This window comes from Marinobacter goseongensis, from assembly GCF_023156235.1.
Taxonomy (GTDB): Bacteria; Pseudomonadota; Gammaproteobacteria; order Pseudomonadales; family Oleiphilaceae; genus Marinobacter; species Marinobacter goseongensis.
In genome coordinates this window covers 115343-228736 of the sequence record NZ_JAKZAI010000007.1, presented here as the reverse complement: position 1 = coordinate 228736, position 113394 = coordinate 115343, and the positions used below count along the sequence as shown (strand labels likewise).

The window sequence follows — 113394 nt, the reverse complement described above, 5'->3', positions numbered from 1 at the left end:
TGGAATGCCGAGTTGCCGGCTTTGAAAAAAGTGGCTCAATACGATTAGGGCAAGTGGGTCGATTTAACGGCGCTTACGGCGTTGAAGCCAATAGAGTGAGCGCTGTCACACGCAGAGATGACAATGCGTTAAGGAAAGGGGGAGTATGAGTTGTGTCACAGATGGGGGAGAGCGGCTGCGCCCTCTCAGGAGAGAGGGCGCGAACGGAATCAGTCCTGCTGCCAGCTCTGCACAGCATCTTTTCCGTGCTTCTCACGCCACTCGTTCAGCGTCTTGTGATTGCCACCACGGGTCTTGACCACTTCACCGGTGTGCGGATTCTTATAGGTCTTCAGGGGGCGCTTGGCACGGGTGCCAGCCGGCGCATCCGCTTTGCCGCCGGCAATGGCGGGGTCAATCGCACCCAGAATCTGCAGCACGTCTTTCGGCGACTTGTTGTACTCTTTCATCAACGCGCGAACTTTGTTCTCGAATTCCAACTCACCTTTGAGAGCCTGATCCTGCTCCAGCTGCGCCAATTCTGCAGAAAGCTTTTCCATAAGCTGTTTCTTCTGGTAGTAATCGTTAATCTTTGCCATGAATAAAAACCCTTATGATGTATGACCAAAAATCACCGCAAATAATAGGTTAAATACGCCATCAAGGCAAAGCACTTTATTTACTGATCAGTAATAAAAAAACCAGCCATAGGCTGGTTTAAATAATGATGAACTGAAAACATATTACAATCGTAAGTCGGCTTCGCCTAATGGCAGCACACCTTTCAGGTCAAACAATACACCGTTATCTTTCAAAAATGCGCGCAGTTCGTGTGAGGAAAGTGCGGCGTACTCCCGATGGGGCACGGCCAACATAACGGCATCATATTCACCTTGATGTGGGTTATCCAATAATTCGATGCCGTATTCGTGGCGGGCTTCTTCGTTGTCTGCCCAGCAATCGGTGATGTCGACGGTGCAGCCAAAATCCTGCAATTCGTTAACCACATCAATAACACGGGTATTTCGTAAATCCGGACAGTTTTCCTTGAAGGCAAAGCCCATCACCAACACGCGGGCCCTGGCAATGGTGTGCCCGGCTTTGATCATGGCCTTGACTAACTCAGAAGCTGCGTACGGTCCCATATTATCATTCACTCGGCGACCGGCCAGGATAATCTCTGGATGATACCCAATAGACTGGGCTTTGTGGGTGAGATAATACGGATCCACGCCGATACAGTGGCCGCCGACCAAACCCGGCTTGAACGGCAGGAAGTTCCATTTGGTTCCCGCCGCGGCCAGCACCTCATGGGTATCAATCTTCAAACGAGAAAAGATCATCGACAGCTCGTTGATTAACGCAATATTCAGATCCCGCTGGGTGTTTTCAATAACTTTCGCGGCTTCGGCGACTTTGATAGAGCTCGCTTTATGGGTACCGGCGGTAATGATATCGGCATAAAGCGCATCCACTTCCTCCGCGATTTCCGGCGTGGAGCCTGAGGTCACCTTCATAATAGTAGTGACGCGGTGCTCTTTGTCGCCGGGATTGATGCGCTCGGGGCTATAACCTGCATAAAAGTCCTGATTGAACGTCAGGCCCGAGACTTTCTCCAACACAGGAACACAGACTTCTTCGGTTGCACCGGGATACACCGTCGATTCATAGATCACAATATCGCCGGCTTTAAGCACTTTGCCCACGCTTTCGCTGGCCTTGACCAGCGGAGTAAGATCGGGCGATTTGAATTCATCAATCGGCGTTGGGACGGTCACGATATAAATCTGACAGTCGCGAATGCCATCCACGGAGTCTGTAAACGACAAACCAGAAGAGGCTGCCAACTCCTCTGAGGAAACCTCACGGGTGAAATCTACGCCGTCCCTCAGTTCAGCAATGCGCTTTGAGTTGACATCAAAGCCAACGATCTCCCGCTTTTCACCAAACGCAGCAGCCAACGGCAAGCCGACGTAACCCAGGCCGACAACGGCTATCTTCTTCATAGACAGTCAATCCTTTTTATAAGAGCGTCACCCGAGGCACTCACGGAATCATTATTCCTGTGTGACCCAAGTCATGAAACCTGTATTTCAGTGCACGCTTGGCTCCGGGATCACCATGCACAATTCGAATCTCGGTCGGCGCCTGCGCGATACCCTCAACAAACCGAATCAGATCGGACTGCCCGGCGTGAGCTGAATACCCTCCCACCTTGTGAACCTGCGCCCGAATCTCGTAACGCTCACCGTCAAGTTCCACCCAACCGCCTCGAGGGCCATAAGTAAGGATATCTCGCCCCGGAGTGCCCGCAGCCTGGTAGCCCACAAAAAGCACATCGTTGCGACTGTCCCCGAGCATCCTTTTCAGGTAATTGACTATCCGGCCCCCGGCGCACATCCCAGAGCCCGCGAGCACGACGCAGGGCCTATTGGTTCTGGCAAGATAATCAACCGCCTCGAGATGGTCACGGTGATCGCCTATGACCGTGAGTTGCTCGAAAGACAACGGATGGCGTCCGTCACGAACCAATTCCGTTGCCTCATCATCCCAGAAAGCCCGAAGGCGATCGTAAATGCGGGTAAACTCGGCCGCCAGTGGTGAATCGACAACGATTTCAAGATCGTTCCAGGTGAGCTTCGGGTCACTGACCGGCGTGTCACCAAACTCCGCAATCAGGCTTTCAATTTCATACAACAGTTCCTGGGTGCGTCCGATACTGAACGCGGGCACCAGTACCGTGCCGCCATCTTCCAGTGCGTGCTCCAGAACCGCTTTCAAACGATAGCGCCGGGTTTCCCGGTCTTCGTGGTCCTTGTCACCGTACGTGCTCTCAATAACGAGACGGTCCGCTTTTTCCGGCGACTGTGGCTCCGGCAACAGGGGGGCATGGGGTGCACCCAGATCACCACTGAACACAATGCGCTCGGGGGCAGCGCCCGCGCGAGCATCGCATTCCACATAAGCGGAGCCGAGAATATGCCCTGCCCGCTGCAAACGTACCCGCAACGCCGTGTCGCCATCGTCAAATACAGTATGCCATTCGCCATAAGGCACTTGCACAGTGCGGGCGCGAATCAACTCCAGTACTCTCTCGATCAAGGCGCGATCACGGGTGAAGCCGATTTTCAGCGCGTCTTCAAGAATTTCCGGCAGCATAATCGCCGAAGGTTTGGAACAAATGATGGGCCCATTAAAGCCGGCGGCCAACAGGTAGGGAATTCGACCGACGTGGTCAATGTGTACGTGGGTGACAATCAGCGCCCGGATGTGATCAATCGGGAAATCAATGGCAAGGTTTTCGGCGTCCGAGCCGGCTCCTTTGTCTTCGCCCTGAAACAGGCCGCAGTCGACCAGAACGCCGGCGTTGCCGACCAACAGTTCGTGACAGGAGCCGGTGACGCCGGTAGTGGCGCCATGGTGTTTAATATTAATCATCGAAACGTCCATGTTGATAAATCGAGCGTCAATTTTACGGCGACGGACTGTCTAACGCCGTGATCCAACACTGGCTATATCGGTAAGCGCCGCACGTTGTCTTTTTTGTCGGCTGCTAGAGACGCCTGAGAGCCAGCGCACCAAATAAGATCTACAACATCACTGTTTGGTGCGTAGCCTGTTGGGGCAGCCTGCAACACATCCACAACAGCTTTGCAGTTAAAACTCTGGCTGGCACGCATCAGACTGTCGAGAGTTTTCTCAACCTCAAACCAAGGCATGGATACTTCACGCGCCATCATAATCCTGGGGTGGACCGTACCCTGGGGGTCGTCGCCAATCAGCAGTTCTTCGAATAACTTCTCACCAGGTCGCAGGCCCGTGTACAAAACCGCGATGTCACCGCCCGGATTGTCTTCAGTCCTTTCTTCCATACCCATCAGGTGAATCATTTTACGGGCCAAATCTGCAATCTTGACCGGCTCGCCCATGTCCAGCACGAAAACTTCACCACCTTTGCCCATGCTCCCTGCCTGCAACACGAGCTGGCTTGCCTCCGGGATCGTCATGAAATATCGCACGATATCAGGGTGGGTAACGGTAATCGGCCCACCATCGCGAATCTGATCCCTGAATAAGGGCACCACTGAGCCGGAAGAGCCCAGCACATTGCCAAAGCGCACCATGGAAAAAACAGTGCCGCTCTGCCGCTGAGCTAAAGCCTGCAACACAAGCTCGGCGAGTCGTTTGCTGGCGCCCATGACGTTGGTAGGGCGAACAGCCTTGTCGGTTGATATCAACACAAAACGTTCAACACCGGCCGCCACCGCCGCCTCAGCTGCATGCCAGGTGCCAAAAACATTGTTTTGCACGCCTTCAATGACATTGTGCTCCACCAGTGGCACGTGTTTGTATGCCGCCGCATGATATACAGCTTGAACACCGAACGCTCTCATGACCACTTCGCAACGACGACGATGATTTACACTGCCCAGCACGGGGTGGAGCGTTACCTCCAACCCCTCAACTCTGTTAATGGACTGCAACTCCCTCTCGATGGCATAGAGAGAAAACTCAGACTGCTCAAACAACACCAACGTCCGTGGCTTATAGCGGAGAATCTGTCGACAAAGCTCTGAGCCGATCGAGCCCCCAGCACCAGTTACCATGATGACTTTCTGGTGAAGGCTATCGGAGGTCAGGGCCGTATCTGGCCGCACGGGTTCACGCCCAAGCAGGTCTGCGATGTCAAGATCTCGAATATCATTGATCCGGGCCTGACCAGCTACTAACTCAGACATGGAGGGCACGGTCTGGACAGGCAAGGTCAAAGGCTCAAGCCGCTTCAGCAACTCTTTGCGATCTACCTTTGATTCGGCATCCAGCGCCAACAATATTCTGCGTACACCGTGCTTCTGGGCATGCTTGGCAATATGCTCAACGCTGGTTACCGGTAAGCCGTTAATCATGGCCTTGTGATTGGAGCGTAGAAGCGATATGAACAACACTGGCCGATACTCCGTGCCTTGTTGAAGCGCCGAAGCCAGCTGCATGCCCGTTTCACCAGTGCCAATAATGGCTACTGCCTCTTTTGCACGTTGACGCGGGTGATTGACGATAATGCGAACGCCCAGTCGGGTGCCACTAACAAATAAGAAGGCCAATGCGCCGTAAATAACTGGCACAGAACGAGGAATAAAGGCCTGTAGAAGATAGCCCAACACCATGAGCGAGAGGCTGGACACCACCACACCGTATATGATGGTGAGAAACGCTTTATCGCCAAGAAAGCGAATGACCGCTCTGTACAGGCCCAGCCTGATGAACACAGCGATTGTGAGCACCACGGTTATTGTTGCCGCAACCACCTGATCCTGGTTTGGAATCCAAAAATGCTGCTCCAATCTCAGCGCAAAAGCAGCCCAAATTGAGAGAAAGAGCATGAACACATCGGACGCAACCGATATGATGCGCTTCTGATATCTTGGTAAATTCAAGAATGTCTGAATCAATGTCAGTCCCTTAAGCGATCACCGGTGCCCTTTCCCAACACCGTTAAAGCAATGTATCTGAAGTACTGCCGGATGTTCAGCCGCGCCAGCATCGCCTCATCAGTTTCCGCCAACAAACGTGGCGTAGACATGTCGATATCATTAATTTGCGCCAGACCCGTGATACCGGGGCGGGCATCAAGCACCCCCCTCACTTCGCGCTCCGCGATTAACTCCCGTTGGTTGAACAGACAGGGCCTGGGTCCCACGAGGCTCATTTCTCCTTTGAACACGTTCCAGAGTTGGGGCAGCTCATCCAACTTGGTACGGCGAAGAAATCGGCCAAATCGCGTAACAGAGGCGCTGCTGGCAAGATGGCTCGCGACGGAAGCGGTGTCAACTGCCATGGTCCGGAACTTAATCAACGTAAACGGCTTTTTCCCGCGACCGACCCGTTCCTGGCGAAAAATGGGTGATCCCGTGTCGAAAAGACCGATCCCATAGAGTATAGCGAGCACTGGTGCCCCCAACATGAGCCCAGCCAATGATAACAGAACATCACATATTCTAATCACGTTAACAATTCCGCCTGGCTTCGCAACACCGTCGCAACCCCTCATCCACTGAAACCGGCGGCTCCCAACCCAGCAAATCGCGCACCTTGTCGATGTCTACCTGCAGCGACCCCAGAAGTCTACGCACCAGCGCTTTTTTTCCAAGCAATAACGCGGCCAATTCAAGAATGCTGCCGGGCACCGAAATCAACCTGGCTGGTTTGTTCACGGCTGCCCCAACACGGCGCAGAAGCTCCGACGTTGAGAGATCGTCACCGTCACTGACCAAGAACACCTGATTCGCTGCCGCGGGATGCTCTATGCACACCGTAATCAGATCCACTAGATTATCCAATGCCACGAGCGAACGTTTATTGTTCACCGCGCCCAGCGGCAGAGGCAATCCTCTGGCCACCGACGCTACCATACTTGCGAAATTGCCTTTTACCCCCGGACCATATACCAGCGGAGGCCGAATCACGACGATCTCCATACCGGTGTCCCTCGCAATCTGCCACAGGCCACGTTCTGCCTCCAGCTTTGAAAGCGCATAAGCATCTTTGGGATCAGGCGCATCATCCGCTGTGAACGGGGCACCCTGCAACGTATGCTCACCGTTGACTTTTATGGAACTGATAAACACGAATCGGCGAACGCCTGCTTTGGCGGCCTGTCGAGCCAAGTTTAGTGTGCCCTCGGTGTTTACCTCGCGGAAAGCTAAACGGGGGTCGAGGGCTTTGTCATCCATTATGTGTACCCGCGCCGCAGCATGAATCACCACATTTTGACTCTGTAAGATGTCTGACCAGCCTGTATTTGAGCCTATATCACCAATTGCAAACATGCCCGGAATGGGTGTCCCCTGAATCGATCTCACTGAGCAACTAATCCTAAAATTCGGATGCTCTCTCAAGCTCCTAACGAGAGCCTTTCCAACAAACCCACCTGCTCCCGAAACGAGCACGTTTACTCTTTTAGCCATTGCTCGCTTTTCTCATTGCATTAGTGTTGCAGCTAACCATGGATAGAATGCACCGAACTGTGGTGATTATACCCAAGACGTCGGGGTGCTGCGCCTCTTCCGATATTTGGCCTAAATTTCTTGAAATACCGTCAATGTGTTCTAAAACTCTTTGCCAATTTAAGACCCCACCAGAGTCTCCAACGAATATCTGAAAACTTGATCGGTATTGCTACTGAGAACCAGAGACTTAAAACTAGACAATTAAATTTAGTTTCGATTTTATAAGGGAATGACAATCAAACAAACCGAAATTATTAATTCCCTAATATTCCAGACGCTTCAAATCGTGCTTCCCAGCAGTTGTCGCGCAAAAATGAACCTGAGCCCTCTACATATGTGTGGTTGAGCGCAGCTTCAGCCATAAGTTCGATATCTTGCTTGGTTTCGGTTAGGTATGTCCCAGGCTCTCGTTGGCGAAAGCCCATTTCACCAAACTTCGTAGATAAGATTGGGAGTTGCAGCGCTCGATATTCATAGAACTTTATGGGGTCAACCGAGCTCGTTAGCTGATTGCGTTTGAAAGGGATTAAACCAACGTCAAAGCAGCTCATAGCCTCTAATGCATCTCTGTGGCTACAAGGAGGATGGAAAGTAATATTGTTCGAGAGATTAACTGGGGCACTCTGAAACACGGGACCAATCAGCCGAATTTCATCGTTAGGTCTACACGTTGCTAGAGTATCAATCCACTCCCAGTCAAACCAAGCGCCAATGGTTCCAACGTATCCAAATATAGCTCTGCCACCTCTCCTCTGCCTCGCCCTGACGCCTTCAGGCAATATATTTTTATCCAGGCCGTTGGGCACCAGTGTCACTTTTTTGTCGAGTCTACTCCAACGCTCCTTGAGCGCCGAGCTCGATACGAACAATTCGCCCGTTTGTTCCGCGACAAGGCGTTCGCGTTTTCTCATAGCGATTTGTGAGAGGCCTGCGTAAAAAGCCGGGAAGTCGTCCATTGCGTCATAAAAAGAACGAACTCCGGGAAATTTCGACAAAACCTGCAGAGCTAGAACCGAGGGTTTACCAACAACTATTAGAATGTTTTTCTCTCTCCCAAACTCCTCAACTTGTTCCAATACATCAGACCACAATAAACGATTGACTGCGCCAGAACCTGGAAGAGGCTCAATAGGAAGAGATCGCGGGCGAGCTATGTGAATCCACGTGGGAAGTTTACTACACTGAGAAACGCTATCTGCTCTCAATCTCCCAAAATCCGCTGCGACTGGAAATCGCGTGGGGTAAGGCTCAATCCAAAGGACCTCTCCCCCAGTGCGCTTATGAAACCACTGTACAAACTTTTGAGGACGTTGCGAAAAACTCGACCACGGCACCGGAGATAAGTAGACCAGTTTCATAAACGAGCATCTTTCGGCCGCTTGAAGAGGTTCTTGCACTTCCGATACCTATTCACTTAATTCCTCGAATTTATCAAAACACACACTGATCGCCTTTGCCCTCTGGTCCCAATCATTTTCATCAGCGAGCTGCGCAAGACGCTTTCGAAACGACACGTCGTTCTTTTTTACCGTTGCGTCATCCAATGCCTTGCTAAGCTCTTGTACTGAGCCTCCTCTGAAAACCTCTGGATATTGAACGCATTCCCGCATCTCCGAAGTCACAACGACCGGCTTCTCAAGCGCAAAATACTCAAATAGCTTTAGCGGAGAAGTTGTGCGAGCTATTTCGCCAGGTTTAAACGGAATAAAACAAATATCAAAACGTCTTGCGTAAGACGGTAGTATTTTGTAATCCACCGCACCAAGATACAGTACATTATCGGCTGAAGGGAGTTTCTGGGCTCCGCCATAGTAATCTGGACCTATGAATACAAAGCCAAGATCCGGCCTTTGCCGCGTCAGTTCCGAGATGGCCTCATACCAAAGCCACGGGGCAAGCGCTCCAAAATAACCAACAACAGTTTCATACCGCTCTCTAAAAGACTCAAGCTTCTCGGGAACAGGTGCATCGGCATGCGCCAGATCGCGATAATGCCGAGTATCAACACCATTTTGCGCCAAGATGACGCGTTCCTCACCAATCGCCTCCACAGCTTCTTCATATAGCTGTCGGGCAGAGGCCACAATGAAATCTGCTCCGCCATTAAAAGCAAAATTTTTCAAAGCTAAAAGTCTTTTGATATTCTGCTCGTCGCCACTAATCTCTGGGTCTATGTGGTCGATATATTCATAGAGCAACACACCGCTTTCGTCTCTCTTCTTAACACTTTCAGGAGTGTGAGCGTAGGCGGTAGAGTACAGGGAGCGTACTGCGCCTTTTATCTGATCGACCTCATGTCGGTTAGTAATCCATACATTATCAGCCACCTCGCGAAATCCATTCACATCATCACCAGCCCAGTTGTCTGTGCGATAAATGACCAAGAAGCCCAGACGCCCCATTGCTGCACTAATATGCTGAGGCCGCTGATATAGAGGAACATTCCAATCAATGACTAATTCCTGTATGAATATTCCTTTGTAAGAGTCTCTTTTCGAAAGAATCAGCTCTTTAAATTTAAGCCAAGACAAGTCGTTGTGACCTAATGATGGACCACTTGAGCTGCTTTCGACGGGTAACCCTCTAAAATATCTTACTAGTCTGTGGCGAGGCCCCTGAAGCGCTCTCCGCATAAATGGGGGAAGACTCCAAAAAATATACTTCCCCAAACGATAAATGCTGACTAATGGAGATCTAATAAATTGACCGCCAATTCTCAACGGCTTCGTTAGCCGCCACGAGCTTGATACTTGGATTTCATCAATGAGTGCTTCAAGCTCTTTGGCATAGTTTTGAAGAGATTCAAGTTCCGCAAGCTTTACATCGTTTTCGGATAAAAGCCGATCTTTCTCAAACAGCGCTTTTTGGCTACGCTCGAGTTCGCTCAAGAGCTCCGATAAACGCGCGCCCTGTACTTCCACGGACTCTTGCAATTCATTGAGTTTGGTCTCCATATCGTGCTGCTCTATTGAAATATCGTTAAGAACGAGGTTCAACGAAGACAGCCAATCTTTATGACCGTACACCAAAAGAATCTGCTCGCCAGACCATTGAGTATCCGGCAGACCACGACAATCAACGACTTTAGAGTGACAAAGCTGGAAACACGTGTTGACCTCAGATGGTATATTCTCTGGCAGAAAAGATGCGTGATGCTCGTCAATTCGATCCAGCTCCCTAAATGGGAGGGCCAAAACTATCGCTTTTCGCGATCTCTCGGAGAGCTTTTTCAGAACTTGGTAAGGCGCATGGAAATGTTCAAGAGTGTTCGAGGAAAATACAACATCGAAGCAAGTATTGGACCGATCACTTCCTACTTCGATATCTTCGTCAAGCCAGTTTTTGGTCTGGAAATTGATGGCTTTATATCGCCCTCTAGCAGCACTGATAGCGACTTCTGAAAAATCCAAACCGGTTAATTGAGATCGGTCAATCGATTCAGCAAGTGCGTCCGTCCCATCACCCTCAGCACACCCCCAGTCTACTACTGATAATTTTTCTCGACGAATTTCACGTAATAGCCATGCAGGGATATTCTGCAGCGCGAGCCTGGCAAAGAATCGAGACTGAGCAGGACCATCATTTTCAACCCAATCATTTGAGAAACGGTCATCCCAATAAGACTTAGAATTGATTGGTCGTGGATTTAAGTTGTTCGGCATGGTGCTACCTTCACACTTTTGTCAATGGGGGGCTGAAAGATCCCGAAAAAACGCGCCTCGGAAAGAGTAGAGAAATAATGTGCGCCCTCAAAATACTCGTAGTAATGAATATCTTGGTGTTGACGGTTTTCAACTGCGGCAACCAACAAATATTTTCCGCTAACCAAAGGGTTTGTGAGTCTGAAACACACTTCAAATTCCGCCTCTTCGGGGAGAGACAAGCGATCGAGATCATGAGTGGTGGAAACGATTAAGTCAGTGCCTTGGAGATCCTTAATCGCAAAAGCTATCCCTAGGTGCTGTCTCGGAATGTCGTCCGGTATTTTCACACCGATTACTATATTTAGAAGACAGCCCCATTCGTGGATATCCTTGCGAATGCTCTCTGAATTGCAAACCGAAGCGCTGAGTATTGTACCTTTGTGAGAGCCCCAGTGAGTTACCGGTCGACTATCCAAACCAGCTCCGGCTACAGCAACGTCGTCGCGTATCCCATCGCCAGCATTCAGTTCGGATTTCGCTGCTTGGTTTGCTCCACTTAAATCAGAGCCGTCTTCATCCCTGAACATAAACTCCATATAGCGTCCCGTTACAGGAAATACATCGCCGTCTTCCACGAGATTTCCATTACTCAGCCAGATCGCTCGATCACATAGAGTGCGCACTGAGGACACATCATGACTCACAAATAAAATGGTCGTACCCCTCTGTTGGATCTCTTTGATCCTGCGCATGCACTTAGCTACGAAGCGCGAATCCCCGACCGCCAAAGCCTCATCGATAATCAAGATGTCCGGATCAACGTGAATTGCGATCGAGAAGGCCAACCGAGCGTACATACCGCTTGAATAGGTTTTGACAGGTTGGTCAATGAACTCCGCGAGCTCTGAAAATGCCAACACATCGCCCATGCGTTGCTCCATCTCTTCCTGAGGGAACCCCAGAATTGCGGCGTTGAGCAAAACATTTTCTCTACCAGTAAATTCCACATTGAAGCCGGCGCCAAGCTCTAGTAGGGCCGCTACACGACCATTGGTCGTCACGAGACCCGCGGTTGGAGTGACAGTCCCGCAAACCATTTGCAACAGCGTGGATTTTCCGCTCCCGTTTCGACCGATTATACCAACCGTCTCACCCTTATTTATCGAGAACGAAACATCCCTAACAGCCCAAAACTCTCTAAAATACTGGGGTGGCTCAAGCCCAATCAATTTTTTGAGCTTGGGCATAACCATTTGCTTAAGGCGGTCCTTCGGCTGACTGAAAACCTCATATCGCTTGCTTAAGCCATCCACAGAGATTGCAATATCAGAGGACATCTGCGAATCCTTGTCTCGTCTTCTGAAACCAGCCAAAACCAATACAAAAGACAATCGTAGCGGCCGACATATACACAAACAAACCTTCAAAGTCAGGTGGTGTACGCCAGATCAGAACATCCCGCGCCTGCTGAATAATAAACGTCAAAGGATTCGCCAAAAAAAGCTTCTGATAGACCTCCGGGAGTCTTTCTATCGGAAAAAATACCGGCGAGAGAAAAAGCAAAACGCTAGACAAAATCCCCATCGTTTGAGCGATATCTCGCAGAAACACACCGAGAGAGGCTAGAAGATAAGCCACGCCAAGCGCAAGAGTCACGAGAGGCAACATAACAAGAGGCATGTAGATTATCTGCCATCCAGGGATGCCTATGAGAACCAGGTACGCCACACACCAAACCGCTAAACTGATACAAGCATGAATCAGTGCACTTAGCACCGCGATCCAGGGCATAAGCTCCAGAGGGAAAATAACCTTCTTGACGTAGTTAACGTTACTCAAAATTAGGGTTGGAGAGCGGGTTAAAACCTCAGAAAGAAAACTATGCATTATAAGCCCGACGAAGAGGACAACCGCAAACACTCCTTTCCCCTCTTCCTGCCCCTCAATAGGCACCCCCCACTTGGTTTGAAATACAACCGAAAACACGAACGTAAATACTGCCAACATCAGCAATGGATGCAGAAAAGACCAACCGATGCCGATTAGAGAGCCGCGATAACGACCTACAACGTCCCTTTTTGTCATTTGTCTGACAAGGCGGCTGTGATATTTGGCAGAGCTGAAAAACTGAAAAAGCGAGGCGCGTTGCGAGGCATGCGGATTCATTGAGAGTACCGTAATACGAGTGAGTTAAATGCGGATTAGAGCATCACGGATTCGCGCGCAAGCCTTTCCATCACCATATGGATTATGAGCATAACTCATCGCCTTGTATGCGTCCTCACTACACAACAAGGAATCAATTGCGGCGGTAATAGCCTCGGCTTCAGTACCTACAAGTTTAACGGTGCCGGCCTCAACAGCCTCCGGGCGCTCAGTTGTATCGCGCATGACCAACACAGGCTTGCCCAATGATGGCGCCTCTTCCTGTATACCGCCCGAATCAGTGAGGATGATGTGAGCTCGGTTCATTAAATACACAAATGGGAGGTACTCAAGTGGCTCAATGAGATGTATGTTGGGATTCTGTCCGAGTAATCGCTTGACAGGCTCTTGCACATTTGGATTGAGGTGGACCGGATAAATAATTTGTATGTCAGGATGACGTTTTGACGTTTCGGCGAGTGCCTGACAGATTCGCTCGAACCCTCCACCAAAGCTTTCTCGCCGATGCCCAGTCACAAGAATCAGTTTTTTGTCGTCACTCAAAAATTTGAATTTTTCTTGTTGCTCCCGCGCCAGACCATGGTCCGACTCCAGCTTCTGAACGACGTCCAAAAGAGCATCGATAACCGTATTGCCCGTTACAAAAACATTTTCGGCAGCAACACCTTCCCTCAGTAGGTTTTTACGAGAGGTTTCGGTCGGAGCAAAGTGTTTGTCTGCCAGAACACCCGTGAGTTTACGATTTCCTTCCTCAGGCCAAGGCGAATACAAATTTCCCGTTCTCAGCCCAGCTTCTACGTGCCCTACCGGAATTTGCTGATAATAAGCTGCGAGGCTGGCAGCAAAAGTAGTTGCCGTGTCGCCATGAACGAGAACCATATCGGGCCTGAAACCGGAAAACACAGCCTTCATCCCAGCAAGAATGCTGGCGGTAACATCAGTCAAGTCTTGACCGGGTTTCATTATATTCAGGTCATAATCGGGAGTAAGCCCGAATAACTCAATCACTTGATCGAGCATCTGTCTGTGCTGGGCCGTAACACACAGCCGGGCATCGAATCTTGAGTCTTCGTTAAGCTGTATAGCCAGAGGAGCCATTTTTATGGCTTCAGGGCGTGTTCCAAATACTGTCAGAATCTTCATTACTTCATCTATTCCCGATGTCGATTTAGCTCACTACTCGGTCCTTTCGCGAGCGACGTGGATCCTATCTCGTTATAGTCAATTCTTCAATCATCAAGATAGAGCATTAACCGTCCACTTTCGTTAGGTGTCTATCCTGCAGGGGAATATGCCAGATACGCCAGCCGTGACTTCGAAAGAAACTCCATGCTGATCTCATGAACATCTTGCGGTGTAAACTGTTTTTCCGTCCCGCGTCCCCCCCTGCATGCCGAATACGAACAGAAGGATCGTACACATGGAGCCAGCCTAATTTACGAGCACGCAGCGCCAGATCGAAATCCTCAAAATACATAAAATACTGCTCATCGAACCCTCTAACATCTCGCCACAATGCATCTCGGGCAATAAGAAAACACCCGCTACACAGCTCTACTCCGGGCAGTAGGCTGTCAGTGGAGCAGTCCCTGTATTCATACCGATCATTCAAGTTCACTAGCGCTGGAATTCGATTCAGCGTCCGTAAGAGCCTGAATAACAAGACAGCCAGTGAGGGGTATCTCTTGTGACCAGAGCTCTCTTGGCGCCCTGCCCAGTCAAAAATTCGAGGGCACACAAAACCCCAATATGCATTGCCGCGCAACCTCAACAATGCGTGAGAGATAGCATCCACCTCTGGAGCAACGTCAGGGTTCATTACCAAAATGCGCCGCTCAGCGCAGTCACTCGAAGATTCCGCAAGCATGTGACGGTTGATAATTAGATTGTTTGTGCCGCCATAGCCTAAGTTCGGCTGCTTCAGCAGCAAGTGAAAAGGCCACCGAAAGCACTCGAGTATCTCACTTTCAACTTGACTCGAGTCGAGGCTGGCCCGTCCGTTATATGACAACCAGAGTGTTGCCGCAGCGAGCTGTCCGTCAACATGCGCTTTATCTATGCTCCGTGACAATGCCCTCAGACATTCGAACAGCACTTCCGGCGACCAGTCATGAACTACAATGGAAATCTCAAGCTTTGTCATCGTGTTGCCTCAATACCAGATAACATCGGATCTTATTGATTCAGCCCAGGAGCTCTGTGAAGGCTACACCATTTCAAACGGGAGCGTGGCTTTAGCGATCGGTGAAAGCGCTATCTGGGAGGATTAACGTGCTTGTTGAACCAGAAGGGTTAATCGTCAGTCTCTTTAAAATTCCGCAACCGACATATGAGCTGGGGCTTACCTGACAACAGCCGGGACGGCGCACCCGTAAAAACGCTATTCTATTTTCTGAGCACGTTGAGCATTTGACTTTACACAGCAAGGCCAGCAGAGTATCGATGCATCGTCGGAGGCTTAACACTCGCTTAAGTTCTGACTCGACTCCGAAACAGCACCAGCAACCTCCAAGCATGACTCAAAGCCCAGTCATATGCCGCGAAAACGCCCACAAACAGCGTGAACATCACCCACTCAGGCACCAGGAAGTATTCCCCTGCCAGGCCGATCAGAGCCAACAGCGACGCCACGGCTGTAATCGCCACCAGGGCCTGCCGATCCGTAAACCCAGCCCGCATGAAGATATGGTGTAGATGCTCCCTGTCTGGCTTCATCACCGATTGCCCCTTGCGGGCACGGCGTACCATGATCGCCACAATGTCCATCAGCGGCAACGCAATCAGCCAGAGCGCGGTAACTGGGCGAAACGCCTGGGCCTCGGGCTGGGTGCCCTTGACCAGCAGCCAGACGATGGAAAAACCGATAAACATAGAGCCCGCGTCACCCATGAAAATGCGCTTACGAAACGGCGGTATTCTCAGGTTCGCGGCGAGGTAGGGCAGCAGCGCGATAGCGATAGCAAAGGCCAGTACCAACTCCGAGAGGTTACCCGGGCCCAACAGGAACAGCAGTGACAGAGAAAACAGCACGACCAGACTCATAGTGCCGGCCAGGCCATCAATGCCGTCCATCATATTGAACGCATTGGTGGCGCCAATCACCGCGGCAATGGTCACCAGCGGCCCCAGCCAGCTCAGTTCGATCACGCCCAGACCGAACAAATCACCAAAATGCACCAGCGATATGCCCGAGCCATAAGTCAGCAATGCACCCAGCGCCACTTGCGACCACAACCGGAACTGCGGGGGCAAATCGCAAGCATCGTCGACGGTACCCAAAACAACCAACAGCAGCGACGCGAGCAGGTAAATCCCGTAGCCGCCTGCCAGCGGCATGGAAATCATCCACGCGGCGAACAAACCTATAAATGCACTCAGGCCACCAATCAGCGGAACGGCTCCCGTATGCTCCTTGCGATGGTCCGGGAGGTCCAAAAGGCGCAAGCGCATCGCGAAAGGCCGGAGAAGAAGCAAAGATACAAACGCGAAGAAACCCGAGGAAAGGCCGACAGAACCTACAACTTCCATATACTTCCCTGTTTTTTTAGGGCTGGTCCTTTTAGTACGCGGCGATGTTACCTCATAGTTGCAGTTTGTGATGAAAATCACAGTATTATTTTACAGTTTATTACAACGATTGGCGGTAGGGAGATCGGGCAAGAAATTTGGGAGATGCAATCAGGAGCGTTCATTTGCGGGCTTGCGGGTAACGTAAATTCAAAGTGCAGAAAATGGCTGCACGCAAAGTGGCCCTACACCGTTGCTAAGTCAACGGAATGGGATTATTTCGCAGCTTATGGGGTGGTTCCCGCCAGGAAATCACAGGCAGCTCAAATAAGCTTCTACCACCACCTCCTCACTGAATTTTCCTTCCATCCGCTGCCGAGCAGAGTTTCCAGCCCTCTGCACTGCAACTCGCGGCATGGCAATTACCCGCCGCATCTCGTTCGCCAACGAGTCAGCGCTCCGCACATGACACAGCCAGCCAGTCACCCCTGGCTCAATGGCGTGGCGGCAGCCAGGCACGTCGGTCACTATGGCAGGGCGGCCCATGGCGGCGGCTTCCAATACCGTGCGCGGCATGCCCTCGCGGTAGGAGGGCAACACCAGCACATGGGCCTGTTCGATCAAAGGGCGAACGTCGTCTGTAGCACCTAGGTATTCCACAATGCCCTCAGCCTGCCACTGGCGCACTTCCGCTTCCGAAATGGCCGTGCGATTGCTGACCCCCAACGGCCCCACCAGCAGGCAGCGTACGTCCAGCCCCTCGGCATTTAGTTGCCGGCAGGCTTCGGCATATTCACGAACGCCTTTATCCCCCAACAAACGGGCAATCATAATGAAGGTGAAGGGCCCGCTTTCGGAGATAGCCGAAGTCTGAAACCGCAGCAAATCGACACCGGAACCGGGCAACAGGGTATAGGGTGTATCCCCCAACAGTGCCTTGCCTCGAAACACGGCCAGATCTTCCTCGTTCTGGAAAAACAGTTTCCGCGCACGGCGGTTCACCAGGCCATAAACCTGCCGCACCCGCCGAAACAGCCAGGAATCGTGAATAAACGCCGTACCCAGGCCAGAAATGTTATTGGCGAAGGGAATACCCCGAAGCGCACACACCGAGCCGCCGTAGATGTTCATCTTTACCGTAAAGTTAAACACATAATCCGGAGCCAGCCGGCCCAGGGTGCGGTGAAGAAATAACAGACTGCGCAATTCCCGGAGCGGGCCGGTGCTTTTGCCATCCAGCGGCAAAGCCACATGCTCCGCACCCAATTCGCTGACCAAGCGGTGGCTGTAATCATCCTGGGGAGCAATACACACCACCCTGCAGCCCTGTTGAACCAGGGCTGAGATAGTGCTGCGGCGGAAGTTATACAGGTACCAGGAGGTATTGGAAGTAAGAACAACAGTAGAGGGCAAATCAACGTCTCACGATAACGGTGAACCATCACCCGAAGGCTTGGGATTACGCCTGTAACCCACCCGCCAATGGGCCGGCGCAAACGGCTTGAACAACGACCGCACCTGGCAATCGGCGCACACGAACAAGACAAAAATCACAATGAATGGGTAGCGGTAACGGGCGGCGGTACCGTAATTAAACACCACCAGACCGTAGATGGACAAAGCAAAGGCCATAAACAACAGCCAAAAAATCAGTTTTTTGGGCACACGGCGCCAGGCTGCGCGAACAATCAACACCAGCAAACCGAACACCACCAGGTTCTCAGCAGCTTGAATAAGCTGCAAAAAGCCAGCCGTCTCCCATGGGAAGGGCTTTAGCAGGAAATAAATACCACTGGTTAAGCCTTCGGCCACGAACTCACCTGGGCCCTCAATCAGCTTGAGTTGATCCCCGTCTCCACCATCTTCCGCATACATAGCGGCACGAAATACATTAATAAGAGGAAGTGCGATCGGTGACACCACCACCAGAGCGACAACGCCCACAATCATCGTCAAGATACCCCGCGCCAGCGACACTCCGGAATGGCGAATGCCGAACAACAGGTAAATCACAAGAACAGGGGCAATGATAAAAAAGTTCTGAAACTTGATGACGTACAGAGGCACAAAGACCGCCAGCAACGGCAACCAACGTCCTTCCCGGGCATACTGCACCGCCATGCTCATAAACACAAAAATGAACGTGTCGCGCAACGAAAGGCCGGTGTACAACGCCATACTGGGGTATAGCAAGAAAAACCACAGAGAAACCGGCGTAAACACCCGTTTCTGATGTAACCAGAAAAAAAGTGCCGTCCAAAGCAGCGTATTGAAAAATCCGAGACTGATGGGCGACACCGCCAGCGGCAAAGGCATCAAAGAAAAGAGAGCGGCCGCCTGCTCTACATTTCCGCCATTTACCCAAGCCTCCAATAGTGACAGTTCCCCTGCACGAATCGCATTGAACTGCCGCCAGTAACGAAATTGATCCCCCAAGTAACCGGTCGAAAAAAGAAATTCATTTAGGAAAAACGGCACCAGACAATGAAGCAGCAATACAAATTGCACAGCAGGCTTTACTCGAAACGCTTTGCAGCCCAATAGAACAAACAGGACGCAGATAAAGAAATTGGGCAAATCATAAAACCGCATGCCCAGAAAACCGGATGACATCACCCAATTGAGATCGTTCAAGCAACCCCCCATCGCTTCACCCAGGCCAACAGCTGCAAAACCGCCCACAGTTGCTGCGCATAATGGCCGCGGCCGTCAAGATGACTGTGCCAAAGCTGCTTGATATCCGATTTACTCAGTTGAGGGAGTCGATCAAGGTTCTCTGATGAAAGAAGATCCTCTGCCCATTCTTTCAACGGCCCACGCAACCAATCATCCAACGGCACGGCAAAACCCATCTTGGGCCGCTCGATCAGTTCTCGAGGCACATGGCGATACAGAATCTGCCGTAACGCCCACTTACCTTCACCATTACGCACCCGCATATCCAACGGCAACTGCCAAGCGGCGGTGAAAACGTCAGGATCAAGAAATGGCGCTCGTACTTCCAGGCTACTGGCCATGCTGGCCCGATCCACCTTCACCAGCACATCGTCCACCATGAAGTTGAGAGTATCCATCAACATCATCCATTCAACCTGATCGAACCCGGCCAATGCAGGATACAAATCCTCAAGGGAATCGCTGAAATGGTAGGCCGGGGCCAACAACTGCTCTGGGTGCCGATTCATCGACGCCAGACCACCATAAAGCGCACGATCAGAGCCGCACGCCAGTACATCTGCCAGTTTGTAAAGCTTCTCACCAAAGGTGCGAATTTGATACTGGGAGGGCAATACACTGCCACCTATTGCCATCAAGCGGTCATATCCCGATGACGGTACAAGTTTCAACATCTGCGCCAGCGTTTGCCGCAGACCGCGCGGCATCCGGCTCAACTTACCCCATACCCTGGGTACCCACACATAACGGTGATACCCACCAAACAGCTCATCACCGGCATCGCCACTAAGCGCAACCGTAACGTGCTGCCGTGTAAGGCTGGAAATGAGGAGCGTGGGTATCTGAGAGGAATCTGCGAACGGTTCGTCGTACAACTCGGGCAGCTTCGGAATCACATCCAAGGCCATTTGGGAAGTAGCCCGCAACGTGGTGTGTTCCGTTCCGAGGTGAGCCGCCACGGCAGCCGCATGGCCTGACTCGTCATAACGCGGATCGTCAAACCCCACTGAGAACGTCTGAACCTTTCTGGCAGACTGGCTCTGCATCAGCGCCACTATAAGGGAACTGTCCACACCTCCCGAGAGAAACGCTCCCAAAGGCACATCTGCAGCCATTTGGCGCTTAACGGAGGCATTTAAAGCCTCCTCAACATTGCTCAACGCCTGCTCCGGCGACTCAGGAGCACTATGGCGAGCAGAGCGAGCTGCATCAACGGCAGACCACAATGCCGCAGGCTTAGGGCGCTTGCCCGCCTTCATGTCCGCCAGAGAAACACTCAGAAGAGATCCTGGCGGTAACTTACTCACCCCTTTAAAAATACTCTGCTCGCCGCCTACACAGCCAAAACGCAGATAGCGCTTCAGCACTGCGTTATCAAGTTCACCACGAAAACCGGGGTACTGTCTCAGGGCTTTAAGCTCAGACCCAAAGACCAACGCACCATCTACCCAACCATAATAGAGAGGCTTCTCACCAAATCGGTCCCGCGCCAGCGTCAAGCAACGTTCCTGCCTATCCCATAGCGCAATGGCGAACATACCCACCGAGCACTGAAGCGTGGCCACCAGCCCCCAAACCGAAATGCAGGCTAGCAAGGTTTCAGTGTCGGAATGCCCTCGCCAGACAGGCGCACTCCCGTCCGATTCCAGTTCATCACGTAGCTGCAGGTGGTTGTAAATCTCACCATTGAAAGCCAACACGAAACGCTCACCAGCCGATTGCATCGGCTGGTGCCCAGCAGGGGACAAGTCGAGAATAGCAAGCCGCCGATGGCCGAGCGTCATGCCAGCAGTTCGATCAACCCAGGTACCGAAGTCGTCCGGGCCACGCTGAATCAAACAGTCACTCATTCGAACGGTCACTGCTTGCAGCGAGTCATCGCCCGGGCGCCCAAGGTAAATACCGCATATGCCGCACACTACTTTGCGCCTCACTCAGTCGCTCTTTACACGCATGCAGGCGACATTTATGGAAAATAAGATGGCTGATAAGCACCATGGTTCGCCGCTCGCCCGCCTTTTACAGCCCCCACGATGGCTAATGATTCACGAAGGAGGCCACCTAAGGATGGGTAGTTAATCATGCTTAAGTTTTTTAGTCTGTACTCAATCCCCGAACTGCCGTCCAATATCGGCTTCTACCGGACAGTTAGGATCTTCTGAATGCCATATCCGCAGCCTACCCCGTGAGCGTTCATAGTGAGTCACGCAAAGACCGACATAAAGCTTTCTACAATTCGCTTAGAGGCAAATCCGTCGCCGTAGGGATTCGAAATCTGCACGCCCCTCCGCTGAGAGTCATGATCGGCAAAAAACTTGCCAACCTCTTGGATAAGTTTACTGCTGCGCGTACCCACAAGGGTAACCGTTCCTGCGAGCACTGCCTCCGGTCTTTCTGTCGTTTCGCGCGTCACTAAAACAGATTTTCCAAGGGAAGGAGCCTCTTCCTGTATGCCGCCGGAGTCGGTGATGATAAGGTTACAACTGGTCATCAAATAGACAAGCGGCAAGTACTCTTCAGGCTCAATCAAGAAGCCCCGTTCAACCCCAGACAGGATACGCTGTACCGGCTCCCTAACATTCGGATTGAAGTGAACCGGGAATACGATCTGTAGATCCTGATATTCACGAGCAATGTGCCGCAACGATCTGCAAAGGGAGTCGAAACCTTCGCCGAAGCTTTCGCGGCGGTGCCCAGTCACTAGTATCAACCGCTTTTCACTATCTAGTGTCCCGTCCGGGTAATCCGTTTATTTATTGTCAATAACACTCAGCTTTGCTCGCGCCACTGAAGTCATAATCGATTCTGCACTCTTGTGCCAGCGGAACGGCTTTGCCAGTTTCTCATTATGAGTTTGGATAAAGCGACGAATCGCCTTCTTAAGTTCGCCGACACTGGTAAAAATGCCACGGTACAAAGCGCGGCGTTCCAGTTGACCAAACCAGCCCTCCACGGCATTCAGCCAAGAGGCGCTGGTTGGTGTGAAGTGAAGCTTGAACCGGGGATGCTTTTCCAGCCAGGCCTTCACTTCTGGTGTTTTGTGAGTCGAGCTGTTGTCCAGAATCAGATGAAGGTCCTGCTCTTTCGGTGTTTCTCGATCAATTTGTCGCAGAAAATCGAGAAACTCTTTGGCGCGGTGGCGTTGTGTAATGCGCCCAATCACTTCGCCGTTCAGGATATTCAGGGCCGCGTATAAGCTGGTCGTCCCGTGCCTCTTGTAATCGTGGGTACGGCGCTCGATCTGGCCGGGTTTCAGTTGCAGCTTTGGTTGAGTGCGATCCAGTGCCTGGATCTGCGTTTTTTCGTCAACCGACAGCACCAGCGCGTTATCCGGCGGATTCAGGTACAGGCCAACGACATCGAAAACCTTCTCAGCAAAGTCCGGATCATTGCTTATTTTGAAGGTTTTCAGCCGGTGCGGTTTCAGGTCAGCGGCTTTCCAGATCTGATGCACTTGCCAGCGACTGACACCGGCATATTCGGCCATCAACCGGATGCTCCAGTGGGTAGATTCCTTGGGCACCTTTTTGACCGTGTCATCAAGAATTGCTTTAACCTTTTTCTGATCCAGCTTTCTGGGTTGTCCAGGTCTTGGTGCATCCCGAAGACCGCTCAGGCCCTGTTCGGTGTAACGATTACGCCACTTAAATACCGTGGCCGTCGTGGTTCCCAGTTGCTCCGCAACGACTTTGGGTGATTCACCGGCATTCAGGGCCAAAACGATTCGTGCTCGCAGAACAAGATTCTGACTCAGCGTGCTTGTTCGCAGCCAGCTTTCCAGCTCCAGTTGATCGTTTACCGTAAGATTAAAGGGTGCTGGTTTCCGGGCCAAAACAGAGTCTCCGAGCTCGTGAACAATAGCTCGAATTGTAGCACATTTTCGCTTAGGAATTAACCAGACGGAACACTAGGAAAGGAAATCGGGCCGCCATGGCACTCGCGAGCATGGGGTCTCGTTCTAGCCTTGCCACAACCGATAATAATGCATCAATAACTGTATTACCTGTAACGATAATACATGAATCATTTACTCCTTCAGCTAGCAGGTTGCGATTAGCTTGATCCGTCGGAGCAAAGTGAAACTTTGTCAATACTGAAGTCAGGCGCCTGTTCGCCTTCTCGGGCCACGGCGCAAGGACATTCCGAGTCCTCAATTCTGCTTCTACATGACCCTCCGGGATCCCTTCATAAAAGGCCCCAAGGGCAGCAGCGAATGAGGTTGTAGTATCTCCGTGCACAAGAACACATTCAGAACGGAATTCGTCTAAAACGGGCTTGAGCCCGCGAAGAATCCGAGCTGTAAGCTCAGAGAGTGACTGGCCTTTTTGCATCAAGTCCAGATCGAAATGCGGAGTAATTCCGAACAGATCCAGCGCCTAGTCGAGCATTTGCCGATGCTGAGCAGTGACACAAACTCGACTATCAAAGACGCCGGGATGCTCGGCTAGCTCTCGAACAACCGGCGCCATTTTGATGGCCTCGGGGCGCGTCCCGAAAACCGAAAGTATTCTGACTGTCATAACGTAACCTCTGTAGCGCCAAAAGCCAATCTCAAAGTCTTCTGCACCATCATGCGTGACGAATATGCATGGAAATCAACCTCTTGAGTCGCAGTAACCTCAGCGCAGCTGATCGCACGAAACCACTCCGCCTCATCGAATGAAGCAACCGGCACATCTATAAATTCTACAGGGACCTCGAGTCCGCTATAAGCTACGGTTTTTAACCCAGTCAGCTTCGCTTCCAACAGGGCAAAGGAAAAAGACTCCTTGACTGAAGGATGAACGTACAGGGTGTGCCGCCTTAGTTCCCGGATGACATCCCTCCTGCCGAGGCGACCGCAGAAAGATACGGGTAAATCGTGCTGCACAGCATAACGCTCCAAGTCTGGCCGGTCGGGGCCATCTCCTATGATGGTCAAACTGTAGCGCCCGTCTGAATCATGAAGAGTTTTGAACACCGTCAACAAAAAACTGAGATTCTTACGTGCTTCGAGACTTCCGCAAAAGACGAGGGACTTTGCAGGTTTGAGCAATTCATCACCTTTCTCAAATTCCGCAATATCCAGGCCCAAAGGAATCACAGAGATGCGAGGTATACGAGACGAGCCAACATGGCTCTTTTCCAAGAAATCCTTGTAAGAATCTGATACAGTAATTATCGGATGAGTGATGAAGTCTATTAACTTTTCTTCCGCCTTTATCAAAAGGTTCACCCTATCATTACTGATATCAATGGACTGTAAATTATCGCTCCAAACAGCGTGCAGTAAAGTTACGGACGGGATTCTCGAGTCCCACGCCAAATAAATGTCTTCAAAGATTCTAATATTGGCGTCACGATTAAAGAGCAGTCTATAAAAAAGTCGGGTCAATCGACCTTTATAATAGTAACCCATCGGTGGGCTAAAAAAATTGATCAGCCACCCAACGCAATGTGGCAAAAAACGAAGGACTAATGGTAGGGACTCCAGAGTAATCAAATCTACGTGCCAACCAGAACGTTGAAGCTCTGCACGCATAAGCTTGGCATGCATATATGCACCGCCCCCCCTGAATGCAAAACCGCCGTAATAAATGCGAGCCTTGTTTACTCCGATCATGAAAGACACTCAATATTAGTTTTCACCGAAAATTCCCAGAATCTTGAAATGCTCACGCAAGACATTCGATTCTGAAAATGGGCCAACAGCCTCATCCAAATCCTTTGTCGAGCTGGGCGCCGCAATAGCCTTTGAAATGGCAACAGCCATCGCGCTGGCATCGCCGACTGGAACCAAGTAGCCAATCTTCCCATCCCCAAGGACCTCCCTCGGGCCAGTGGGGCAGTCCGTGGAAACCGGTGTGCACCCACACATCATGGCCTCCACAAGCACGTTTGGGAGTCCCTCAACATAAGAAGAAAGAACAAAAACATCTGCATTCTTGAAATACTTAAGCGGATTAGCGACATAGCCGATCAACTTAACGAACTCTTGCAAGCCCAACTCTTCTACCAAGCCTAAAAGCTCTTGCTTAAGAGACCCGTCTCCAAGAAGCAACAATCGAGGTCGTACCGCAAGAGGAATAAGTGATATTGCGTAGATGAGGTCGGTAAAGCCCTTCCATTGCTCCAAGGCACCAGCAGCAACAACAATCGAGCCTGCTCCACCAAAATACCAAGGCTCTAATACGACTTCCATCATGCGATCCCGGGACTCTTCATCATCCACAATGTTGTAAACACAGCAATGGGACGTGCTAGGAAAAACTTGCCTGTATTGTTCGACCATGTCCTTAGAAACGCATGTCAAAGCGTTTGCACGCCTCATAACAACTCGCATAACACACTTGAGTAGCCATCCCTTGCTGAATAGCTTGTTTGAGTAGGTATCAAAAGGTGTAACTCGTGACGAACAACTGATCTTTGCCTTCGTTCCACTTAAAATCCCCGCCAGCAACACTATGGCGTTCAGGTGGTCGCCTGCCGTAAACACGACATCAGGCTTTCTCTCTTTGAAATAACGAATCAGCGGGAAGAGCATAAAAGCAACGCGCGGCTTACCGAGAACAATCGTCTTGAACCCTTGCGAAACTGGAGCCTTATTTCCGGAATTGATCATGCCGATTAAGAAGTCTACGTCGTGCCCTCTTGAAGCAAGCGCTCGCGAAAATCTCATTTGAGCCAATGGAACGCCGGACAGCGCATATCGGCCGGTCAAAACGCATAACCTCATACGCCGCCCCCCTGTGTCGGTGGGTATGGAGCTTCAATAATCTGGCTCAACCGATGACGTGCTGCCTCGTAGGAGTAGTTATTTTCGTAAATATCCCGTAGTGCGGATGAATCTTTCATGCAACTTAGCTGAGACTCATCTCTAATTGCAGCAATAAAATCATCTACAGTGCGACAGACTAAACCGACATCTGCAATGTGCGCCTCATAGCCGACAAACGCCTCCGCCGTACCTATGACTCGCCTACCGAACATCAAAGCCTCGGCGACCTTCGTCTTCATACCCGAGCCGTCGAATATCGGAGCAATTATAACATGTGCGCCGAGGTACCAAGGTACCAAGCTGTCAACGCTACCTACGACTTCAACATTGCCATTTCGCTCAAGTCTAGCTTTTAATGCTTCGAAGCCTTTACCGACGACATAGGTTTTGATTGCTGCCTTTGCTGCCACATTCGCTACAAACCACTCGATGCCCTGGCGATTGGCATAGAAAGTACCACCAACAAACAAGGCATACTTTTCTTTTGGCGGGACGCAGACAACCGAATGACCTGATGGCAACTTATCTTGTAGCGCCATTGGCGAGATGTGCGTCGCTCCCCTACCATAAAGCTTTTTGAGCAGAGAGCTATCGCGTTTATTTAGGCAGACAATCTTGTCGCTGTAATGTACAGCCTTTCTTTCTGCGAGATAGTTCGCAAGCAAAACTGCAAGCGCTTTCGGAGACTTAGTTTGCCTCACAGAACCCAGGAAAAATCTCACCTCCACATTATGAAAAAAGGTCGTGATCTCAACATTAGGAAACCTTTCCTTTACCGCTTTGACGAAGCCCCCAAGGTTAGAGCCATCCACAAATACTTTTTTAATATTATTATCGTGAACGACTTGCAATGCTACACCTATTGTATCTTTGGTCAAGCCATCAATGTAACCACGAAACGAATTAAAGTACGCCACGATCCCAGAGATCGAATTGGACGGTAGCTCATTAAGAAAAAATTGGTCGCCAAAAACAGAACGCAAGGCATCATGATTCAATTTGCATAAAAGCTCTCGGCCGCCTGAAGGAGATTTTTGTAATGAATTTGTTATAAGCAAAAGATTTTTACAGTCTATCATTCTAAGTGATTCGTTATCTATTTTGATTTTTAAACTTTTTTCATTAAATCCATTACTTATTGTCAGAAAACTTTGATCGCTAAAATTTCCAAAAATAGTAACTGATTTCGAGACAAGCTAAACCCCAGACTACCAAAGGATCCGATTGCGTAGGTCGCACAAATCAATCTTGCGCAACCTCAATACCAATGCCACAAACACAATACTGCGCGCGAGCTGCACCCGCGTCAAATCGCACGGCACCGAGGGCGGCAGCACACCAAACCGTGCAAAAAGGGATAGCATGGTATTTGCGTGTTCTAGTTTGTGATTACGGATCGTGCCGTGAGGGTTATCGCGATATGCGATGAGCGGATCAACGACCAGGAAAATGGTGACATCCTGAAAGAAAATAAATGGCAGAAGCTGCAAGCCTTCGTAAAAAGCCCGCTCCGCTGGGAACGGGTTTGCGAGGATAATCTTGCGTGTAAAGATACGAGAAGGAGGAAACCACTTCCCCACCCCGAAGATCTCGCTGCTGATCGCATCCATCTTGTCAAGACCATCTGGGGGCCTGTGGCAGGCAATCAGATGTTGTCCGCTCAGATTATCTTCTAGAACCCGCAGCACATTGAACTGCACGATATCAGGGGCGCTATCTGACAGAATAGCGAGGATGCGCGCAATACAGCCCGGAAGGATAAAATCATCGCTATCGAGAAATGCGATGTAGGTGCCGCGTGCTGCCTGAATCCACGTATTGCGCGCCGCCCCCGGGCCCGCATTTTCTGTGCAGATCAACATGAGCTGGCCACTGTGCAGTGCATCAGAAAAGTTTCGCCGAACCTGGTCGACGCTGTTATCGGTCGAGCCGTCATCGACAAGTACAACCTCGCAGTCTGATGTAATCTGACCAAACACAGAACGTATGCAGGCAGAAAATCTGCGCCATTATAGTTGGGAATCACAAAAGATAGTTTGTAAATCCTGTTTGCAACCATATCACCGGATAACATCACGAATGAAACTCTGAATTCCGTTAAAGTGTAAATATTGACCGGTCAAAAGCATATAGCTAGCATATAACTTGCGTTTAAGCCAGTTAAAACCAACTAAATTCTGGCGCGAGTGGATGGCTCTGCGTTCACGTGCTAACAGCATCTTTGCACGCTGAGTCGCGCAGAGGTCGGATCGGCACTTCAGATCTTTGTCAATCTTGACAACAGCATTTTTAAGACCAGTATTTATTGCCAGGCGATCTGTGTAATCATAGGCAGGTGCTGTATTCGCTTGATCCCGAATAACGTCCAAGCGAGTTAGCTTCTTACCGCTATTGACAACCCAGCTCGAAGTATTCTTGTCGTGCCTCCGAATGTACTGCAACGTCTGCTTTAAGACTATCCGTCTAGCCGGAAGTATTGATGCAACTTTATGGAGCCAAGTATCGTGTGCCGAGATACCTGAAGGAATCGGGAGCACATACTTCAACAGATCTCGCCGTACTGCACTTAGTGCACCTGTGGAGATGTTTTCCGCGGTGCCATATCCTCTTTGAATCTGTGTCATCTTCGTTTGACCTGACGGGCCAAGCTGCCCATCTGTTAGCTCTCCATCATGAATCACGATCCAGCACTTTGGATTTTGATGGAATACTCGTACGATGCTTTCGATCTTGCTGGGGAACCATTTGTCATCTTGGTCAGAAAGAAAAATTATATCTCCGGTGCACAGAGATATTGCCTTTGCAAAATTTTGGACATGACCGAGATTATTTTCATTATTTATTAATATTATCTCAAAAGGAGCCATACCTCTGAAATCTGAGATTATCTCAACAGTTTCATCTGTAGATGCATCGTCACAGATAATTAACTCATCAGGAATGACGCTTTGCGCAGCATAACTTTCAAGTTGTTCTTTTATATTTCTCGCACCGTTATAAGTTGCAAGAGCTATCGATATACGCATTTTATTTTATTAATCCTAAGAGGTATTTTGTTTCTGAGGAAAGTGCTTTTATTTGAGAAAAAAAACCTTTTTCAAAAAAACATATTATAAAATACCAAAAGTTTTCATGGTAAATCTTTCGACATTCCGCTATTTTTATTTCAGAATCAATAACGCGTATAACTTTTTTAAGATTCAGATTCTTAGTTTTGACGACATCAGATCTACGCTGACGCAATGTTGCAATCCGATGACTGTGAGCCGCAACTCGTTTTTCCTTTCTTGAGCCAAATTTTCTATTAGACCCAGAAGATATTCCTATATTTTTTCTGTAGGTCACAAGCGGTTTTTCAATGTAAAAAATTCCATTTAGCAAAGCCGCCCTAAATCCAAAAATTAAATCTTCATATGTGTCCTTTTCATTTATTTTTCCAAAAAAAGCGTTAAGAGACTTTCTTATTGCCCCAGTTGCCCCAATATAAATACCTGTGGATATTGAAGCTTTCTGAAGGTCATCTAATTTTTCGCTAACAGGAGGAAATCTTACTCCTAAAGTGCGTCCAGATTGATCAATTTCCAAAACTGACGAATGGACAAGTTGACAAAATGGCTGCTCTCCAAATTTTTTAGCAATTAATGTTGTTCTTTCTGGGCGAGAAATATCATCGCCAGCAGCTAGCACGACTATGTCGGCTGATGCTTCAGTAATGACGACATTGACGTGATCAATCAAGCCATAGTTTCGCTCATTTCGTCGTACTCTCAACTCATGCGGCCCATCATAATGCGCCGCCATCTCCTTCATAATCTCAAACGTTCGATCCGTCGAACAATCATCAGAAAGAATAATCTCCAACGGCTCATAAGTCTGCGCCAACGCTCCCTCAATTGCCTCCCGAATATACTGTTCCTGGTTATAGGCAAACAGCGCAAACGTCACTAACGGCCGTTCCTGTGACTTTTCCTGCGTCATCCTGCACTCCTGATAGGCCAGCCGAGCCTGGCGTATAATTCATAACCTTTACTTGCCAAACGCCCTTGAGGGCCGGTTTTCTGCAATACAATACGTAAACCGACCACGCCAGTCACAACAGCGATTAATGGCGAAACGATAAATCCGGTAACTGGAACGGTTAGGGATATTGCCAGCAGGCCCGCAGAGAGCAACACGTGCAAGCCAAACAGTTTCAGCGAGAGCGATTGCCAGCGAAAGCCTCGCAGATGCCTTACCAGCAAGTAGACCGTAAGAAAATAAGCCATGTAACCGAGCAGAAACGCCACCCCGGTCATTTCAAGACCAACGATGGGTAACAGGAACCAGATCAGCACCAGAAAGACCGCGTTAAAGCTGAGTTCCATAAAGAAGTAGATCCGGGCATGTGCACCGGCTACAATCGCAAAACTCATGGCCCAACTGGCCACCTTGAACGCGTTACCCACGGTCTGCCACTGAAGCAGCGTCGCCGCCGGCCCGAAGTCACTGGCATACAAAAGGGTGATCAGCCAGGGCGCCCAACCAATCATCAGCAACAGCACGGGGCCACCAATGGCGAGACCCAGCTGGGCCTGATCGTTCATGAGTCCGTTGGCGGCCTGACGATCGTGAATCACTTCGGTCAGTCGCGGATAATAATCAGCGCCCATGGCACCGAGCAGGAAGCCGACGTAAATCATGGTAATGCCCCAGGCGGCGGCAAAGTGGCCGGCGGCATCCAGACCCAGTTCGCGAGTAACGATAGCCCGCACCAGTAACAAGGTGGCAGTTGTCGCGAGACCTCCCGCCATGAAGGCGGCGCCAAGGCGTGCCATCGGCTTCCAGGTTTCCCAGATTTTCTTCAGTCCCATCGGTGGGCGGTCAGCCCGCTGTGGCAGCTTGCGGACATAGAACAAGGCCGCCAGCAGGTTTGCCAAAGGCTGCACCACAAGGAACCAGATAAGCCCTGACCTGCCAAGCCACCAGATCGCCAGCAAACCGAACAGCGTTGACACTAACGCACCGATAACCGTTACCCGGCCCAGGTCACCAATTCTGCGCAGGCCCTGGAGCAGCGTGGTGTAGGCCGTCGCCAGCAGCATTAACAGGACGGCAATGCCCACCAAACCGATCTCAGTGGACAGCGTGGGATCATCCGTCAACCATATAGCCAGGGGCTGACGAAACACCCAGACCGCAATCATGGCGAACGTGCCTTGCACCAGATGGGCGGCCAGAAGAACACGGCTGACCCGGTTCAGCGTCTGCGCATCGCCTTTAGCACCCGCGATCTGGCGAACGCCACTGGAGCCAATCCCCAGGCCAGCCGCATTACCCACCATCTGCTGCAGGTTGTTGTAGATGCCGAGCAGACCAACACCCGCCGGCCCCAAAAACACCGCCACCACCTTCATTCGGATGATGGAAATGAGGATATTGACCACCTGAGCTGAGCCGATTACCAGCATGGAGCGGATCAGGCCGCGGGAGTTTGAAGGAGCAGAACTACTCATTCCGGGCTTTCTGAGGCATTGTTTACCTCATTTAAATTGGCCATCTTTACGTCATGCTCCGCAAAAGCGGCCAATACGCCCTTTTGAATGAGCTCTTTTGACAGTCTCGCCCCTGCCACACTGAGATGATCGTCGTCGATATACAACACTTCTTCGTTATCAATAACTTTCAACAACCAACCACCCTCATCTTTAGAGGAACGGATATAAATTGGACCCGGTTCAACCAAACGACAATTCGATTCGCATCGATCTACAATGCTTTTAACTGTGATTTTAGCTTCTTGATAATGTTCAGAATCCACAAGATCAAGCCACACATCCCCACGCTCATCATTTTGCACACCGAGGTAGGACAAATATTGCGGAGCATTTCGATCACCGATTTCGAGTCTTGGTGGAGCACCAATGAACAGGATCTGAGCACCACTTTTCAAAATTTCAGATATTACGTCCTCACTCTCCTTGATATGAGATTCTCGCCAAGCGGCTGAAATAATTACCAGCTCTGGCTTTCGTTCTCTGATCACACGAAGCCGGGCTTGCTTAAAATCTGTCAACTGTTCAGAGGTAAACAGGAGCCCCCTCTGAGCATCTGGCTGCACGGGAATATTGAAAAAAGCTGGAGTACCGTCAGCGGTCATAAATGATACTGTTTTACCTATCTCGTGCATTATTTCGTCTATTACTGGAGCCCACTGCAATCCATGTGAATCACCCAGAACAAAAACCTCGATTTTATCCGAGCCGCTATACTCAAGAACAATTCCCTTCTCCAAATAGGCTCCAGCATATGTATCTTCGGCCGCCGGTGTTTTTTGCAGTACTTCTATGCCTTTCATACGCTCGTCAACACCTTCAGACGAGGCACCTCTCGGATTTACACGGTACAGATTACCCGCCCACTGCGTTGGCTTAAAGTTGGCCAGATTCTCTTGGTAGTCAAAGTTCTGAGCACCAAGAGCTAGCCCTGCCAGAAATAAAGTGGCAAAGCCAACTTTTGATGCGGCTGACTTGGCTCGTCGCAATGGGGTCTCGACAAACCGATAGGAAATCCAAGCAAAAAGAAAAATCAAAAAAAACAACAAAACTGGCGAAATTTCAGAGCTATACCTCGTCTCGATTGCCTTACCATAAACAACAACGGGATAATGCCATAAATACAACGAATAGGAGATCAATCCTATCCAAAGTAAAGCTTGGTTGGTGAGGCGAAGCTTTGAGAACAAATTCTGGGTACTGGAATAAACAATAAGTGAAGCGCCAGCTACTGCGACAACGTTCCAAAGACTAAGAGAATCCGGCATTGCAAATATGTAGGCGGCTGCAACGAAAACCAGACCTAAGAAAGACAACGCATTGGCCGCTTTTGTTCTTAACGCAGCAGGCGAAACAAGAGCTGCAGTTGCCCCGGCCGCCAACTCCCATGCACGGGTAGGTAGTAGATAGAATGTCGCTGATGGATAGTTCAAAAGACCGTATGCAAATCCGCCAAGGCTAATCAACAAGACTCCCAATATAAGCAAAACAGGAATGTTCCCGAATAACCGAAAAACCATGAGCAGAAACAGCGGATAGAAAAGATAAAACTGCTCTTCCACCCCGAGCGACCATGTGTGCAGTAGAGGAGAGTCATTAGCCTCTGCACCCCAGTATCCACCATAACTGAGCCAGTGTGAAATATTAGAAACCGATAACAATGCAGCCCATGAATTAGTAGCCAAGTCGTTCCGTTCGGGAGCGAAAAGCAGAATTTGCCCAATCAGGAAAGTAACAACAACCATCGTCATTAACGCGGGCAGAATTCGTAAAATCCGCCTACGCCAAAACCCGAGTAAATCTATTCCGCCCTGCTGCAGCTCACCCTGAAGCAATCGTGTGATGAGATAGCCCGAGATAACAAAGAATACATCGACTCCCAGAAAACCGCCTGGAATCAGGTCGCTGTCCAAATGAAAAAGAACAACAGGAAGAACAGCGAAGGCTCTCAATACATCGATATCTGGTCTATAGCCGATCTTGTTACTCACCGCGCAATATCCTCGATGAGACCCACAATGTATTTAAGTGAATCACCGTCAATCAGAGGACCCGTTGGTAAGCTGAGTACTTGTTCGTGAATTTTTTCAGTTAGCGGAAATCGCAAGCTTCTCCACTCGCTGTAAGCCGATTGTTGGTGGGGAGCGATGGGATAATGAATCAACGTCTGCACACCCTGCTCTGCCAGATGCTTCTGTAAGGCATCGCGCTGCTCGCATCGCACAACAAACAGGTGCCAAACATGGCTTTTACGTTTGCCCACAGAGGGCAACTGGATGCTAGGGTTATCGATGCGTGCAAGGTAATACTCAGCCACTTTCCGACGGCTCTGGATTTCTTCATCCAAGTGGCGCAGTTTGATTCTGAGCATAGCGGCCTGCATCTCATCCAACCTGCTGTTGACGCCCTGATAAAGGTTTTCGTATTTCTTGTGGCTGCCGTAATTGCCCAGCGCCCGGATGGTTCTGGCCAGGTCTTCATCATCGGTCGTTACGGCACCCGCATCGCCCAGTGCGCCGAGGTTTTTGCCCGGGTAGAAGCTGAACCCGGCGGCGTGGCCCCAGCTGCCGGCTTTGCGGCCGTCTATGCAGGCCCCATGTGCCTGGGCGGCGTCTTCCAGCACCAACAGACCGTGTTTATCAGCCAGTTTCATCAGCTCTGGCATCGGAGAGATCTGGCCGTAGAGGTGAACGGCCACGATGGCTTTGGTGTTTGGGGTGATGGCTGCTGCGGTTTTTTCAGGGCACAGGTTGAAAGTGGCCTCGTCCGGTTCAACCAGTACCGGTTTCAACCGGTTTTCGGTGATGGCCAGTATGCTGGCGATGTAGGTATTGGCTGGCACGATGACTTCGTCTCCCTCCTTCAGCTTGCCCATTTCTTTCCAGGCTCTGAGAGTGAGAGTGAGCGCATCCAGGCCGTTGGCTACGCCAATGCAGTGTTTGCTGCCACAATAGTCGGCGAACTCTTGCTCAAAGGCTTTTACTTCGATGCCTTGGATGTACCAGCCGGAGTCAATTACTCGGGTGGCGGCGGCTACGAGTTCTTCGCGGTATTTGGCGTTAATTGCCTTTAAGTCTAAGAAGGGAACCATTATTCAACGTACCTGATAATGCGGGCCGGATTACCAACAACAACAGCCTTGGGAGGGACATCTTCGGTGACAACCGCTCCGGCTCCTACCATTGCTTCTTTGCCGATGGTGATACCGGGAAGGATGGTTGCGTTTGCGCCGATGCTAGCGTTTTTACAGATCCGTATCCCAGAGAATTCCTCCAGATATTGTTTTGAACGGGGGTAGGGATCGTTTGTAAACGTCGCATTTGGACCAATGAAAACATCGTCCTCCACGCGGGTCCCGTCCCAAAGCTGAACGCCAGATTTCACGGTGACTCTATCGCCAATAACCACATCACCTTCAATTAGTGTCTGGGCGCAAATGTTGCAGTCCTGGCCGATTTTTGCACCTGTGAGAATGACCACAAATTGCCAGACCTTTGTGCCCTCGCCTATGGTGCATTCGGCAACGTCAGCAAGCGGATGGATGAAGCTCACTCGCTCACCTGCTTCAGGAAATCGTCGTAATCCCGAATATAGTCGGACTCGTCATAATGCTCACTGGCGAGCACGAGCAAAACACAGTCTTCATTGAAATCGTGCATTTCCCTCCAGACCAGATCTTCAATCACCAAACCCTTGGTTGGGCAATCCAGCCACACTTCTTCCCGGTTTGAGCCGTCATCCAGCACCATGCGGCACTTGCCCGCCACACAGATTGCAACCTGCTTCAGATTTTTATGAGCGTGGTATCCACGGCTTACACCTTGCTCGGTGTGATAGATGTAATACACGCGCTTAATGTCGAACGGGACGGCTTTTTCCATGCCGATTTCAACGGCGACCAGACTGCCACGTTCGTCGCCCAGGCTTTGGAAGTCGATCCATTTTATCAGGCTCATAGGCTTTCACCTTCCTGGCCGTACTTTTCTGCTTGGGCGAAGGAAACGGCTTGCTTGTCTTTTTCGGATACGAGTGGTTCGGCGCTGTAATCCAGCGGCCAGTCTATCGCGAGCTCTTCGTCTGCCCAATGAATGGAGCGCTCGTGCTCAGGCGCGTAGGTATCTGTGCATTTGTACTGAAAATCCGCCGTATCACTGGTTACCAGAAAACCATGAGCAAATCCGGGTGGCACCCACAACATTCGGTTGTTGTCTTCCGAGAGATACTCCCCTACCCACTGGCCAAAGGTGGGTGAATTGGTGCGCAGGTCTACAGCCACGTCGAACACTTCACCACGGGTTACCCGCACCAGTTTGCCCTGAGGTTGCTTGATCTGATAATGCAAGCCACGCAGGGTATTTTTGACGGAGCGGCTGTGGTTGTCCTGTACGAAGGTGGCGTCGATTCCGGCTTCACGAAAAGCTTTTTCGTTCCAGGTTTCCATGAAGAAGCCGCGCTCGTCGCCGAATACTTTGGGCTCGATGAGTTTTACGTCCGGGATTCTGGTTTCAGTGATTTTCATGGCGTCTGCTTTTGTTTATCGGGCTTTGGTAACGAGTTTTTTCAGGTAGGCGCCGTAGCTGTTCTTCTTCAGGTTTTCCGCTTCGGCCAGCAGCTGTTCCTCGCCAATGAAGCCCATGCGAAAGGCGATTTCTTCCAGGCAAGCAATTTTCAGGCCCTGGCGTTTTTCCAGGGTTTCGATAAAGCCGCTGGCTTCGTGCAGAGAATCAAAGGTGCCCGTGTCCAGCCAGGCAAAGCCCCGGCCCAGCAGTTCTACGTTCAGGTCGCCCCGTTCCAGGTAGGCCTGGTTAACACTGGTGATTTCCAGCTCGCCTCGCTCTGAGGGTTTTACCTGCTTGGCGATTTCAACGACGTCGTTGTCGTAGAAATAAAGGCCGGTTACCGCGTAGTCGGATTTTGGCGTGGCGGGTTTTTCTTCGATGGAGACGGCGCGATGGTTTTCATCAAACTCTACTACACCGAAGCGTTCCGGGTCGGTTACCTGGTAGCCGAACACGGTGGCGCCTCTGTCGCGTTTGGCGGCGGTTTGGAGCATCTTGCTCAGGCCTTGGCCGTAGTAGATGTTGTCGCCCAGGACCAGGCACACACTATCGCTGCCAATGAATTCTGCACCGATGAGGAAAGCCTGGGCCAGGCCGTCTGGGCTGGGTTGTTGGGCGTAGCTGAGGTTGATGCCCCATTGGCTGCCGTCACCCAGCAGGCGCTGGAAGCCTTGTTGGTCTTCCGGGGTGGTGATTACGAGGATGTCCCGGATGCCCGCCAGCATGAGTACGGAGAGCGGGTAGTAGATCATGGGTTTGTCGTACACCGGGAGGAGCTGTTTGGAGATGCCTCGGGTGATGGGGTATAAGCGGGTGCCGGAGCCGCCGGCCAGGATAATCCCTTTCATTTACTTCTCCAGATACTCGTTCAATGTCAGCGCCAGTTGGCTTTGCCAATCCGGGAGCTGGATGTCCAGGGCGGTTTCGAGTTTGGTGGTGTCCATTCTTGAATTCAGCGGCCGTGTGGCTGGCGTGGGATAGTCACTGGTTGGAATGGAGTTGGCTGTTGTGGTTTTGCCTGCCTGGTGGAAGATTTCTTTGGCAAAGCCTTGCCAGCTGGTTTCGCCTGCCGGGGCCAGATGGTAGAGGCCGCTTGGGATATTGCTGTGGACCGCCAGGATGGTGATTTGGGCGATGAGGCGTGCGGATGTTGGCGCGCCGATCTGGTCTGCCACGATGTTGAGTTCGGTTTTACTCTCGGCCAGGCGCAGCATGGTTTTCATGAAGTTATTGCCCCTGGCACTGAAGACCCAGCTGGTGCGGAAGATCAGGTGTTCGCAGGCGCTTTGCTGGATGGCTTGGTCGCCTTCGAGCTTGGTTTGGCCGTAGACGCTGAGCGGGGCTGTGGAGCTGCTTTCCTGCCAGGGTGTTACGCCGGTGCCGGGGTAGACGTAATCGCTGCTGTAGTGCACCAGCAAGGTGCCCTGCGCTGCGCTGTATTGGGCCAGTTGTGCTGGTAAGCCGGCGTTGAGTCGCTGGGCTTCTGGTTGCTGCTGTTCGGCGGCGTCTACGGCTGTGTAGGCGGCGGCGTTTACGATCATGTCTGGGTGATGGTGTTCCAGGTAAACAGCTACGGCTAGTTCGCTGGTTAAATCCAGCTCTTCCCTGCCCGGGGCGGTTATTTTGCCCAGCGGGGAGAGGGATCTTTGCAGCTCGAAACCTACTTGGCCGGTTTTTCCCAGGAGTAGAATATTCATTCGCCTGCCCCCAGGCGCTCGCGCTTATAGCTGCCGTCTTGCACTCGTTGGCACCAGTCGAGGTTGTCTAGGTACCACTGTACGGTTTTGCGGATGCCGGTTTCGAAGGTTTCCTGTGGCACCCAGCCCAGTTCTCTCTGGATTTTGCTGGCGTCTATCGCGTAGCGCCTGTCGTGCCCGGGGCGGTCTTTTACGGTGGTGATCAGGTCTCGGTAGCGAGCCTCCTGTGGGCGCAGTTCCTGGAGGATGTCGCACAGGATTTGCACTACCTCGATGTTCTGTTTTTCGTTGTGGCCACCGATGTTGTAGGTTTCACCGGGTTTGCCTTGGGTGGCGACCTGGTAAAGGGCTCTTGCATGGTCTTCTACGTAAAGCCAGTCGCGGATCTGGTCGCCTTTGCCGTAGACCGGTAGCGGTTTGCCATCTAACGCGTTGAGGATCATCAGCGGGATGAGCTTTTCCGGGAAGTGGTAGGGGCCGTAATTGTTGCTGCAGTTAGTGATCAGTGTAGGCAAGCCATAGGTGCGGCGCCAGGCGCGTACCAGGTGGTCGGAGCTGGCTTTGCTGGCTGAATAGGGGCTGCTGGGGGCGTAGGCTGTTTGTTCGGTAAACAGGTGTTCTTCAGCGTTTGCCGCTTCATCCGGATGTGGGAGGTCGCCGTAAACTTCGTCTGTGCTGATGTGGTGGAAGCGGAAGTTGGCTTTTTTATCGCCTTCCAGAGCCTGCCAGTATTGGCGGGTGGCTTCCAGCAGGGTGTAGGTGCCGACGATGTTGGTTTCAATGAACTCGGCAGGGCCGTCGATTGAACGGTCTACGTGGCTTTCGGCGGCCAGGTGCATGATGGCGTCTGGTTGGTGTTGGGCCAGTACGCGGTCTACTTCGGCGCGGTTGCAGATGTCTACTTGTTCGAAGGTGTAGCGTTGGCTGTCGCTGACCTTAGCCAGGCTTTCGAGGTTGCCGGCGTAGGTGAGTTTGTCGAGGTTGACCACCTCATCGTGAGTGTTGGTGATGATGTGGCGGATGACGGCGGAGCCTATGAAGCCGGCACCGCCGGTTACTAAGAGTTTCATTGTGGTGCTTTGCTCAGGCTTTGTTGATGGTTGGCGGTTTGGCACTGAAAAAGAAAGAGCGGATCAACACGATCAGCACGCCCAGCAACGCACCCGCCATGGTGGCTACCATGGCAATCAGACGGCGCTTGGGCTCACTCGGCACTTCAGGGGTGACAGCGGGATCGATAGTTTTGAACACGTACTCGGGGCTTGAATGCGCCAACATCACCTTGCGAGTCTCTGATTCGATGAGTTGGAAAAATACCTGTTGCATGCCGGCGATGCTGGTTTCCTGAATCTTGTTCTCCAGGTAGCGAATGCTGCGCTCAGCTTCGTCTACATCCAGCTTTCGCATATGATTGTTGATGTCTTGTACCAGGTTATAAACTATTTCCTGCGCAAACTCCGGCGACTCATGCTGAAACGACACCGTCAACATGCCGGTGTTTTTGTTGGACGCAACCCCCAGCAGCCCCCGAGTACGGTTAACCAAGTTCCAATTGGATGGCGCCACGCTCAGCCATTGCTCGGTCTCAACGCTGTAACGCTCTGGGTCGTATTCCAGCGCCTTGGTTCCAGGATTCCAACGCTCCACCGCCGCCAGTTGCGGGGCGTAATTGTGGCGCTCGATAAAGTCCCCAAGAAAAGCGCGGCTTTTGAGCACCTCCTGGGCAATCACGGACTGGTTGGAGCTTCCACCGCCAAGGTTCACGCCGGCAAGGCTGGCCAAGCCCTGAAGCCCGCCCCCGCCAGTTCTCGTCTCTCCGCCGTCTTTGGGCGCAAGTGTGGCCTGCGCCTGATAAATGTCTGGTTGCAGCTTGGCGTAAACCACGCCGGCCACCGCGCAAACAACGGTCAAGCCAATGATCAGCCACTTGCCTCGCCACAAATCGGCAAATATGGCTCTTAAATCGATCTCGTCGTCTGGGTAGATTGATTCGGTGGTGGTCATCAGTTCTGGAAGCTCCTCACCGCGGAGGCGCCAAGGGCGACCTGGTAGATGATCTGGCTGACGTCTTTCGCCAGTTCCAGGCTACTGAGCTGTGACAGATTGAGCGGCACCACGATGGTGTCACCCGGCTCGAGGGGATTTGAAGACCCGAACCAGCGGCTCTGATTGGGCACGGTCACTGAACCATCGGCTTTGATCACATAGATTCTCTGCTCATCCGCCTGATAGGCCAAACCGCCACTGCGGTTGATGTAATCCTGCGCACTCAGGTTGCCATCGTGCAGGTGGCTGGTGGCGAACTGCACTTCCCCCATCACGCTGACGGACTGGGAGATCTCGGGAATCACCAGAGTGTCGCCATCCTGTAACCGCACGTCGCGGCTGTTGTCTCCCTTTAGCAGAGCCGGCAAGTCAATTACCAGCCGGCCAACGGCCTGGGCGTTCGCTACCTCATCCAGCACACGCACCACGGTTTCATCGTCGCCTTCCACGGTGTCGACTTCTCCGGGAGATTGCGGGCCACTGATGGCAAGATCCCGGCGTAATCTGCGTTGTGCTTCGTCGAGCCGGCGTTGTTCCTGCTCACGCAGACTTTCGCGGGTAAACACGGCGCCCTTTGCGTAGGCGAACTCACTCAAGCCGCCCGCCCGCTCAATCACTTGAGACAGAGTTTCGCCCCGGCGGAGCGTGTAGGTGCCGGGGAAGGTTACTTCACCCTCCAGCACGACGGTTTGCTGAAGGTTCAGGTCCGGAATCTGCTTGATATGAATCCGATCGGCCGCCAGTAATTCCAGGTTTTGATCAGCCGGGTTTTTCAATTCCAGCTTCACCAGCTGGCTTTCCGATCGGGTGGCCGTTAAACGCTGGCGGATCAACTCTGCTTCCGATTGATAAGAGGCGTTAGTCAGGCCGCCCGCATAGGTGAGCAGGTCTTTGACCGACGTCCCCGGCAGCAATGGGTAACTGCCGGGATGTCGCACTGCACCGGTTACGCTGACCACCGGCGCCTGTTGGCCAGGGAGCAAGTTCTGTTGTAACTCCTCCAGCACCGGTTCCAGCAGATTGGTTCTCTCTGTGTTTCGGTTGAACAGCAGAATACTGTCCCGCTCTTTCAGGATGGGGTCTGCTTCCGATCCGGGCTGGGCCAATACGTCTCTGGGGGTGAAACGACGAAGGCTGGCATCAAAGTTCTCGCCGGTGCGGCTGACAATGATTGCAAATTCCAGATCTGCTTCTTCGGCCAAGTGATCGTCACGATTATTGAGGAATGCAGACAACCGCATGCCCTGCTCCCACTGATATTCACCTGCAATCGGAGCGTCACCGAGAATTTCAATCACACCACGTAAGCGGTCGTAAATTTCGCCGACACGCAAGCTGTCACCGTTGGTCAACCTGACGTTTTTGCTGTTGTTAAAGTCAAAATCCAATAAGGTGCGGTTGCTGTCGGGTTTCAACCTCGAAACCTGGATTTTACTGGGGTCGGCTTTCGATCTCAGCCCACCAGCAAATTTAATGGCGTCTTCGAGTGTGTTATTTGGACGCAGTTCATAGACCGCAGGACGGACCACCGCACCACTGACCGCGACTCGCTGCTTGGCGGTGGGGATGAAGATCACATCGCCGGACTTCAGTTGCAGATCCGCGCGACGGTCTCCGGCCAGCATCAAGTCGTAGAGATCGAACTGGCTGATCGTTTCGCCGTTGCGAATGAGCTGAATGTTTCGCAAGCTACCGCTGATTTTGACACCGCCGCTCACGCTGAGTGCATGACTCAGATTGGAAAAAGCACTGACGGAATACACACCCGGATTTCGGGATTCACCGGTCAGAAATACGCTGATACTGCGAAGCTCTCCGAGGGATACGAAGCTCTTTACACCAATAAAGCGTTCCCGAACAAAATCTTGCAAATAATTGCGCAACTCTTCAAGGGATTTGCCATGCACGTTCACAGGGCCGATCTGCGGTATTTCGATGGTGCCTGAGCGGCTCACTATCAGGCTGAGATCCTGATTTTCCTGCCCGGTGAGTAGCACACGAATCTCATCACCAGGACCGACACGGTACCCCACGGGCACGGCCACATCGCCCGATGAAATAAATGACTCTGGCTCACCCGCGAACATTTCATACCCAAAAGGCAATACAGCTTCGCTCGCGAGTTCGCTGGCCGCCCGCCACGTTTCATATTCTTCTTTCAGAATTTTCTGAGCGGTTTTTTCTTTTTCGGTCTGCCCTTCACCCTCGCCGTCCTGCGCTCCGCTGCCCAAGGGTGCGACGCCCGGCTGTCTACCTTCCTTCCGCGAACGCTCCTGTTCTTGCGCCTGAGAGCGATCGGCACTGCCCCCCGACTGGCTGCTTTGAGCCTGCTGATACTGCTGGATCAACTGCTGCCGTTGGCTCTCTGGCAGCGCATCCAGCTGCCGCTGCTGATCTGGCGTGAGTGTCAACGCATTGGCTTGCTGGAAGGTGATAAACACCAGAGCAAGAATCAGGGTTTTCAGGTAGGGGCGAATCACAGTAATGCCTTTTCCGGGATGCTTATATGAGTCATTGACGGTTCAGCGGCCTGTTTTGGCGGCGGCGATCAGTAACGGTATGTCCAGCGTGCACTGGCCGAGATCTGGTCTTTTTTTCCGCTAACGTATTCGATTTCTTTGTCGGTGGCCTGCAGGCTGAGATCGAGCCAGCCGCTGAACGCCTGCGTACCATAGCCCAACTGCATGATGGCCACATTCTGATTACGGGCAGGTACGGTGTAAAAAATGTCATCCGTGGGGACAATCACGCGGCTGCGGCCGTCTTTATTGAGCTCGGCGTAACTTGCTTTGGCGGTGAGATTGCTGCCATCACCGAAAAAGTGATAGGCGCCCAGCGTCAGCGCTTCGGCGTCGCCGTCAAAACTGGTGGCCATATTGCGGCCATTGTAGCGATAGCCGGAACGATACTGAAAGTGCTCATAACTGATGTTGGGCCGGGCATTGCCCAAGAAGTCATCGGCGAGGGTGTTGGTGTATTCCAGAAACCACTGCTGATCTCCGTCGAGCAACTGGCTGGTCCAGTCAGTACCGAACTGCCAGGATTTACGGGCAGGAAAAGCGCCGGCTTCGTCTTCACCCATCATTTCCGCATACACCCCCATGGATTGCTGGCCGACGCTAAAGCCGTAGCGGACATCGACGCTGCCGAGCTGATTGCCGGGGTCGTTATCGGCACCGTCCTGGCTGTTGTCACGACCAATGAGGGCATCCGCAATGGTAGAGGCGCTCTCGGATCGCCCCTCGCCGCCCACCATGATGGCGCGGGACAGGCCGATATCAAGACCGGCCACCGGGCGAAAACTAAAGCGCATGCCGATCAGTTTTGCCCGCGGCACCGCACGATCGTTTTCATATTGACCCACCAGCAGAGTCGCATTCCAGGGTCCGAGCCACTCCAGCCAGGGCGTTTCAGGGGCGGCGGTGTCGTTGCGGGTGATCCAGACCGAGGGCACGGGCCGTGCGTTGTTGGAGAGGATCAGGCTGGATTGCCAGCCCGGGCCCCACCAGCGATCAATGGTGCCAGCGCCAAATACCCAGTTACCGGTGGTAGCCGCCAGATAAGACCCATCCGGACGGACCTCTTCGTTGTCATCCGGGTCTTTCGCGTAAGTGGGCTTGAGGCCGAAGGCCCAGGTGCTGCCTTGCCATTGCAGGTTGACCGATGCGCCCGCTTTCGCCAAGGCGTTGGTTTCGAATCCGGTAAAGGCGGGAATTTCAGATTGGGCATTCAGGCTCAGTTCTGTGCGCAACCCCGGCGCGGCCTGCTGTTCTCGCTCGAACCTTAGATAGGCGCTGGCCATGCCCACCGATGGCAGGTCGCTGCTGGTCAGATTCCCCGTGCCGCTTTCCAGCGCGCTCCAGTTGATGGGCCAGGTGGTCACAGGACGGTTGAGGTGACCCCGGTCGGACAATTTTTGTACCGCAAACCGGGCCCGGACATCGCCCGGCTCAAGCCAGGGAGCAGCGTGTAGCGCGGAGGCATGAATAGCGGCGATCAGGCACGCTACCGCCCCACCGACCAGGGTCCAGCGTTTTGAGGTCATAAACGTTCAGTCTGTAGTTGGCAGGGAAGCAGGCACGGAGGGAGAAGCATTCCCCCGACTGTATCCTTGTCAGGATTATTACGTATGTGTAAGACAACGACCGATTCTACGTTATCGTATAATACAAACAAGTTAAAATTAGACGATACAAGCCCATTAATCGGCCTGTTTTGCAAAACCTTGTCATACGATTGCATCTGCAACTATCTTCCCTTGATAGCGCCAACCGACACGCTGATTGCCTGCTGCTTTTGCATGAACTGAATCAATACAATCGCGCGCTCCTCGCCGTCGTAAGCTTTGAAAATAGCGTCGATGCCCTGAAACGGCCCGTCGCTGAGTTCAACGGGCTGCCCCGGCTTGATGCCTCCCACGTCTGCCACCGCATGCAGACTGTCTTCGATGTGTTGGATTACCTCATCCCCGATGGCGGCCGGCTTGCCCGCAAATCCCACCACTCGCAGCACGCCCCGCGTGGATCGCAGCTTGGCCCACATGGGGTCGGTTTGTTCCAGATGGACGAAAAGGTACCCCGGAAACAGCGCCTCCAATTTTTTGGAGCGCTTGCCCGCTTTGATTTTTTCCACGGTGATTTTGGGGTAGAAGCAGGTGATGCCCTGGTTCTGCAGGTTGTCCAGCGCACGATCGCCTTGGGCGGGTTTGTGTTGCAGTGCGTACCAAGTCATGCAGCTTACCTTCCGTGGGCGATAAAAAAGGGATTGAGCAGGTCTTCCTTGCCGTAGGTTAGCGGCGCTCCGTCAAGCGTTTCCACGCGCCCGCCGGCGGCAACCAACACCGCGTGGGCGGCGGCGGTGTCCCATTCGCAGGTAGGTCCCAGGCGGGGGTACACGTCGGCACGGCCTTCGGCGATGCGGCAGAATTTCAGGGAACTGCCGGCCTGCACCAGCTTATGCTCGCCCAGCGTTTCGATGAACGCCCGGGTACCGTCATTCAAATGGTTTTTACTGGCCACTACCCGCTTGACGGTATGGGGTTGTGCCCCATCCATGCGGTGCACTTTGCCCGCCCGGTCACGCTTGTGAGCGCCCTCACCTTTCACCCCCCAGAACGCCTCTTTCAACGCCGGTGCGGTAACCACGCCCAGCACGGGCTCGCCATTTTCAATCAGCGCAATGTTCACCGTGAACTCGCCAGAGCGCTGGGTAAATTCCCGAGTGCCATCGATGGGGTCAATCAGCCAGAAGGTTTGCCAGTGTTGCCGCTCTTCCCAGGGAATGGTCGCGCCCTCTTCCGAGAGAATCGGAGTATCCGGCGTTAGCGCCCGCAGCCCAAGCACGATCACATCGTGGCTGGCGACATCCGCCGCGGTGATGGGGGATTTGTCGTCCTTGTACTGAACCTTGAAGTCCGATTGATAGATGTGAAGTACCCGCTCGCCGGCCTCGTCGGCAATGTGGATCACGGCGGGCAAAAGGGTGCTGTGGTGCATCGGCAGAGTCCTGCTGGTAAAAGAGTATTTAGTCTAACGGAGAGCAGTGGGCAGTGTCAGGCTCGGGTATGGAATCAGGCGCCGCGATCTCTTCGTTAACCGACCCACATCAATTCCACCTTCCGGGCTTTGAGCTACGCTATGGAGAGTTCGCACTGAAAGGAATCAACCATGAAACTACGCTTCCTCGGCGGCGCCGGCACGGTAACCGGTTCTCGCTACCTGCTATCAGATGACAAGCACCGTTTACTGGTGGACTGCGGCATGTACCAGGGCGTGAAAAACCTGCGTAAACGGAATTGGGCACCATTCCCAGTGGATCCGTCGACGATTGACGCGGTGGTGCTTACCCACGCTCACATTGACCACAGCGGCTACCTGCCTGCCCTGGTGAAGAACGGGTTCAAAGGCAAGATCTACTGCACGAAAGCCACCCATGCGCTGTGCAAGGTACTGCTGCCAGATGCCGGATTCCTGCAGGAGGAAGATGCAAAATACGCCTTCCGCAAAAAATTCTCCAAACACGAGCATCCAGAACCGCTGTTCACCGAGAAAGATGCGTGGGAGGCACTCAAACACTTCGAGTCTCTGCACTACCACGAGGCCTTTGAGCCGGTGAAAGGCATAAAAGTGACGTTCACACCCGCCGGCCACATTCTGGGGTCTTCCTGCGTACACGTGACGGACAAGGCCAGTGACCGAACCGTGGTGTTCAGCGGCGATGTCGGCCGGCAGGATGACGTCATCATGCGGCCACCCGAGCCGATCGCTAAAGCGGACGTGCTGATTTGTGAGTCCACCTACGGAGACCGTGCCCATGCCGTCACCGATCCGGAGGAAGAGCTGGCGCAAATCATCACCAAAACCGCCGGCCGAGGCGGCATCGTGCTGATGCCCGCCTTTGCCGTGGGCCGCGCGCAGATGCTGCTGTACCTGATTCACAAGATTATGGGCCAGCAACGCATACCCAAGTTGCCGGTGTACCTGAACAGCCCGATGGCCATCAAAGCGACCGAAATCTTCTGCAACCATCATAAAGAGCACAAACTCAGCGCCGCCGAATGCGAAATGATCGATGACCAGACTCATTTCGTCCGCACCGTTGAGGAATCCATTGAGCTGGATTCCGCGCGTTATCCCTGTGTGATTATTTCCGCCAGCGGCATGGCCAGCGGCGGGCGGGTACTTCACCACCTCAAGACATTACTACCCAATCCCAGGAACAGCGTGGTGTTTGCGGGCTTTCAGGCGCCGGGTACTCGCGGGGATGCCTTGGTGAATGGAGCGGAATCCGTGAAGATCCACGGGGAGTACTGGCCGGTGAAAGCCGAGATCTACAACCTGGATTCGTTGTCTGCTCATGGGGATTACAATGAGATTCTTGAGTGGCTGGGGCAAGGTTCACTGAAGCCGGACAAGGCTTATGTGACGCATGGGGAGATGGTGGCTAGTGACGTGATGCGTAAGCGGATTGCGGAGCGGTTTGGGTGGGAGGTTGAGGTGGCGGAGTTGTTTGATGAGGTGGAGGTTTAGCACCAGAAAGCATCATTATTCCAGGAGCCTCATGGCAATCTAAACAGCTAGTGAAGCATACTCCGCAACGAGAGGTTGACATTTTCAGCCATTACCATACGCAAAAGCCATCAAATTGGTCGTTTTTGAAAATATGAAAGCCCCGATACCCGAGTATCGGGGCTTGGCACAGCACCTAAAGCTCTTCTGCTCTCGGTCTTATGCGTCAGCATTGTCGCGGCATACAGCCGGCAGCAAGTTATCTTCTTCAGCGTCAGAATTGTTGTCGCATGTTACTTGCAGGCCATTCTGGTCGACATCAAACGAGAAGGTCACGACGTCCCCGTCCAGCCCCGTGTTGCCCGTTCCGGAGAGTGTGATTGCGATTGTGGCAGGGTCGTCGATTGTCGCTCCGGCAGTGTAATCAACTGCATCTGCGTCTGCGACCAAGGCAGAGATCACCAACTTATCAGCTATAATTTCACCTGCAGCATCTGCAGGCCAAGCACCATTGGAAGTCACTCGATCGTAGAGGTCAGCCTTGGAACCAGAGATAAGTGTTGGGAGCTCCGAAAGTCTTGCTCTCGTCGTGTAGTCTTGGTACGCAGGGATAGCGATCGCAGCCAAAATGCCGATGATTGCAACAACAATCATCAGTTCGATAAGAGTGAAACCCTTCTGGGCGTGATTGATTTGGATGTTTTTCATTATTCGACCTCTAGGTTTGTCATTGTGTTCAAACTCGACATGGCTTCGGGGCCGGCTAGGTTATGACCCACAACCGGAAGGAGCCTCGTTCAAAACAAGCATCCTGTGTGCCAACTTGTCCCGCTCAGCTTGAAACACCCTCCCACTGGCGCGAGCGCGACTTTTCGAATAGATGGGCACGAGCACTCGAAACGTGAAAAAATGTCAACTGACGTCAATGTGTGACATATTTTGTCACTATTGAGCCTGAGCGGGAGAGGCGCGACGCAATTTTTGCCACGACACCAGGCTTTACAGTTCGTGACTTTCCAAACTGCGCCCGGCCATCTAAACTCTCAAGCTATTACTCTGGGCAGATTATCAGCAACTTAGGCAGCATTCTTTATACTCTTTATGGCTACTAACAAAAGCAACGTCACCCTTACAGGTCTTGCGCGTCGGTTCGTGGAAGACGGCTTGCTCGATGAGGCAATTGCCAAAGAAGCGTTCATTCAGGCGTCTGAAAACCGCGTACCGTTAATAACATACCTGGTGCAGAACAAGCTTGCAGACAGCCGCGGACTTGCCTTTGCGGCCGCGATGGAATTCGGAATGTCTGTGCTGGACCTGACCGCATTCTTACCGGAAATGCTTCCGGAAAAGATTGTTGACGAGAAGCTGGTACGTAAACACAACGTCCTTCCACTATATAGGCGCGGTAACCGGCTCTTTGTCGCTGTGTCTGACCCGACCAACATCAAGGCTCTGGACGAAATAAAGTTCAATACCGGGCTGAGTACAGACGCAGTGCTGGTAGATGACGCCAAACTACGGGAGACTATTGACAGATATCTGGACTCCCATGACACCTCGATGGGAAACCTAGATGACGCAGACCTTGAGGGCGTTGAAACCGAGGGCGGCGACCATGAGGAAGACAGAGTTGTCGCGCTCACAGAGGTGGACGACGCGCCGATCGTAAAATACGTCAACAAAATGCTGTTGGACGCGATTCGCGGAGGTGCTTCGGATGTTCACTTTGAGCCCTATGAAAAAGTGTTTCGCGTGCGTTACCGCACCGACGGCATGCTAAAGGAGATTTCTCGACCGTCCATTAAGCTGGCTCCGAAAATATCTGCACGATTGAAAATCATGGCACAGCTGGACATTTCAGAGCGGCGCGTTCCACAGGACGGCCGTATCAAAATGAAGCTGTCCAAGACCAAGGCCATCGACTTTCGGGTCAATACCTTGCCAACGCTTTGGGGCGAAAAAATTGTTCTGCGGATCCTCGACCCCAGCCAGGCAAAAATGGGTATTGATGCGCTGGGGTATGAGGAAGACCAGAAACAGCTCTATCTGGACGCACTCAAGCAACCGCAGGGTATGATTCTGGTAACCGGCCCTACGGGTTCCGGTAAAACCGTGTCGCTGTACACCGGCCTGAACATCCTCAATACTGCTGAGATTAATATCTCCACGGCGGAGGATCCGGCCGAAATCAACCTTGAGGGTATCAATCAGGTCAACGTGAACACGAAAGTCGGCCTGGGCTTTGCCGAGGCACTGCGGGCGTTCCTTCGGCAGGATCCGGACGTAATCATGGTAGGCGAGATCCGCGACCTGGAGACGGCCAACATTGCCATTAAGGCCGCACAGACCGGCCACATGGTTCTCTCTACATTGCATACCAATAGCGCTGCGGAAACTCTCACACGAATGATGAACATGGGGGTTCCAGCATTCAACATTGCGACCTCCGTCAGCCTGATCATTGCCCAACGCCTGGGAAGACGCCTTTGTTCCTGTAAAGAGCCTTTGAATGTGCCAAGAGATATCCTTTTGGAGGAGGGGTTCACACCGGAACAAATTGATACAGGCTTCACGTTGTACCGCCCGAAGGGCTGTGATAAATGCAATGGAGGATACAAGGGTCGCGTCGGTATTTACGAAGTGGTCAAGATCAACGACGAACTGGCGAACATGATTATGGAAGAAGCCAGCTCCATTCAAATTGCAAAACAGGCGCAGGCAAACGGCTTCCGGAATCTCAGACAATCCGCCCTCAGAAAAGTCATTGAAGGTGTAACCAGTCTTGAGGAAGCCAATCGCGTGACGAAGGACTAGGCATGGCAGAAAAAGCACAGAAGATTGAAGCGTACGTTTGGGAAGGCAAAGATCGCAGGGGCAACAAGTCAAAGGGTGAATTGGCGGGATCAAACATCGCATTGGTCAAGGCGCAGCTGCGCAAGCAGGGGATTGTTCCTGACAAGGTCAAGAAAAAAGCCAAACCTTTGTTCGGCGGCAGCAAAAAGGTCACCCCATTCGACATTGCCATGCTGACTCGCCAACTCGCGACAATGATGAAGGCAGGCGTGCCTCTTGTTCAGAGCTTCGACATCGTTGCAGATGGCCTCGATAATAAGGGTTTGCAAGAACTCGTCATGAGCGTTCGCAACGATATTTCGTCTGGCACAAGTTTCGCCGGTGCTCTTCGAAAACACCCCAAGCACTTCGACGATCTGTACTGTAATCTCGTTGATTCTGGCGAAAAAGCAGGCGCTTTGGAGACGATGCTTGACCGCATTGCCACCTACCTTGAAAAAACAGAAATTCTCAAGAAAAAAGTTAAGAAAGCAATGACCTATCCAATTGCAGTTGTTGTGGTTGCAATTGTGGTGACAGCAATACTGCTTGTTAAAGTTGTTCCCCAATTCGAGTCTTTATTTCAAGGGTTTGGCGCGGACCTCCCGGTGTTTACGCAGATGGTGGTGCATTTATCTGAGTGGATGCAGCAGTGGTGGTTCGTGGTATTACTGATCATTGTGGGCTCGATATTCGCGTTTAAAAAAGCGAGACAACGCTCGCAGAAATTTTCTGATGCCATGGACCGGGTAAATCTGAAAATCCCGATTGTCGGCGAAATTCTGGATAAGTCCGCCGTGGCAAAATTTGGTAGAGTTCTCTCCACAACGTTCGCTGCGGGTGTTCCCCTTGTTGATGCCCTCGACTCCGTTGCCGGTGCGACAGGTAATGCGGTGTATCGTGATGCCATACAGAGAATCAAGGCCGACGTGTCCAGCGGTACGCAGTTACAAGCATCAATGCGTCAAGCCGACATCTTTCCGGTTATGGCGGTGCAATTGACCGCCATTGGCGAGGAATCAGGAAATCTCGATGGGATGCTCGAAAAAGTGGCTGAACATTACGAAGCAGTGGTTGACGACATGGTAGACAATCTCACCGCACTGATGGAACCCATGATTATGGCGGTTCTCGGTGTGCTTGTGGGTGGTCTGATCATCGCCATGTACCTTCCGATCTTCCAAATGGGTCAGGTCGTGGGCTAATGTTTTACCCGTGGTGTCGGGTTACGCTCCACTAACCCGACCCACCCTCCCTTCATTTTTCGCTTGTCCGGACAATCCATGCAATTCCTTGATGCTCTGCTATCCACACCCTGGCTCCTCTACTTCACTGTCATCTTCCTGTCCCTCTGCATCGGCAGTTTCCTCAACGTGGTGATCCTGCGCTTACCAAAGATGATGCAGCAGGACTGGCGCTGCCAGTGTGAGGAGTTTCTGGAGTTACCGGAGGGCCAGCGCAAGCCGGATACACCCATCACCCTCTCCTCGCCGGCTTCCACTTGCCCGGCGTGCGGCCACCGCATCCGCGCCTGGGAGAACATTCCGGTCATCAGTTATCTGTTGTTGCGGGGTCAGTGCTCCGCCTGCAAAACGCGGATCTCACCGCGCTATCCGATGATTGAGGCGATCACGGCAGCATTCTCCGTGATTACCCTGGCCATTCTGGGGCCGACGGAAGCGGCGTTGTGGGCGTTGCTGCTGGTGTGGTCGCTGGTTGCGCTGACGATGATCGATTTCGATACCCAGCTGCTGCCAGACAGCATCACGCTGCCACTGATGTGGCTGGGCCTGGTGCTGAACTATTTCGGCGTGCTGACGGACTTTCACAGTGCGTTCTGGGGCGCGGTGGCCGGTTATCTGTCGCTGTGGTCGGTGTACTGGCTGTTCAAGCTGGTGACCGGTAAAGAAGGCATGGGCCACGGGGATTTCAAGTTGCTGGCGGCGCTGGGCGCCTGGCTGGGCTGGCAGTTGCTGCCGGCGGTGATTCTGCTGTCATCGGTGGTGGGCGCCGTGGTAGGAATTTGCCTGATTGTGTTCCGTAATCGGGGACGTGAGGTACCGATTCCTTTCGGGCCCTATCTGGCGGCGGCCGGTTTGTTGTCCTTGTGGTTTGGTGCCGACATTCAGGCATGGTGGTTCGGGTTCCTGGGGGTTTGACGGTGGTAGTGATCGGTTTGACCGGCGGCATTGGCTCTGGCAAGTCCACAGTGGCGCGGCTGTTCGGGGATCTTGGGGTGCACTGGGTGGATGCGGACATCGTCGCGCGGGAAGTGGTTGAGCCGGGCACCCCGGCGCTTGCCCACATTGCTGAGCATTTCGGGCCAGACATCCTTCTGCAGGACGGCCATCTGGACCGCGCGCGGCTGCGCACGGTCGTCTTCGAGCACACAGAAGAGAGGGCGTGGCTGGAAGCGCTGCTGCACCCGGTGATCCGTGATGAGCTGATTCGCCAGCTGCATTCCCGGGATGCAGATCCAGCCTACACCCTGCCCTACGTGCTACTGGTGTCGCCCTTGCTGCTGGAAACCGACCAGCATGAACTGGTGGACAAGGTGATTGTGGTCGACGTGCCCGTGGAGGTTCAGATTGAACGCACCATGGCGCGCGACGCCAATCCCCGGGATCAGGTGGAGCGGATCATTGCCGCCCAGATGCCCCGCGAAAAACGCCTGCACAAAGCGGACGAAGTGGTTGATAATACGAAGCTGATAAGCGACGTGGAACGTCAGGTCAGTGAGCTACACACACAGTTTAAGGTGGCCTTTGGGTAAGCCTTTAATAAAGCGAACATGGGCTGTCCTCGGAATGGGCTGTTTGTTGGCCACGGCCAAGGTTAACGCCGCTGAGCCGGTGTTTGTTGTGCAAGACCCCGCCGTTGGCGATGTGCTTTCCCCCGCATCGCTGCCCCCGGATTTCTACAACTTCTCCCCCGACGAGTACTGGCTTGAGCCCAGGGATTCCTACTGGATGAATTTCAGTAACTGGGTACTGCGCCAGGAGCGCACCCAGAGCGAGCGCATCCAGGCCCTCGGCGAATGGGCGGATCGCACCTTTTCCGGGGAAGACGCCGGGCTGCCCAACAACCAGAGCTACCTGAGGCTGGGCTTTGCGACCGAGTCCGAATACGGCGACCCGGCCCAGTTCGAGCCGGAGGCCCGTTTCCGGCTGGACGTACCCACCGTGGAAGAAAAGCTGCGGCTGGTGATCGAGAGTGAGAGCGACGAGCTTATTCCCCTCTCGGAACGGCGCCGTGACCGAGCGCTCACCGAAGATGAGCGCTCGGAAACCGAGGCCACCGGGGCCCTGCGCTACCTGTCGGAGGTGGGCGACGCCATCAACCTCAGTAACGACGTGGGTGTGCGGCTGAGATTCCCCACCGACGCCTTCTGGCGCGCCACGGCAGACAAGCGCTGGCAACTGGATGAAGATTGGGGTCTGAAAGCCCAACAACGGCTTTATTATTTCCACCAGGATGGCTGGGGTGCCCGCAGTTCGATAGCGGTCGGCCGCGATCTCGGCAATGGCTGGGATTTTCTGTCCGCCAGCGAGCTGGAATGGGTCCATGACGACCGCATGTTCGACATGGCGCAAACCTTCAATTTCTACAAGCGCCTGAACAACCGCTCTACGCTGAACCCCCGCTTCGGTATCCTTGGCGAAAGCCAGCCCACCTGGCGACAAACCTCGATCTTTGCCGACCTGACCTATCGTTACCGGTTGCACAGTGACTGGTTGTTCGGCGAGATCATTCCGGCACTGGAATTCCCCCGCGACGAGAGCTTCAAGGATCGGGCTTCTCTGATTCTGCGAATCGAATTGTTTTTCTCTGGCCAAATTGACCGACGATGACCTACACCCCGCAAAACGCCCTGACCCTGACGCCTATCGCCTACACCCGCTCCTGTTTCAGCGACAAATTCGGCGTGCCCCGGCAGCCGGGACTGACCCGGTTTGCCCGCGCAGACCTGGTGATTGAGGCGCCCTTTGATCGCGAAGAGGCTTTCCGCGGACTGGAAACCGCCAGCCATCTGTGGGTGACCTTTCAGTTTCATGAGGCGGTACGCGAGGACTGGCGGCCGGTCGTGCGCCCGCCGCGGCTCGGCGGCAATCGCAAAATGGGAGTTTTTGCCAGCCGCTCGCCGTTCCGCCCCAACAGCCTGGGGTTGTCGGTGGTGCGCAATGAGGGCCTGTGCCGCAGAAACGGCCAGCTGGTACTGCAAATCAGCGATCACGATCTGATCGACGGCACCCCGATTCTTGACATCAAACCCTACCTGCCGTTCTCCGACTCAGTCCCTGAGGCCACTCTGGGCTGGGCGGACACGCCCCCCACCGACCGCATTGCGGTGGTGTTTCTCGATGAGGCCACAACCCAGCTGCAGAACCTGCCGGCGGATCGCTATCCGCAATTACGGGAGCTGATCGAGGATGTGGTCAGCTACGACCCCCGCCCCTCGTTCCGCCGGGGGCGGGACGAAGATCGCGTTTACGGGGCGCACCTGTATGATCTGAACGTGCGTTTCCGCTTTGTTTATGACAACGCCGGAGAACGTGTCGAAGTGCTAACTGTCTGTTAAACTGGCGACTGTTTGGACAAATGTTCATCAGTCACAGGGAATGCGTGTCTTGCCTTTGATCCGGTTATTCAAACGAATAGGTGTACGGCCACTGGCAGCTCGGTTGCTGGTCTACGTGTTGCTGTTCAGTGTCGTACTTTCGTTGGCAGCAACCGGCCTGCAGATGATCGGCGAATACGATCGACGTACCGAAGATCTGCGCTACACCCAGCAGCGGGCCGCAGAACTGATTTCAGGCTCGATGAGCAACAACATCTGGCTGATGAACTTCAGCGAGGTAGCCAACAGCCTGGACGACATGCGCGCCATGCCCGTGATCCAGCACGCCCGGGTGGTCACCTCCAACGGTGAGGCGTTTAGCACCGGCACCTATCCCGAGGGGCGGGTGATTTCCCAGTCGTTCCCGCTGATCCTCAACCGCCCCCAGTACACCGGCCCCCGCAACCTCGGCACGCTGACCGTGACCTCTTCTGTTGAGCAGGTGCACGACGAGCTCATGGACCGGGCTCTGTTTACCCTGCTGTTCCAGTCCCTGATCGTTACGCTGGGCACCCTGGGGCTACTGCTGATCGTGCGACTGACCCTGTCACGACATCTGGAAACCATGGCGGATTACGCCGCCCGCCTGAATCTGGACGCCCTCATCGAGCCGCTGAAACTGCGCCGCAAGGCTCCCCGGTCCGCCGATGAGCTGAGTGAGCTTGAGCAGGCCCTGAATACCATGCGCCTGCAACTGCTGGAGGACACCCGTTCCCTGCGCCAGACCACTCTGCAATCCCAGGGCGAGCGTGATGAGGCGGTGCGCGCCAACCACGCCAAGAACCAGTTTCTGGCCAACGTCAGCCACGAATTGCGCATACCGCTGCAGTCGGTGCTGGGCTACGCCACCCTCTTGAGCGACACACCGCTGGATCAGGAACAGCGGGAGTTCGTACAAACTCTGCTGAGCGCGTCCGAGAGCCTGTCCGCCATCATCAACGACCTGCTGGACATCTCCAGCATGGAGGCCGGCAAACTTGTGCTGGACGACCTGCCCTTCGACCTGCGGGAAACCCTGAACGATCTGGTGCACATGCTGGGTACCCGCGCGCGGGAAAAAGGGCTGGCGCTGGAACTGCGGGTGGATGAAAACCTGCCCTGGGCGCTTCGTGGGGACCCTGTGCGCCTGCGCCAGATCCTGCTGAATCTGACCTCCAACGCCATCAAGTTTACCGATTCTGGCCATGTGCTGATCAGCATTGAAGTGCTGGGCCGCAAGGACAACCGGGTACGCCTGCGCCTGGCGGTGGAAGACACCGGGGTCGGCATCAACCCGGAAGACACTCCGCTGGTGTACGAGCCCTACGTGCAACTGGGCCAGAGCTTCCAGCGCCAGCTCCCCGGTGCCGGCCTGGGTCTGACCATCTGCCGCCAGCTGGTCAAACTGATGGACGGCTCCCTGGACCTGGAAAGCCGGCCCGGCGAAGGCTCCACCTTCTGGGTGGAGGTGTCGCTGCCGGTGGCGCCGGAGAGCACCACCCGCGTCCGTCCTGATACCCGCATGATCCGTGGCAAGCGCATTCTGGTGGTGGACTCCTATGAGCTGTCCCGCAAGATTACCCTGGAAATGCTGTCCCGCTTTGAATTGCAGATCGAGGCCGTGAAGGCCGCCGGTGAGGCCCTGACCTCCGTGCGGCTGGCTTCCGATAACCAGCAACCCTACGACGCGATTGTGCTGGACGGTTTTGTACCGGATATGGACAGCGATCTGCTGTGCCGCCAGATCCGCAGTAACCCGCAGTGGACCGACACCCGCCTGCTGGTGTTGTCATCCAACCCCCAGCGGGGCGATGCCGAGCATTTCCGCCAGGCCGGTGCCGACGCGTTCCTGAGCAAATCACTGCGGGAATCCTGCCTGACCCCCATTCTGCATCAGCTGTTTGCTGACCGCGCTGCCGGTGACCGGCGTTTCCTGACCCGCTTCTCCCTGCAGGCGGTCAGTGACACCTCCCGCCGTCGCGAGCTGCCCTGCGGCCGCATGCGGGTGCTGCTGGTGGAAGACAATCCGGTCAACCGCACCCTGACCCGGCGCCTGCTGGAAAAACTGGGTTGCGATGTGATGACCGCCAACGACGGTGAGGCGGCCGCCAGTTTGTGGCAATGGCACCCATTCGACCTGGTGTTCATGGATTGCGTGATGCCGCGGGTAGACGGGTTTGAAGCCACCCGCCGGTTGCGCCAGTGGGAAAGCGAGAAAAGCCGTAGCCGGGTACCGGTGGTAGCTCTGACCGCCAGCGCCATGGAAGAGGACGAGGAAAAATGCCGCGTGGCCGGTATGGATTCCTTTGTTGCCAAGCCTGTCAATATTGAAATGTTGCGGGCAGTACTGGAACAATACTGCAGTATGTCCACACCATCCTGAAGGTTGTTATGAACGTAGAGTGCCCCAACTGCAAAAAATCCGTGGAATGGAGCGAAAAAAATCCCTTTCGCCCGTTTTGCTGCGAACGCTGTAAACTGATCGACCTGGGTGCCTGGGCCAACGAAGAATACCGGGTGCCGGCCCAGAATGTGTCACCGGACGATCTTGACCAGCTCGACGCCATTGACTCCCAGGACGGAAACACCCGTCACTAAAGCCTTATTAACAAGCCCTTACCCCGTTTTAAGTTGAGCCTCCCGCGTCAGCTCGGTACCATTTTACGAATTCACTGACCCATAAAAGGTAGAAGAATGAAATTGACCCGTATGTCCGTTCTTGCCCTGTCTCTGGCCGCTGCACCGGCCATGGCAGCTGATCTCGACCTGAGCCTCACCAACGATTCCGTGAAGGGCCAGGTGAACTTCTTCGGCGTGAACTCCGACCTGCAGTTGGGTACCGGCTACACCTACCATGAGGGCAGCCGCCACATCGGCAACGTGGATTTCCACGCCCAGGGCCGCACCGCACTGGGCAATCTGCCCACCACCGCCGGCATCGGCCTGCGTGCCATCGGCTGGGACGATGACGATCTGGACGGCGGCGCCGTGGCCCTCGGTGGTTTCGCGACCGTCAACATTCCCGACGTGCCTGGCCTGTCTGTGACCGGTGGCCTGCACTATGCGCCGAGCATCCTGTCGTTCGGTGACTCCGAGGACATGACCAGCCTGGAGCTGCGCGCCAGCTACCGCGTGATTCGCAACGCCGAAGTGTTCGCCGGATACCGGTACCTGAACACCGATCTGGATTCCCCGCTGCGCGGCGACGTGAATCTGGACGAAGGCGTGATGGCAGGCATGAAGATCTTCTTCTGAACCTGACTGTTCCTTCGATTGAGTCAGCGGGCGCCCCATCGGGCGCCCGTTTTCGTTTCGTGCCCTGCCTCACTCTTTGCAACCGGCGCCCTTGCTAGACTGCCCGCTCATGTTTCGGGAATGGACTATCACTGGCATGGTTTCGCACGCTTTCTCTGGTCATCACGAATCCCCTCACCTGCTCGGACGTCCCGGGCTTCGCCTGCTGACGCTGATCCTGACCGCCGCCCTACTCAGCGCATGCGGGGGCAGCAGCGCGACAGACGAAGCGGGATCCCGGGGCAACAGTTTCCCGCCGGCCAAGAATGCATTGGATGATTTCAGCTCCGGCAGCACCGGTGATTCCAACAACACCAACGGACTGGCGCAGAACGAGGTCCGTGTCACCGTGGAGGTGCCCGCAGCGGTGGCACCAAACGGCGAGCCCACCCGTCGGAACCTGCGTATCGTGGCGCCGGACCGGCTCGAGGTGTATCGCACCGACCCCAGTCTGCGCCCTCTGGGCTCTGTGAATATATCCCGGCGCACCGAGGATAATGGCCGCGAGGTCATAGCATTTGAAGACGGCCTGCCTCTGGCGCCGGATGTCATCATCGAGGCGGTTTACGGCAACACCCGCATGCGGGCCCTGGCGGCGGATTCGGATCGGGACGTGAAGGTAAATCCGTTCTCCGAGTACCTGGTGACCAACACCCTGGCTGGCTATTCCAACACCCAGTTCCGCGTGATTCTGGACTGCGTGGACGACGCCAGCGGCGAGCTGTGCCTGAACAAGTATGTGTGGTCCACCCTGACTGATCAGGTACACGATTTCGAAATTGACATTCCGGACGACCGGGATCTCGGTGAAGCGCTGGATCTGCTGGGCAATCGTGGCGATTTCGCCGGCTACGTCGCCAGCATGGCAGAGTATGCGCTGCTGGATGAGCAGTCTTCCGGGCGGATCAGTGCCAGCTCCGCCGATTACAATTCGGTGTTCGTGGGCATGGAGCTGGGCCAGACATTCCGGGAACCCAGTATTGCCGGTTCCGGCCAGTGGGGTGTTCGCACCGCCCAGGAAGAAAGCGTGACCGACAACAACGGCACCGGCTACGTCTACCCGGCCCTGACGCTAACGAGTTTCGACGCTTTCAACATTCGGGTGACGTCTCTGGCCAACGACATTCCCTACGATCGCGAGGCACTCATCCATCAGGTCGGCAATAACTTCTTCGAACGCGGCTCCGACCAGTGGGATCTCAACACCCACGCGTCCTCACCGGGCGCAGCCACGCTCGTGGACGAAACTCGCCTGCTGGCCGGGCGCGCGTTATACCAGAGCATTACCGGCGAAGGCAGTTCCGAAATCATCGGCTGGACCCGAAACCCCTACTATCTGGATGCCTTTGTCAGCGCCACCGGTGGCGACAACGACGCTCCGGACCGGGTGTTGAGCGGCTACTTCAGTGCCGGCAAAGCCATTGAGCTGGAATCCAGCGCCGGTGAACTGAAACGCCGCCGCACCCTGGAAGATCATTACGTTTCGGTGCTTGAGGTCAATCTCCTGCGGGATCAGGGGTTCAGCCTCGAGTCATTGAATGGCAAAGACTACAACGTGGTGTACCTCGCCAGCCGTTTCAGCGAGGGCAGCGAACCCATACAGGTTGAATCCGGCGCAGGGACATGGGGTATCAGTGGCAACACGGTGGCGCAGGTCATGCCCACCCTCACCATTGCGCGGGCCAGTGACGGCACCGTGAGCGGTCCGGTGGCTGGCATTCGCGATGGAAACCGGACCATCAGTACCCGGCCCTCAAGACTCAGCGTCGGAGACCGGGAGATTGGCCGGCTCAACCTGGACATCAGCAATTCCGCCGGTCAATTCGGCACCCCGCAGCTGGGTGCAGGCGCCAGTAACCCGGATGGCTCGCTCCTGGCGTTCAATCTGGACAACGGCGTGACCGGCGACGGCATGCTGGTGGCTGCCGAGCAGGCCGCCAGCGCGCCCGCATCCGGACGCTTTCGGCTTCAGGGATTCAGCATGGGGCTGGCTTTCGGCGAGAACCGGCTCCGCCATTTTGACAATGCCCTGCTCACCATCAACTCGTCCAGCGACGCAACCCTGGCGCAACGCACCATCGACATTGTGCATTCCGTAGCAACGGAGAGTGTCTCCACGCCGGTGCTGGATGACGGAGACAATGTAGCGCTCGCCTACACTGCGGGTATGGGCGGCCAGGTGACCTTTGCGGCGGGGGATCTCACGCTGGAAGGCTTTGTGACTGCCGACCAGGACCAGTTTTTCCTGCAATTACGAGACAGCGCCGCCGGCGAGCAGAGCCTCGGTTTGTTGATCGCCACCCGCCTTCCGGACTGATTGTCGGGTTAGCGCAGCGTAACCCGACGCCCGTCTCAACCTGGCGTAAAACCGGCGTATAACCTGTTATAATTCGAGGTATGTCGAATCTATCGCGAGGTTTTATGTCTGCTGGACTCCGGGCGCTTTTGCTGGTTCTTCCTCTGGTGGCTGCGGTCATCTGGGGCAGTATTCACACACCGGATCCCGTCCCGGGCGAAGACGATGACGTCGCTCTCTCGTCCCTTCCCCCTCTGCCCTCCTGGGCAGGCGACGCGCTGCCGGATTTCAACCAGTACCGGGATGCCACCGAACGCAAGGCGGCTTTTTTCTCATTCCTCTATCCCCGCATTGTGCTGGCCAATTCCCGCATCCTGATTGAACGGGATTATCTGGAGGCGCTCTCCCGAAAAGACCAGCTCAGCAGCACCGAGCGCACCTGGCTGGCAAATCAAGCGCAGCGGCTGAGGGTTGACGAAGAACCCGGAAGCCCCGAGCTGTTCGATCTGCTGCGCAAACGGCTGGATGTCATATCACCGTCGCTGGTGCTTGCCCAGGCCGCCAACGAATCCGCCTGGGGTACGTCGCGTTTCGCCACCCGGGGCAACAACTTGTTCGGCCAGTGGTGTTTCTCCAAGGGCTGCGGGCTGGTGCCCCTGGGACGTGCCGAGGGGGCCACCCACGAAGTGGAGAAATTTGCCTCTCCCTATCGCTCGGTGCGGGCTTATATCCAGAACCTGAACCGCCACCCGACCTATCAGGTATTACGGGATGTGCGTCTGGAACAACGGGCCAACGGCAAGCTGGCGTCGGGGTCGGCACTGGCTGCCGGCCTGATCGGCTATTCCGAACGCGGCGAAGACTATGTAAGAGAGATTCGCAGCATGATCCGCTACAACAACCTCAACTACTTTGACCTGGCGTTCAGCGACTCGGTGGACGGCAGCACCAGCATAAAGCTGAAGCAGTTGGCCTCGGCCAGCCGAGAGAACAGCCTCATGCCTGACCACAAAACCGCGGATTGACGCATTACCGGGGGATTTCCAACGATGCTAGACTTTTTACCTGCGCCGCTGAAAGGCACACTGGCGGCGCTGCTGATACTGCTGAACACCCTGATCCTGTTTCCGGTGCTGATTGTGTTTGCGCTGCTGAAACTGATCATCCCGGTGACGTCCGTTCGCAAGCTTTGTACCGTTGCCCTCAACACCATCGCGTTTATCTGGATCGGCTTCAATAACCGGTTCCTGGATCTGCTTCACCGGATCGACTGGGACGTGCGCGGCGCCGAGAATCTGAGCCGGGAGCACTGGTACTTCGTGACCTGCAACCACCAGAGCTGGGCCGATATCCCCGCCATTCAGTATGTGCTCAACAGCCGCATTCCCCTGCTGAAATTCTTTCTGAAAAAAGAACTGATCTGGGTGCCTTTTCTCGGCGTGGCCTGGTGGGCACTGGATTTTCCGTTCATGCACCGGCACACCAAAGAACAAATCGCCCGCCGGCCTGAGCTCAAGGGCAAAGACATTGCCGCCACCCAGGCCGCCTGCGAGAAATTCCGCTACACGCCGGTCACCATCTTCAACTTCATGGAAGGCACGCGCCTGACCCCCGCCAAGCACGCGGGCCAGAAGTCTCCGTACAAGCATCTCCTCAAGCCACGGGCCGGTGGCACGGCCTTCGTGCTGGGCGCCATGGGTGAGATGCTGCACACCATGCTGGATGTGAGCATTGTGTACCCGGATGGCAACTCCGGCTTCTGGGATTTTTTGTGTGGACGCACCCGCCGCATCGTTATCGACGTTCAGGTGCGGGAAATTCCCCAGCGTTTCCTGGGCATGGATTATGAGGGCAGCCGCCAGGTGAGAACGGATTTCCAGCGCTGGGTCAGTCAGTTATGGGCGGAAAAAGACGCGCGGATCGAAGCTCTCAAGAACGAAACCGAAGGCAACCCGGCAAACGTAGGTCGGGTCAGCGAAGCGTAACCTGACATCCGACACTCGGCACCCGCTCACAGAAGCCCCAGCTCCCGCGCCCGAACGATGGCCTGGGTGCGGGATTTCACCTCCAGCTTGGCGTTGATGCGCCGGGCATGGGTTTTCACCGTGTGCAAAGAGATGTGCAGGCGGTCGGCAATCTCCTGGTTGGAGAAACCGTTGGCGATCAGCTCCAGCACCCCCTGCTCCCGGTCACTGATAGGCTCGGCCAGCGGTACGGCGTTGACCTTGGCGGCTGACAAACCATAAAGCTGCCCCAGCGCGCGGGTAAACTCGCCCTCCGGCAATTGCGGATAGGTTTTCTCCATCAGCTCGCTCATTTCTGCTCGCAACTCTGCGAAAGGGCTGATGAAATGCTCGCGCGCGGCCACATTGACCGCCTGGGACAGCAGTTTCTGGGCCGCGCCGACACCCTTCTCCCGCAGGACCACCACGCTTTCCAGCAACCGCAGATGCAGATCTACCGCAAACGGTGTCACCCGCCCACTGTTGAGCCGGATGCTCCTGAGCGAATCTGCGGCTTTCACATCATCACCACGGGCCAGTGCAATACGCACCTGCAGTGCATCCAGCAAACCGGGCATCATGGGGATCAACTCGGGTACCCGACGGCTGGCCCGGTAGGGCTGCAGGCGCTCCATGGCATGGCTTGCGCTCTCGATATTGCCCGTCGCCAGCCAGCAACTGGCTTTCAGCGCCTCCAGAACAGGCAGATAGGCCGATTCGTCCACCTGCCAGGCATGCATGGTGCGCTCTGCCCTGCCGATCCACACAAACGCGTCCTCTAGTCGCCCTTGAGTACGGCAGATCAGCACCCGCAAGGCCATGGCCAGCAACAAGCCCAGGTCATGGGTCTGTTCTGCGTGCCGGCCACAGGAGACCAGCAGTCGATCCGCTTCCGCCTGGCGCCCCTGGTGCCAGAGCACCAGTACCAGATTGAGCTGCAGGCGTGTCTCGCCGACCCGGGTCGGGCGCAGGGTCTCATTCATGATGGTATCGAGCCCGGTACGCAGCAGTTGCTCTGCATGGCGCAAGGCGCCCTTACCGAGCTCAATCCGCGCGTGGGTGTATACCGCCAGTACTTCCGCCCCCATGTCTCCGGCTTCCCGCGCCAAACGGGTCGTCGCGCGGTTCGCCTCACGGGCTTCGGCAAATCGACCGGCAGCGCAGAGCGCACTGGATCGCACCATTTGCGTTACCAACTGCCCCTGGGTGGACAGTGTCTCGGCCGACAGCGCAAGGTCAGCGGCTTCCAGCGCCTCCTCAACGTGACCTTCACCCCGCAGGATAAACGCCTTGAGCGCGTTGATGCGGCCCGCCATGGCGTCGCTGTCCTGCGCCTCAAGGCCGTCCAACAACGCTCTTGCCTGCCCGAACTGGCCGCCGATGGCATGGACCCAGCTGTACACCACACGCAGCCGCGCGCTTTGCTCCAGCAACCCCATAGGCAGCGTGCGGCGCAGGCGCAGAAGCGACGCCGTATCCTGTCCGATCAGCAGCGCTTCTGAGCCTTCAGACGCAATGCGCACCGCCTCATCACTGTTCTCCGACAACAACGCATACCGGAGGGCTTCCGGCAGCTGACCGCGCTGGCTGAACCAGCGGCTGGCCGCCAGCGCCCGCTCGCAAGCGCCATCAAGAACAGAACTTCGCAGCCATTCGTGCAGCAACGGATTGAAACGAAACCAGCGTCCACGCCCGGACAGCGAACGCAGCGGGAGCCCCGCTTCCGCCGCCACCGAAGGCCGGAATCCCGGATCGCAGGCAGGATCCGTCAGGCACCCGAACAGGTCGTCCGACACCAGATCCATCTCTGCCATGATTCGCAAAGACCGTTGTTGTGGCGGAGTCAGACGGGCAAGCACAGAGTCCCGGAGAAACCGTTCAACGCTGATGGTTTCCTGGATCGGCACCCGTGATTCCGCCAACGCCGAGAGCTCGCGTTGATACAGTGCAAGAGGCGTTACCCAGCCATCAGTGATGGAATAAAGATGATCCACAGCCACCGTGGTCAATTGGCTGGTGGCCAGAGCACGGTCATAGAACTCAAAGGTTTCCCGGCGGGTGAGCTCCAGGGATTCCGGTCCGAAACGAGTGAACCGGCCTTCCAGTTCCGACTTATGGGTTTCAAAGGGCAACGGCTTGCGGGATACCATCGCCAGCGACAGTCCTTTTGGCAGCTCGACCAGTAACTGCTCGAGTAGCTCAATAACCACCGGATGGCTCAGAGCACCAAGGTTATCCAGCACCAGCACGCCATTACGATCAACCTGCTGCCAATACTCATTGGCCAGCATCAATGACAGGGCCTCGCTGAGGTTGGCCGATGAGTGAATCAGGGAGGTATCCGCAGGGGCCTGGGGATTCAGAGCAATGGATAACAAGGTCAGCAGGCGGGACGGCTCGTTGTCCTGAACTGTGAAGCCGATCCATTTGACCCGCTCCGACGGACAGCTGGCTGCATGCAAAGCGGATAGCAAGGCATGAGATTTACCGTAGCCACAGGGTCCCTCAAGATACACTACCGCGCCGGGTTCAAGCGCAGCCTGAATCCTGGCCGTGAGCGCCGGTCGTTTGAGATCCCCGGAAGGTGGAGACGGAATCCGGACCCGCTGCTTGAGCAGATCCCTGACCAGTTCACCACGATAACTCCCGGCCGCAACTGACTGGAACTCGTCGTTGGCGGCACTGCCATCGTCAAATGGTTTCACACTTCGCCCCGTTCAAGACCGGCAAAGGGGCACGCGAAATACCCCATCGTTTCCGGAATATGCATTCGATGCATGTTTATGCGGCTACCGTCATCGGGTACGCCTTTAGTATGAGACAGAGGTTAAACCAAAGGGGGGGTTAGCTGCAAAACTTTGACTTGCTGAAGGTTATTTCCGTGGCAAATAAATAGCGGCGAGGTATCAGAACATTATTGCAGGCAAAAAAAACGGCGGGCCGAAGCCCGCCGTTTTCAGGCAAACGTTCTGTCTTACCGTGTACCGGCGCGGCGCAGAGCGGCCGGCGTGTAGTCACGGGAACTGCGGCTGACACCGAAGGTGTACGGATCATTTTCTTCGTTGGTCAAGCCAAGAGCCAGGTAGCGGCCTGAGAGCAGATCATACAGCGTTTCAATGGCATACCAGGGAACCTGGACATCGTAGAACTGCATGGCGTGTGCTTCGGCAACGCGCCACAGCTCACCACGGCCATCGTAGTGATCGATCACGGCAGCCTGCCAGGTATCTTCATCAATGAAGAAGTCACGCTGACCATAGACGTGACGCTCACCGTCTTTCAGGGTTGCACGCACGTGCCAGACACGGTGCAGCTCATAGCGGGCCAGGTCCTGATTGATATGACCGGCTTTGACGATGTCGTCGTAGCTCACGCTGCGATCAACCAGTTTGTAGGAGTTGTACGGGATGTACATCTCTTTCTTGCCAACGATTTCCCAGTTGTAACGGTCCGGAGCGCCGTTGAACAGGTCGAAGTTATCGGTAGTCCGCATGCCATCCGCTGCGGTACCTGGTCCGTCATAAGCAACTTGGGGCGCACGGCGAACGCGGCGCTGGCCGGCGTTGTATACCCAGGCACGACGGGCTTCAGCCACCTGGTTCAGCGTGTCGTGAACCAGCAGGACGTTGCCTGCGAGTCGAGCAGGTGCAGTGATTGCCTGCTTGAAGTAGAACAACACATTGGGATCCTTTGCAGGATCAAAGTCTTCAAGGCTGGCGCGCCAGGTGAACTCGTCCTGGAATTTCACCACGCTGTAAGCACCGTTTTCAGTCGGTGTTACCTGCCCAACATTTCGCTGAACGGATCCACCGCGGTAGCGGGTGATGTGGTTCCAGATGACTTCAACACCCTCTTTCGGGAGCGGGAACGGAACGCCTTCCTGGTAGTTCTCGATGCCGTTGCCACCTGCGACCAGCTCGGAGGTCGTCGCGTTTTCCACGGTCTGATCCATGATGGCCTGAGGGTAAGTCGCGGTGCGGCGAGTCTCATAGACCGGAATCTTGAAGGTGTCGTACTTCTTGATCATCGCGACCTGGCCAGCAGACAGCTTGTCTGCGTGCTCGTCGACGTTGCTCTGATCAATCGTGAACTTGACCTCATCATCCGCGAACGGATCCAGATAGATGCCGTCGTTGTTGTAGCCGGCTGGTGACTCTTTCAGTCCGCCAGTCCAGGCCGGGATCTCGCCGCCGTTTCCGGCTTTCTCTGCGCCAACGGGAGTCAGGGACGCGCCCAGTTTGGCGGCTTCCTCAGCGGATACCGCGCCGAAGGCATTGCCGGCAACCAGAGTTGCAGCCAATACGCCTGAGGCCAGTAGTTTCTTGTTCAGTTTCATTTAAATTACCTCGTTAAACGAATTCTTTCCGGTTCAGAATGAGTAGGAAACGCTCGCACTCACGAAATCGCGGTCGGTCAACTCGTTGTACGGTTTACCGCCGAAAAAGTTTGTGTAGCCGATGTTACCGGTGATTCTGTTCTGGTAGACACCCTGGAGTGATACGCCAACAGCTTTTCTGTCCTCGCCAAAAGCACCGCCCGGTTGCGGGCTGTAACCTTCGACGTCATGGCTCCATGCCAGCTGCGGAGACAGGTTGATGCCAGCAATGGCGTTCAGGTAATCCCAGACCAGACGCGCGCGATAGCCCCACGAGAAGTCTGTGGTGAAGCCTTCGTTGTTGCAGTAATTGGTGTTGATGTTTGCACCACCGGCACAAATGTCCGCGCCGCCGAGGGCTGCCAGCGGAATTTCACCCACACCGAAGGTGCCGGAGCGGCCATAACGGGCTTCATCGTAGTCAGGCAGATCATGAACGTAGGTTGCCCCGAATTCTGTGATCAGAGACATGCGGCTTGCGCCCATGACCTGGTCGAAGAACTTGATCAGCGTAAACTGCGCCTGCGACACGTTGAAGCGATCGAAACCGTCCACCGGTTGTCCGGCAAGCGATGCACCACCGGCTTCTGCCACGCGCTGACGCTCCAACAGACTCAACGGAGTCTGGTTGCCATCAGCTGCGGTCCGGGCCTGAAGACCGCCGAGCAGCAGTTCAAACGCGTTCCACTGAAGCGGGACATTGTCACGGAAGCTGTACTCAGCACCCAGAGACCAGCCACCCGGCGTCGTGGTATTGATGCTGATGCCGTACAGGTTGATGTTCTCCGGGTACTCGATGAAGTAGCTCGGGAACGCGGCAGTTGGTTCATTCGGATTGTTAGTCTGCGTGCCCACCGGGCTGGCCGGGTTGTTTACCAGACCACTCACGTAAGGCAGACGGCTGTTGTACTTGATGTAGAAGAAGCCAATCTCCGAATCGTTCAGTTCTGGAACATACCAGCGCAAAGCCACACCGAACTGATCTTTCGAATCAGCGTCCTGGTCACCCAGACGCGGCGCGATGAACCCTTGCGCAAATGCTTGGGAATCCGGCAGCTGACCGGCGAGAAGAACAGGGCCACAGCCATCGCCGGCAAAGTCGTTGGTTGAGAAGAAGGTGCCACAATCATCCGGGCGAACGGGCTCCCAATCAGCCTGGACGAAAGCCTCGATTGTCACGTTCTCGGTCAGACCCGCAGACATGTAGAACAGCTCGACAGGCAACAGAGCATCTTTCAGTTCCGAACCCGGGGCACGGAAAGCCGGCACGTCGATCGGGTTGATGACGTTGATGCCACCCGGGATGAATGTGCTCTCACCCCAGCTCACGACCTGTTTGCCGTAGCGAAGGCTCACTGGCACATTACCGAAGTACCAGTCTGAGAAAACGTATGCGTCAAGAATTTCACCGCCGGATGCGTTGTCTTTGACGTCGTCATTCAGCTCACGTTGCTGACCCACGTCGTCAATCGCGCGATCACCATCTTTCAGTTCGAAATCGTAGAAGTAACGACCACGCAACAGGCCGCCAACGCGAGTCAAATAGGTGCCGTTCACGTCGTAGTTCAGGAACAGCTCACTGTTGCCCTTGAAAACGTGAGATACCAGATCACCTTTGTCGAAGTTGAGGTTGCCGTCGTCATAGTTGTTGGTGGAAGCACCAATGTTGGCCAACGGCTGACCCGGCGCGAACTGGGGACCGAGGTTGCCTTGAGCAATCAGGCGGCGGTCACGCTCCTGGGTTCTCCAGGTGGCACCGTAGGACAGCGTGGTGTTGAACTGGGCTTCTACGTCCCCCACGTAAAACGAATAAGCCATTGCCTGCCCGGACATACCGGCCGCAACCGCCACGGCCAGCGGCAGTTTGCTCCACTGTCGCAAGTGTTGAGTTTTTTTTGTCATTGGAAGACTACTCCATTGTTGTTTTGAGTCGCTGCTCTGCTTGTTGGTATTCACGATGTCAGGAGGCGCTCCATGCACAGTACTCGTGATACTGGCACTATAGCTAACGCCTTCGGGCGCTTTGATCAGTCAAAAGTATGATTTTGACACATAGCCGGTTCCTGCCCGGTCACCTCGCACTGAATCACTATAGACAACAAAAACAGATGCAACCACTGAGGAGGTACGAAGAAACAGGGACAGGGATGCACTTGGAAAACAAAGAATGGACAAGAAGTGAGATCGGATCTTCGAAACCAGAGGGAGGGCCGTTCCTCCCCCCGGTTGATGCTGACGTGATCAGAGCAATTCGATGGCCATCGCCGTGGCTTCGCCGCCACCGATGCACAATGCAGCCACGCCCTTTTTCTTGCCATAGCGCTGCAGTGCGTACATCAGGGTGACCAGCAGCCGGGAGCCGGTAGAGCCGACAGGATGGCCCTGGGCGCAGGCGCCACCATGGATGTTCACCTTTTCCGGATCCAGACCCAGTTCGCGGATCGGCATCATGGCGACCATGGCAAACGCTTCGTTGATTTCGTACAGATCAACGTCGCCCTTGCTCCAGCCGGTTTTTGCGAACAGCGTCTCGATGGCGCCGACCGGGGCACAGGTAAATTCAGACGGATGCTGAGACTGGGTGCTGTGACCAACGATGCGAGCCAATGGCTTGAGGCCGCGCTTCTCGGCTTCCGATTCGCGCATGAGCACCAGTGCCGAGGCACCGTCCGAAATGGAAGACGCGTTGGCGGCCGTCACGGTGCCGTCTTTGGCAAACGCCGGGCGCAGGCTCGGAATCTTCTCGATGTTGGCATTATGGGGCTGCTCATCGTCTTCCACGACCACATCGCCCTTGCGGGTCTTGACTGTGACCGGGATGATTTCGTCTTTCAGCAGGCCTTCCTCAATAGCCTTCTTGGCGCGGGTCAACGAGGTGATGGCGTACTCGTCCATTTCTTCCCGGGTATACCCTTTCTTGTCCGCCATTTCCTGGGCAAAGGCGCCCATCAGGCGACCGGTCTCTGCATCTTCCAGGCCGTCCAGGAACATGTGGTCCTGGGGTGCCTGGCCCGGTCCCATGCGAAAGCCCTTGCGCACGCCCTGAAGCACATAGGGAGCGTTGGACATGCTTTCCATACCACCGGCGACCATGATGTCGTTGGTGCCCGCCTTGATCAGGTCGTGAGCGAACATTGCGGCCTTCATGCCGGAGCCGCAGAGCTTGTTGATGGTGGTGGCACCAGTGTTGTCCGGCAGACCCGCCTTGCGCATGGCCTGGCGGGCGGGGCCCTGCTTCAGGCCGGCGGGCAAGACGTTGCCCATGATCACTTCCTGGACATCCGCAGGCTGTAGACCGGCGCGTTTTACCGCTTCGGCGATGGTGATGGCACCCAGCTCGGGGGCGGTGACGTCGGCCAGGCTGCCCTGAAAGCCGCCCATGGGCGTGCGCACGCCGCTGACGATCACTACGTTGTCTGTGCTCATAGTTTGAATCTCTCTGTTGGTTTTAGGGTTTGTGAGCCGCCTCGAGGTATTCCTGGGACTGCATTTCCAGCAGTCGGGACTCGGTGCGCTCAAATTCGAAACTCAGCCGGCCACCGGCATAGAGGTCGGTAATCGGGGCCGCCGCGGACAGAATGACCTTGACGTTGCGGTCGTAAAATTCGTCAATCATGTTCACGAACCGCCGCGCCTGGTCGTCCTTGTCGCCGCCCAGCACGGGTACGTTACTGACAATGATGGCGTGGAACTGGCGCGCCAGCTCGATGTAATCATTCTGACTGCGGGGCCCGTCGCACACATCCTTGAAATCAAACCACACCACGTCGTCGGCGTGGGCGATGGCCGGAATCTTGCGGCCGTTGATTTCCATGGATTTACTGTGCTTCGCCGCCTCCACCGCCAGTGCGTCGTAACTCGTGCGCAAACTGACGTCGGCCTCGGCATCCAGCGGGAAATGGTACAGCTCCGCCTGCTCCAGGGTACGCAGGCGGTAATCCACGCCCCCGTCGACGTTGACCACATCGGTGTGCTTTTTGACCAGCTCGATCGCAGGCAGAAAGCGGGCGCGCTGAAGGCCATCCTTATACAATCCGTCAGGCACAATATTGGAGGTGCAAACCAGGGTGACGCCACGGCTGAAGAGCCCGTCCATCAGCGTCGCCAGAATCATCGCGTCGCCAATGTCGGAAACAAAGAATTCGTCGAAGCAGATGACCCGGGTTTCATCGGCGAATTTTTTTGCCACCAGTTCCAGCGGGTTCTTCTCACCCTTCAGGGCTTTGAGCTCGTTGTGAACACGCTGCATGAACCGGTGAAAGTGCACCCGCATTTTCCGATCGAACGGCAGGGCCTCATAAAACGTGTCCATCAGGTAGGTTTTTCCGCGGCCGACACCGCCCCAGAAGTACAACCCTTTGACCGGCTCCTGCCTGCCTTTTTTCAGTTTGATACGGAGTTTTGCCAAACCTTTCTGACGCTGGCTTTCGGCGGCCACCAGTTTGTCGTACAGTGACTGCAATCGCTGAACCGCATCGGCCTGGGCCGGATCTTTCTGGAAATCCGCGCGTTCAAGATCCTGCTGGTAGCGTTGCCAAGGGGTCATGTTAGCGGTCATCAAGCCTGTTCCCGAAGAGTGGTCGTTCATTTACGGCGGCGTATTGTGGCCGATTTTGGGTTTTTTCGCCATGTTCGCCCGACCCGGAGGGACACGGTGAGCAGAGAAGGCAAGGGAGTACGACGCAATACGACGATTGGCGCAAGCATTGCGGATGGGCGCGGGCGATCTTGAACGTTATACTTCAACATTGGGCTGAGCTCTTCATATTGTTAAAGGACGACATATCTTATGACGAACCTGATTCTGGCAGCCGTTGCCGCATTGGTTGTTGGTGTGATCATTGGCGTACTGGTCGGTCGCTCCGGGCAGACTACGAATTTGCGCCAGCGCCGTGTCGAGCAACAGATTGAAGAACTGCGTAGTGAGTACACTCGCTACCAGGCTCAGGTGAATGAGCACTTTATGGAGTCCGCCCATCTTTTGCGCCGCTTCAACGACGCCTACCGCGATGTGAATCAGCACATGGCGCGTGGGGCGAACCGTTTGTGTAATGATGAGGACTGGATGCGGGAGCTGGAACAGGAAGCCTCTCGCGCCCGGCTTGAAGGCGGCCGCGATGATGGCGTGGAACCGCCGCGGGATTACGCGCCCAAGGCAGGACCGGAAGATACCGGAACCCTCGCCGAAGACTTCGGGCTCAAGAAGGGCGACAAGCCGCCTACTTCAAAGAGCTGATCGTGCAGTGCAGTGATCAGACCGGGTTATCGCAATCGATAAACCGGTGATCCACATCAAACGCTTGCTCAAGCGCCTTACCCAACGCCTTCACACCGTAGCGTTCCGTGGCATGGTGGCCCGCCGCATAGTAGTGGATGCCGCATTCCCTGGCGGTGTGAGTGGTCGGCTCCGAAATTTCGCCGCTGATATAGGCGTCCAGCCCGGCCTCGAGCGCCGTAGTAATGAAGCCCTGCGCGGCACCGGTGCACCACCCTACCCGTTTGATCTCGGATTTTCCCTCGCCAACCCACAGCGGTTCCCGGTGGAGCCGCTCGGAAATCTGTTGGCCGAACGCCTCCGGGCTGATCGCCTGCGGCAGCTCGCCCTCCCAGACCAGCCCGCCGAGTGGGCGGGGATTCTGGATACCGAGAACGTCGGCGAGTTGGCGATTGTTTCCGTAGTCCGGGTGGTCGTCCAGCGGCAGGTGATATGCGACCAGGTTGATGTCGTGGTCAAGCAGTTGCTTGATGCGCTGGCGTTTCATGCCCTGAATACGCTGGTCTTCGCCTTTCCAGAAGTAACCGTGGTGGACGATGATCATGTCGGCTCTGGCTTCGATGGCGGCATCGATCAGGGCTTTGGAGGCAGTGACGCCAGTGACGATGGTTTTGATCTCGTCTTTGCCTTCGACCTGGAGGCCGTTGGGGCAATAGTCCTGGAAATTTTCTGGCTGGAGCCACTGCTCGATCGTGTTGAGAATGTCGTTGCGGTTTGCCATGCAGTCTCCGCCTTTCTTCAGACCTTGGAGTTATCGGCCTCGGGGGTTTACAGAGCTCTAATACCCTCAATCAAAGCATTATTCTGCTCTGGCGTTCCAATCGTGATTCTCAGGAACTCATTGATTCTGGGTTTGTTAAAGTGACGAACGATAATGCCCTGCGCTCGCAGGCCTTTAGCCAACGTTTCGCCCGCAGTGGTTTCGTGGCGGGTAAAGATGAAGTTGGCTTTGGACGGCAGCACTTCAAAGCCGAGACTTTCCAGTGCGCTGGTGACACGCTCGCGCTCAGAGATCACGCCATCGCAGCATTTCCGGAACCAGGCTTCGTCTTCATAGGCGGCCTTTGCGCCCGCCAGTGCCAGGCGGTCCAGAGGGTAGCTGTTGAAGCTGTTTTTGACGCGATTCAGCGCTTCGATCAGATCCGGATGACCCACGGCAAAGCCGACGCGCAGACCGGCCAGTGAGCGTGCTTTGGATAGCGTTTGAGATACCAGAAGATTCGGGTAGTGATCCACCAGTGTAATCGCACTTTCGCCGCCGAAGTCGATGTAGGCTTCATCAACCACCACCACACGGTCCGGGTTCGCCTGCAGAATCTCTTCCACGTGCGGCAGGCCGAGATAGCGACCGGTCGGGGCGTTCGGGTTCGGAAAAATTACGCCGCCGTTAGGCTGCTGGTAATCGGCCGGGTTGATCTCGAAAGTCTCCGTGAGCGGCACGGTCTTGCCTTCGATGTTGTAAAGGCCGCAGTACACCGGGTAAAAGCTGTAGGTGACATCCGGAAACAGCACGGGCTCACCGTGCTGGAACAGGCCATAAAAGATGTGCGCCAAGACTTCGTCCGAGCCGTTGCCGAGAAAGACCTGACCAGGGCTGACCTGATGGTAGTCGGCAATGGTCTGGCGCAGGCTGTCGCCTTCCGGGTCCGGGTACAACCGGAGGTTGTCGTTCAGCTCCGCTTTGATCGCTTCGATCACTTTGGGTGACGGGCCAAACGGGTTTTCGTTGGTGTTCAGCTTCACAAGGTTCGCCATTTTCGGCTGCTCGCCCGGCACGTAAGGCACCAGGCCCTTGACCAGCGGGCTCCAGAATTTACTCATTGTTCACCCTTAATCCGATACTCCGCCGAACGGGCGTGGGCGGTCAGGCCTTCGCCCCGGGCCAACACAGAAGCAACACGCCCCATCCGGTCCGCGCCGCCAGCACTGAAACCGATGATCGACGACCGCTTCTGGAAATCATAAACTCCGAGCGGCGAGGAGAATCGCGCTGTGCCGCTGGTAGGCAGCACGTGGTTGGGCCCGGCGCAGTAGTCTCCGAGGGCCTCGGCGGTGTAGCGACCCATGAAGATAGCGCCCGCGTGACGAATCTCTTCCACCAGTGCATTCGGGTTCTCGACTGACAACTCCAGGTGCTCCGGCGCGATGCGGTTAGACACGTCAGCCGCTTCGCTGAGATCGGCCACCTGAATCAGCGCCGCGCGATCGGTCATGGACGTACGAATGATCTCAGCGCGCTCCATGGTCGGCAGCAGTTTGTTGATACTGGCTTCCACCGCATCCAGAAACGCCGCATCGGGACTGATCAGAATCGATTGCGCCTGCTCATCGTGCTCAGCCTGAGAAAACAGGTCCATGGCGATCCAGTCCGGGTCGGTCTTGCCGTCACAAATCACCAGAATCTCCGATGGTCCGGCGATCATATCGATGCCAACGGTGCCGAACACCTCCCGCTTGGCGGTGGCGACAAAAATATTACCGGGGCCCACGATCTTGTCGACAGCGGGAATGGTTTCAGTGCCATAAGCCAGCGCACCCACCGCCTGCGCGCCACCCACTGTAAAAACACGATCAACGCCCGCAATCGCTGCAGACGCCAGCACCATGTCATTCACCACGCCATCGGGCGTTGGCACCACCATAATCACTTCGCTCACCCCGGCCACTTTCGCGGGAATCGCGTTCATCAACACAGACGACGGGTACGCTGCCTTACCACCCGGAACGTAGAGACCGGCGCGATCCAGCGGCGTCACCTTCTGGCCCAGAACCGTGCCGTCTTCATCCTCATACTGCCAGGACGTCTGGTTCTGTCGCTGGTGATAGTCCCGAATCCGCGCCGCCGCACTCTCCAGTGCCACCCGCTGATCCTGCGGGATCACCTCCAGCGCCGCTTGCAGCCGCGTCTGATCCATCTCCAACTCGGAGACACTGCCAACTGTCAGGCGATCAAACTTCTCGGTAAATTCCAGTACCGCCTGGTCACCGCGGGTTTTCACCTCATGCAGGATATGACGCACCGACTCGTTCACCTGATGATCCACGCTGTCGTCCCAGGCCAGCAGTTTGGCCAGTACACTGTCGAAGTCACTTTGGGAGGCGTTTAATCTGGTGATATTGATATCGGTCATCTTGAGTTCCTGAGTCTGACTTGGTTAACCCCGATAAGAGTGTGCAAAGCCTTAATTTTCTCTCCGCTTTTCTACGGCAGCGGACATCTTTTCGATTATGGGGTTAATCTGCCCGTGTTTCATCTTCATGGACGCGCGATTCACCACCAGCCGACTACTGATGTGCTCAATCAGATCCCGCGGCTCCAGACCATTGGCCTTCAGAGTGTTTCCGGTATCGACAATATCGACAATCTCATCGGCCAGATCCAGAATCGGTGCCAGCTCCATCGCACCATACAGCTTGATGATGTCCGCCTGCCGACCCTGCGCCGAGTAATACCGGCGCGCCAGATTCACGAACTTGGTGGCCACCCGGATACGCCCGGCCGGTGCCGGCGAGTCTTTCGGGCCCGCCGTCATCAGGCGGCAGCGCGAGATATTAAGATCCAGCGGCTCGTACAGCCCATCACCGCCGTGCTCCATCAGCACGTCCTTGCCGGTCACCCCCAGGTCCGCACCGCCGTACTGCACATAGGTCGGCACATCCGTGGCACGGATGATAAGCACCCGCACATTGGGATCCGTGGTGGGGAACACCAGCTTGCGGGATTTCTTGATGTCGTCGACCAGCTCAATGCCCGCCTCTGCGAGCAACGGCAGGGTTTCATCGAGAATACGTCCCTTCGACAGCGCGATGGTGATGGAATCGGTCATTGGTCCTTCCGGTTGCTGGGCCGTTTCAATCATGCTGGCAGGCGGCGAATGGTTCCGCCCAGCAGCTGCAGCTTCTCTTCAATACATTCGTAGCCGCGGTCAATGTGGTAGATGCGGTCCACAATGGTGTCGCCTTCTGCCACCAGGCCGGCGATTACCAGGCTGGCGGAGGCCCGCAGATCGGTTGCCATGACCGGGGCGCCGGTGAGGTGATCCACCCCCTTGATGATGGCCGCGTTGCCTTCGAGGGTAATGTCCGCACCCATACGGATCAGCTCCTGCAGATGCATGAAGCGATTCTCGAACACCGTTTCCACGATGGTTCCAGTACCTTCAGCCACCGCGTTCATGGCCGCAAACTGCGCCTGCATATCGGTAGGAAAGGCCGGATACGGTGCAGTGCGGATGTTGACAGCTTTCGGGCGGTTGCCCTTCATGTCCAGCTCGATCCAGTCCGGCCCCGTGGTGATGTGAGCGCCGGCCTCTTCCAGCTTCAGCAACACGGCCTCCAGCAGGTCTTCACGGGTGTCTTTCAGCTTCACCCTGCCGCCGGTTGCGGCAGCAGCCACTAGATAGGTTCCGGTTTCGACACGGTCAGGCAGTACGTTGTAGTGACAGCCGTGCAGGCGTTCCACACCGTTGATTTCAATGGTCGCGGTGCCGTGACCTTTGATGTCGGCGCCCATGGCAATCAGGCATTCCGCCAGATCCACTACTTCCGGCTCGCGCGCGGCGTTTTCAAGAATGGTTTTACCGTCCGCCAGCGCAGCGGCCATCATCAGGTTTTCCGTACCCGTCACCGTCACCGTGTCGAGGAAAATGTGGGCACCTTTCAGGCGACCGTTGGTCTTCGCCTTGATGTAGCCATTCTCTACCTTCACTTCCGCGCCCATCATTTCCAGACCGTGGATGTGCAGATTCACCGGCCGGCTGCCAATGGCGCAGCCACCCGGGAGCGACACTTCCGCCTCTCCGAAGTGCGCAACCAGCGGCCCCAACACCAGAATTGAAGCACGCATGGTTTTGACCAGTTCGTATGGCGCATGGAAATGCTTGATGGTGTTGGCGTGCACTTCCACGCTCATTTTCTCATCAATCAGCAACTCCACACCCATGCGACCCAGCAGCTCGATCATGGTGGTCACGTCATTGAGGTGCGGCAGATTGCCCACGGTGACGGGTTCGTCCGCCAGCAGCGTGGCCGCCAGAATGGGCAGTGCGGCGTTTTTGGCGCCGGAAATCCGGATTTCGCCGTTCAGGGGCTTGCGACCCCTGATCAGAAGTTTGTCCACAATAGTCTTCCTGTTATTGGCGGGCCGTGATCAGCCCTGGCGCGCGGCCCACTCAGCCGGTGTGAATGCTTTCGGGTGCAGAGCGTGAATGGTGCCGTCCATAACCTGCTGGAACAGCGCCTTGTTAATCAGTTGCTGCCGCTTGATGGTCGGCAGGCCCTCGAAGACCTCCCCGACCACCACCACCATGTAATGGGTGCCATCGACCTGAACCTGAACCTCACAGTCCGGCAGGGCCTGCTTCACCAGCTCGGTAACTTCGGCGGCTTCCATAAAAAATCCTCGGGTGTTGATAAATCAGAGGCGAGATTGTACCCAATTCTGCGGCCCGGGTCAGCCGGACGTTTTGTCATGAAAACCCGGGAGCTGATCATCGAGGTTGCTGAGGGAAGCAAGCGAGACAAGCCGGTCACTGACACCGGCGAAGACCAGGGCGTGGCCCCGGGCAGCAGCGTGGCGCTGCCAGCAGAGTAACAGCGACAACACAACGCTGTGGGCGGACCCCATCGCCGAGAGATCCACCGTCAGGTTGCCCGCGGCAGAAGCAATCAGTGCCTCGCCCTCCTTGCGAACGGCGAGCACATTGAGCGGATCGATGGCTCCGCTCACCGTCAGGGTATTCCCCGCCAGAGTTGCCCGGGCCGGGGCTTGGGTCATGATTTGTCGACTTCGTCTTCAAGCTTCAGTGACTCGACGGCATCACTCCAACCGTCGATCACCGCCTGCACCTGACCACGATTCTGCTCCATCTCCTGAGCAAAGCGATCACGGAACGCGAGACCGATATTGATACCTTCCACGATGACGTTTTCCATCATCCAGCGGCCTTCGCTGGTTTTGTACATGGAATAGGTTACGGGGTAGCGATTCCCGCTTGCGGTCTGCACTTCCATTTCAACCGTGGCACGATCACTGTTGCTGGCATTGATTTCCGCACCCTTGACCTTGATGCTGAAGTCATCGGCACTGACCAGTGCCTGGGCATAGCTGTCGAACATGCTGCGCTTGAACTTGACGACAAATTCATCCCTCTGTTCCGGCGAGGTCTGGCGGGCATAGCGCCCCATCACTCGCGCCGCGATCCGGCGGAAATCGACGAACTCCCGCAGTTCCTTATCCATGCTGACGTAGAACGCTTCGGGATCGCGCTCATACAGACCTTTTTCTTCATTAAGCTTGTCGACCAGCCGCTGGGTGTTTTCATCGACGTACTGCATCAGCTCCTGCTCCTGCTGCGCCTGTACCGGAAGCGCCAGCGCCGCCATCACAAAGGCGATGAGCAGCATACTGCGTCTGATCAAAACCATGATTTTCTCCTGTAACATGTCCGTTCCTTTTGTCCCTATATCCCGCATCTACCGAACTATTTGCCCGATGCAAAGTTGGTAATCAGGCGCTCGAGATTCATCGCCGACTGGGTTGAATAAAACGTGTCGCCCGCGTTGAGAGAGTCCATATCTCCGCCAATCGAGATATCAATGTACTGCTCCCCAAGCAGACCGGATGTACGTATTACTGCGGAACTGTCTGCGGGAATGTTGTCCACATTCGCATCAATCGTCAGTTCCACTCTGGCCTGAAAGGTGTCTCTGTCCAGGGTGACACTTTTCACCGAGCCCACGGTCACCCCGGCCATGGCCACTTTACCCCGCGGAGTAATACCCCCCACGTCATTGAAGTTGGCATACAGGGTATACGTGTCAGCGTCGCTTTTCGGCGACAGGCCACTGACCTGTAGCGCCAGAAACATCAGCGCAGCCAGCCCTGCAATGATAAACAGACCGGTGACGATTTCAGTAGTTCTCTGGGCCATTTCCTGCTCCTGCTAAACGCTGTTGAATTCCACAACCGATCCGACTGCTCATACTGTTCAAAAGTCCCCGAACATGACAGCCGTCAGCACGAAGTCCAGGCCCAACACGGCCAGAGACGAATAAACGACGGTTTTGGTGGTGGCCGAACTGATCCCCGCTGACGTGGGCACACAGTCATAGCCCTGGAACACCGCAATCCAGGAGCACACGAAGCCGAACACAACGGTTTTGATCACCCCGTTGAGCACATCCTGGGTGAAGCTCACCGAAGACTGCATATTACCCCAGAACGACCCTTCAAAGACCCCCAACCATTCAACACCCACCAACATGCCACCCCAGATCCCGACCACCGAGAAGATGGCCGCCAATATCGGCATGGCAATAAAACCGGCCCAGAGCCGGGGCGCGATCACCCGCCGCAATGGATCCACGCCCATCATTTCCATGCTGGACAACTGTTCAGTAGCTTTCATCAGACCAATTTCGGCCGTCAGCGCCGATCCTGCGCGCCCGGCAAACAGCAGGGCGGTCACCACCGGCCCCAGCTCGCGCACGAGCGTCAGCGCTATCATTTGTCCGATCGCCGCCTCTGAGCCGTAGTCACTGAGAATGGTGTAGCCCTGAAGCCCCAGTACCATGCCAATGAACAGGCCGGATACCACGATGATGGCCAACGACAGCACACCCACCGAATACAGCTGACGAACGAGCAGCGGGAAACCCACAGAGGGACGTGGCACACCGGTCAGTACACCAGCGAGGAAACGCCCTGCCCGGCCCACAGTGGCAACCACATCGAGGCCCACGCGGCCGAGCGAAGCAATACGATCCATCATGCCGAACCTCCACCGAGTCCCCAGTCCGCTCCGGCGTCATCGGCCGGGTAGTGGAATGGCACCGGGCCGTCCGGGTGGCCGTTGAGAAACTGCTGCACCCGCTCGGAGGGATGCTGCCTGAGTTCCTCGGGGGTGCCCTCTCCGATGATCTGGCCGTCGGCAACAATGCAGGCGTAGTGGCAGATACTGAGAGACTCAGGCACATCGTGTGACACCAGAACACTGGTCAGCCCCATCGACAGATTCAGGTCCCGGATCAGCTTGACCAGAACGCCCATGGCGATGGGATCCTGGCCGGCGAACGGCTCGTCGTACATGATCAGCTCCGGATCCAGCGCGATACTGCGGGCCAGGGCCACCCGGCGGGTCATGCCACCGGAAAGCTCTGCCGGCATCAGACGCCGCGCACCGCGCAGCCCCACCGCCTCGAGCTTCATCAGCACGATGTCGCGGACCATATCCTCCGGCAGCGCCGTGTGCACGCGCAGCGGGAAGGCAACGTTCTCGAAAACGCTCAGGTCGGTAAACAGCGCGCCGCTCTGAAACAGCATGCCCATTTTTTCCCGCAGCGTGTACAACGCCTTACGCTTGAGCTGAGGAACCGGCTGCCCGGCCACCACGATGGAGCCGGAATCCGGGCGGAGCTGGCCGCCGATCAGCCGCAGCAACGTGGTCTTGCCGGTGCCGCTGGGCCCCATGATGGCGGTGATTTTGCCACGGGGGATGTCCAGACTGACACCATCGAAAATGCGTCGGCCCGAGCGGCTGAAAACCACGTCCCTCAGGGTTATGTAGGCGCCTGAATCCATAAACAGTCCCTTTCAGTGTGGGCTAACATTATGCGAAGCCGCGGTGAAGCTCAATCTGCACAAGATAAAATGTCCTGATGGCAATAATCAGATTCCCTGAACAAAAGCCCCGTAGCGACGGGAAGTGATATACTCCCGCCACATGACCAAGCCCCTGTGGCAACAAGGCCCTAACACGACGAAACCCTACGATGACAGAGTGCAAGCCGGAACCAGCATGAGCAACAGCAACAAGCCCACAGCCGACATCGAGCAGAAATACCGGGACGCAGCCATCCGCGCCATCGACATTGAAAAAGACGCCATCGCCGCGCTTTCGGATCGCATCGACGACGATTTCGTGCGGGCCTGCGAGGTTATCATGGCCTGTAAGGGTCGTGTGGTGGTGACTGGCATGGGTAAGTCTGGCCACATCGGCAACAAGATTGCCGCTACCCTTGCCAGTACGGGCACACCGTCTTTCTTTGTACACCCGGGCGAAGCCAGCCACGGCGACCTGGGCATGATTACCGGTCAGGACGTGGTCTTGGCCATCTCCAACAGCGGCAACACCAGTGAAGTAGTGACCATTCTGCCGTTACTGCGCCGCATGGGCGCACCGCTGATCAGCATGACCGGCAACGCGGATTCCACTTTGGCCAAAGAGGCCGTAGCCAATCTCGATGTCAGTGTTGCGCTGGAAGCTTGCCCGCTCGGCCTGGCGCCCACCTCCAGCACCACCGCCACCCTGGTCATGGGCGATGCCCTGGCCGTGGCGCTGCTGGAAGCGCGAGGCTTCAGCGCCGAGGATTTCGCCTTCTCACACCCCGGCGGCAGCCTCGGCCGGCGATTGTTACTGCGGGTTTCCGACATCATGCACACTGGCGACCGGATTCCCCGGGTTACCGGCGACACGACCCTCAGCGGCGCCCTGCTCGAGATTTCCCGCAAAGGGCTGGGCATGACCACCATTGTGGATGAAGCCGGTGAACTGACCGGAGTATTTACCGACGGCGATCTGCGCCGGACGCTGGACAAATCCATCGACGTGCACACCACCCCTATCAGCGACGTGATGACCCACAACGGCAAAACCATTCAGGCCGATCACCTGGCCGCGGAAGCCCTGAACATCATGGAAGAGCTGAAAATCAACGCGTTGCCGGTCACCGATGCAGACGGCCACCTGGTCGGCGCCATCAACATGCACGACCTGCTGCGCGCAGGCGTCATCTGAGGTGCCTGGCATGTCCGAATCCCTGCGTCCACAATGGCCGGCAAGACTGCTGAAAAAAGCGGCCAACATTCGTCTGCTGGCACTCGACGTCGACGGCATCATGACCGACGGCAAGTTGTTTTTCAGTGCCAACGGCGATGAGCTCAAGGGCTTCAATATCCTGGACGGCCTCGGCCTCAAACAGGTGATGGCCGCCGGCATTACCGTGGCGGTGATCACAGGGCGCTCGTCCCCTCTGACCCTGAAGCGGATGACCGACCTGGGCATCCCGCACCTGATGCAGGGGCGCGAAGACAAGCAGATCGCACTGCAGGAACTGGCGGACACCCTGGGCATCGAAACGGAGGCCATTGCGTATATGGGAGACGACCTGCCCGACCTGCCCGCCATTCGCTTCGCAGGCCTGGGCATTACCGTTCCCAACGGTTACTGGCTGGTACGGGAGCAGGCCGATGTGTGCACCCTGGCCGCCGGCGGCAGCGGCGCGGTAAGGGAAGCCTGTGACCTGCTGCTGACGGCCATCGGCGAGCTTGACAGCACCCTTGCGCCCTACACCCGGGCCCATTGAGGATAACGCTGGCATGAACCGCAATCTCGTCTCCACCATGATGCTTGCCAATCATCCACTGCTGCGGGGAGTTGCGCTTGCCTGTACGGTTGTGGCCCTGATTGCACTGATGTGGCAGAGTGACGAACCCGTTCAACCGATCGATGCGGCAGCCCTTCGTGGCCAGTCTGAACCCGACGGCTTCGTGGTCAACGGCCGATACCTGTCATTCGACGATACCGGCAAGCTGACCGCGCGCTTCGAAAGCCCGCGAATTGAACAGTTTGAAGCCGACAATCTGGCCACCATGGCGTCGCCACGGGCGCAACTGTTCACCGAAGGCGAGACCGAACCCTGGCGACTGAGCGCGAATTCAGGCGTTCTGCAGGACAACAACGACCTGCTGGAACTGGAGGGGAACGTTCATGTCATTCGCAACACCGAAGGCGGCCGCCAGGTGACGCTGACCACCACGCGACTGACGCTGGATAACGGCAGCCGCACGGTCTTTACCGACGCACCGGTGGAGCTGACCGATGCCTTCAGCGTTACCCGGGCAATCGGCATGAAGGGCTGGCTGGATGACCGCATACTCGAACTCGACTCACAAGTGGAAGGACGCTATGAGCCTGGCCAACAAGCCAAACCGTAAACTCATCGCCACGCTGGCAGCGCTGCTGTTTTCCGGCTCCGCCGCGGCGTTCAATCTGGACTCCAATGTACCCATTACCGTCAACGCGGATAACGCCAGGCTCGACGACGGCAAGGGCATTGCCACCTATACCGGCGATGTGGTGATGACCCAGGGCGAGACCGAACTGACCGCAGACCGGGTGGTGCTCTACCGGGATGAGACCGGCCTGCAGCGCATCGAAGCCTCCGGCCAGCCTGCGCACTACCGGCAGGCTGCCACAGAAGGCCAGGGCAAGACCGATGCGAAAGCACTGAACATCACCTATTCGGCGCCCGAAAGCCTGCTGACGTTTGAAAAAGAAGCGGTCATCGAGCAGAACGGCAACCTGTTCCGTGGCGACATCATTCATTATGATAGCGTCCAGCGAGTGGTCACCGCCGAAGGTGCCGCAAACGACAACAATGGCAGCGGCCGAGTGGAAATGGTAATTCAGCCGCGCAGCCGCCAGAACACACAGGATCCGGATGGCAGTTCTCAGGGCCAGTAACCTGGCGAAAAGTTACAAGCAGAAGAAAGTGGTCATTGACGTCTCCCTGGAGATCCGCAGCGGCGAGATCGTTGGGTTGCTGGGTCCCAACGGCGCCGGAAAAACCACCTGCTTCTACATGATTGTCGGGCTGGTTCCGGCGGACCACGGCCGCATCACCATCGACAGCCAGGACATCACACCCCTGCCCATGCACGGCCGGGCCCGCAAGGGTATCGGCTATTTGCCCCAGGAAGCGTCGGTTTTCCGCAAGCTGACCGTGCGCGACAACATCATGGCGATCCTGGAAACCCGCAAGGACCTCAGCAAGGCCGACCGCGATGCCAAGCTGGAGGAACTGCTGGAAGAGTTCCACATTACCCACATTCGTGACAGCGTCGGCATGGCGCTGTCCGGCGGCGAGCGGCGTCGGGTGGAAATCGCCCGCGCGCTGGCCATGGAGCCGGCGTTCATTCTGCTGGACGAGCCCTTTGCCGGGGTCGACCCGATCTCGGTCAGCGACATCAAGCAGATCATCCGCCACCTGCGCGACAAGGGTATCGGCGTGCTGATTACCGATCACAACGTGCGGGAAACCCTCGACATCTGCGAAAATGCCTACATTGTTTCCGGCGGCCACATCATCGCCTCAGGCAATTCCAGCGAGATTCTCGCTAATCAACAGGTGAAAGAAGTGTACCTCGGCAATGAGTTCCGGCTCTGATGTCATACTGGCCCCAATTGTCATGAACAAGACAAGCAAGTACACTCGGCAAAGAACTTGCTTGTTCGGGCAAGTGACCAGCATACATAGAATTTTTTGCAACCAGACAAAAGGCCGGTGCGATCGGGTGACGGATTCTGAACCATGGTTATGAAAGCGTCATTACAGCTGAAAATGGGTCAAAGCCTGACCATGACGCCGCAATTGCAGCAGGCGATCAGGCTTCTGCAGCTGTCAACGCTGGACCTCCAACAGGAGATCCAGCAGGCACTGGACTCCAACCCCATGCTCGAGACTCCGGAGGACGACGACACCCCGGAGGCGAATGACGACGCACGGGATACCGAGGCTGAGCAGGTCCAGGTAGAGGAGACTGCGGCTACAGCCGAATCCGCCAGTGACTGGGACGAATCCGAGAACGGTCCAGACTGGGCATCCGAGAACGACATTCCCGACAACATTCCGGACGACCTGCCGGTCGACACCGCCTGGGACGACATCTACCAGTCTGCCCCTGCTCCGGCCTCTCGTAACGACGACGAGAATGACAGCGATTTCGAAACCCGCAATTCTCCTGCGGAAACCCTCCAGGATCACCTGGATTGGCAACTGAATCTCACGCCTCTGAACGAGCGGGACCGGGCCATTGCCCATGCCCTGATGGATGCGGTAGATGAGCGTGGGTATCTGACCTCGCCCATTGAAGAGATTCACTCCGGGCTGCTGGACGAAACCGAAGACGATCCGCTGGAGCTCGACGAAGTCGAAGCGGTACTGCATCGCCTGCAGCACTTTGACCCACCCGGCGTATTTGCCCGTGATCTGCAGGAGTGCCTGCTGATTCAGCTCAACCAGCTGCCGCCCGAGACACCCTGGCTGTCGCAGGCGCGCCTGGTGATCACCCATTACATTGACCTGCTGGGCAATCGTGACTACGCGCAACTGCTGCGCCGCAGCCGCCTCAAGGAAGACCAGCTGCGGGATGTCCTGACACTGATCACCAGTCTGAACCCGCGCCCGGGAGATTCCGTGGATCGGGCAGAGCCGGATTACGTCATCCCCGATGTGATCGTCCGCAAGCACAATGAGCGCTGGCGCGTCGAGCTGAACCCGGAAATCGCGCCACGCATCCGCGTGAACGCCAGTTACGCCTCGCTGATCAAGCGCGCTGACAGCAGCGCCGACAACACCTATCTGCGCGACCAGCTGCAGGAAGCCAAGTGGTTCATCAAGAGTCTGCAAAGCCGCAACGAGACATTGCTGAAAGTCGCCACGCGGATTGTGGAGCACCAACAGGGCTTCCTCGATCAGGGCGAGGAATTCATGAAGCCGCTGATTCTGTCCGACATCGCCCAGGCGGTGGAGATGCATGAGTCCACCATCTCGCGGGTCACCACCCAGAAGTACATGCATACCCCCCGCGGCATCTTCGAGCTGAAGTACTTTTTCTCCAGCCACGTCAGCACCGACGAGGGTGGAGAGTGTTCCTCCACCGCAATCCGTGCCATGATCAAGAAGCTGATTGCGGCAGAAACTCCGAAAAAGCCATTGAGCGATAGTAAAATTGCAGCCATGCTAGGAGAACAGGGCATCAAGGTAGCCAGACGGACAGTAGCCAAATATCGTGAGGCGATGCACATTCCGCCATCCAACGAGAGAAAGCGGCTGGTTTGACCCGACAGGATCCGCCGGTGGGACATTTGCCGGCACACCGTCAGCCCCTCATCCGGGGCGGGCACGATGACAACAGGAGACGCCTATGCAACTCAACATTTCAGGCCACCATGTAGAATTGACTCCCTCCCTGAAAGAATACGTGTCAAGCAAATTTGAAAAGCTCGAGCGCCACTTCGATCACATCAGCAACTGCCAGGTCACACTGGAAGTTGAGAAGGTGCGCCAGCTTGCGGAGGCAACCCTCCATGTCATCGGTGGTGAGATTCACGCAAAGGCAGAGAGTGAGGATATGTACGCCGCTATTGATGCACTGGTCGATAAGCTGGACCGTCAGATCCTCAAGCACAAGGAAAAGAACGTTGATCGCATGCACGGTAACGGCGCTCGCTAGGGCACTGCTTTACCAGCACTCAACCTGATCGAGCTGCGGCATGACACACGTGCCGCAGCCTTTTTTTTACGGAAACCTTCACGGAACTAAAGTCGATCCATGAGCGACACGTCCCTGACTATCGAAACCATTCTTTCCCCGGAGCTGACCCTTTGCCGGGTGGCCGCGTCCAGCAAGAAGCGGGTTCTGGAATTTATTGCAGAGCTTGTGAACCAGCAGGACGCCACACTCAGCGAAACGCAGATCTTCAACAATCTGATTTCCCGGGAAAGGCTTGGCAGCACTGGTATCGGCGAGGGCATTGCCATCCCTCACTGTCGCCTGGAAGGGCTTGACCGGGTGATCGGTGTGCTCCTGACCCTGGAAGACGGGGTGAGTTTTGACGCCATCGACAATCAGCCGGTAGACCTGGTGTTTGCCCTCATCGTTCCCAAGGAGGCCACCAGCGAACACCTCGAACTGCTCAGCCAGCTGGCGGAGAAGTTCAATGACCGGAATTTCTGTGATCAACTGCGGCAGTGCAGCGATGCCCCGGCGCTCTTCAGCCGAATGACTCAAAGCAGCGACTGACCGCATTCCAGCAGAGGCAACAGGCAATGAAACTGATCATAGTCAGTGGCAGATCCGGCTCCGGGAAGAGTACGGCGTTACATGTCCTTGAGGACCTGGGCTTTTTCTGCATCGACAACCTGCCCATCGGCCTGCTGTTTCCACTGACCACAGAGGCCACCAGCCACAGTACGTCACCGGGGCGGTTGCGAAAAATGGCCGTCAGTATCGACGCGCGCAATCTTGCCGGTGAGCTGTCGAATTTCGAGACCATCTACCGCCAGCTTCAGGAAACAGGCGTGACCGTTGAGATTATCTACCTCGACGCCGACGAACAATCCCTGCTTCAGCGCTTTCATGCCACCCGACGCAAGCATCCGTTGAGTGATGACAAAACATCGCTGCGGGAAGCGATTGGCAACGAGAAAAAGCTGCTGGAGCCGCTATCGAAACTGGCCGATCTCTACGTCGACACCACCGGCCTGTCCATGTACGAACTCAGGGATATGGTCAAGCAACGTATTGTTGGCCGCAAGGATCAGGAACTGGCACTGCTGTTCCAGTCTTTCGGGTTCAAGCACGGCGTGCCACTGGACTCGGATTATGTCTTTGACGTGCGCTGCCTGCCGAATCCCTACTGGGATACGAGCCTGCGGCAGTTTGTGGGCACTGACCAACCGGTTATTGATTTTCTCGAGAAAGAACCGCTGACCCGCAAAATGGTGGACGACCTCACCGGTTTTCTTGAGAACTGGCTACCCTCATTCGCAGACAGCAACCGCAGCTACATGACCATCTCCATCGGTTGCACCGGGGGCCAGCATCGTTCAGTGTACGTATGCGAGCAGATCGGCCGGTATTTCCGCACCAGGTACAACAACGTCCAGGTTCGACACAGCGAGCTGCCTCACCTGCAGAACCGCGAGCTAACCTGATCCATCATGATCCGCCGCACCGTCACCATCATCAATAAACTGGGCCTGCATGCGCGGGCCACCGCCAAGCTGGTCGCCACCGCGTCGACCTACCAGAGCACTGTGAGAATCAGCAGCAAGGGCCGGGAGGTGGACGCCAAGAACATCATGCAGGTGATGATGCTGGCGGCGAGCAAGGGGACCGAAGTGGAGCTGGTGGCAGAGGGCCCGGACGAAGAGGCTGCCATCGACGCACTGATCGAACTCATTAACGACTACTTTGGCGAGGGTGAGTAGCGCTCAGTCACCTGCGACATTCACCTACAACTCTTTCTCACCTGTGACGCCTAACTCCGCTATAATGCTAAGGTTTTCTGACTGTGGGTGATTCATGACCGATATTCTGGAAAAAAGCCAGGCCCGCCAGCGCCTTCGCTCTCTCAGCGAAGCGCTGGACAGTGGTGCGCTGAAACAGGTTGCCCGCATCCTGAATGGCGGCCTGAGCCCCAGCGATATCGCCCACCTGCTGGAATCATCGCCACCTCGCCAGCGTGCACTGCTGTGGAATCTGGTCGACAAGCAACTGGAAGGCGAGGTTCTCCAGTACCTCAATGACGACATCCGGGGCTACTTTCTCAGTCAGCTGAACGCCCAGGAACTGGCCGACATCATCGAGGATTTCGAATCCGACGATCTCGCCGACTTACTGCAGCAGCTGCCGGACACGGTTATCCAGGAAGTGCTGGATACCATGGACGAGCAGGACCGGCAACGGGTAGAGGAAGTACTCGCTTACCCGGAGGACACCGCCGGCGGCCTGATGAACACCGACACCATCACGGTGCGGCCCGACATCAGCATCGACGTGGTACTTCGTTATCTTCGCCGCCACCGTAACCTGCCACCAATGACTGACAGTCTGATCGTGGTCAGCCGGCGGGATGAATTCATCGGCATGCTGCCGATCACCAAGATGCTGGTGTCGAACCCGGCGTCAACGGTCCGGGAGGTGATGGATACCGATATCGAGCCGATTCCGGTCACCCTGTCCGACACCAAGGTGGCGACCCTGTTTGAGCGTTACGACCTGATCTCCGCACCGGTGGTCAACGACGAGGGCCACCTGCTCGGGCGCATCACCATCGATGACGTGGTGGATGTTATCCGTGAGGACGCCGACCACTCCCTGATGAGCATGGCCGGTCTGGACGAAGACGAAGACACCTTCGCGCCTATTCTGAAAACCACGCGGCGCCGCGCGGTGTGGCTGGGCATCAACTTGCTCACCGCATTCACCGCCTCCGCGGTTATTGGTCTGTTTGAGGAAACCATCGCCAAGGTGGTGGCGCTGGCCGTGTTGATGCCGATTGTTGCCAGCATGGGCGGCATTGCAGGCAGCCAGACCCTGACCCTGGTCATCCGCGGCATGGCCGTGGGGCAGATCAGCGGCGCGAACGTCGGCTGGCTGCTCAACCGGGAGTTTGTAGCGGGCATTCTCAATGGTCTGTTGTGGGCCGTTGTGGTGGCGACCGCCGCTACCCTCTGGTTCCAGGATTATCTGATCGGCGCCATCATTGCGGCGGCTCTGGTCATCAACCTGGTCGCAGCCGCGCTGGTAGGCACCGTGCTGCCGCTGTTTCTCAAGTCACGCAACATCGACCCTGCCCTGGCAGGCAGCGTGATCCTGACCACGGTGACCGATGTGGTAGGCTTCATGTCTTTCCTCGGCCTGGCCACCCTGTTTTACGCATAGGCAATACCATGACTGATCACGACAACGACAGCCCCGAATACCTCGGGCCCAGCAAATCCCAGCTCAAGCGGGAATCCCATGCGCTCCAGGACATCGGCAAGCGGATGCTGGAACTGAGCAACGATCAACTTGATACGCTGAGCATCAGCGACACGTTGCGGGCGGCCATCGAGGAGTCCCGGCGGATACGCCAGAACGAGGCGAAGCGCCGGCACCTGCAGTACATTGGCAAGGTTATTCGTCAGGAAGACGACCCCGAGGGTCTGAGGCGTGCCATCGATGCCTTTGACGCCGGCAGCGAAGAGCACACTCGCCGTCATCACCTGGCAGAACGATGGCGCGACCGGATGATCAGCGAGGGTGACCCGGCGGTGGGTGAATTTCTCGATTACTGTCCGGGCGCCGACGTGCAGCACCTCCGCAACCTTGCCCGTAATGCCCGGAAAGATGTGGAGAAGCAAAAAAACACCGGACAGGCGAAGAAGCTTTTTCGCTATCTGCGGGAATGCATTGACGACATCGCCTAACTCGCCAGACCAGCATCAGCCGCGGGTCAGGCGCCGATGTTCCCACACCGGCATGCGGCTGCGCACGTTGTTGAGGTGATCCGTGTCGAGCCCGGCGGTGATCACCCCCGGCCCCTCATCAATTTCTGAAACCACTTTTCCCCAGGGGTCGCAGATCAGACTGTGACCATAGGTGCGACGGCGCTCGCTGTTCTGCCCGCCCTGCCCGGGGGCAACCACCCAGATCTGATTCTCGATGGCACGGGCGCGGATCAGTGCATGCCAGTGGGCGTCGCCGGTTTGCCAGGTGAATGCGCTGGGTAGACACACCCAGTCAACGCCCAGCTCTCGCAGGGCCCTGAACAGCTCCGGGAACCTCAGGTCGTAGCAGACCGCCAGTCCCAGAAGCCCGGCCGGTGTCGGCACGGTCACCAGCGCGTCACCGGGCTCGAACGTGTCGGACTCGCGATACTGCCCATGAGCGTCTTCCACCGTGGCATCAAACAGGTGGATCTTGTCGTAGCGAGCCACTTCCCGCCCCTGATCGTCAAACACCAGGCAACTGGCTCTTGCCCGCCCCTCGATCATGGAACCGTCAGGACGGTTTGCCAGCGGCAAAGAGCCCCCCACAATCCACAAGCCCAGTTGGCGTGCCTGCTCCGCCAGGAAGCGACGGATCACCGGCTCGGCCGAGACTTCCTGCTGGCCGCACGCCACCATCTGCGAGGTCGCCAGCACCGCAAAGTTCTCCGGCAACACCGCCACCCGGGCACCCATCTTCGCCGCTTCCGACAACAGTCGCCCTGCCTCGGCGAGATTCGCCTGCAGGTCGTGCGTACTCACCATCTGTATCGCGGCTACGATCTGATCGGATGGATTCGTCATCAGCAGACTCCCCTAGTTTGTTCCACCGGTCCGAGGTCACTCACCACCACCGAAAACCCGACGCAGGTTCACCTCGGGTTCGTCCCAGCTGCCGGTTACACTATAAGATGCACTGGTCAGTTTGCTCAACGGGTCACCGAGGATTTTGTCCAGCACGAACAAGGCCCCACCGATCGGCGCACTGGCCCCCATCAGCAACGCGGCCAGTGGCAGGTTCTGCGTCAGCGGCAGCACCACCACCAGCTGCATGTCGAGGGTCTCTTCAACCATGCTGGTAGTGCCGGACAGGCGGAAAGCGCCCGAGGGACCGACCACCTGCAACTCAGGGTCCCAGGTCAGCAATCCCCGGGTCATCACTGCTTTGCCGGAGATGGCATCGAATGCCACGCCCGCTTCATACAGATCCGAGAAATCCAGCTGCAAGCGGCGCCACAGCGTATCCGAGTTCAGAAGATTGAACACCCGGAAAACCTGGGCGGTGTTGTTGCGCTCCAGAATCACACCGTCGTCCAGTCGCAGACTCACTGAACCGCTCAACTCTTCAAGCATGAAACCATTGGGGCGCCCGGGCCAATCCAGATCCAGTTGCATGGCGGTTTTATCATTGCGAAGTGGAATTTCAGAGCCAAACAGGTTGCCAAGGTCCGCGAGTGTTCCGCCGCTGATCTCCCCGACAAAACGGGTAGTTTCACGGTCGCCGGCAATGCTCCAGATCATTTCGCCGGCGAGACTCAGGGAATTGAGTTCACCTTCGATGCTCTCAACCTGCAAGCGATAGGGTTGCGGGCGCAGAAGGAATGACCAGGCACCCAGTGCCTCGTCGTTCAGCGTCAATTGCGCGATGCGCACGTCGATGTCCGGCCACTCGCCGATCTCGAGGTTGCGGAAGGCTTCCAACTGCTCGTCAATGCTCAGTTGTTCAGGTTCCGGATCGCCGGGGTCGCCGCCATCACTGAACAGGTGCAGGCTCTCGAAGTCTGCCGTGATCGCCTCGTCACCCTCAGGCAACACCACCCTGGCGACCGCCCTGTCCGACTGGGTATTGATCACCCACCGGTCACCCAGATCACTGGCGGATATGTCGATGTCGGTCAGCAACTGGCGGCCCAGCCAGAGCCGGCTGATACTGATAGCGAGACCGCTGTCACTTCGCAACATATCCAGCGCCAGACGGTTTTCCCACGTCACAGCGATACCGACACCAGTCTCGCGTGCCGGGTCGATAGCAATGCTCAGCGGTGCTTCCTCTTCGGCGGTTTTGGCCAGGGGCTCAGGCCAGTTTACCGATGCGCCTTTCAGATTGGAGCGCAGGGTGACGATCGGGGCACGATGCTTGGCTACGTCCAGCGAGGCGGTGTAATCGGTAACCCCCTCAATGCCGAGGTTTTCCACGCCGTCGTAGCCACTGCGACGGAACAGACCAGGGAAACTGACTTGCCCCCGCTGCTGGATCGTCAGGGCATCGTCGGCGCCACCTTGCCGGAACGACACCCTCACCGGGCCGCCCAGGAACTGTGCCCGCAAGGGGTCACCGGCAAAGCCTGTACGAGTGCTGTAACGAAGCTGTCCTGCAACCTGTTCCCAGACCAGCCCTGCGGCAGCATAAGTGACCTTCCCGTTGTCTGTACCAACGGTGACCTCTACCTGCGGTTGCGTATCGGCCGGCGCTGTGCCAAGCGGCAACGCCAGAGCCAGATCCAGAGTGTAATCCCCATCAATACCGACACTGCCTCCCACGCCACCGGCCATTTCCCCCAGCGGACTGTTCTGCAGCCAGTAAGCCACGGCGGAGCCTGGCATACCGGCTTTGGCATCCACTTCCAGAGTCAGGCGATCATTGACCGGGTTAACCCGGACCTCGCTGGGCGACAGCGTCAACTGACCGGTGCGGCCTTCCTCCAGGCTGACGCGAGTGCGGCCACCGTGTATGAACACCTCACCACGGGCATTGTCCACTGCGGGCCAACGCTCATCATAGCGCACACTGGCGTTGTCGAAGCGGTAACGCATGGATGATACAAACGAGCCCTTGGGGGCATCACGATCAATCTGGCCGTGGCCGTAATAGACGCCCTCGGTAATATCCGCCTGGGTAATGGCCGTGGTCAGCCACTGGTAAAGCTCCGGATTGACCACTTTGACCGGCACGAAATCCCCGAGCATGTCGGCCCTGCCATCCCGAACCCCCACCCGCAAGCTGAGGTTATCCTCGCCCCCACGATCCAAGCGCAGATCGAAAGCGCCACCCAGGGAAGTCTGCTCGCCATAGGCCATTTCCAGGCTGTCGGACCAGACCCGGGTGATGTCGCCATCAAGTTGCCAATCCACTTTGCCCTGAAAACGGGACAGCAGCCAGTCTCGACCGAACAGTTTCGGAAAACCCAGCGTCACGTCCCGGCTGTCGGCGTCGACGTACCCATGGCGCGCTGTCATCACCAGTTGTCCGTTCAGACCGCGAACGCCCGGCGCACCGCCATGGGCCGCCACACTGACATCATCCAGCAATGCTGATAGATGAAAGCCGTCATCCGTGTCGTCAGCCAGACGGAACCGGAGATCGTCAAGCTCCCCACCCGGCTGGTAATTTTCCAGGGCGTCACGGGCGACAGCCGGCAATAGCCCAACACCGGTAAACACCTGGCTGATCGGACTCAGGGGAACGTCATCTGCGATAATATCGATACCGCCTTCCAGCTGCAGAATCCGGAGACTGAACGGGGAAACCTGGACACCATCCCAGCTCCACTCGAGGTTGGTCAGGTGGATTTCACCGGCGCCGGCCAGGCTCTCCAGATCCGCCGGACTCGCTTCCGTCAACGCCGTCTCACTGCGCCGCCAGCCGAAACGGGTACGAATGTTTTCCAGCGGCGCCAGCGATTGCCTGCCCACGCCGAGTTGCAGGTAGGGCGTTTCTACGGTGCCCGTCGCCTGCTCCAGACGGCCATTGCGGAAGGTTAGCCACGCCTCACCGCCCAGATCAAAACCCTCGACACGGATATCACGCCAGGCGTATTCGTCAATCAGCCCATCGAACAGCCGGCCAGAATTCACATTCACGTACAGCTGGCCGTTGAACCCCCCTCGGAAAAAACGCTGACCAAGCAGGCTGAAGCTGGCGAGTTGCTGCGTGGTACCGGCCTGCATGGCACGGCCTGAGGCCTGGAAGAGCCCGCGGCGATAGACCAGATTCAGCTGTGGTATGTCGACATAGCGGATTTTGCCGTTGTTGTCCCGAATCCCCAGGTTCACCCGGGTGATTCGCACACTGGGGTCTGACAGCCAGGCACCAGCCAGACCCAGCCACTTTTTCAGATCGTCGGTCACCGGCTCCGGCAGGTCCGCGCCCTCGACCGACACATCACCCGCCACAGTCTGGTTCAGCGTGACTTCGAGACCGTCCGCCTCGAAATCCGCGAATACGATGCGCAGTCGGAAGAGCGAGGCCAGGGTATCCAGGCGGATGCGCAGGTGCTGGAGGGTTCCCACCACCTCTCCTTCCGGCTCGCTGCGGACACTCAGATTGCGGGCTTCAATCGATGGGTCGAGCCAGTTCCAGCTGGAGCGGAGGGCGCCGATGGAGATCTCGTGCCCCAGCTCGGCAGATAGCCGGTTCTCGATATCAGTGCGGAAGTTATCGATGTTCTGGGTCAGTTGTCGGCCAATGCCGGCATACAGTGCCAGCAGCACCAGACCCGCCAGCAACAGCCACCACACCAGGCCGGCCAGTCTGGATAACAGCCGGACCGAAGTGCTCTCCGGATCCTGTTCGTTACTCATGACTGTCTACAAAAGCACCACGTCATACTGTTCCTGACTGTAGAAGGGCTCTACCTGAAAGCGGATGGTTTTCTCTATGAAGGTTTCCAGGTCCGCGACGTTGTCGGATTCCTCATCCAGCAGCCGGTCCACCACACTCTGGGAGGCCATCACCAGATAACTCTCGGCGTCATAGGCGCGATTTACCCGCAAGATCTCCCGAAACACCTCATAGCAGACGGTCTCGCTGGTTTTGAGGAAGCCACGACCATCGCAAATAGGACAGGGCTCACACAACACCTGGCCCAGGCTCTCGGTGGTGCGCTTGCGCGTCATCTCCACCAATCCCAGTTCCGACACGCCGGTGATCTTGGTCTTGGCGTGGTCCCGCTCCAGCATTTTCTCGAGCATGCGGTGCACCTGGCGCTGGTGCTCCGGATCATCCATGTCGATAAAATCGATAATGATGATGCCACCGAGGTTGCGCAATCTCAGTTGCCGGCTGATCGACCGGGCCGCTTCAAGGTTGGTCTTGAAGATGGTCTCTTCAAGATTGCGATGCCCGACAAACGCCCCGGTGTTGATATCAATGGTGGTCATCGCTTCGGTCTGGTCAATGATCACGTAGCCGCCGGATTTCAGCTGCACTTTGCGGCTCAATGCCTTCTGAATCTCGTCTTCAACGGAATAAAGATCAAAAATCGGGCGTTCACCCGGGTAATACTCCACCTTTTCCGAGAACTCGGTAACAAACTCCTCAACGAAGCCCATAACCCGCTGATAGCTCTCGCGGCTGTCGATGCGGACTTTCTCGGTCTGGGGACGTATCAGATCACGGATGGTGCGGATAAACAGCGGCAGGTCCTGATACACCACCGCGGGCGCCTGTACCCGGGAAATCCGTTCGTGGATCGAATGGCTCAACCGGTGCAGGTAGTTCATGTCGCCGATGAGGTCATCGGAGGCTGCGGCTTCGGCGGCGGTGCGAATGATATAGCCACCCTGCACGTCGGACTCTGCGGCCGCGGCCGTCTCGACGACGGATTTCAACCGCGCGCGCTCGTTTTCGTCTTCAATCCGCTGGGAGATACCAATATGGCTGGTACCGGGCATGAACACCAGATAACGCGAGGGGATCGACAGCTGGGTCGTCAGTCGGGCGCCTTTGGTTCCGATCGGATCCTTGGTGACCTGCACCACCAGGGACTGGCCTTCGCGCAGCAGGGTGCGGATGTCGGGGACCACTTTGGGGGTGTCGTTACCATCTTCGGAGGACTGCCCGTTGACCACGTCAGACGCGTGAATGAAAGCTGCCCGCTCCAGGCCGATATCCACGAACGCCGCTTCCATGCCGGGCAACACCCTGACCACTTTGCCCTTGTAGATGTTGCCAACGATACCCTTGCGGCTGGTTCGCTCGATGTAGGCTTCCTGCAACATGCCGTTTTCGACAAGCGCCACCCGCGTTTCGACCGGGGTTACGTTGATCAGTATCTCTTCGCTCATTGTGGTTCCTTTGCAATTGATGCGAGCCAGACCCTGTGGGCTCGTCAGTGCCAGGCTTTCCAGACCGGGTATCCTGCCCGTGACAGCAGCTCGGCCGTTTCCTGGAGCGGCAACCCCACTACGGAACTGTAACTGCCGCGAATCTCCTTCACAAAAATACCACCAAGTCCCTGAATTCCATAACTTCCCGCCTTGTCCATTGGTTCACCGCTGGCCACATAGGCGCGAATTTCCTCATCAGAGAGTGCGCGAAAGGTCACATCGGTGGTGACCACGCGGGCCTCACAGCCTCTGGCCGACGCCAACGCAACAGCGGTCATCACCTGATGCGTCTGCGCAGACAGCCGCGTCAGCGTTGCAACCGCCTCGGTCGCGTCCACAGGCTTGCCAAGAACCTCACCATCCAGCACCACCGTGGTATCAGAGCCGAGAACTAACTGGTTAGAACCCGCGATACCGGCTAACGCTTTCTCGCGGGCCAGGCGCTCAACATAGGCAAGTGGGCACTCGCCGGCCCGCACCGTCTCATCAATACCGACCGGCCGGGACTCAAAGGACAGGCCAATCTGCGTCAGCAGCTCAGCGCGTCTTGGGGAGGCGGATGCCAGAATGAGGGTCTGCATGTAATGGTCCTACCCCAGCTTGCGATTGAGGTTATCCAGCAGAACGCAGACCACGGGCCATACCAGGGCACTGGTCAGGGCTGGCCATAAATAGCTGAATCCGGCGTCTTCCCCGCCCAGCATCTGCTTGATGAAGTGCACCAACATCTGGTTGATGCCCAGCAGCAGAAACACCATCAGGCATTGCTGAGGCATCGGGTACATGCGCAGCCGCTGATGAATCGTCAGTACCAGAAAGGCAACGAGGGCCATCGCCAGACCGTTGACGCCCAATGGCGTTGCCTCCAGCACATCCAGCGACAGACCAACGCACCAGGCCAGCAGAATGCCGAACTGGGCGGGTGCCCGGAAGGTCCAGTAAAACACCATCAGCCCCAGCCATTCCGGGCGGAACTCGAACCAGCCAATGGGGAACAGTGAAATGCTCAGCACCAGCGAGAGAACGACACTCAGGGCAAAGACCGGATAACTGATTACCGATAACATCAGCGCACCTCGTCCGGGTCGGTTTCAATGCCGACGGCAGGCTGGCCCTGACGATGCTCATTGCCGTCTTCGTCTACCTCGCCTTCCGGGGAAAAAACCACCAGCACCAGTCGGCTCTGATTGAGCCGCGCTTTCGGCGTGGCTTCAATATTCACGAACGGTTCGCCGGATTCCTTGGTGATGTTTTCCACTTCCGCCACCGGGTAGCCTTTCGGGAATCGCCCGCCGAGACCGGAACTGACCAGCAGATCCCCCTCGCGGATGTCGGCGGTGTCCGGCACGTGAACCAGCTCAAGCGCGTTGATATCGCCGTTGCCCAGGAGAATCGCGCGCAGGCCGTTGCGAACCACCTCAACCGGTACGGCGTGGCTGCTGTCGGATACCAGCAAGACCCGCGACGTGAAGCTGCTGGTTTGCTGTACCTGCCCCATCAGCCCGTGGGCGTCCAGGATGGCCTGACCGACGGTGACACCGTCCCGGCTGCCTTTATTGATAATGACTTCATGAGAAAACGGGTCGGGCGACACACCAACGATCTCACCGACAATAACGCGGTCATCGAGAACTTCCGAGGAATTCATCAGACGGCGGAGTTCATTGTTTTCCGAGGCCAGCGCGGCGTATTTCAGCGCCCGCCGTTCAAGAATCAGCAGCCGCGCGTTGAGGTCTTCGTTTTCGGCGAGCAGATCGTCCCGGGTGGTAAACAGGCCTTCGATCCAGTTCTGCAACTCGTAGGGGGCATTGCCAAACCAGTGCACCGGCGCCAGCCCGGTACCAATCACGCTGCGAACGGAGGTCAGTTTGTCGAAGCGGGCATCCGCCACGATCAGCACCGCCGAGAGCAGGATCACCAGCAACAGACGCAAGCCGGGTACGGGGCCTTGAACGAAGATGGTTTTAATGGCTGCTACCCCCGCCATTATTGACCAGGCAGATACGACGACCGCCGCAGCGGAGGTCCACTTGCGGCGGTCGGGGGCGGAGGGGCCCTGGCCGGAGTAACGTCAGGCGTAATGCCAGTACCACGGTTTTACCCCTCCTGGGAGAACATTCCGATTCCGCCACGATCGATCACTTCCAGAGCCTTGCCGCCGCCGCGGGCGACGCAAGTCAGCGGATCTTCAGCAATGATCACCGGTAGCCCGGTTTCCTCGCTGATCAGCTTGTCCAGCCCGCGGAGCAAGGCGCCACCACCGGTCAGCACAATGCCGCGCTCGGCGATGTCGGAAGCGAGTTCCGGCGGGGACTGTTCCAGCGCGCTCTTTACTGTCTGAACGATCTGAGCCAGGGATTCCTGCAGGGCGTCGAGGATTTCCTCACTGTTCAGGGTGAAGGCTCGGGGAACACCTTCCGCCAGGTTGCGGCCGCGCACGTCGATTTCACGGATTTCGAGGCCTTCGTAGGCGCAGCCGATCTCGTGCTTGATGCGCTCGGCGGTGGAATCGCCGATCAGACTGCCATAATTGCGGCGCACATAGGTCACGATGGCTTCGTCAAACTTGTCACCCCCTACCCGCACGGATTCAGCGTAAACAATGCCGTTCAGGGAGATAATGGCGATTTCGGTGGTGCCACCGCCAATGTCGACGATCATGGAGCCGCTGGCTTCCTCGACCGGCAGGCCAGCGCCAATAGCGGCGGCCATAGGCTCTTCGATGAGGAACACTTCACGGGCGCCGGCACCAAGAGCTGACTCGCGGATGGCCTTGCGCTCAACCTGAGTGGACTTACTCGGCACGCACACCAGTACTCGTGGGCTCGGTGTAATAAAGCTGTTCTCGTGCACTTTGTGAATAAAGTGCTGGAGCATTTTCTCGGTGACCACGAAGTCGGCGATCACGCCGTCTTTCATCGGGCGGATGGCGGTAATGTTCCCCGGGGTGCGTCCCAGCATGCGCTTGGCTTCGGCGCCGACTGCAGCCACCATCTTCTGGGAACCACTGGTGCGAATGGCCACAACGGAAGGCTCATTCAGCACAATTCCGCGCTCGCGCACGTAAATAAGGGTGTTGGCGGTGCCCAGGTCGATGGACAGGTCGCTTGAGAATAAGCCTCGGAGTCTTTTGATCAACATTCGTGTAGTTTCAACCTGAGAGTTGCAGTCGCAGAAAAGATGCGGCAACTTTAGCAGTGAGCACCCCTGCAGGCAAGGCACGATCGGGCCCTGAGCCTGTCAGTTAACACTTTGCCACAAAAACCTACACCCTCCCGCTGATGTCGGAATCTGTTACCATATCGCCTTTATTTTGACTGTCGGTGCACGAGCCGCCGGGAATCACCTTTCCGAAACACGCTGTGAATACGTCCCTGTGCGCTTGGGCTCCGCCATCCCTGGCTCCGCACAGTTTCGGAAAGGTGATTCCCGGCAGCTCCCAAACTCTGAGTTGCGCTCAACTTAAGTTACTGAAATTTCACCTACCCTGGGAGGCAATGTGACCATTTCCCGCAAGGACATTGAGAAAGTCGCCGTGCTCGCCCGCATTCGCGTGGACGAAGAGCAGGTTTCGGCGCTCGAGAAAGATCTGGGTAATATCCTGGACCTGGTTGACCAGCTGGCAGCAGCGGACACTGCCAACGTGGAGCCTCTGGCTCACCCCCTGGATGCAGTGCAGCGCCTGCGCGCAGACGAGGTGACGGAGTCCAACCAACGGGAGGCCTTCCAGGCCATAGCGCCGGCGACCGAGAACGGCCTGTACCTTGTGCCTCGGGTCATCGAGTAAGCAAAGACAACTGAGTGATCGGACGAACAGCGACTCAAGCAGGACGTAACATGCATAACAAATCGGTAGCAGAGCTCTCCCGGGAACTGGAAAGCGGCAAGATTTCCAGTGTAGAGCTCACCCAGCAGTTTCTTGACCGCATCAAGCGCGAAGACGGTCAGTTCAACAGTTTTATTACGGTCACTGAAGAGCAGGCCCTGGCGGACGCCAAAGCGGCGGACGAGCAACGGGCGGCGGGCAACGCCACTCTCTGGACCGGGGTGCCGTTTGCCCACAAGGACATTTTCTGCACCACCGGCGTGCGCACCACCTGCGGCTCAAAGATGCTCGAGAACTTCGTTCCGCCCTACGACGCCACGGTCACGGAAAACTTCCGCAACGCCGGTGCCGTTTGCCTGGGCAAGACCAATATGGACGAATTCGCCATGGGGTCGTCCACCGAGTCCAGCTACTTTGGCGCAACCACCAACCCCTGGGGGCTGAGCCAGGGCGATAAACGGGTTCCGGGCGGCTCTTCTGGCGGTTCTGCCGCGGCGGTGGCGGCGCGGCTGGTGCCAGCGGCGACGGCAACAGACACCGGCGGTTCCATCCGCCAGCCGGCAGCACTGTGTGGCATTACGGGCCTGAAGCCCACCTATGGCCGCGTTTCCCGCTACGGCATGATCGCCTTCGCCTCCAGCCTGGACCAGGGCGGCACCATGGCGCGCACCGCTGAAGACAACGCGCTGATGCTGAATGTGATGGCCGGCTATGACCCGAAGGATTCCACCTCGGTGGACCGTGAGGTGCCGGATTACACCGCCACCCTGAACGAGCCTTTGAAAGGCCTGCGCATCGGGCTGCCGAAAGAGTATTTCAGTGACCAGCTGAGCCCGGCGATGGAACAACAGGTTCGCAACGCGGTGAAGGAATACGAAAAGCTCGGCGCGACAGTTAAAGAAGTGTCGTTGCCGAACGCCCGACTGGCGATTGCCGCCTATTACGTGATCGCGCCGGCGGAAGCCTCCGCCAACCTGTCGCGGTTTGACGGCGCCCGCTATGGCTACCGCTGTGCCGATCCGAAAGACCTCATGGATATGTACACCCGCACCCGGGCCGAGGGCTTTGGCGCCGAGGTGAAGCGACGGATTCTGGTGGGCACCTACGCCCTGTCCGCCGGTTACTTCGATGCTTATTACCTCAAGGCACAGAAGGTTCGCCGCCTGATCCAGCAGGATTTCGTCAACGCCTTCAAGGACGTGGACGTACTGATGAGCCCGACCACGCCATCTCCGGCGTTCATTCAGGGTGAGAAGACCAACGATCCGGTCACCATGTACCTGGAAGATGTGTTCACCATCGCCGTCAACCTGGCGGGCGTACCCGCCATGTCGGTGCCAGCCGGCTTTGTAGACGGCCTGCCGGTGGGACTGCAGATGATCGGGGATTATTTCTCCGAAGCCCGCTTGCTGAACGCCGCCCACCTGTTCCAGCAGGCAACCGACTGGCACCAGCGTGAAGCGCAATAAGCCCGAGACAGGAGAATGAGTATGCAGTGGGACATTGTGATCGGGCTGGAAATCCACGTTCAGCTCGCCACCAAGACCAAGATCTTTTCCGGCTCGAGCACCGCCTACGGCGCCGAGCCCAACACCCAGGCCAGCGCCGTTGACCTGGCCATGCCGGGCACCTTACCGGTTCCGAACGAGCAGGCATTCCGCTACGCGGTGATGTTCGGCCTGGCGGTCAACGCCGACATCGAACGGCGCTCGGTGTTCGAGCGCAAGAATTACTTTTATCCGGACCTGCCCAAGGGCTACCAGACCACCCAGCTGGAGCGCCCCATTGTCGGCCCCGGTTACGTCGACCTGGACCTGGCCGGCGGCAAAACCAAGCGGGTGCGCATTCACCACGCCCACCTGGAAGAGGACGCGGGAAAATCCCTGCACGATACCTTTTATGACGAGCTTGGCCACGGCATGACCGGTATCGACCTGAACCGCGCCGGCACTCCGCTGATCGAGGTGGTCACAGAACCGGACATGACCAACGCGGAAGAAGCGGTAGCGTTTGCTAAAAAGCTGCACGGCATCGTGACCTCGCTGGGCATCTGCGACGGCGACATGTCCCAGGGCTCCATGCGCTTTGATGTGAACATTTCACTCAAGCCCAAAGGCTCCGACACTCTGGGCACCCGCACCGAAACCAAGAACCTGAACTCCTTCCGCTTCATGGAGCAGGCCATCGCCCATGAAGTGGAACGGCAGATGGACATCCTCGAGGACGGCGGCACGATTGTTCAGGAAACCCGCCTGTACAACGGGGACCGGGACGAATCCCGCTCCATGCGGACCAAGGAAGAAGCCAACGATTACCGCTATTTCCCCTGCCCCGACCTGTTGCCGGTGGAAATCGACGAATCGTTCATTGAGGAGGCCCGCAACAGCCTTCCGGAACTGCCGGACGCACGCAAGGCGCGCTTCATGGAGCATTACGGCCTCAACGACTACGACGCAGGCCTGCTCGCCGGCGATTCGAAACTTGCGGCGTTCTTCGAGGAAGCGGTCAGCCACGGTAAAGACGCCAAACTGACATCCAACTGGATTCAGGGTGAATTCTCCGCACGGCTGAATGCCGAGGAGAAATCGGTCGCCGAATCCCCCATTACCGGCGCTCAGCTCGGCGACCTGGTGGTGCGCATTGCCGACAACACGATTTCCTCCGCCGGCGCAAAGAAGGTGTTTGAAGCGCTTTGGTCCGGCGAGAACGACAACGTTGACGCCATCATCGACGCCAAAGGCCTGAAACAGGTCTCTGACACCGGGGCGCTTGAATCAATGGTCGATGAGGTGCTGGCGGGCATGCCGGATCAGGTGGCTCAATACCAGAACGAGGAAGACCCCAAGAAACGCAAGAAGATGCTTGGTGGCTTTATGGGGCCGCTGATGAAGGCGTCCAAGGGACAGGGGAATCCGAAGCTGTTTAACGAGATTCTGGTTAAGAAGCTCGGGGGGTAAGCGGTTCGGCCTGGGTCTTGCGTTCACGGCACGGACCCAGCCTGTTTGTTTTGCGGGGGGGCCTTGGCTGGACTATAACTGCGAAGACCGAAGGGTGTGTTTGCTGCCCCTCCCCGAAGCAAACAGGCCAGGAGCCCAGGTCAGAAGCTACCCGACAAGCCGACCCCATAGATCATGCTCATCCGCATGCTCAACAACCACCTGAACCATCTGCCCAGGCACCAGATCGGTCTCGTCGTTGAGGTAAACCATGCCGTCAATCTCCGGCGCATCCGCCTTCGAACGGCCAATGGCACCTTCTTCGTCCACCTCGTCAATCAGCACATCGATGGTCTTGCCAATCTTGGCCTGCAGGCGAGCGGCTGAAATTTCGGCCTGCTTCTCCATGAACCGGGCCAGGCGCTCTTCTTTTACTTCCTCAGGCACCGCACCCTCGATCTCGTTGGCCTTGGCACCTTCCACCGGGCTGTATTTGAACGCCCCCACGCGGTCCAGTTGGGCTTCATCCAACCAGTCCAGCAAATACTGGAAGTCTTCCTCGGTTTCGCCCGGGAAGCCGACAATGAAGGTGGAGCGGATGGTCAGCTCGGGGCAGATCTCACGCCACTTGCGGATGCGGTCCAGAGTCTTGCTGTCATGGGCCGGGCGCTTCATGGCCTTGAGCACTTTCGGGCTGGCGTGCTGGAACGGGATGTCCAGGTACGGCAGGATCTTGCCTTCTGCCATCAGCGGAATCACATCATCCACGTGGGGATACGGGTAAACATAGTGCAAACGCACCCACACACCCATCTCACCCAGCGCTTCACACAGCGACTGCATTTTGGTTTTCAGCGGCCGGCCCTGCCAGAAACCGGTGCGGTATTTGGTGTCCACGCCGTAGGCTGAGGTGTCCTGGGAGATCACCAGCAGCTCTTTGACCCCGGCATCCACCAGGCGCTGGGCCTCGTCCATGACATCACCGATGGGGCGGCTCACCAGATCGCCGCGCATGGACGGGATGATGCAGAAGGTGCAACGGTGGTTGCAGCCTTCGGAGATCTTGAGGTAGGCATAGTGCCGCGGGGTCAGCTTTACCCCCTGGGGCGGAACCAGATCAGTGAACGGGTCGTGCTCGCGCCTGGGCGGCACGAACTGGTGTACCGCGCCGACCACTTCTTCATACGCATGGGGGCCAGATACCGCCAGAACCCCGGGATGGGTCTCGCGGATCTTGTCTGCCTCAACACCCATGCACCCGGTGACGATCACTTTGCCGTTTTCGTTGATAGCCTCGCCGATGGCGTCGAGGGATTCCTGCTTGGCCGCGTCTATGAACCCGCAGGTGTTAACCACCACAATGTCGGCGTCGTTGTAGGTTGGAACAACGTCGTAGCCGTCGAGCCTGAGCTGGGTGAGGATACGCTCGGAATCGACCAGGGCCTTGGGACATCCAAGGCTGATGAAGCCGACTTTGCCGTTGCCGGTGACTGGGGTTTGGGGGTGATCTGTCATAAACGCGTTCGGAGTCCTGGGGCGTGATGCCCACCGATGAATTAAGGCAGACAGTTTACCCCAGCCCGCCCGGGGCCTGAAGCAAAACCAGGGGAAAAGCGCCACCAGCGCTTGCGAACTCGCCTGCAGTGAACTTTGATTTTTGACGGAACGTTCACAAATTCTTCATAAAACTGCCACTAACGGCGACAGGCATCTTGCTGATCACTAATTAAACAACTAGACTTTCAGCTGGTTATAGCTGAAAACGACCGAATCAGAAGAGCCAGAATGAAAACAGTTGCCGTAAAATCGAATCTACGCAATCAACAACGCGTCGATGTCTCGACTCAAGTCACGATCGAGAGACACGACGGCTGCTGTCTCGACTGCACGATTTCAAACCTCTCTCGCACTGGCCTGATGATTTCGTGCAGCCAGGAGCTGGTGAAAGAGCTGGTGCCCGGCCAGAAAGCCCCGGTCCCAGGCAGCTGGATTCCGGTAAAAGCGCGGTTCTCCGTGCCCGTAGTGGCGACTCAGCCTGTGGCGGTGATCGCTGACGGCAACATCGTTCACATGCGCCGCATTGCGCGCGACGAGTATCAGGTGGGCATCCAGTTCGCCGAATTCGAGGGTAACGGGTACGATTACGTGGATCGGTACGTCAGTACCCTGCTGTCGTCCGCCGCGTCCCTGTCCTGAGGTCCCGGCTCTGGTTGCATAGAACCGCGAACATGCCCCCGATATATTCTTATAGCACCAAACTCTAGTTGGACACCTTCTTATACCCTAATCGCCTCTGGTATGATTGCGCTATTCACACGCAAAGCCCATTCGGTTCGCAAGGCGGCAACAGAGTATAATGACCACATACAACCTGACCCATCTCAAGCAGCTGGAAGCTGAAAGCATCCACATCATTCGGGAGGTCGCGGCTGAGTTCGACAACCCGGTGATGCTCTACTCCATCGGCAAGGACTCCGCGGTCATGCTGCATCTGGCGAGGAAGGCGTTCTACCCCGGCACGCCACCGTTTCCCCTGATGCACGTGGACACCACCTGGAAGTTCCGGGACATGATCGACTTCCGCGACCGCAAGGTGAAGGAATACGGTCTGGACTTGATCGTTCATAAGAACGAGGATGGCATCAAACAGGGTATCGGTCCGTTCACCCACGGCAGCGCCAAGCATACCGATGTGATGAAAACCCAGTCCCTGAAGCAGGCCCTGGACAAGTATAAATTCGATGCCGCCTTCGGTGGCGCCCGTCGGGACGAAGAGAAATCCCGCGCCAAAGAGCGCGTGTACTCCTTCCGTGACGAATACCATCGCTGGGATCCCAAGAACCAGCGGCCGGAACTCTGGAACACCTACAACGGCAAGATCAACAAGGGCGAAAGCATCCGCGTATTCCCGCTCTCCAACTGGACCGAGCTGGATATCTGGCAGTACATCTACCTTGAAAACATCGAGATTGTTCCCCTGTACTACTCCGCTGTGCGCCCCGTGGTTGAACGGGACGGCACGCTGATCATGGTGGACGACGATCGCATGCCTCTGAAGGAAGGCGAAAAGCCGATGATGAAATCCATCCGCTTCCGCACCCTGGGCTGCTATCCCCTCACCGGCGCGATCGAGTCTGAGGCCACCACGCTGCCTGACATCATTCAGGAAATGCTGCTGGCCACCAGCTCCGAGCGTCAGGGTCGCGTGATCGACCACGATTCAGCCGGCTCCATGGAACAGAAAAAGCGGGAAGGGTACTTCTAAGATGTCACACCAGTCTGATCTGATCGCCGAAGACATTCAGGCCTACCTGAAGCAACACGAGAACAAGGAACTGCTGCGTCTGCTGACCTGCGGCAGTGTTGATGATGGCAAGAGCACCCTGATCGGTCGCCTGCTCCACGACACCAAGATGATCTATGAAGATCATATGGCCAGCCTGAAAACCGACAGTGCGAAGATGGGCACCACCGGTGAGAAGCTCGACCTGGCGCTGCTGGTGGACGGCCTGCAGGCAGAACGCGAGCAGGGCATCACCATTGATGTAGCCTACCGCTATTTCTCCACTGACAAGCGCAAGTTCATCATTGCCGATACACCGGGTCATGAGCAGTACACCCGCAACATGGCCACCGGCGCCTCGACCGCGCAAGTAGCGATCCTGATGATCGATGCCCGTCACGGTGTGCTGACCCAGACCCGCAGGCACTCCTTCATCGCCTCGCTGCTGGGCATTCGCCACATTGTCGTGGCCGTCAACAAGATGGACCTGGTGGATTTCAGCGAGGAGCGTTTCAACGAAATCAAGGACGAATACCTGGCCTTCGCCACCAAGCTCGGCCTAAAGGATATCCGTTTCGTACCGATCTCGGCCCTGGAAGGCGACAATGTGGTCAACCGGAGTGAAAGCACGCCCTGGTTCACTGGCCAACCGCTGATGGAAATTCTGGAAACAGTGGAAGTCTCCCGCGACAAGGATCTGGAGCATTTCCGCTTCCCGGTGCAGTTTGTTAATCGTCCCAACCTCGATTTCCGGGGATTCTGCGGTACCGTTGCCTCCGGCGTTGTCCGCCCGGGTGACAAAGTGATGGCCCTGCCCTCGCGTCGCACCAGTACCGTGAAGGAAATCGTCACCTTTGAAGGCAACGTTGAAGAGGCCTACATCGACCAGGCCGTCACCCTGACGCTGACCGATGAGATCGACGTCAGTCGTGGTGACATGCTGGTCAAGGCCGAAGACGAGCCGGAAGTGGGCAACCGCTTCAACGCCAACATCGTGTGGATGACCGATGCACCGCTGGAAACCGGACGCCTTTACGACATCAAGCTGGGCCCGACGTTCACCTCCGGTACGGTCAAGAAGATCCACCACCAGACCGACGTAAACACGCTGGATCAGAACGCCAACCCGGCGGCTCTGGAACTGAATGAGATCGGCCTGTGCGAACTGACCCTGAGCCAGCCGGTGGCCTTCGATGCCTACCCGCGCAATCATGCTACGGGCAGTTTTATCGTCATTGACCGTTTGAGCAACGTCACGGTGGGCGCGGGCATGATCGCCGGTACCGCCAGTGACGTGGAATCTCTCGAACCGGTCAGCATGGATGAGCGGGCACGCCGCCTGGCTCAGAAACCGGCCATCATTGCCTGCAGCGGCAAGCAGGCCCAGGCCCTCGCGCTGGCGGTGGAACGCGCACTGTTTGATCAGGGCAAGACCACCGTGGTGCTCAGCGAGGACAACGCCGGTGGCCCGGATGACCGGCGCCGTACCGCCCAGTTGCTCTCTGCCCACGGCCTGATCGCCATTGCAGTGAATCTGGGCACCGATGTCGCGAACGCCGCGGTATTCGCTGACAGCGATCAGGACATCCCCGCTGCCGTAAATGAGTTGGTGCAGGATCTGGTTCGCAGCAAGCGGATATAACGTCTGGGCTCAGCGCCCCGAAAATCGGTACAATGCCAAGCCCTGAAGGTCAGCCCTCAGGGCTTTGTTTTTTTATTAACCAGGGAAAAGCGATTTCATGGCCATCAAGCAGCTTCGCACTCTTTTCGCCAGCCAGTATCAGCCCGGACAACCGGCACGGATTCGCCCCGGCGAGGTCCTGTCTGAGCCAGGTGGCGACTATGAGGGTCTTCACAAGCAGATGAAGCGCCTGTTCAACACCAAGCCGGGCAAGAAATACGGCCGCTTTTCCGACGATATCGGCGAAAGTCCGTTCAGCAGCTGGCTGAAGGATTACCTCGAGGACAAACAGTCCTTTACCGCCCTCACCGACCGCCTGTTCGGGCAATGGCAGGAACTTCTGAACGGCGCCCAGGAGGAATTCGAGGGGCATCTGATGATCGTGCACGAAGCCCTGGCGGACTCCGAAGTGGTCTACCTGCTGGTGATGGAAAACGACAGCGCCATGCGCTTTGACGCCAAACAGACCCTCGACGCTACCGATATCCTCAGCCTGTCACGCCTGAACCTGGCAGTGCGCATCGAACTGGACGACTGGCGTGGAGAAAATCCCGGTGAGAACTACCTGACCCTGGTTCATTCCCGCGGCACCGGTGAAGGCGGCGACCTGTTCATCAAGTTGTGCGGCTTCACCAACCAGGTTGACGTGGAAAAGGAAACCCTCACGTTTCTGGACGCGGTGGAAGCTTTCGCGAAATCCTCTGAGCCGGAAGAAGCCGGCAAGGTACGTGCCCGCGCCTACGAATTCTGCAAGGAACAGCACGCACTGGGCGAACCGGTCGCCATTGAGGCGCTCTCCGGTTATCTGGACGAGAACCAGCCCCAGCGCTTCAAGGATTTCGCGTCCCAGACCGCCGAGCTTCCAGAAAGTGGCGTACTGCACCCGGATCATCGCAAGGTGAAGAAGCTGGTCCGCATTGCGGGATCTGGTGGCGGGATGAGCGTGTCCTTCTCCTCCGACCTGGTGAACCAGGCCATCTATTACGACAAGGACAAAGACGCACTGACCATCACCAGGCTTCCCAAAGCCCTGCGCGAGCAGTTGCAGCGCTACCTGGAAGATCGCAGCTAAAATTCGATCCTGAAATGTGACAGGGACAAGTCACGTTTCGCGGGATTCCGCTATGCTTGCCGGGCCCGAACAAATCAAGAAACGTCAGCAAGGAGCGGTGACGATGCAATTGAAACGGTCAATGGAATTGACCCCGTATGATCTCCCCCGAATAGAAAACCCTTTCCTCGCCGCCGCGGAAGTCGGTCAGCTCATCAGCTCCGGACGCCTCTCCGGCGTGGAGCTGAGAGCCCTTCTGCGAGTTCGCCCAGACAGTCGGGAGCCACTGCCAACCCTGGCCACCAGGCAAGTCGCGGACGGCGATCTATTCCTGATCCACGGCCCGTTCGATCCGGGGCCGCTATCCCCGGTGATTGACTGGCGTGACAACCCGGAACTGCCGGCCGGCGGCGAATGGAAACCGTCGTCACCACTGCCCTTCGGCCTTGGCTATGCCCTGCAGGAACTGAACCATCGACAACTGACACCGGACGACGTCAGGCGCGGCCCCCTTCCGGGCGCTAGCAGCCCAGCCGCCGAACGCGCGCCCTCACGTGACCCGAGCCCAGCCCGAACCGAAACCAGCGCCACTTCTGCCTCTGTCATGGCCACCACTCTGGCCGGCATAAAACTCGCCAACGAGTCCGGTCGGGTGCCGAAGGAAGAGCAAGAGCCGGAGATTCATGTTGAGGTGGGCATCTTTACTGATGGGACGTTGAATAATGCGTTTAACAGTCAGCAGATGCAGCACCTGGTTGACCAAGAATGTCTCAATCCGCTTGAGAACGAAGAAATTGATCAGATCGAATGCGAACGGCGACTTGGGTTGCTGGTGGGGGCTAGTTACACCAATGCTCCCAGCAACGTGGCGAAACTTTCAGACCTCTACCCCGAGGGAGAGATTGACCGAAATGGTAATGTAACCATTCAGGTTAGAGCCTATGCACCGGGGCCAGGATCCAAAACCGGCGATGGTGACTCACTGTATGGGGCGGCGACCGGGCTCGGTGATACCGGGGTGATTAACCAAGTGAAGCAGGCGTTTGAGGTTGCCTCCAGTTTGCTATCAACACGGCTAAAAGGCAGGAAAATCAGATCACTGAGTGTTGATTTGTTCGGGTTCAGCCGAGGTGCTGCTGCCGCGCGGCACGCTGCCTACGAAATAAACCGTGGGCATGAGGGGCTATTTGCAAAGCTGCTAAAACAGTTAGGCGTTGAGCCACCAAAGCATCTCGAAGTGAGATTTGTTGGCCTATTTGATTGCGTTGCCGCCATCGTCAATCCAGCCGCAGGAGATCTTTTTGCACACAACAGCAAGAATGATCCGGTGAGATTGTTCCTGAATCCCGACAAGGTAGTTCAGGCAGTTCATCTGACCGCAAACCACGAACACCGGAAGCTGTTCGCTTTAAACAGCCTCAAAAACCCGGATGGAAGTATCCCCACCAATTTTCGTGAAATCGCTCTTCCGGGGGCACACTCGGATATCGGAGGCGGATACCCGGACAGCCAAATAGAAGACGTTATTATCAGCCCACTGTATCCGATACCCAGAAATCGTCATAGATGGCCTGAACAAACTGTCCAGTGGGATAATCTGCAATCAATGAAACAGGAAATTGAGGCTGAGGGATGGATAGGGGATTACAGCCTTGCCCTATATGAAGACAGCATCGCAGATAACATTCAAAACAACATTCCCTCACTGGAAATTATGCCCCGATATCGCCCCCACCCATCACCTGATGGCCACATGGAAATCGCATTACGCATGGTGAGGAGAGTCAAAGCGGGATATTCAAGAGTAACGCTCTCGATGATGCGTGAACTTGCCTCGAACGCCCAAGTCCCGCTTGATCTAATTGACTCGACAGATCAGGACCTGAGAATTCCAGATGAGCTTTCTTCAGTTTATGAATCATTGGATTCGCAAATCTCTGGGGGTAATGATCACCCTACTCTCTCAAATCATCATATGGACCTAGTTTTGCAAAGGTACATTCACTATTCGGCCCACTACAATAGTTTCGAAACTCTCGTAGCCGGCCAACCGGCCGAAATCCAACTTTTCCGCAACATGAGGCCCAGCGCTCCCACAACCTCTCGAGAAAGGATCGTCCACCCAAATATGGAGAACATTTGATGCGTCTTGCCTACCTGCTCACCCTGTTTTTTGTTTACATAGTTTCCGCGCAGGGCTGCGCATCCCCTCTTTTCTACGAGGAAGACGACTTCAGACTCGTTACAGTTGGAGCGCCAAAACACTACAATATCTGGGTCTTGGATATGTTTCTCGAGAAAAGCGGGGAGCGAAGCTGGCGACAACCAATCGGAAGTGTCGGGTGCTGCTGGCAAGGTGCTTACGGACCGAGCGGCAAAGGCTCACTAGCCCAACCCTTTCCAGAACTGATCTGGATACACTGGTTTTCTCTCGCCGAGCAGAAGTACTACGCCCATATGATCCACGTTCCCAAGGATCTATCGGTAAGAATGCGTGAGAAGGCGCCTCAAGTTACCAACTACGACACCCGCCTGGTGCCAAGACACACAATGACCATTGGGCTAGCTCCTGGAGGAACCATCGTCATGTGGATCCTCAATCAAGCTGGCAACGAAATCGAAGTAATGCGTATTCAGGCAAAACCTATTGAAGGGGACCCATCGCGCTTTCAGGAGAGAACCAAAGCGTATATGGACGAACACGGCGACTACCTGAAAACCCACGGCCTGCAACTCGACAAATGGTAGCCCGCATATCACACGGCAGTCGAATCAGTCCTGATCCGACTCCTCAATAACCGGGACTTCCGGTGCATCATCCCAGCGGGGGCGGTTCTTGCGCAGCTCGCGCACGCCCTGCATCCAGCCGACCCCATCAACGAGCTCGCCGGTGTCCGGGTCTATCGGTGGGTACGGCAGGTTACGATCATCGCAGTAGCGTTTCACCGTGGGCTGGCACCAGCAGAACAGCAGGCGGTTGTATTCATCGTCCGGTAGGCGACGCTCATTATAGAGCCCTGCCGCTTTGCGCTGGCGCTGGGCCTCGGCCAGGATAATCGCGCAGGCGGCGGAGACATTCAGGGACTCGACCATGCCCATCATCGGAATCACGATGTGCTCGTCCGCCTGGTCCGCTGCATCGGCGCTGACGCCGTCCACTTCGTTGCCGAGAATAATGGTGCACGGCACCGTAAAGTCCGCCTCCCGGTAATCAATGGCGCGGTCAGAAAGTTGCGCGGCATAGAGCTTGTGGCCCTGCCCTTTCAGCGCTGTGACCGCGTCGTCCATGGTCCGGTGAGTATGGGTAGTCACCCAGGTGTAGCTTCCGCCTGCGGTCTTGCGGAAGGCTCGGAAGCCTTCCCGGGGCCAGACGGTGTGCATGTTGGCGAGTCCGAAGGCATCGCAGGAGCGGATAATCGCCGACAGGTTTCTGGGCTTGTGGACCTGATCGGTGAGAACACGGAGATCCGGTTGACGGGTGTTCAGGGTTTGCTTGATTCGGGCAAGGCGTTCGGGAGTCATGAGCTGTATCGAATTGGTCAAAAAACCGCATAATACCACAGCCCATCTAGCAACAAGCCGAGACAATGGTGGTTGCAGATTGATCACCCCGTTATAATACCCAGTTCCTTTTTTGCTAGCGCCTCTGATTACCTGTCCAGGCCCGGCGCACCATCCATCAGATTACGTGAGAACCATGGCCAAGAAGCTGTACATCAAAACCCACGGCTGCCAGATGAACGAGTATGACTCCGCCCGCATGGCAGACCTGCTCAAGACTGGCGACACCGTTGAAATGACGGACACGCCCGACGACGCCGACATCCTGCTGCTGAACACCTGCTCCATTCGCGAGAAAGCCCAGGAGAAGGTGTTTCACCAGCTTGGCCGCTGGAAAAAGCTCAAAAGCAAAAAGCCGGACATGATCATCGGGGTGGGCGGCTGCGTAGCCAGCCAGGAGGGCCAGGCAATTCTGGACCGGGCGCCCTACGTGGATATGGTATTCGGCCCCCAGACTCTGCACCGCCTGCCGGATATGATTACCGAGGTGCGCGCCAAGGGAAACGGCGTTGGCGTGGTGGATGTCAGCTTCCCGGAGATCGAGAAATTCGACAACCTGCCGGAACCGGGTGCGGACGGCCCCTCCGCGTTTGTCTCTATCATGGAAGGCTGCAGTAAATACTGTACGTTCTGCGTTGTGCCCTACACCCGGGGCGAAGAAGTCAGTCGCCCGGCCGATGATGTGGTGGCCGAAGTGGCCCACCTGGCAAGCCAGGGCGTGCGCGAGGTCAATCTGTTGGGCCAGAATGTGAACGCCTTCCGTGGTGAAACCCACGATGGCGACACCATGGACCTGGCCGAGCTGATCACCCTGATCGCCGCCATCGATGGCATTGATCGTATCCGCTACACCACCTCGCATCCGGTGGAGTTCACGGACGCCATGATTGACGTGTACGAACAGGTACCGGAACTGGTCAGCCACCTGCATCTGCCGGTTCAGAGCGGTTCCGATCGCATCCTGGCGGCCATGAAACGCGGCCACACCGCGCTGGAATACAAGTCCAAACTCCGCCGCCTGCGCAAGATTCGCCCGGACATCAGCTTCTCCTCGGATTTCATCATCGGGTTCCCGGGGGAAACCGAGAAAGACTTCGAGGACACCATGAAGCTGATCAATGACATTGGCTTCGACATGTCCTTCAGCTTCATCTACAGCGCCCGCCCGGGAACTCCAGCATCAGACTTGCCGGATGACACGCCGATGGAGGTGAAGAAACAGCGCCTGAGTATTCTGCAGGACCGGCTGAACCAGAATGTGATGGATATCAGCCGCAAGATGGTGGGGTCAACACAGCGGATTCTGGTGACGGGCCTGTCCAAAAAGGACCCCGGTGAGTACGCTGGCCGCACCGAGAACAACCGGATCGTGAATTTCCGGCATGAGAATCCGGGCATTGTAGGGCACTTTATCGACGTCGAGATTGTTGAGGCTTATCCCAACTCGCTTCGGGGCATTCCTGTGGGCGCTGAACTGTTTTAAAGACCCGGTCGGATTCGTCCGGGTTGCGGAGGCAACACCAGGCACCAGCCCTACCCCAACACCCGAACTACCTGCTCCCGTAAAAAACCAGGGGAGTAAACAAAATGGAGCACCTTTG

General features: G+C 55.9%; 101 protein-coding genes and 1 pseudogene (1 of these 102 running past the window's edge). 37 read left to right on the top strand and 65 right to left on the bottom strand.

What is annotated here, in order from left to right; translation table 11 throughout:
- Positions 1 to 209 precede the first annotated feature (209 nt).
- From MLC70_RS08710 to cysQ, 38 genes are all read right to left on the bottom strand, one after another.
- Positions 210 to 578 carry a histone-like nucleoid-structuring protein, MvaT/MvaU family gene (locus tag MLC70_RS08710; RefSeq protein WP_248183067.1) on the bottom strand — a complete coding sequence of 123 codons (369 nt, stop codon included), beginning with the start codon at positions 576 to 578 and terminating at the stop codon, positions 210 to 212.
- A 144-nt stretch (positions 579 to 722) separates the two neighbouring features.
- Positions 723 to 1985, bottom strand: a complete 1263-nt coding sequence (tviB, locus tag MLC70_RS08705) for a Vi polysaccharide biosynthesis UDP-N-acetylglucosamine C-6 dehydrogenase TviB (RefSeq protein WP_248183064.1) — start codon at positions 1983 to 1985, stop codon at positions 723 to 725.
- Between the two features lie 40 nt (positions 1986 to 2025).
- Positions 2026 to 3417 (bottom strand): MBL fold metallo-hydrolase RNA specificity domain-containing protein, encoded by a 1392-nt coding sequence (locus MLC70_RS08700; RefSeq protein WP_248183062.1) that lies wholly within the window; start codon positions 3415 to 3417, stop codon positions 2026 to 2028.
- A gap of 74 nt (positions 3418 to 3491) precedes the next feature.
- Entirely contained in the window at positions 3492 to 5429 is a 1938-nt protein-coding gene (locus MLC70_RS08695) for a polysaccharide biosynthesis protein (RefSeq protein WP_248183061.1), read from the bottom strand.
- A 2-nt stretch (positions 5430 to 5431) separates the two neighbouring features.
- Positions 5432 to 5983: a sugar transferase gene (locus MLC70_RS08690; protein WP_248183059.1), complete on the bottom strand. Its 552-nt coding sequence runs from the start codon at positions 5981 to 5983 to the stop codon at positions 5432 to 5434.
- A 1-nt stretch (position 5984) separates the two neighbouring features.
- Positions 5985 to 6944, bottom strand: a complete 960-nt coding sequence (locus tag MLC70_RS08685; protein WP_248183057.1) for a UDP-glucose 4-epimerase family protein — start codon at positions 6942 to 6944, stop codon at positions 5985 to 5987.
- A gap of 296 nt (positions 6945 to 7240) precedes the next feature.
- Positions 7241 to 8344 (bottom strand): glycosyltransferase family protein, encoded by a 1104-nt coding sequence (locus MLC70_RS08680; RefSeq protein WP_248183055.1) that lies wholly within the window; start codon positions 8342 to 8344, stop codon positions 7241 to 7243.
- Between the two features lie 48 nt (positions 8345 to 8392).
- Complete coding sequence (locus MLC70_RS08675) at positions 8393 to 10648, bottom strand: methyltransferase (protein WP_248183051.1); 2256 nt, start codon at positions 10646 to 10648, stop codon at positions 8393 to 8395.
- Positions 10633 to 11967 (bottom strand): ABC transporter ATP-binding protein, encoded by a 1335-nt coding sequence (locus tag MLC70_RS08670; protein ID WP_248183049.1) that lies wholly within the window; start codon positions 11965 to 11967, stop codon positions 10633 to 10635. The genes MLC70_RS08675 and MLC70_RS08670 overlap by 16 nt, the downstream gene beginning before the upstream one ends.
- Positions 11957 to 12796: an ABC transporter permease gene (locus MLC70_RS08665; protein WP_248183046.1), complete on the bottom strand. Its 840-nt coding sequence runs from the start codon at positions 12794 to 12796 to the stop codon at positions 11957 to 11959. Before MLC70_RS08665 ends, MLC70_RS08670 begins: the two co-directional genes overlap by 11 nt.
- Before the next feature lie 24 nt (positions 12797 to 12820).
- The gene (gene wecB / locus MLC70_RS08660; RefSeq protein ID WP_248183042.1) at positions 12821 to 13939 is read right to left on the bottom strand and encodes a non-hydrolyzing UDP-N-acetylglucosamine 2-epimerase; all 1119 of its coding nucleotides are present in this window, start codon (positions 13937 to 13939) and stop codon (positions 12821 to 12823) included.
- A gap of 1326 nt (positions 13940 to 15265) precedes the next feature.
- Complete coding sequence (gene wecA, locus MLC70_RS08655) at positions 15266 to 16324, bottom strand: UDP-N-acetylglucosamine--undecaprenyl-phosphate N-acetylglucosaminephosphotransferase (RefSeq protein WP_282448378.1); 1059 nt, start codon at positions 16322 to 16324, stop codon at positions 15266 to 15268.
- Between the two features lie 291 nt (positions 16325 to 16615).
- The gene (locus MLC70_RS08650; protein ID WP_248183039.1) at positions 16616 to 17716 is read right to left on the bottom strand and encodes a glycosyltransferase family 4 protein; all 1101 of its coding nucleotides are present in this window, start codon (positions 17714 to 17716) and stop codon (positions 16616 to 16618) included.
- 9 nt (positions 17717 to 17725) lie between these two features.
- Positions 17726 to 18937 carry a hypothetical protein gene (locus MLC70_RS08645; protein ID WP_248183038.1) on the bottom strand — a complete coding sequence of 404 codons (1212 nt, stop codon included), beginning with the start codon at positions 18935 to 18937 and terminating at the stop codon, positions 17726 to 17728.
- Positions 18934 to 20841, bottom strand: a complete 1908-nt coding sequence (asnB, locus tag MLC70_RS08640) for an asparagine synthase (glutamine-hydrolyzing) (RefSeq protein ID WP_427902099.1) — start codon at positions 20839 to 20841, stop codon at positions 18934 to 18936. Before asnB ends, MLC70_RS08645 begins: the two co-directional genes overlap by 4 nt.
- 341 nt (positions 20842 to 21182) lie before the next feature.
- Positions 21183 to 21680, bottom strand: coding sequence for a UDP-N-acetylglucosamine 2-epimerase (locus tag MLC70_RS08635; RefSeq protein WP_248183037.1), 498 nt, complete (start codon positions 21678 to 21680; stop codon positions 21183 to 21185).
- A gap of 48 nt (positions 21681 to 21728) precedes the next feature.
- Entirely contained in the window at positions 21729 to 22811 is a 1083-nt protein-coding gene (locus MLC70_RS08630; RefSeq protein ID WP_094625391.1) for an IS630 family transposase, read from the bottom strand.
- 52 nt (positions 22812 to 22863) lie between these two features.
- Complete coding sequence (locus MLC70_RS08625; RefSeq protein WP_345799542.1) at positions 22864 to 23337, bottom strand: UDP-N-acetylglucosamine 2-epimerase; 474 nt, start codon at positions 23335 to 23337, stop codon at positions 22864 to 22866.
- A gap of 158 nt (positions 23338 to 23495) precedes the next feature.
- Positions 23496 to 24581: a glycosyltransferase family 4 protein gene (locus tag MLC70_RS08620; protein ID WP_248183035.1), complete on the bottom strand. Its 1086-nt coding sequence runs from the start codon at positions 24579 to 24581 to the stop codon at positions 23496 to 23498.
- Positions 24582 to 24596: 15 nt separating this feature from the next.
- A complete protein-coding gene (locus MLC70_RS08615) occupies positions 24597 to 25679 on the bottom strand; it encodes a glycosyltransferase (protein ID WP_248183033.1) in 1083 nt (360 codons plus the stop codon).
- Positions 25680 to 25690: 11 nt separating this feature from the next.
- Entirely contained in the window at positions 25691 to 26815 is a 1125-nt protein-coding gene (locus MLC70_RS08610; protein WP_248183031.1) for a glycosyltransferase family 4 protein, read from the bottom strand.
- Between the two features lie 129 nt (positions 26816 to 26944).
- A complete protein-coding gene (locus MLC70_RS08605) occupies positions 26945 to 27724 on the bottom strand; it encodes a glycosyltransferase family 2 protein (RefSeq protein ID WP_345799541.1) in 780 nt (259 codons plus the stop codon).
- Between the two features lie 72 nt (positions 27725 to 27796).
- On the bottom strand, positions 27797 to 28762 hold the full coding sequence (locus MLC70_RS08600) for a glycosyltransferase (RefSeq protein ID WP_248183028.1): 966 nt from the start codon (positions 28760 to 28762) through the stop codon (positions 27797 to 27799).
- Between the two features lies 1 nt (position 28763).
- Positions 28764 to 29714: a glycosyltransferase gene (locus MLC70_RS08595; protein ID WP_248183026.1), complete on the bottom strand. Its 951-nt coding sequence runs from the start codon at positions 29712 to 29714 to the stop codon at positions 28764 to 28766.
- Positions 29711 to 31228: an O-antigen translocase gene (locus tag MLC70_RS08590; protein ID WP_248183024.1), complete on the bottom strand. Its 1518-nt coding sequence runs from the start codon at positions 31226 to 31228 to the stop codon at positions 29711 to 29713. The genes MLC70_RS08595 and MLC70_RS08590 overlap by 4 nt, the downstream gene beginning before the upstream one ends.
- Positions 31225 to 33258 carry an acyltransferase family protein gene (locus tag MLC70_RS18655; RefSeq protein ID WP_248183022.1) on the bottom strand — a complete coding sequence of 678 codons (2034 nt, stop codon included), beginning with the start codon at positions 33256 to 33258 and terminating at the stop codon, positions 31225 to 31227. Before MLC70_RS18655 ends, MLC70_RS08590 begins: the two co-directional genes overlap by 4 nt.
- The gene (locus MLC70_RS08580) at positions 33255 to 34358 is read right to left on the bottom strand and encodes a DegT/DnrJ/EryC1/StrS family aminotransferase (RefSeq protein WP_248183021.1); all 1104 of its coding nucleotides are present in this window, start codon (positions 34356 to 34358) and stop codon (positions 33255 to 33257) included. The genes MLC70_RS18655 and MLC70_RS08580 overlap by 4 nt, the downstream gene beginning before the upstream one ends.
- A complete protein-coding gene (locus MLC70_RS18650) occupies positions 34358 to 34819 on the bottom strand; it encodes an acyltransferase (protein ID WP_248183018.1) in 462 nt (153 codons plus the stop codon). The genes MLC70_RS08580 and MLC70_RS18650 overlap by 1 nt, the downstream gene beginning before the upstream one ends.
- Entirely contained in the window at positions 34816 to 35223 is a 408-nt protein-coding gene (locus MLC70_RS08570) for a sugar 3,4-ketoisomerase (protein ID WP_248183017.1), read from the bottom strand. The genes MLC70_RS18650 and MLC70_RS08570 overlap by 4 nt, the downstream gene beginning before the upstream one ends.
- Positions 35220 to 35786, bottom strand: coding sequence for a dTDP-4-dehydrorhamnose 3,5-epimerase (rfbC, locus tag MLC70_RS08565; RefSeq protein WP_248183015.1), 567 nt, complete (start codon positions 35784 to 35786; stop codon positions 35220 to 35222). Before rfbC ends, MLC70_RS08570 begins: the two co-directional genes overlap by 4 nt.
- Positions 35787 to 35801: 15 nt before the next feature.
- The gene (rfbA, locus tag MLC70_RS08560) at positions 35802 to 36674 is read right to left on the bottom strand and encodes a glucose-1-phosphate thymidylyltransferase RfbA (protein ID WP_248183014.1); all 873 of its coding nucleotides are present in this window, start codon (positions 36672 to 36674) and stop codon (positions 35802 to 35804) included.
- Positions 36675 to 37523 carry a dTDP-4-dehydrorhamnose reductase gene (gene rfbD, locus MLC70_RS08555; protein WP_248183013.1) on the bottom strand — a complete coding sequence of 283 codons (849 nt, stop codon included), beginning with the start codon at positions 37521 to 37523 and terminating at the stop codon, positions 36675 to 36677.
- A complete protein-coding gene (gene rfbB, locus MLC70_RS08550; protein ID WP_248183012.1) occupies positions 37520 to 38593 on the bottom strand; it encodes a dTDP-glucose 4,6-dehydratase in 1074 nt (357 codons plus the stop codon). The genes rfbD and rfbB overlap by 4 nt, the downstream gene beginning before the upstream one ends.
- A 13-nt stretch (positions 38594 to 38606) precedes the next feature.
- Positions 38607 to 39527 (bottom strand): Wzz/FepE/Etk N-terminal domain-containing protein, encoded by a 921-nt coding sequence (locus MLC70_RS08545; protein ID WP_248183011.1) that lies wholly within the window; start codon positions 39525 to 39527, stop codon positions 38607 to 38609.
- Positions 39527 to 42049 (bottom strand): SLBB domain-containing protein, encoded by a 2523-nt coding sequence (locus tag MLC70_RS08540; protein ID WP_248183009.1) that lies wholly within the window; start codon positions 42047 to 42049, stop codon positions 39527 to 39529. Before MLC70_RS08540 ends, MLC70_RS08545 begins: the two co-directional genes overlap by 1 nt.
- Before the next feature lie 68 nt (positions 42050 to 42117).
- Positions 42118 to 43614 (bottom strand): capsule assembly Wzi family protein, encoded by a 1497-nt coding sequence (locus tag MLC70_RS08535; protein ID WP_248183007.1) that lies wholly within the window; start codon positions 43612 to 43614, stop codon positions 42118 to 42120.
- Positions 43615 to 43817: 203 nt separating this feature from the next.
- Positions 43818 to 44300, bottom strand: a complete 483-nt coding sequence (gene rfaH, locus MLC70_RS08530) for a transcription/translation regulatory transformer protein RfaH (protein WP_248183006.1) — start codon at positions 44298 to 44300, stop codon at positions 43818 to 43820.
- Positions 44301 to 44305: 5 nt separating this feature from the next.
- Positions 44306 to 45064, bottom strand: a complete 759-nt coding sequence (cysQ, locus tag MLC70_RS08525; RefSeq protein ID WP_248183005.1) for a 3'(2'),5'-bisphosphate nucleotidase CysQ — start codon at positions 45062 to 45064, stop codon at positions 44306 to 44308.
- A gap of 171 nt (positions 45065 to 45235) precedes the next feature.
- Here cysQ and MLC70_RS08520 point away from each other — a divergent pair, with 171 nt between their 5' ends.
- Entirely contained in the window at positions 45236 to 46597 is a 1362-nt protein-coding gene (locus MLC70_RS08520) for an MBL fold metallo-hydrolase (protein ID WP_248183004.1), read from the top strand.
- 198 nt (positions 46598 to 46795) lie between these two features.
- On the opposite strand, the gene MLC70_RS08515 is transcribed toward MLC70_RS08520, so the two are convergent.
- Together MLC70_RS08515 and MLC70_RS18750 are read right to left on the bottom strand one after the other, a co-directional pair.
- The gene (locus MLC70_RS08515; protein WP_248183084.1) at positions 46796 to 47131 is read right to left on the bottom strand and encodes a pilin; all 336 of its coding nucleotides are present in this window, start codon (positions 47129 to 47131) and stop codon (positions 46796 to 46798) included.
- Positions 47132 to 47163: 32 nt separating this feature from the next.
- Positions 47164 to 47284, bottom strand: a pseudogene (locus tag MLC70_RS18750) (prepilin-type N-terminal cleavage/methylation domain-containing protein); the annotation flags it as partial.
- Between the two features lie 393 nt (positions 47285 to 47677).
- Between MLC70_RS18750 and pilB the strand changes: the two are divergent.
- From pilB to MLC70_RS08450, 12 genes are all read left to right on the top strand, one after another.
- The gene (gene pilB / locus MLC70_RS08505; protein ID WP_248183003.1) at positions 47678 to 49390 is read left to right on the top strand and encodes a type IV-A pilus assembly ATPase PilB; all 1713 of its coding nucleotides are present in this window, start codon (positions 47678 to 47680) and stop codon (positions 49388 to 49390) included.
- Positions 49391 to 49392: 2 nt separating this feature from the next.
- A complete protein-coding gene (locus MLC70_RS08500; protein WP_248183002.1) occupies positions 49393 to 50613 on the top strand; it encodes a type II secretion system F family protein in 1221 nt (406 codons plus the stop codon).
- Positions 50614 to 50691: 78 nt separating this feature from the next.
- Entirely contained in the window at positions 50692 to 51567 is an 876-nt protein-coding gene (locus tag MLC70_RS08495; RefSeq protein ID WP_248183001.1) for a prepilin peptidase, read from the top strand.
- Entirely contained in the window at positions 51540 to 52181 is a 642-nt protein-coding gene (gene coaE, locus MLC70_RS08490; RefSeq protein WP_427902096.1) for a dephospho-CoA kinase, read from the top strand. Before MLC70_RS08495 ends, coaE begins: the two co-directional genes overlap by 28 nt.
- 88 nt (positions 52182 to 52269) lie before the next feature.
- Positions 52270 to 53259: a hypothetical protein gene (locus tag MLC70_RS08485; protein ID WP_248183000.1), complete on the top strand. Its 990-nt coding sequence runs from the start codon at positions 52270 to 52272 to the stop codon at positions 53257 to 53259.
- Entirely contained in the window at positions 53256 to 53987 is a 732-nt protein-coding gene (tsaA, locus tag MLC70_RS08480; protein ID WP_248182998.1) for a tRNA (N6-threonylcarbamoyladenosine(37)-N6)-methyltransferase TrmO, read from the top strand. Before MLC70_RS08485 ends, tsaA begins: the two co-directional genes overlap by 4 nt.
- Positions 53988 to 54036: 49 nt before the next feature.
- On the top strand, positions 54037 to 56388 hold the full coding sequence (locus MLC70_RS08475; RefSeq protein WP_248182997.1) for a hybrid sensor histidine kinase/response regulator: 2352 nt from the start codon (positions 54037 to 54039) through the stop codon (positions 56386 to 56388).
- Between the two features lie 8 nt (positions 56389 to 56396).
- Positions 56397 to 56603, top strand: a complete 207-nt coding sequence (gene yacG, locus MLC70_RS08470; RefSeq protein ID WP_248182995.1) for a DNA gyrase inhibitor YacG — start codon at positions 56397 to 56399, stop codon at positions 56601 to 56603.
- Between the two features lie 96 nt (positions 56604 to 56699).
- Complete coding sequence (locus MLC70_RS08465) at positions 56700 to 57260, top strand: YfaZ family outer membrane protein (RefSeq protein ID WP_248182994.1); 561 nt, start codon at positions 56700 to 56702, stop codon at positions 57258 to 57260.
- Positions 57261 to 57396: 136 nt separating this feature from the next.
- Positions 57397 to 59616 (top strand): hypothetical protein, encoded by a 2220-nt coding sequence (locus tag MLC70_RS08460; RefSeq protein WP_248182992.1) that lies wholly within the window; start codon positions 57397 to 57399, stop codon positions 59614 to 59616.
- Between the two features lie 104 nt (positions 59617 to 59720).
- The gene (locus MLC70_RS08455) at positions 59721 to 60620 is read left to right on the top strand and encodes a glucosaminidase domain-containing protein (protein WP_248182990.1); all 900 of its coding nucleotides are present in this window, start codon (positions 59721 to 59723) and stop codon (positions 60618 to 60620) included.
- Between the two features lie 24 nt (positions 60621 to 60644).
- Positions 60645 to 61580, top strand: a complete 936-nt coding sequence (locus tag MLC70_RS08450) for a 1-acylglycerol-3-phosphate O-acyltransferase, YihG family (RefSeq protein WP_248182989.1) — start codon at positions 60645 to 60647, stop codon at positions 61578 to 61580.
- A gap of 26 nt (positions 61581 to 61606) precedes the next feature.
- Here MLC70_RS08450 and MLC70_RS08445 read toward each other — a convergent pair whose 3' ends face one another.
- The 5 genes from MLC70_RS08445 to zapE form a co-directional block, all read right to left on the bottom strand.
- Positions 61607 to 64303 carry a LuxR C-terminal-related transcriptional regulator gene (locus MLC70_RS08445; protein WP_248182986.1) on the bottom strand — a complete coding sequence of 899 codons (2697 nt, stop codon included), beginning with the start codon at positions 64301 to 64303 and terminating at the stop codon, positions 61607 to 61609.
- Between the two features lie 269 nt (positions 64304 to 64572).
- On the bottom strand, positions 64573 to 65934 hold the full coding sequence (locus MLC70_RS08440) for a DUF1329 domain-containing protein (RefSeq protein ID WP_248182985.1): 1362 nt from the start codon (positions 65932 to 65934) through the stop codon (positions 64573 to 64575).
- A gap of 33 nt (positions 65935 to 65967) precedes the next feature.
- Entirely contained in the window at positions 65968 to 67875 is a 1908-nt protein-coding gene (locus MLC70_RS08435; protein WP_248182983.1) for a DUF1302 domain-containing protein, read from the bottom strand.
- 339 nt (positions 67876 to 68214) lie between these two features.
- Positions 68215 to 69399, bottom strand: a complete 1185-nt coding sequence (locus tag MLC70_RS08430; protein WP_248182982.1) for a thiolase family protein — start codon at positions 69397 to 69399, stop codon at positions 68215 to 68217.
- A gap of 22 nt (positions 69400 to 69421) precedes the next feature.
- The gene (zapE, locus tag MLC70_RS08425) at positions 69422 to 70519 is read right to left on the bottom strand and encodes a cell division protein ZapE (RefSeq protein ID WP_248183080.1); all 1098 of its coding nucleotides are present in this window, start codon (positions 70517 to 70519) and stop codon (positions 69422 to 69424) included.
- Between the two features lie 243 nt (positions 70520 to 70762).
- On the opposite strand from zapE, the gene MLC70_RS08420 reads away from it, so the two are divergent.
- Entirely contained in the window at positions 70763 to 71209 is a 447-nt protein-coding gene (locus MLC70_RS08420; protein ID WP_248182979.1) for a Z-ring associated ZapG family protein, read from the top strand.
- A gap of 16 nt (positions 71210 to 71225) precedes the next feature.
- On the opposite strand, the gene MLC70_RS08415 is transcribed toward MLC70_RS08420, so the two are convergent.
- Genes MLC70_RS08415 through MLC70_RS08365 form a run of 11 tightly spaced genes read right to left on the bottom strand, consistent with a single transcriptional unit; the run spans position 71226 to position 79829 of the window.
- Positions 71226 to 71969 carry a Nif3-like dinuclear metal center hexameric protein gene (locus MLC70_RS08415; RefSeq protein ID WP_248182978.1) on the bottom strand — a complete coding sequence of 248 codons (744 nt, stop codon included), beginning with the start codon at positions 71967 to 71969 and terminating at the stop codon, positions 71226 to 71228.
- A gap of 47 nt (positions 71970 to 72016) precedes the next feature.
- On the bottom strand, positions 72017 to 73069 hold the full coding sequence (hisC, locus tag MLC70_RS08410; protein WP_248182976.1) for a histidinol-phosphate transaminase: 1053 nt from the start codon (positions 73067 to 73069) through the stop codon (positions 72017 to 72019).
- Positions 73066 to 74379, bottom strand: coding sequence for a histidinol dehydrogenase (gene hisD / locus MLC70_RS08405; RefSeq protein WP_248182974.1), 1314 nt, complete (start codon positions 74377 to 74379; stop codon positions 73066 to 73068). Before hisD ends, hisC begins: the two co-directional genes overlap by 4 nt.
- Positions 74380 to 74430: 51 nt before the next feature.
- Positions 74431 to 75075, bottom strand: a complete 645-nt coding sequence (gene hisG, locus MLC70_RS08400) for an ATP phosphoribosyltransferase (RefSeq protein WP_248182972.1) — start codon at positions 75073 to 75075, stop codon at positions 74431 to 74433.
- 29 nt (positions 75076 to 75104) lie between these two features.
- Positions 75105 to 76367 carry a UDP-N-acetylglucosamine 1-carboxyvinyltransferase gene (gene murA / locus MLC70_RS08395; protein WP_248182970.1) on the bottom strand — a complete coding sequence of 421 codons (1263 nt, stop codon included), beginning with the start codon at positions 76365 to 76367 and terminating at the stop codon, positions 75105 to 75107.
- Positions 76368 to 76397: 30 nt separating this feature from the next.
- Positions 76398 to 76640 (bottom strand): BolA/IbaG family iron-sulfur metabolism protein, encoded by a 243-nt coding sequence (locus MLC70_RS08390; RefSeq protein WP_248182968.1) that lies wholly within the window; start codon positions 76638 to 76640, stop codon positions 76398 to 76400.
- Positions 76641 to 76700: 60 nt separating this feature from the next.
- Positions 76701 to 77024, bottom strand: a complete 324-nt coding sequence (locus tag MLC70_RS08385) for an STAS domain-containing protein (RefSeq protein WP_248182967.1) — start codon at positions 77022 to 77024, stop codon at positions 76701 to 76703.
- Positions 77021 to 77674, bottom strand: coding sequence for an MlaC/ttg2D family ABC transporter substrate-binding protein (locus MLC70_RS08380; protein ID WP_248182964.1), 654 nt, complete (start codon positions 77672 to 77674; stop codon positions 77021 to 77023). The genes MLC70_RS08385 and MLC70_RS08380 overlap by 4 nt, the downstream gene beginning before the upstream one ends.
- 56 nt (positions 77675 to 77730) lie before the next feature.
- Entirely contained in the window at positions 77731 to 78180 is a 450-nt protein-coding gene (mlaD, locus tag MLC70_RS08375) for an outer membrane lipid asymmetry maintenance protein MlaD (RefSeq protein WP_248182963.1), read from the bottom strand.
- Positions 78181 to 78237: 57 nt separating this feature from the next.
- Positions 78238 to 79020 (bottom strand): lipid asymmetry maintenance ABC transporter permease subunit MlaE, encoded by a 783-nt coding sequence (mlaE, locus tag MLC70_RS08370; protein ID WP_248182959.1) that lies wholly within the window; start codon positions 79018 to 79020, stop codon positions 78238 to 78240.
- Positions 79017 to 79829: an ATP-binding cassette domain-containing protein gene (locus MLC70_RS08365; RefSeq protein WP_248182957.1), complete on the bottom strand. Its 813-nt coding sequence runs from the start codon at positions 79827 to 79829 to the stop codon at positions 79017 to 79019. The genes mlaE and MLC70_RS08365 overlap by 4 nt, the downstream gene beginning before the upstream one ends.
- Positions 79830 to 80046: 217 nt before the next feature.
- Between MLC70_RS08365 and MLC70_RS08360 the strand changes: the two genes are divergently transcribed.
- The 12 genes from MLC70_RS08360 to yjgA all read left to right on the top strand — a co-directional run bounded on the left by MLC70_RS08360 (position 80047) and on the right by yjgA (position 89287).
- Entirely contained in the window at positions 80047 to 81045 is a 999-nt protein-coding gene (locus MLC70_RS08360; protein ID WP_248182954.1) for a KpsF/GutQ family sugar-phosphate isomerase, read from the top strand.
- A 10-nt stretch (positions 81046 to 81055) separates the two neighbouring features.
- Positions 81056 to 81613: a KdsC family phosphatase gene (locus MLC70_RS08355; protein ID WP_248182953.1), complete on the top strand. Its 558-nt coding sequence runs from the start codon at positions 81056 to 81058 to the stop codon at positions 81611 to 81613.
- Between the two features lie 13 nt (positions 81614 to 81626).
- Positions 81627 to 82244 carry an LPS export ABC transporter periplasmic protein LptC gene (gene lptC / locus MLC70_RS08350; RefSeq protein WP_248182951.1) on the top strand — a complete coding sequence of 206 codons (618 nt, stop codon included), beginning with the start codon at positions 81627 to 81629 and terminating at the stop codon, positions 82242 to 82244.
- Positions 82216 to 82773: a lipopolysaccharide transport periplasmic protein LptA gene (gene lptA, locus MLC70_RS08345; protein ID WP_248182950.1), complete on the top strand. Its 558-nt coding sequence runs from the start codon at positions 82216 to 82218 to the stop codon at positions 82771 to 82773. The genes lptC and lptA overlap by 29 nt, the downstream gene beginning before the upstream one ends.
- Positions 82751 to 83476 carry an LPS export ABC transporter ATP-binding protein gene (gene lptB, locus MLC70_RS08340; protein ID WP_248182949.1) on the top strand — a complete coding sequence of 242 codons (726 nt, stop codon included), beginning with the start codon at positions 82751 to 82753 and terminating at the stop codon, positions 83474 to 83476. Before lptA ends, lptB begins: the two co-directional genes overlap by 23 nt.
- A gap of 144 nt (positions 83477 to 83620) precedes the next feature.
- Positions 83621 to 85150, top strand: a complete 1530-nt coding sequence (locus MLC70_RS08335; RefSeq protein WP_248182948.1) for an RNA polymerase factor sigma-54 — start codon at positions 83621 to 83623, stop codon at positions 85148 to 85150.
- 85 nt (positions 85151 to 85235) lie between these two features.
- Positions 85236 to 85544, top strand: coding sequence for a ribosome hibernation promoting factor (hpf, locus tag MLC70_RS08330; RefSeq protein WP_248182947.1), 309 nt, complete (start codon positions 85236 to 85238; stop codon positions 85542 to 85544).
- A gap of 99 nt (positions 85545 to 85643) precedes the next feature.
- Positions 85644 to 86114: a PTS IIA-like nitrogen regulatory protein PtsN gene (gene ptsN, locus MLC70_RS08325; RefSeq protein WP_248182946.1), complete on the top strand. Its 471-nt coding sequence runs from the start codon at positions 85644 to 85646 to the stop codon at positions 86112 to 86114.
- 26 nt (positions 86115 to 86140) lie between these two features.
- The gene (gene rapZ / locus MLC70_RS08320; protein WP_248182945.1) at positions 86141 to 87028 is read left to right on the top strand and encodes an RNase adapter RapZ; all 888 of its coding nucleotides are present in this window, start codon (positions 86141 to 86143) and stop codon (positions 87026 to 87028) included.
- A 6-nt stretch (positions 87029 to 87034) separates the two neighbouring features.
- Entirely contained in the window at positions 87035 to 87304 is a 270-nt protein-coding gene (locus MLC70_RS08315) for an HPr family phosphocarrier protein (RefSeq protein WP_248182944.1), read from the top strand.
- A gap of 94 nt (positions 87305 to 87398) precedes the next feature.
- Positions 87399 to 88760 carry a magnesium transporter gene (gene mgtE / locus MLC70_RS08310; protein WP_248182943.1) on the top strand — a complete coding sequence of 454 codons (1362 nt, stop codon included), beginning with the start codon at positions 87399 to 87401 and terminating at the stop codon, positions 88758 to 88760.
- 8 nt (positions 88761 to 88768) lie between these two features.
- Positions 88769 to 89287, top strand: coding sequence for a ribosome biogenesis factor YjgA (yjgA, locus tag MLC70_RS08305; RefSeq protein ID WP_248182942.1), 519 nt, complete (start codon positions 88769 to 88771; stop codon positions 89285 to 89287).
- A gap of 15 nt (positions 89288 to 89302) precedes the next feature.
- Here yjgA and MLC70_RS08300 read toward each other — a convergent pair whose 3' ends face one another.
- The 7 genes from MLC70_RS08300 to MLC70_RS08270 form a co-directional block, all read right to left on the bottom strand.
- Positions 89303 to 90151: a carbon-nitrogen hydrolase family protein gene (locus MLC70_RS08300; protein WP_248182941.1), complete on the bottom strand. Its 849-nt coding sequence runs from the start codon at positions 90149 to 90151 to the stop codon at positions 89303 to 89305.
- A 36-nt stretch (positions 90152 to 90187) separates the two neighbouring features.
- Positions 90188 to 93928, bottom strand: a complete 3741-nt coding sequence (locus MLC70_RS08295; RefSeq protein ID WP_248182940.1) for a YhdP family phospholipid transporter — start codon at positions 93926 to 93928, stop codon at positions 90188 to 90190.
- Positions 93929 to 93934: 6 nt separating this feature from the next.
- Complete coding sequence (gene rng, locus MLC70_RS08290; RefSeq protein WP_248182939.1) at positions 93935 to 95413, bottom strand: ribonuclease G; 1479 nt, start codon at positions 95411 to 95413, stop codon at positions 93935 to 93937.
- A gap of 44 nt (positions 95414 to 95457) precedes the next feature.
- Entirely contained in the window at positions 95458 to 96036 is a 579-nt protein-coding gene (locus MLC70_RS08285) for a Maf family protein (RefSeq protein ID WP_248182938.1), read from the bottom strand.
- Positions 96037 to 96045: 9 nt separating this feature from the next.
- Positions 96046 to 96522, bottom strand: a complete 477-nt coding sequence (gene mreD / locus MLC70_RS08280) for a rod shape-determining protein MreD (protein ID WP_248182937.1) — start codon at positions 96520 to 96522, stop codon at positions 96046 to 96048.
- Complete coding sequence (gene mreC / locus MLC70_RS08275; protein WP_248182936.1) at positions 96522 to 97442, bottom strand: rod shape-determining protein MreC; 921 nt, start codon at positions 97440 to 97442, stop codon at positions 96522 to 96524. The genes mreD and mreC overlap by 1 nt, the downstream gene beginning before the upstream one ends.
- 110 nt (positions 97443 to 97552) lie before the next feature.
- Positions 97553 to 98593, bottom strand: a complete 1041-nt coding sequence (locus tag MLC70_RS08270) for a rod shape-determining protein (protein WP_070973515.1) — start codon at positions 98591 to 98593, stop codon at positions 97553 to 97555.
- 361 nt (positions 98594 to 98954) lie between these two features.
- Between MLC70_RS08270 and gatC the strand changes: the two genes are divergently transcribed.
- From gatC to gatB, 3 genes are read left to right on the top strand one after another with little or no spacing between them, the layout of a single operon-like run.
- Positions 98955 to 99242 (top strand): Asp-tRNA(Asn)/Glu-tRNA(Gln) amidotransferase subunit GatC, encoded by a 288-nt coding sequence (gatC, locus tag MLC70_RS08265; protein WP_248182934.1) that lies wholly within the window; start codon positions 98955 to 98957, stop codon positions 99240 to 99242.
- 50 nt (positions 99243 to 99292) lie between these two features.
- Entirely contained in the window at positions 99293 to 100750 is a 1458-nt protein-coding gene (gene gatA / locus MLC70_RS08260) for an Asp-tRNA(Asn)/Glu-tRNA(Gln) amidotransferase subunit GatA (RefSeq protein ID WP_248182932.1), read from the top strand.
- Between the two features lie 21 nt (positions 100751 to 100771).
- On the top strand, positions 100772 to 102238 hold the full coding sequence (gene gatB / locus MLC70_RS08255; protein WP_248182930.1) for an Asp-tRNA(Asn)/Glu-tRNA(Gln) amidotransferase subunit GatB: 1467 nt from the start codon (positions 100772 to 100774) through the stop codon (positions 102236 to 102238).
- 147 nt (positions 102239 to 102385) lie between these two features.
- Here gatB and rimO read toward each other — a convergent pair whose 3' ends face one another.
- Positions 102386 to 103732, bottom strand: coding sequence for a 30S ribosomal protein S12 methylthiotransferase RimO (gene rimO / locus MLC70_RS08250; protein WP_248182929.1), 1347 nt, complete (start codon positions 103730 to 103732; stop codon positions 102386 to 102388).
- 270 nt (positions 103733 to 104002) lie between these two features.
- On the opposite strand from rimO, the gene MLC70_RS08245 reads away from it, so the two are divergent.
- From MLC70_RS08245 to MLC70_RS08220, 6 genes are all read left to right on the top strand, one after another.
- Complete coding sequence (locus MLC70_RS08245; protein WP_248182928.1) at positions 104003 to 104413, top strand: PilZ domain-containing protein; 411 nt, start codon at positions 104003 to 104005, stop codon at positions 104411 to 104413.
- A 160-nt stretch (positions 104414 to 104573) separates the two neighbouring features.
- Positions 104574 to 105482 carry a sulfate adenylyltransferase subunit CysD gene (cysD, locus tag MLC70_RS08240; RefSeq protein WP_248182927.1) on the top strand — a complete coding sequence of 303 codons (909 nt, stop codon included), beginning with the start codon at positions 104574 to 104576 and terminating at the stop codon, positions 105480 to 105482.
- A gap of 1 nt (position 105483) precedes the next feature.
- Positions 105484 to 107142: a sulfate adenylyltransferase subunit CysN gene (gene cysN / locus MLC70_RS08235; RefSeq protein WP_248182926.1), complete on the top strand. Its 1659-nt coding sequence runs from the start codon at positions 105484 to 105486 to the stop codon at positions 107140 to 107142.
- A 97-nt stretch (positions 107143 to 107239) separates the two neighbouring features.
- Complete coding sequence (locus tag MLC70_RS08230) at positions 107240 to 108253, top strand: nucleoid-associated protein (RefSeq protein WP_248182925.1); 1014 nt, start codon at positions 107240 to 107242, stop codon at positions 108251 to 108253.
- 52 nt (positions 108254 to 108305) lie between these two features.
- On the top strand, positions 108306 to 110375 hold the full coding sequence (locus tag MLC70_RS08225) for a phospholipase effector Tle1 domain-containing protein (RefSeq protein WP_248182923.1): 2070 nt from the start codon (positions 108306 to 108308) through the stop codon (positions 110373 to 110375).
- Positions 110375 to 110980, top strand: a complete 606-nt coding sequence (locus MLC70_RS08220; protein WP_248182922.1) for a DUF2931 family protein — start codon at positions 110375 to 110377, stop codon at positions 110978 to 110980. Before MLC70_RS08225 ends, MLC70_RS08220 begins: the two co-directional genes overlap by 1 nt.
- 24 nt (positions 110981 to 111004) lie before the next feature.
- Here the strand turns inward: MLC70_RS08220 and trmH are convergent, their stop codons facing one another.
- Positions 111005 to 111754, bottom strand: coding sequence for a tRNA (guanosine(18)-2'-O)-methyltransferase TrmH (trmH, locus tag MLC70_RS08215; RefSeq protein WP_248182920.1), 750 nt, complete (start codon positions 111752 to 111754; stop codon positions 111005 to 111007).
- Between the two features lie 175 nt (positions 111755 to 111929).
- Here trmH and miaB point away from each other — a divergent pair, with 175 nt between their 5' ends.
- Positions 111930 to 113276 carry a tRNA (N6-isopentenyl adenosine(37)-C2)-methylthiotransferase MiaB gene (gene miaB, locus MLC70_RS08210; protein WP_248182918.1) on the top strand — a complete coding sequence of 449 codons (1347 nt, stop codon included), beginning with the start codon at positions 111930 to 111932 and terminating at the stop codon, positions 113274 to 113276.
- Between the two features lie 115 nt (positions 113277 to 113391).
- Positions 113392 to 113394, top strand: partial view of a PhoH family protein gene (locus MLC70_RS08205; protein ID WP_248182915.1) — the start only. 981 nt of this gene lie beyond the right edge of the window; 3 of the gene's 984 nt are visible here — the first part of the coding sequence; its start codon is at positions 113392 to 113394; the stop codon falls past the right edge of the window.

What these genes read in the sequence shown, in the direction of transcription:
- MLC70_RS08665 (WP_248183046.1), bottom strand. Translation starts at nt 12,796, where the DNA reads ATGAATCCGCATGCCTCGCAACGCGCCTCGCTTTTTCAGTTTTTCAGC.
- rfaH (WP_248183006.1), bottom strand. Translation starts at nt 44,300, where the DNA reads ATGACTTGGTACGCACTGCAACACAAACCCGCCCAAGGCGATCGTGCG.
- MLC70_RS08285 (WP_248182938.1), bottom strand. Translation starts at nt 96,036, where the DNA reads ATGCAGACCCTCATTCTGGCATCCGCCTCCCCAAGACGCGCTGAGCTG.
- rfbB (WP_248183012.1), bottom strand. Translation starts at nt 38,593, where the DNA reads ATGAAACTCTTAGTAACCGGCGGTGCCGGCTTCATAGGCTCCGCCGTC.
- MLC70_RS08365 (WP_248182957.1), bottom strand. Translation starts at nt 79,829, where the DNA reads ATGGATTCAGGCGCCTACATAACCCTGAGGGACGTGGTTTTCAGCCGC.
- rfbD (WP_248183013.1), bottom strand. Translation starts at nt 37,523, where the DNA reads ATGAATATTCTACTCCTGGGAAAAACCGGCCAAGTAGGTTTCGAGCTG.
- MLC70_RS08455 (WP_248182990.1), top strand. Translation starts at nt 59,721, where the DNA reads ATGTCTGCTGGACTCCGGGCGCTTTTGCTGGTTCTTCCTCTGGTGGCT.
- mgtE (WP_248182943.1), top strand. Translation starts at nt 87,399, where the DNA reads ATGACCGATATTCTGGAAAAAAGCCAGGCCCGCCAGCGCCTTCGCTCT.
- trmH (WP_248182920.1), bottom strand. Translation starts at nt 111,754, where the DNA reads ATGACTCCCGAACGCCTTGCCCGAATCAAGCAAACCCTGAACACCCGT.
- MLC70_RS08420 (WP_248182979.1), top strand. Translation starts at nt 70,763, where the DNA reads ATGACGAACCTGATTCTGGCAGCCGTTGCCGCATTGGTTGTTGGTGTG.
- MLC70_RS08685 (WP_248183057.1), bottom strand. Translation starts at nt 6,944, where the DNA reads ATGGCTAAAAGAGTAAACGTGCTCGTTTCGGGAGCAGGTGGGTTTGTT.
- MLC70_RS08495 (WP_248183001.1), top strand. Translation starts at nt 50,692, where the DNA reads ATGCAATTCCTTGATGCTCTGCTATCCACACCCTGGCTCCTCTACTTC.
- MLC70_RS08710 (WP_248183067.1), bottom strand. Translation starts at nt 578, where the DNA reads ATGGCAAAGATTAACGATTACTACCAGAAGAAACAGCTTATGGAAAAG.
- rfbA (WP_248183014.1), bottom strand. Translation starts at nt 36,674, where the DNA reads ATGAAAGGGATTATCCTGGCCGGCGGCTCCGGCACCCGCTTATACCCC.
- gatA (WP_248182932.1), top strand. Translation starts at nt 99,293, where the DNA reads ATGCATAACAAATCGGTAGCAGAGCTCTCCCGGGAACTGGAAAGCGGC.
- MLC70_RS08435 (WP_248182983.1), bottom strand. Translation starts at nt 67,875, where the DNA reads ATGACAAAAAAAACTCAACACTTGCGACAGTGGAGCAAACTGCCGCTG.
- wecA (WP_282448378.1), bottom strand. Translation starts at nt 16,324, where the DNA reads ATGGAAGTTGTAGGTTCTGTCGGCCTTTCCTCGGGTTTCTTCGCGTTT.
- MLC70_RS08380 (WP_248182964.1), bottom strand. Translation starts at nt 77,674, where the DNA reads ATGGTTTTGATCAGACGCAGTATGCTGCTCATCGCCTTTGTGATGGCG.
- MLC70_RS08230 (WP_248182925.1), top strand. Translation starts at nt 107,240, where the DNA reads ATGGCCATCAAGCAGCTTCGCACTCTTTTCGCCAGCCAGTATCAGCCC.
- ptsN (WP_248182946.1), top strand. Translation starts at nt 85,644, where the DNA reads ATGAGCGACACGTCCCTGACTATCGAAACCATTCTTTCCCCGGAGCTG.
- MLC70_RS08355 (WP_248182953.1), top strand. Translation starts at nt 81,056, where the DNA reads ATGTCCGAATCCCTGCGTCCACAATGGCCGGCAAGACTGCTGAAAAAA.
- MLC70_RS08500 (WP_248183002.1), top strand. Translation starts at nt 49,393, where the DNA reads ATGGCAGAAAAAGCACAGAAGATTGAAGCGTACGTTTGGGAAGGCAAA.
- MLC70_RS08315 (WP_248182944.1), top strand. Translation starts at nt 87,035, where the DNA reads ATGATCCGCCGCACCGTCACCATCATCAATAAACTGGGCCTGCATGCG.
- zapE (WP_248183080.1), bottom strand. Translation starts at nt 70,519, where the DNA reads ATGACCCCTTGGCAACGCTACCAGCAGGATCTTGAACGCGCGGATTTC.
- lptB (WP_248182949.1), top strand. Translation starts at nt 82,751, where the DNA reads ATGGCAGTTCTCAGGGCCAGTAACCTGGCGAAAAGTTACAAGCAGAAG.
- pilB (WP_248183003.1), top strand. Translation starts at nt 47,678, where the DNA reads ATGGCTACTAACAAAAGCAACGTCACCCTTACAGGTCTTGCGCGTCGG.
- MLC70_RS08520 (WP_248183004.1), top strand. Translation starts at nt 45,236, where the DNA reads ATGAAACTACGCTTCCTCGGCGGCGCCGGCACGGTAACCGGTTCTCGC.
- hpf (WP_248182947.1), top strand. Translation starts at nt 85,236, where the DNA reads ATGCAACTCAACATTTCAGGCCACCATGTAGAATTGACTCCCTCCCTG.
- hisG (WP_248182972.1), bottom strand. Translation starts at nt 75,075, where the DNA reads ATGACCGATTCCATCACCATCGCGCTGTCGAAGGGACGTATTCTCGAT.
- MLC70_RS08610 (WP_248183031.1), bottom strand. Translation starts at nt 26,815, where the DNA reads ATGATAGACTGTAAAAATCTTTTGCTTATAACAAATTCATTACAAAAA.
- hisC (WP_248182976.1), bottom strand. Translation starts at nt 73,069, where the DNA reads ATGAGTAAATTCTGGAGCCCGCTGGTCAAGGGCCTGGTGCCTTACGTG.
- MLC70_RS08535 (WP_248183007.1), bottom strand. Translation starts at nt 43,614, where the DNA reads ATGACCTCAAAACGCTGGACCCTGGTCGGTGGGGCGGTAGCGTGCCTG.
- MLC70_RS08570 (WP_248183017.1), bottom strand. Translation starts at nt 35,223, where the DNA reads ATGAGCCTGATAAAATGGATCGACTTCCAAAGCCTGGGCGACGAACGT.
- mreC (WP_248182936.1), bottom strand. Translation starts at nt 97,442, where the DNA reads ATGGCGGGGGTAGCAGCCATTAAAACCATCTTCGTTCAAGGCCCCGTA.
- tsaA (WP_248182998.1), top strand. Translation starts at nt 53,256, where the DNA reads ATGACCTACACCCCGCAAAACGCCCTGACCCTGACGCCTATCGCCTAC.
- MLC70_RS08390 (WP_248182968.1), bottom strand. Translation starts at nt 76,640, where the DNA reads ATGGAAGCCGCCGAAGTTACCGAGCTGGTGAAGCAGGCCCTGCCGGAC.
- coaE (WP_427902096.1), top strand. Translation starts at nt 51,540, where the DNA reads ATGGTGGTTCGGGTTCCTGGGGGTTTGACGGTGGTAGTGATCGGTTTG.
- MLC70_RS08245 (WP_248182928.1), top strand. Translation starts at nt 104,003, where the DNA reads ATGAAAACAGTTGCCGTAAAATCGAATCTACGCAATCAACAACGCGTC.
- MLC70_RS08295 (WP_248182940.1), bottom strand. Translation starts at nt 93,928, where the DNA reads ATGAGTAACGAACAGGATCCGGAGAGCACTTCGGTCCGGCTGTTATCC.
- MLC70_RS08675 (WP_248183051.1), bottom strand. Translation starts at nt 10,648, where the DNA reads ATGCCGAACAACTTAAATCCACGACCAATCAATTCTAAGTCTTATTGG.
- MLC70_RS08450 (WP_248182989.1), top strand. Translation starts at nt 60,645, where the DNA reads ATGCTAGACTTTTTACCTGCGCCGCTGAAAGGCACACTGGCGGCGCTG.
- MLC70_RS08415 (WP_248182978.1), bottom strand. Translation starts at nt 71,969, where the DNA reads ATGGCAAACCGCAACGACATTCTCAACACGATCGAGCAGTGGCTCCAG.
- cysD (WP_248182927.1), top strand. Translation starts at nt 104,574, where the DNA reads ATGACCACATACAACCTGACCCATCTCAAGCAGCTGGAAGCTGAAAGC.
- MLC70_RS08590 (WP_248183024.1), bottom strand. Translation starts at nt 31,228, where the DNA reads ATGAGTAGTTCTGCTCCTTCAAACTCCCGCGGCCTGATCCGCTCCATG.
- lptC (WP_248182951.1), top strand. Translation starts at nt 81,627, where the DNA reads ATGAACCGCAATCTCGTCTCCACCATGATGCTTGCCAATCATCCACTG.
- MLC70_RS08680 (WP_248183055.1), bottom strand. Translation starts at nt 8,344, where the DNA reads ATGAAACTGGTCTACTTATCTCCGGTGCCGTGGTCGAGTTTTTCGCAA.
- MLC70_RS08670 (WP_248183049.1), bottom strand. Translation starts at nt 11,967, where the DNA reads ATGTCCTCTGATATTGCAATCTCTGTGGATGGCTTAAGCAAGCGATAT.
- MLC70_RS08440 (WP_248182985.1), bottom strand. Translation starts at nt 65,934, where the DNA reads ATGAAACTGAACAAGAAACTACTGGCCTCAGGCGTATTGGCTGCAACT.
- MLC70_RS08430 (WP_248182982.1), bottom strand. Translation starts at nt 69,399, where the DNA reads ATGAGCACAGACAACGTAGTGATCGTCAGCGGCGTGCGCACGCCCATG.
- MLC70_RS08460 (WP_248182992.1), top strand. Translation starts at nt 57,397, where the DNA reads ATGGTTTCGCACGCTTTCTCTGGTCATCACGAATCCCCTCACCTGCTC.
- mlaD (WP_248182963.1), bottom strand. Translation starts at nt 78,180, where the DNA reads ATGGCCCAGAGAACTACTGAAATCGTCACCGGTCTGTTTATCATTGCA.
- wecB (WP_248183042.1), bottom strand. Translation starts at nt 13,939, where the DNA reads ATGAAGATTCTGACAGTATTTGGAACACGCCCTGAAGCCATAAAAATG.
- yjgA (WP_248182942.1), top strand. Translation starts at nt 88,769, where the DNA reads ATGACTGATCACGACAACGACAGCCCCGAATACCTCGGGCCCAGCAAA.
- cysQ (WP_248183005.1), bottom strand. Translation starts at nt 45,064, where the DNA reads ATGCACCACAGCACCCTTTTGCCCGCCGTGATCCACATTGCCGACGAG.
- mlaE (WP_248182959.1), bottom strand. Translation starts at nt 79,020, where the DNA reads ATGATGGATCGTATTGCTTCGCTCGGCCGCGTGGGCCTCGATGTGGTT.
- rimO (WP_248182929.1), bottom strand. Translation starts at nt 103,732, where the DNA reads ATGACAGATCACCCCCAAACCCCAGTCACCGGCAACGGCAAAGTCGGC.
- MLC70_RS08700 (WP_248183062.1), bottom strand. Translation starts at nt 3,417, where the DNA reads ATGATTAATATTAAACACCATGGCGCCACTACCGGCGTCACCGGCTCC.
- MLC70_RS08580 (WP_248183021.1), bottom strand. Translation starts at nt 34,358, where the DNA reads ATGGTTCCCTTCTTAGACTTAAAGGCAATTAACGCCAAATACCGCGAA.
- MLC70_RS08465 (WP_248182994.1), top strand. Translation starts at nt 56,700, where the DNA reads ATGAAATTGACCCGTATGTCCGTTCTTGCCCTGTCTCTGGCCGCTGCA.
- yacG (WP_248182995.1), top strand. Translation starts at nt 56,397, where the DNA reads ATGAACGTAGAGTGCCCCAACTGCAAAAAATCCGTGGAATGGAGCGAA.
- cysN (WP_248182926.1), top strand. Translation starts at nt 105,484, where the DNA reads ATGTCACACCAGTCTGATCTGATCGCCGAAGACATTCAGGCCTACCTG.
- mreD (WP_248182937.1), bottom strand. Translation starts at nt 96,522, where the DNA reads ATGTTATCGGTAATCAGTTATCCGGTCTTTGCCCTGAGTGTCGTTCTC.
- rapZ (WP_248182945.1), top strand. Translation starts at nt 86,141, where the DNA reads ATGAAACTGATCATAGTCAGTGGCAGATCCGGCTCCGGGAAGAGTACG.
- rng (WP_248182939.1), bottom strand. Translation starts at nt 95,413, where the DNA reads ATGAGCGAAGAGATACTGATCAACGTAACCCCGGTCGAAACGCGGGTG.
- MLC70_RS08360 (WP_248182954.1), top strand. Translation starts at nt 80,047, where the DNA reads ATGAGCAACAGCAACAAGCCCACAGCCGACATCGAGCAGAAATACCGG.
- MLC70_RS08220 (WP_248182922.1), top strand. Translation starts at nt 110,375, where the DNA reads ATGCGTCTTGCCTACCTGCTCACCCTGTTTTTTGTTTACATAGTTTCC.
- gatB (WP_248182930.1), top strand. Translation starts at nt 100,772, where the DNA reads ATGCAGTGGGACATTGTGATCGGGCTGGAAATCCACGTTCAGCTCGCC.
- MLC70_RS08620 (WP_248183035.1), bottom strand. Translation starts at nt 24,581, where the DNA reads ATGATCGGAGTAAACAAGGCTCGCATTTATTACGGCGGTTTTGCATTC.
- rfbC (WP_248183015.1), bottom strand. Translation starts at nt 35,786, where the DNA reads ATGAAAATCACTGAAACCAGAATCCCGGACGTAAAACTCATCGAGCCC.
- MLC70_RS08600 (WP_248183028.1), bottom strand. Translation starts at nt 28,762, where the DNA reads ATGCGTATATCGATAGCTCTTGCAACTTATAACGGTGCGAGAAATATA.
- MLC70_RS08385 (WP_248182967.1), bottom strand. Translation starts at nt 77,024, where the DNA reads ATGACCCAAGCCCCGGCCCGGGCAACTCTGGCGGGGAATACCCTGACG.
- miaB (WP_248182918.1), top strand. Translation starts at nt 111,930, where the DNA reads ATGGCCAAGAAGCTGTACATCAAAACCCACGGCTGCCAGATGAACGAG.
- MLC70_RS08335 (WP_248182948.1), top strand. Translation starts at nt 83,621, where the DNA reads ATGGTTATGAAAGCGTCATTACAGCTGAAAATGGGTCAAAGCCTGACC.
- tviB (WP_248183064.1), bottom strand. Translation starts at nt 1,985, where the DNA reads ATGAAGAAGATAGCCGTTGTCGGCCTGGGTTACGTCGGCTTGCCGTTG.
- MLC70_RS08300 (WP_248182941.1), bottom strand. Translation starts at nt 90,151, where the DNA reads ATGACGAATCCATCCGATCAGATCGTAGCCGCGATACAGATGGTGAGT.
- MLC70_RS08225 (WP_248182923.1), top strand. Translation starts at nt 108,306, where the DNA reads ATGCTTGCCGGGCCCGAACAAATCAAGAAACGTCAGCAAGGAGCGGTG.
- MLC70_RS08595 (WP_248183026.1), bottom strand. Translation starts at nt 29,714, where the DNA reads ATGACGCAGGAAAAGTCACAGGAACGGCCGTTAGTGACGTTTGCGCTG.
- MLC70_RS08545 (WP_248183011.1), bottom strand. Translation starts at nt 39,527, where the DNA reads ATGACCACCACCGAATCAATCTACCCAGACGACGAGATCGATTTAAGA.
- hisD (WP_248182974.1), bottom strand. Translation starts at nt 74,379, where the DNA reads ATGACCGATATCAATATCACCAGATTAAACGCCTCCCAAAGTGACTTC.
- lptA (WP_248182950.1), top strand. Translation starts at nt 82,216, where the DNA reads ATGAGCCTGGCCAACAAGCCAAACCGTAAACTCATCGCCACGCTGGCA.